Annotated in this window: 108 protein-coding genes, 4 tRNA genes and 8 pseudogenes (1 of these 120 cut by a window edge); 51 read left to right on the plus strand and 69 right to left on the minus strand. The window is 42.4% G+C overall.

The features are described 5' to 3' along the window. Positions 1-182, minus strand: partial view of a glutaminase A gene (glsA, locus tag ACE3JL_RS01145; protein ID WP_271988019.1) — the 5' portion only. It extends 835 nt beyond the left edge of the window; only the first 182 of its 1,017 coding nucleotides appear in the window; its start codon is at positions 180-182; its stop codon lies off the left edge, out of view. A gap of 82 nt (positions 183-264) precedes the next feature. After that, positions 265-1,113 carry a carbonic anhydrase gene (locus ACE3JL_RS01150; RefSeq protein ID WP_193957055.1) on the minus strand — a complete coding sequence of 283 codons (849 nt, stop codon included), beginning with the start codon at positions 1,111-1,113 and terminating at the stop codon, positions 265-267. A 168-nt stretch (positions 1,114-1,281) separates the two neighbouring features. Between ACE3JL_RS01150 and psbN the strand changes: the two genes are divergently transcribed. Next, complete coding sequence (gene psbN, locus ACE3JL_RS01155; protein WP_002761150.1) at positions 1,282-1,413, plus strand: photosystem II reaction center protein PsbN; 132 nt, start codon at positions 1,282-1,284, stop codon at positions 1,411-1,413. Here the strand turns inward: psbN and ACE3JL_RS01160 are convergent. From ACE3JL_RS01160 to ACE3JL_RS01180, 5 genes are all read right to left on the minus strand, one after another. Beyond that, positions 1,410-4,418: an alpha-mannosidase gene (locus ACE3JL_RS01160; protein ID WP_375328664.1), complete on the minus strand. Its 3,009-nt coding sequence runs from the start codon at positions 4,416-4,418 to the stop codon at positions 1,410-1,412. The genes psbN and ACE3JL_RS01160 overlap by 4 nt on opposite strands. A gap of 145 nt (positions 4,419-4,563) precedes the next feature. Further along, positions 4,564-4,635 (minus strand) — tRNA-Thr (locus ACE3JL_RS01165). A gap of 8 nt (positions 4,636-4,643) precedes the next feature. Next, a tRNA-Tyr gene (locus ACE3JL_RS01170) sits at positions 4,644-4,728 on the minus strand. 137 nt (positions 4,729-4,865) lie between these two features. Then, positions 4,866-5,165, minus strand: coding sequence for a ferredoxin (locus ACE3JL_RS01175; RefSeq protein WP_150978249.1), 300 nt, complete (start codon positions 5,163-5,165; stop codon positions 4,866-4,868). 590 nt (positions 5,166-5,755) lie between these two features. Beyond that, on the minus strand, positions 5,756-6,391 hold the full coding sequence (locus ACE3JL_RS01180) for a peroxiredoxin (RefSeq protein WP_271988021.1): 636 nt from the start codon (positions 6,389-6,391) through the stop codon (positions 5,756-5,758). Between the two features lie 486 nt (positions 6,392-6,877). Here ACE3JL_RS01180 and psbU point away from each other — a divergent pair, with 486 nt between their 5' ends. From psbU to ACE3JL_RS01210, 6 genes and pseudogenes are all read left to right on the plus strand, one after another. Beyond that, a complete protein-coding gene (gene psbU, locus ACE3JL_RS01185) occupies positions 6,878-7,285 on the plus strand; it encodes a photosystem II complex extrinsic protein PsbU (RefSeq protein ID WP_271988023.1) in 408 nt (135 codons plus the stop codon). Positions 7,286-7,484: 199 nt separating this feature from the next. Beyond that, a complete protein-coding gene (gene nadB, locus ACE3JL_RS01190; RefSeq protein WP_271988026.1) occupies positions 7,485-9,152 on the plus strand; it encodes an L-aspartate oxidase in 1,668 nt (555 codons plus the stop codon). A 214-nt stretch (positions 9,153-9,366) separates the two neighbouring features. Then, positions 9,367-10,509, plus strand: coding sequence for a HEAT repeat domain-containing protein (locus ACE3JL_RS01195; protein ID WP_375328665.1), 1,143 nt, complete (start codon positions 9,367-9,369; stop codon positions 10,507-10,509). After that, positions 10,506-11,669, plus strand: a pseudogene (locus tag ACE3JL_RS01200) (glycosyltransferase). Before ACE3JL_RS01195 ends, ACE3JL_RS01200 begins: the two are co-directional and overlap by 4 nt. 391 nt (positions 11,670-12,060) lie before the next feature. Next, positions 12,061-12,471 carry a hypothetical protein gene (locus tag ACE3JL_RS01205; protein WP_375328666.1) on the plus strand — a complete coding sequence of 137 codons (411 nt, stop codon included), beginning with the start codon at positions 12,061-12,063 and terminating at the stop codon, positions 12,469-12,471. 147 nt (positions 12,472-12,618) lie between these two features. Beyond that, entirely contained in the window at positions 12,619-14,028 is a 1,410-nt protein-coding gene (locus ACE3JL_RS01210; protein ID WP_375329566.1) for an IS4 family transposase, read from the plus strand. A gap of 119 nt (positions 14,029-14,147) precedes the next feature. On the opposite strand, the gene ACE3JL_RS01215 is transcribed toward ACE3JL_RS01210, so the two are convergent. The 8 genes and pseudogenes from ACE3JL_RS01215 to ACE3JL_RS01250 all read right to left on the minus strand — a co-directional run bounded on the left by ACE3JL_RS01215 (position 14,148) and on the right by ACE3JL_RS01250 (position 21,333). Further along, positions 14,148-17,819 (minus strand): CHAT domain-containing protein, encoded by a 3,672-nt coding sequence (locus ACE3JL_RS01215; protein WP_375328667.1) that lies wholly within the window; start codon positions 17,817-17,819, stop codon positions 14,148-14,150. After that, positions 17,806-19,155 carry an AAA family ATPase gene (locus ACE3JL_RS01220; RefSeq protein WP_103112652.1) on the minus strand — a complete coding sequence of 450 codons (1,350 nt, stop codon included), beginning with the start codon at positions 19,153-19,155 and terminating at the stop codon, positions 17,806-17,808. Before ACE3JL_RS01220 ends, ACE3JL_RS01215 begins: the two co-directional genes overlap by 14 nt. Before the next feature lie 179 nt (positions 19,156-19,334). Next, positions 19,335-19,607: a hypothetical protein gene (locus ACE3JL_RS01225; RefSeq protein WP_375328668.1), complete on the minus strand. Its 273-nt coding sequence runs from the start codon at positions 19,605-19,607 to the stop codon at positions 19,335-19,337. Positions 19,608-19,732: 125 nt separating this feature from the next. Further along, positions 19,733-19,954, minus strand: a complete 222-nt coding sequence (locus ACE3JL_RS01230) for a type II toxin-antitoxin system HicA family toxin (protein WP_002790990.1) — start codon at positions 19,952-19,954, stop codon at positions 19,733-19,735. Beyond that, positions 19,944-20,150 carry a type II toxin-antitoxin system HicB family antitoxin gene (locus ACE3JL_RS01235; protein WP_002798743.1) on the minus strand — a complete coding sequence of 69 codons (207 nt, stop codon included), beginning with the start codon at positions 20,148-20,150 and terminating at the stop codon, positions 19,944-19,946. The genes ACE3JL_RS01230 and ACE3JL_RS01235 overlap by 11 nt, the downstream gene beginning before the upstream one ends. 352 nt (positions 20,151-20,502) lie before the next feature. Beyond that, positions 20,503-20,817: a HigA family addiction module antitoxin gene (locus ACE3JL_RS01240; protein WP_271988040.1), complete on the minus strand. Its 315-nt coding sequence runs from the start codon at positions 20,815-20,817 to the stop codon at positions 20,503-20,505. Positions 20,818-20,826: 9 nt separating this feature from the next. Then, a pseudogene (locus tag ACE3JL_RS01245) lies at positions 20,827-20,946 on the minus strand (type II toxin-antitoxin system RelE/ParE family toxin); the annotation flags it as partial. Between the two features lie 45 nt (positions 20,947-20,991). Beyond that, positions 20,992-21,333 carry a DNA-binding protein gene (locus ACE3JL_RS01250; RefSeq protein ID WP_375328669.1) on the minus strand — a complete coding sequence of 114 codons (342 nt, stop codon included), beginning with the start codon at positions 21,331-21,333 and terminating at the stop codon, positions 20,992-20,994. 319 nt (positions 21,334-21,652) lie between these two features. Here ACE3JL_RS01250 and ACE3JL_RS01255 point away from each other — a divergent pair, with 319 nt between their 5' ends. Together ACE3JL_RS01255 and ACE3JL_RS01260 are read left to right on the plus strand one after the other, a co-directional pair. Beyond that, positions 21,653-21,868, plus strand: a complete 216-nt coding sequence (locus ACE3JL_RS01255) for a hypothetical protein (RefSeq protein ID WP_002786275.1) — start codon at positions 21,653-21,655, stop codon at positions 21,866-21,868. A gap of 1 nt (position 21,869) precedes the next feature. Further along, positions 21,870-22,139, plus strand: coding sequence for a type II toxin-antitoxin system RelE/ParE family toxin (locus tag ACE3JL_RS01260; RefSeq protein ID WP_052277430.1), 270 nt, complete (start codon positions 21,870-21,872; stop codon positions 22,137-22,139). Positions 22,140-22,507: 368 nt separating this feature from the next. On the opposite strand, the gene ACE3JL_RS01265 is transcribed toward ACE3JL_RS01260, so the two are convergent. The 4 genes from ACE3JL_RS01265 to ACE3JL_RS01280 all read right to left on the minus strand — a co-directional run bounded on the left by ACE3JL_RS01265 (position 22,508) and on the right by ACE3JL_RS01280 (position 26,484). Beyond that, the gene (locus ACE3JL_RS01265) at positions 22,508-22,810 is read right to left on the minus strand and encodes a hypothetical protein (RefSeq protein ID WP_185239991.1); all 303 of its coding nucleotides are present in this window, start codon (positions 22,808-22,810) and stop codon (positions 22,508-22,510) included. Positions 22,811-22,990: 180 nt separating this feature from the next. Further along, on the minus strand, positions 22,991-25,513 hold the full coding sequence (locus tag ACE3JL_RS01270) for a glycogen/starch/alpha-glucan phosphorylase (protein ID WP_375328670.1): 2,523 nt from the start codon (positions 25,511-25,513) through the stop codon (positions 22,991-22,993). 198 nt (positions 25,514-25,711) lie between these two features. Then, positions 25,712-26,008, minus strand: coding sequence for an RNA-binding protein (locus ACE3JL_RS01275; RefSeq protein WP_271988050.1), 297 nt, complete (start codon positions 26,006-26,008; stop codon positions 25,712-25,714). Between the two features lie 221 nt (positions 26,009-26,229). Continuing rightward, positions 26,230-26,484 carry a DUF3493 domain-containing protein gene (locus tag ACE3JL_RS01280; protein ID WP_271988053.1) on the minus strand — a complete coding sequence of 85 codons (255 nt, stop codon included), beginning with the start codon at positions 26,482-26,484 and terminating at the stop codon, positions 26,230-26,232. Positions 26,485-26,543: 59 nt separating this feature from the next. Here ACE3JL_RS01280 and ACE3JL_RS01285 point away from each other — a divergent pair. Next, positions 26,544-26,615, plus strand: a tRNA-Thr gene (locus ACE3JL_RS01285). Here the strand turns inward: ACE3JL_RS01285 and ACE3JL_RS01290 are convergent. From ACE3JL_RS01290 to ACE3JL_RS01310, 5 genes are all read right to left on the minus strand, one after another. Then, the gene (locus ACE3JL_RS01290) at positions 26,581-26,727 is read right to left on the minus strand and encodes a hypothetical protein (protein WP_375329659.1); all 147 of its coding nucleotides are present in this window, start codon (positions 26,725-26,727) and stop codon (positions 26,581-26,583) included. The two genes, ACE3JL_RS01285 and ACE3JL_RS01290, sit on opposite strands and share 35 nt — an antisense overlap. Then, a complete protein-coding gene (locus ACE3JL_RS01295; RefSeq protein ID WP_271988055.1) occupies positions 26,675-27,175 on the minus strand; it encodes a hypothetical protein in 501 nt (166 codons plus the stop codon). The genes ACE3JL_RS01290 and ACE3JL_RS01295 overlap by 53 nt, the downstream gene beginning before the upstream one ends. Positions 27,176-27,371: 196 nt before the next feature. Further along, positions 27,372-28,439 carry a recombinase RecA gene (gene recA, locus ACE3JL_RS01300; protein WP_002766357.1) on the minus strand — a complete coding sequence of 356 codons (1,068 nt, stop codon included), beginning with the start codon at positions 28,437-28,439 and terminating at the stop codon, positions 27,372-27,374. 127 nt (positions 28,440-28,566) lie between these two features. Continuing rightward, positions 28,567-29,520 (minus strand): aldo/keto reductase, encoded by a 954-nt coding sequence (locus tag ACE3JL_RS01305; RefSeq protein WP_375328671.1) that lies wholly within the window; start codon positions 29,518-29,520, stop codon positions 28,567-28,569. 393 nt (positions 29,521-29,913) lie between these two features. Next, entirely contained in the window at positions 29,914-30,087 is a 174-nt protein-coding gene (locus ACE3JL_RS01310; protein ID WP_002748305.1) for a hypothetical protein, read from the minus strand. A 163-nt stretch (positions 30,088-30,250) separates the two neighbouring features. Here ACE3JL_RS01310 and ACE3JL_RS01315 point away from each other — a divergent pair, with 163 nt between their 5' ends. Continuing rightward, entirely contained in the window at positions 30,251-31,675 is a 1,425-nt protein-coding gene (locus tag ACE3JL_RS01315) for a pentapeptide repeat-containing protein (RefSeq protein ID WP_375328672.1), read from the plus strand. Between the two features lie 480 nt (positions 31,676-32,155). Here the strand turns inward: ACE3JL_RS01315 and ACE3JL_RS01320 are convergent, their stop codons facing one another. Beyond that, a complete protein-coding gene (locus ACE3JL_RS01320; protein WP_002798710.1) occupies positions 32,156-32,491 on the minus strand; it encodes a XisI protein in 336 nt (111 codons plus the stop codon). After that, a pseudogene (locus tag ACE3JL_RS01325) lies at positions 32,479-32,643 on the minus strand (element excision factor XisH family protein); the annotation flags it as partial. The gene ACE3JL_RS01320 and the pseudogene ACE3JL_RS01325, both read right to left, overlap by 13 nt. A 368-nt stretch (positions 32,644-33,011) precedes the next feature. On the opposite strand from ACE3JL_RS01325, the gene ACE3JL_RS01330 reads away from it, so the two are divergent. Both ACE3JL_RS01330 and ACE3JL_RS01335 read left to right on the plus strand, forming a co-directional pair. Further along, a complete protein-coding gene (locus tag ACE3JL_RS01330; protein WP_002751646.1) occupies positions 33,012-33,737 on the plus strand; it encodes a 2-phosphosulfolactate phosphatase family protein in 726 nt (241 codons plus the stop codon). Positions 33,738-33,820: 83 nt separating this feature from the next. Next, on the plus strand, positions 33,821-35,068 hold the full coding sequence (locus tag ACE3JL_RS01335) for a bifunctional folylpolyglutamate synthase/dihydrofolate synthase (RefSeq protein ID WP_375328673.1): 1,248 nt from the start codon (positions 33,821-33,823) through the stop codon (positions 35,066-35,068). On the opposite strand, the gene ACE3JL_RS01340 is transcribed toward ACE3JL_RS01335, so the two are convergent. Next, positions 35,042-36,631, minus strand: a complete 1,590-nt coding sequence (locus ACE3JL_RS01340) for a DUF3352 domain-containing protein (protein ID WP_375328674.1) — start codon at positions 36,629-36,631, stop codon at positions 35,042-35,044. The genes ACE3JL_RS01335 and ACE3JL_RS01340 overlap by 27 nt on opposite strands. A 520-nt stretch (positions 36,632-37,151) precedes the next feature. Between ACE3JL_RS01340 and ACE3JL_RS01345 the strand changes: the two genes are divergently transcribed. Next, positions 37,152-37,829 carry a Uma2 family endonuclease gene (locus tag ACE3JL_RS01345; RefSeq protein ID WP_375328675.1) on the plus strand — a complete coding sequence of 226 codons (678 nt, stop codon included), beginning with the start codon at positions 37,152-37,154 and terminating at the stop codon, positions 37,827-37,829. Positions 37,830-37,835: 6 nt separating this feature from the next. Here the strand turns inward: ACE3JL_RS01345 and rpsF are convergent, their stop codons facing one another. Further along, entirely contained in the window at positions 37,836-38,225 is a 390-nt protein-coding gene (gene rpsF / locus ACE3JL_RS01350; protein ID WP_004163403.1) for a 30S ribosomal protein S6, read from the minus strand. A gap of 145 nt (positions 38,226-38,370) precedes the next feature. On the opposite strand from rpsF, the gene ACE3JL_RS01355 reads away from it, so the two are divergent. After that, the gene (locus ACE3JL_RS01355) at positions 38,371-39,162 is read left to right on the plus strand and encodes a fumarylacetoacetate hydrolase family protein (RefSeq protein WP_375328676.1); all 792 of its coding nucleotides are present in this window, start codon (positions 38,371-38,373) and stop codon (positions 39,160-39,162) included. Here the strand turns inward: ACE3JL_RS01355 and tpiA are convergent. Beyond that, on the minus strand, positions 39,149-39,874 hold the full coding sequence (gene tpiA, locus ACE3JL_RS01360) for a triose-phosphate isomerase (RefSeq protein ID WP_375328677.1): 726 nt from the start codon (positions 39,872-39,874) through the stop codon (positions 39,149-39,151). The genes ACE3JL_RS01355 and tpiA overlap by 14 nt on opposite strands. Before the next feature lie 157 nt (positions 39,875-40,031). Here tpiA and ACE3JL_RS01365 point away from each other — a divergent pair, with 157 nt between their 5' ends. After that, positions 40,032-40,796 carry a metallophosphoesterase family protein gene (locus ACE3JL_RS01365; protein ID WP_375328678.1) on the plus strand — a complete coding sequence of 255 codons (765 nt, stop codon included), beginning with the start codon at positions 40,032-40,034 and terminating at the stop codon, positions 40,794-40,796. Here the strand turns inward: ACE3JL_RS01365 and ACE3JL_RS01370 are convergent. Then, positions 40,715-41,962 carry a site-2 protease family protein gene (locus ACE3JL_RS01370; protein WP_271988342.1) on the minus strand — a complete coding sequence of 416 codons (1,248 nt, stop codon included), beginning with the start codon at positions 41,960-41,962 and terminating at the stop codon, positions 40,715-40,717. The two genes, ACE3JL_RS01365 and ACE3JL_RS01370, sit on opposite strands and share 82 nt — an antisense overlap. Before the next feature lie 8 nt (positions 41,963-41,970). Between ACE3JL_RS01370 and ACE3JL_RS01375 the strand changes: the two genes are divergently transcribed. Next, a complete protein-coding gene (locus ACE3JL_RS01375) occupies positions 41,971-42,123 on the plus strand; it encodes a hypothetical protein (protein WP_375328679.1) in 153 nt (50 codons plus the stop codon). A gap of 70 nt (positions 42,124-42,193) precedes the next feature. Here ACE3JL_RS01375 and ACE3JL_RS01380 read toward each other — a convergent pair whose 3' ends face one another. Beyond that, a complete protein-coding gene (locus ACE3JL_RS01380) occupies positions 42,194-42,832 on the minus strand; it encodes an FHA domain-containing protein (RefSeq protein WP_375328680.1) in 639 nt (212 codons plus the stop codon). A 276-nt stretch (positions 42,833-43,108) separates the two neighbouring features. After that, complete coding sequence (gene pgl, locus ACE3JL_RS01385) at positions 43,109-43,831, minus strand: 6-phosphogluconolactonase (RefSeq protein ID WP_375329567.1); 723 nt, start codon at positions 43,829-43,831, stop codon at positions 43,109-43,111. A 440-nt stretch (positions 43,832-44,271) separates the two neighbouring features. On the opposite strand from pgl, the gene ACE3JL_RS01390 reads away from it, so the two are divergent. Next, positions 44,272-44,892, plus strand: coding sequence for a metalloprotease (locus ACE3JL_RS01390; protein WP_271988713.1), 621 nt, complete (start codon positions 44,272-44,274; stop codon positions 44,890-44,892). 51 nt (positions 44,893-44,943) lie between these two features. On the opposite strand, the gene ACE3JL_RS01395 is transcribed toward ACE3JL_RS01390, so the two are convergent. From ACE3JL_RS01395 to ACE3JL_RS01440, 10 genes are all read right to left on the minus strand, one after another. Continuing rightward, a complete protein-coding gene (locus ACE3JL_RS01395) occupies positions 44,944-45,114 on the minus strand; it encodes a high light inducible protein (RefSeq protein WP_002742489.1) in 171 nt (56 codons plus the stop codon). An 88-nt stretch (positions 45,115-45,202) separates the two neighbouring features. After that, positions 45,203-45,931, minus strand: coding sequence for a Bax inhibitor-1 family protein (locus ACE3JL_RS01400; protein ID WP_375328681.1), 729 nt, complete (start codon positions 45,929-45,931; stop codon positions 45,203-45,205). Positions 45,932-46,280: 349 nt separating this feature from the next. Further along, positions 46,281-47,261 carry a chlorophyll synthase ChlG gene (gene chlG / locus ACE3JL_RS01405; RefSeq protein WP_375328682.1) on the minus strand — a complete coding sequence of 327 codons (981 nt, stop codon included), beginning with the start codon at positions 47,259-47,261 and terminating at the stop codon, positions 46,281-46,283. 6 nt (positions 47,262-47,267) lie between these two features. Next, on the minus strand, positions 47,268-48,344 hold the full coding sequence (locus ACE3JL_RS01410; RefSeq protein WP_271988715.1) for an ArsA family ATPase: 1,077 nt from the start codon (positions 48,342-48,344) through the stop codon (positions 47,268-47,270). Positions 48,345-48,366: 22 nt separating this feature from the next. Continuing rightward, positions 48,367-48,558: a DUF2862 domain-containing protein gene (locus tag ACE3JL_RS01415; RefSeq protein ID WP_002742483.1), complete on the minus strand. Its 192-nt coding sequence runs from the start codon at positions 48,556-48,558 to the stop codon at positions 48,367-48,369. A 373-nt stretch (positions 48,559-48,931) separates the two neighbouring features. Further along, a complete protein-coding gene (locus tag ACE3JL_RS01420) occupies positions 48,932-49,264 on the minus strand; it encodes a hypothetical protein (RefSeq protein ID WP_375328683.1) in 333 nt (110 codons plus the stop codon). A 157-nt stretch (positions 49,265-49,421) separates the two neighbouring features. Next, positions 49,422-50,318 (minus strand): ABC transporter permease, encoded by an 897-nt coding sequence (locus tag ACE3JL_RS01425; RefSeq protein WP_002789013.1) that lies wholly within the window; start codon positions 50,316-50,318, stop codon positions 49,422-49,424. 366 nt (positions 50,319-50,684) lie between these two features. Further along, complete coding sequence (locus ACE3JL_RS01430) at positions 50,685-51,317, minus strand: DUF305 domain-containing protein (protein ID WP_375328684.1); 633 nt, start codon at positions 51,315-51,317, stop codon at positions 50,685-50,687. Positions 51,318-51,672: 355 nt separating this feature from the next. Further along, positions 51,673-52,050 carry a DUF6516 family protein gene (locus ACE3JL_RS01435; protein WP_185238395.1) on the minus strand — a complete coding sequence of 126 codons (378 nt, stop codon included), beginning with the start codon at positions 52,048-52,050 and terminating at the stop codon, positions 51,673-51,675. Further along, positions 52,047-52,355 (minus strand): hypothetical protein, encoded by a 309-nt coding sequence (locus ACE3JL_RS01440; protein ID WP_185238394.1) that lies wholly within the window; start codon positions 52,353-52,355, stop codon positions 52,047-52,049. The genes ACE3JL_RS01435 and ACE3JL_RS01440 overlap by 4 nt, the downstream gene beginning before the upstream one ends. 123 nt (positions 52,356-52,478) lie before the next feature. On the opposite strand from ACE3JL_RS01440, the gene ACE3JL_RS01445 reads away from it, so the two are divergent. Both ACE3JL_RS01445 and ACE3JL_RS01450 read left to right on the plus strand, forming a co-directional pair. Then, on the plus strand, positions 52,479-53,411 hold the full coding sequence (locus ACE3JL_RS01445) for a PEP-CTERM sorting domain-containing protein (protein ID WP_375328685.1): 933 nt from the start codon (positions 52,479-52,481) through the stop codon (positions 53,409-53,411). Between the two features lie 273 nt (positions 53,412-53,684). Beyond that, on the plus strand, positions 53,685-53,894 hold the full coding sequence (locus tag ACE3JL_RS01450) for a hypothetical protein (RefSeq protein ID WP_271988723.1): 210 nt from the start codon (positions 53,685-53,687) through the stop codon (positions 53,892-53,894). A 36-nt stretch (positions 53,895-53,930) separates the two neighbouring features. On the opposite strand, the gene ACE3JL_RS01455 is transcribed toward ACE3JL_RS01450, so the two are convergent. Further along, a complete protein-coding gene (locus tag ACE3JL_RS01455; protein ID WP_375328686.1) occupies positions 53,931-54,701 on the minus strand; it encodes a Uma2 family endonuclease in 771 nt (256 codons plus the stop codon). A gap of 627 nt (positions 54,702-55,328) precedes the next feature. On the opposite strand from ACE3JL_RS01455, the gene ACE3JL_RS01460 reads away from it, so the two are divergent. Next, positions 55,329-56,210: an Rpn family recombination-promoting nuclease/putative transposase gene (locus tag ACE3JL_RS01460; RefSeq protein WP_375329568.1), complete on the plus strand. Its 882-nt coding sequence runs from the start codon at positions 55,329-55,331 to the stop codon at positions 56,208-56,210. Positions 56,211-56,244: 34 nt separating this feature from the next. Then, positions 56,245-56,496, plus strand: a complete 252-nt coding sequence (locus ACE3JL_RS01465; protein ID WP_375328687.1) for a DUF4351 domain-containing protein — start codon at positions 56,245-56,247, stop codon at positions 56,494-56,496. Positions 56,497-56,612: 116 nt separating this feature from the next. On the opposite strand, the gene ACE3JL_RS01470 is transcribed toward ACE3JL_RS01465, so the two are convergent. Beyond that, positions 56,613-56,694 (minus strand) — tRNA-Leu (locus ACE3JL_RS01470). A gap of 54 nt (positions 56,695-56,748) precedes the next feature. Then, entirely contained in the window at positions 56,749-57,429 is a 681-nt protein-coding gene (locus tag ACE3JL_RS01475) for a hypothetical protein (RefSeq protein WP_271989167.1), read from the minus strand. Positions 57,430-57,551: 122 nt separating this feature from the next. Between ACE3JL_RS01475 and ACE3JL_RS01480 the strand changes: the two genes are divergently transcribed. From ACE3JL_RS01480 to ACE3JL_RS01495, 4 genes are all read left to right on the plus strand, one after another. Continuing rightward, on the plus strand, positions 57,552-58,607 hold the full coding sequence (locus tag ACE3JL_RS01480; protein ID WP_375328688.1) for an ABC transporter ATP-binding protein: 1,056 nt from the start codon (positions 57,552-57,554) through the stop codon (positions 58,605-58,607). 178 nt (positions 58,608-58,785) lie between these two features. Next, on the plus strand, positions 58,786-59,325 hold the full coding sequence (locus ACE3JL_RS01485) for a transposase (RefSeq protein WP_375328689.1): 540 nt from the start codon (positions 58,786-58,788) through the stop codon (positions 59,323-59,325). A 353-nt stretch (positions 59,326-59,678) separates the two neighbouring features. Then, positions 59,679-59,960, plus strand: a complete 282-nt coding sequence (locus ACE3JL_RS01490; RefSeq protein ID WP_271989460.1) for a transposase — start codon at positions 59,679-59,681, stop codon at positions 59,958-59,960. A 153-nt stretch (positions 59,961-60,113) separates the two neighbouring features. Then, entirely contained in the window at positions 60,114-60,980 is an 867-nt protein-coding gene (locus ACE3JL_RS01495) for a 6-carboxytetrahydropterin synthase (RefSeq protein ID WP_271989458.1), read from the plus strand. A gap of 155 nt (positions 60,981-61,135) precedes the next feature. Here the strand turns inward: ACE3JL_RS01495 and ACE3JL_RS01500 are convergent, their stop codons facing one another. The 4 genes from ACE3JL_RS01500 to ACE3JL_RS01515 all read right to left on the minus strand — a co-directional run bounded on the left by ACE3JL_RS01500 (position 61,136) and on the right by ACE3JL_RS01515 (position 66,481). Then, positions 61,136-61,945, minus strand: coding sequence for an SDR family oxidoreductase (locus tag ACE3JL_RS01500; protein ID WP_271989456.1), 810 nt, complete (start codon positions 61,943-61,945; stop codon positions 61,136-61,138). Positions 61,946-62,326: 381 nt separating this feature from the next. After that, the gene (locus tag ACE3JL_RS01505) at positions 62,327-63,502 is read right to left on the minus strand and encodes an ATP-binding protein (protein ID WP_375328690.1); all 1,176 of its coding nucleotides are present in this window, start codon (positions 63,500-63,502) and stop codon (positions 62,327-62,329) included. 287 nt (positions 63,503-63,789) lie between these two features. After that, positions 63,790-64,236, minus strand: coding sequence for a response regulator (locus tag ACE3JL_RS01510; protein ID WP_002758488.1), 447 nt, complete (start codon positions 64,234-64,236; stop codon positions 63,790-63,792). Beyond that, complete coding sequence (locus ACE3JL_RS01515) at positions 64,181-66,481, minus strand: ATP-binding protein (RefSeq protein WP_375328691.1); 2,301 nt, start codon at positions 66,479-66,481, stop codon at positions 64,181-64,183. The genes ACE3JL_RS01510 and ACE3JL_RS01515 overlap by 56 nt, the downstream gene beginning before the upstream one ends. Before the next feature lie 802 nt (positions 66,482-67,283). Here ACE3JL_RS01515 and ACE3JL_RS01520 point away from each other — a divergent pair. Next, positions 67,284-67,472 carry a hypothetical protein gene (locus ACE3JL_RS01520; RefSeq protein WP_375328692.1) on the plus strand — a complete coding sequence of 63 codons (189 nt, stop codon included), beginning with the start codon at positions 67,284-67,286 and terminating at the stop codon, positions 67,470-67,472. Here ACE3JL_RS01520 and ACE3JL_RS01525 read toward each other — a convergent pair. Next, positions 67,449-68,766: pseudogene (locus ACE3JL_RS01525) on the minus strand (ISL3 family transposase). The gene ACE3JL_RS01520 and the pseudogene ACE3JL_RS01525 sit on opposite strands and share 24 nt — an antisense overlap. 174 nt (positions 68,767-68,940) lie before the next feature. Here ACE3JL_RS01525 and ACE3JL_RS01530 point away from each other — a divergent pair. Continuing rightward, positions 68,941-69,744 (plus strand): annotated as a pseudogene (locus ACE3JL_RS01530) (transposase); the annotation flags it as partial. A gap of 73 nt (positions 69,745-69,817) precedes the next feature. Here the strand turns inward: ACE3JL_RS01530 and ACE3JL_RS01535 are convergent. The 4 genes and pseudogenes from ACE3JL_RS01535 to ACE3JL_RS01550 all read right to left on the minus strand — a co-directional run. Further along, positions 69,818-69,907: pseudogene (locus tag ACE3JL_RS01535) on the minus strand (hypothetical protein); the annotation flags it as partial. An 89-nt stretch (positions 69,908-69,996) separates the two neighbouring features. Next, positions 69,997-71,544 carry a glycosyltransferase family 39 protein gene (locus tag ACE3JL_RS01540; protein WP_271990214.1) on the minus strand — a complete coding sequence of 516 codons (1,548 nt, stop codon included), beginning with the start codon at positions 71,542-71,544 and terminating at the stop codon, positions 69,997-69,999. Positions 71,545-71,666: 122 nt separating this feature from the next. Then, positions 71,667-71,966 (minus strand): hypothetical protein, encoded by a 300-nt coding sequence (locus tag ACE3JL_RS01545; RefSeq protein WP_375328693.1) that lies wholly within the window; start codon positions 71,964-71,966, stop codon positions 71,667-71,669. 75 nt (positions 71,967-72,041) lie between these two features. Next, on the minus strand, positions 72,042-74,507 hold the full coding sequence (locus tag ACE3JL_RS01550; protein WP_004160623.1) for an ATP-dependent Clp protease ATP-binding subunit: 2,466 nt from the start codon (positions 74,505-74,507) through the stop codon (positions 72,042-72,044). Between the two features lie 474 nt (positions 74,508-74,981). On the opposite strand from ACE3JL_RS01550, the gene ACE3JL_RS01555 reads away from it, so the two are divergent. The 7 genes from ACE3JL_RS01555 (at position 74,982) to ACE3JL_RS01585 (ending at position 79,914) form a co-directional block, all read left to right on the plus strand. After that, on the plus strand, positions 74,982-75,398 hold the full coding sequence (locus ACE3JL_RS01555) for a hypothetical protein (protein WP_271990218.1): 417 nt from the start codon (positions 74,982-74,984) through the stop codon (positions 75,396-75,398). 67 nt (positions 75,399-75,465) lie between these two features. Beyond that, positions 75,466-76,011, plus strand: coding sequence for a hypothetical protein (locus ACE3JL_RS01560; protein WP_271990221.1), 546 nt, complete (start codon positions 75,466-75,468; stop codon positions 76,009-76,011). A 229-nt stretch (positions 76,012-76,240) separates the two neighbouring features. Then, the gene (locus ACE3JL_RS01565; RefSeq protein WP_149107377.1) at positions 76,241-76,516 is read left to right on the plus strand and encodes a hypothetical protein; all 276 of its coding nucleotides are present in this window, start codon (positions 76,241-76,243) and stop codon (positions 76,514-76,516) included. Continuing rightward, the gene (locus tag ACE3JL_RS01570) at positions 76,513-76,881 is read left to right on the plus strand and encodes a hypothetical protein (protein ID WP_002765010.1); all 369 of its coding nucleotides are present in this window, start codon (positions 76,513-76,515) and stop codon (positions 76,879-76,881) included. The genes ACE3JL_RS01565 and ACE3JL_RS01570 overlap by 4 nt, the downstream gene beginning before the upstream one ends. A gap of 124 nt (positions 76,882-77,005) precedes the next feature. Beyond that, positions 77,006-77,185 carry a DUF29 family protein gene (locus ACE3JL_RS01575; protein WP_271990302.1) on the plus strand — a complete coding sequence of 60 codons (180 nt, stop codon included), beginning with the start codon at positions 77,006-77,008 and terminating at the stop codon, positions 77,183-77,185. Between the two features lie 386 nt (positions 77,186-77,571). After that, the gene (locus tag ACE3JL_RS01580; RefSeq protein ID WP_271990225.1) at positions 77,572-79,236 is read left to right on the plus strand and encodes an AIPR family protein; all 1,665 of its coding nucleotides are present in this window, start codon (positions 77,572-77,574) and stop codon (positions 79,234-79,236) included. 474 nt (positions 79,237-79,710) lie between these two features. Next, the gene (locus ACE3JL_RS01585) at positions 79,711-79,914 is read left to right on the plus strand and encodes a DUF4258 domain-containing protein (protein ID WP_271990228.1); all 204 of its coding nucleotides are present in this window, start codon (positions 79,711-79,713) and stop codon (positions 79,912-79,914) included. A gap of 153 nt (positions 79,915-80,067) precedes the next feature. Here ACE3JL_RS01585 and trpA read toward each other — a convergent pair whose 3' ends face one another. Continuing rightward, positions 80,068-80,862: a tryptophan synthase subunit alpha gene (trpA, locus tag ACE3JL_RS01590; RefSeq protein ID WP_375328694.1), complete on the minus strand. Its 795-nt coding sequence runs from the start codon at positions 80,860-80,862 to the stop codon at positions 80,068-80,070. A 261-nt stretch (positions 80,863-81,123) separates the two neighbouring features. Between trpA and ACE3JL_RS01595 the strand changes: the two genes are divergently transcribed. Further along, on the plus strand, positions 81,124-82,041 hold the full coding sequence (locus tag ACE3JL_RS01595) for a glycosyltransferase family 2 protein (RefSeq protein WP_375328695.1): 918 nt from the start codon (positions 81,124-81,126) through the stop codon (positions 82,039-82,041). Positions 82,042-82,494: 453 nt separating this feature from the next. Here ACE3JL_RS01595 and nrtS read toward each other — a convergent pair whose 3' ends face one another. From nrtS to ACE3JL_RS01615, 4 genes are read right to left on the minus strand one after another with little or no spacing between them, the layout of a single operon-like run. Beyond that, the gene (gene nrtS, locus ACE3JL_RS01600; protein WP_271990235.1) at positions 82,495-82,746 is read right to left on the minus strand and encodes a nitrate/nitrite transporter NrtS; all 252 of its coding nucleotides are present in this window, start codon (positions 82,744-82,746) and stop codon (positions 82,495-82,497) included. Between the two features lie 3 nt (positions 82,747-82,749). Then, on the minus strand, positions 82,750-83,313 hold the full coding sequence (locus ACE3JL_RS01605) for a GUN4 domain-containing protein (RefSeq protein WP_375328696.1): 564 nt from the start codon (positions 83,311-83,313) through the stop codon (positions 82,750-82,752). A gap of 54 nt (positions 83,314-83,367) precedes the next feature. After that, positions 83,368-84,498: a CO2 hydration protein gene (locus ACE3JL_RS01610; RefSeq protein ID WP_271990238.1), complete on the minus strand. Its 1,131-nt coding sequence runs from the start codon at positions 84,496-84,498 to the stop codon at positions 83,368-83,370. 31 nt (positions 84,499-84,529) lie between these two features. Further along, complete coding sequence (locus ACE3JL_RS01615) at positions 84,530-84,886, minus strand: DUF1823 family protein (protein ID WP_271990240.1); 357 nt, start codon at positions 84,884-84,886, stop codon at positions 84,530-84,532. Positions 84,887-85,599: 713 nt separating this feature from the next. Between ACE3JL_RS01615 and ACE3JL_RS01620 the strand changes: the two genes are divergently transcribed. From ACE3JL_RS01620 to ACE3JL_RS01635, 4 genes are all read left to right on the plus strand, one after another. Then, entirely contained in the window at positions 85,600-85,785 is a 186-nt protein-coding gene (locus ACE3JL_RS01620) for a DUF3285 domain-containing protein (RefSeq protein ID WP_150978349.1), read from the plus strand. 11 nt (positions 85,786-85,796) lie between these two features. Then, positions 85,797-86,309: an rRNA maturation RNase YbeY gene (ybeY, locus tag ACE3JL_RS01625; protein WP_375328697.1), complete on the plus strand. Its 513-nt coding sequence runs from the start codon at positions 85,797-85,799 to the stop codon at positions 86,307-86,309. A gap of 28 nt (positions 86,310-86,337) precedes the next feature. Continuing rightward, a complete protein-coding gene (locus tag ACE3JL_RS01630) occupies positions 86,338-86,826 on the plus strand; it encodes a diacylglycerol kinase family protein (protein WP_375328698.1) in 489 nt (162 codons plus the stop codon). Positions 86,827-87,497: 671 nt separating this feature from the next. Then, a complete protein-coding gene (locus tag ACE3JL_RS01635; RefSeq protein WP_002738935.1) occupies positions 87,498-87,737 on the plus strand; it encodes a DUF4327 family protein in 240 nt (79 codons plus the stop codon). Positions 87,738-87,967: 230 nt separating this feature from the next. Here ACE3JL_RS01635 and ACE3JL_RS01640 read toward each other — a convergent pair whose 3' ends face one another. Next, positions 87,968-89,158: a class I SAM-dependent methyltransferase gene (locus tag ACE3JL_RS01640; RefSeq protein ID WP_375328699.1), complete on the minus strand. Its 1,191-nt coding sequence runs from the start codon at positions 89,156-89,158 to the stop codon at positions 87,968-87,970. A gap of 406 nt (positions 89,159-89,564) precedes the next feature. Here ACE3JL_RS01640 and ACE3JL_RS01645 point away from each other — a divergent pair, with 406 nt between their 5' ends. Then, complete coding sequence (locus tag ACE3JL_RS01645) at positions 89,565-89,942, plus strand: AAA family ATPase (RefSeq protein ID WP_375329569.1); 378 nt, start codon at positions 89,565-89,567, stop codon at positions 89,940-89,942. 413 nt (positions 89,943-90,355) lie between these two features. Here the strand turns inward: ACE3JL_RS01645 and ACE3JL_RS01650 are convergent, their stop codons facing one another. The 4 genes from ACE3JL_RS01650 to ACE3JL_RS01665 form a co-directional block, all read right to left on the minus strand. Continuing rightward, positions 90,356-91,564, minus strand: coding sequence for a quinone-dependent dihydroorotate dehydrogenase (locus ACE3JL_RS01650; RefSeq protein WP_271990255.1), 1,209 nt, complete (start codon positions 91,562-91,564; stop codon positions 90,356-90,358). A 97-nt stretch (positions 91,565-91,661) separates the two neighbouring features. Beyond that, entirely contained in the window at positions 91,662-92,537 is an 876-nt protein-coding gene (locus tag ACE3JL_RS01655; protein WP_375328700.1) for a DnaJ C-terminal domain-containing protein, read from the minus strand. A gap of 176 nt (positions 92,538-92,713) precedes the next feature. Continuing rightward, positions 92,714-94,876, minus strand: a complete 2,163-nt coding sequence (gene dnaK / locus ACE3JL_RS01660; protein WP_375328701.1) for a molecular chaperone DnaK — start codon at positions 94,874-94,876, stop codon at positions 92,714-92,716. Between the two features lie 438 nt (positions 94,877-95,314). After that, complete coding sequence (locus ACE3JL_RS01665; RefSeq protein WP_375328702.1) at positions 95,315-96,211, minus strand: RluA family pseudouridine synthase; 897 nt, start codon at positions 96,209-96,211, stop codon at positions 95,315-95,317. An 858-nt stretch (positions 96,212-97,069) separates the two neighbouring features. Between ACE3JL_RS01665 and ACE3JL_RS01670 the strand changes: the two are divergent. Continuing rightward, positions 97,070-97,492 (plus strand): annotated as a pseudogene (locus ACE3JL_RS01670) (EamA family transporter); the annotation flags it as partial. A 21-nt stretch (positions 97,493-97,513) separates the two neighbouring features. Here the strand turns inward: ACE3JL_RS01670 and ACE3JL_RS01675 are convergent. Beyond that, the gene (locus ACE3JL_RS01675; RefSeq protein WP_149989937.1) at positions 97,514-98,707 is read right to left on the minus strand and encodes an IS4 family transposase; all 1,194 of its coding nucleotides are present in this window, start codon (positions 98,705-98,707) and stop codon (positions 97,514-97,516) included. A gap of 106 nt (positions 98,708-98,813) precedes the next feature. Here ACE3JL_RS01675 and ACE3JL_RS01680 point away from each other — a divergent pair. The 4 genes and pseudogenes from ACE3JL_RS01680 to ACE3JL_RS01695 form a co-directional block, all read left to right on the plus strand. Next, a pseudogene (locus ACE3JL_RS01680) lies at positions 98,814-99,041 on the plus strand (EamA family transporter); the annotation flags it as partial. A 309-nt stretch (positions 99,042-99,350) separates the two neighbouring features. Next, positions 99,351-99,953, plus strand: coding sequence for a type 4 pilin (locus tag ACE3JL_RS01685; protein ID WP_375328703.1), 603 nt, complete (start codon positions 99,351-99,353; stop codon positions 99,951-99,953). Then, positions 99,931-100,563, plus strand: coding sequence for a Tfp pilus assembly protein FimT/FimU (locus tag ACE3JL_RS01690; protein WP_375328704.1), 633 nt, complete (start codon positions 99,931-99,933; stop codon positions 100,561-100,563). The genes ACE3JL_RS01685 and ACE3JL_RS01690 overlap by 23 nt, the downstream gene beginning before the upstream one ends. Positions 100,564-100,726: 163 nt before the next feature. Then, on the plus strand, positions 100,727-101,680 hold the full coding sequence (locus ACE3JL_RS01695) for a tetratricopeptide repeat protein (protein WP_271990269.1): 954 nt from the start codon (positions 100,727-100,729) through the stop codon (positions 101,678-101,680). Positions 101,681-101,693: 13 nt separating this feature from the next. On the opposite strand, the gene ACE3JL_RS01700 is transcribed toward ACE3JL_RS01695, so the two are convergent. After that, on the minus strand, positions 101,694-104,621 hold the full coding sequence (locus ACE3JL_RS01700) for a DEAD/DEAH box helicase (RefSeq protein WP_375328705.1): 2,928 nt from the start codon (positions 104,619-104,621) through the stop codon (positions 101,694-101,696). 215 nt (positions 104,622-104,836) lie between these two features. On the opposite strand from ACE3JL_RS01700, the gene ACE3JL_RS01705 reads away from it, so the two are divergent. The 3 genes from ACE3JL_RS01705 (at position 104,837) to ACE3JL_RS01715 (ending at position 107,379) form a co-directional block, all read left to right on the plus strand. Continuing rightward, complete coding sequence (locus tag ACE3JL_RS01705; RefSeq protein WP_375328706.1) at positions 104,837-105,769, plus strand: diguanylate cyclase; 933 nt, start codon at positions 104,837-104,839, stop codon at positions 105,767-105,769. Continuing rightward, complete coding sequence (locus tag ACE3JL_RS01710) at positions 105,766-106,548, plus strand: transporter substrate-binding domain-containing protein (RefSeq protein WP_271990275.1); 783 nt, start codon at positions 105,766-105,768, stop codon at positions 106,546-106,548. The genes ACE3JL_RS01705 and ACE3JL_RS01710 overlap by 4 nt, the downstream gene beginning before the upstream one ends. A 294-nt stretch (positions 106,549-106,842) precedes the next feature. Continuing rightward, entirely contained in the window at positions 106,843-107,379 is a 537-nt protein-coding gene (locus tag ACE3JL_RS01715) for a tetratricopeptide repeat protein (RefSeq protein ID WP_193958301.1), read from the plus strand. Positions 107,380-107,434: 55 nt separating this feature from the next. On the opposite strand, the gene ACE3JL_RS01720 is transcribed toward ACE3JL_RS01715, so the two are convergent. After that, a complete protein-coding gene (locus tag ACE3JL_RS01720) occupies positions 107,435-109,234 on the minus strand; it encodes an SLC13 family permease (RefSeq protein WP_271990278.1) in 1,800 nt (599 codons plus the stop codon). A 4-nt stretch (positions 109,235-109,238) separates the two neighbouring features. Then, the gene (locus tag ACE3JL_RS01725) at positions 109,239-112,019 is read right to left on the minus strand and encodes a cation-translocating P-type ATPase (RefSeq protein ID WP_375328707.1); all 2,781 of its coding nucleotides are present in this window, start codon (positions 112,017-112,019) and stop codon (positions 109,239-109,241) included. A gap of 280 nt (positions 112,020-112,299) precedes the next feature. On the opposite strand from ACE3JL_RS01725, the gene pds reads away from it, so the two are divergent. Next, positions 112,300-113,730, plus strand: coding sequence for a 15-cis-phytoene desaturase (gene pds / locus ACE3JL_RS01730; RefSeq protein WP_271990282.1), 1,431 nt, complete (start codon positions 112,300-112,302; stop codon positions 113,728-113,730). A 105-nt stretch (positions 113,731-113,835) separates the two neighbouring features. Beyond that, positions 113,836-114,768, plus strand: coding sequence for a 15-cis-phytoene synthase CrtB (gene crtB / locus ACE3JL_RS01735; RefSeq protein ID WP_271990285.1), 933 nt, complete (start codon positions 113,836-113,838; stop codon positions 114,766-114,768). A 120-nt stretch (positions 114,769-114,888) separates the two neighbouring features. Here the strand turns inward: crtB and ACE3JL_RS01740 are convergent, their stop codons facing one another. Continuing rightward, positions 114,889-115,308, minus strand: coding sequence for a hypothetical protein (locus ACE3JL_RS01740; protein ID WP_334311260.1), 420 nt, complete (start codon positions 115,306-115,308; stop codon positions 114,889-114,891). Positions 115,309-115,343: the final 35 nt, after the last annotated feature.

The raw sequence follows: 115,343 nt of genomic DNA on the forward strand, positions 1-115,343 counted from the left end.
CTAATTACGGAAATACCAAACCATTCTGGAGCTGCTAGGGCTAATTCCGGAATATAATCGGCGATATGACCCGTCTGTAAATCAGAGTATTTTGCGTGAAGATAGTTCAGATAGTTCCGGAAAGGATAGACTAACTCTTGCTCGGAATTGACGGGACTAATAAAATCTTTTGGGGAAGCCATAGAGGAGTATAGCAGTTATCGTTTAATTGCCACTCTAGAGACGTTAATAGGCACATCTCTAGAGAATTTCTGTAATCCCTAATTAACTTCTCGAACCGCGATAAATGCGATCAGCTTGGGAGGGTTCTAAATAAGTATAGCCCGGTTTTTGGGTTGAGGAGCCGTTCTTTTTGGCCACAGTATTAACCGCAGGAGTCGCTTTTTTTAAGTCCGCATGAGTCCTGATATAATCCTCAGAAATCTTGAAGGGATGACTATTGGGAAGATGACGACTAGAGGGTAATTTTTCTTCTGGTTCGGGATGGGTAATTTTACTATGGGGAGCGACAAAATCGTGTAGGATGGGATCATAGGCTAAAATTTCACCAGTTTCAATGCGAAAAATCCAACCGTGTAGGGACAATTTACCCTGATGTAATCGGGAACGAATAATTGGATAGCTTTGCAAATTACTTAACTGATTGAGCACATTTTCTGCTACTGTCACCTCGATCAGTTCTTCTCCTTCTAGTTCTTTGTAATTATCCTTAACTAAACGTCGAGTAGCTTCTGCTTGTTTTAACCAATCGTAAACTAAAGGCATTTCATCGGCCAGACTCTGCAATTTTAACAAACCTTTCATCGCTCCACAATGGGAGTGTCCGCAGATAATCACTTGCTCGATGCCGAGAGCGTTGATAGCATATTCTATAGATGCACCTTCACCACCATTAGTTGCTCCGTAGGGAGGAATTATATTTCCCGCATTGCGAATTACGAATAATTCCCCCACCTCCGCTTGGGTAATTAGGTTAGGATCGATACGGGAATCGGAACAGGTGATAAACAGGATTCTCGGTTTTTGTCCGTGGGAAAGTTCCTCAAATAATTGCCGATGTTCATCAAAATAACCACTCTGGAACTTTTCTAGTCCCTCTAGGAGTTTCTTCATAATAATTTTTCTGGTTTAGTTTGATCGCTATTGAGTCGATCCTTTCAGCATTATCGGGCATGAGATAACAGCAATGCAACTGACCCGATTAGCGATCGCTATCGGCGGCGATATCGGTTATATTTTGTTAAGATAAGATACAATCTGTATCTAAGCAAATTTTATTTTATGGAAACTGCAACAATTTTGGGTATTTCGATCGCTGCCGCTTTGGTGGGGATTACCGCTTTAGCTCTTTATACCGCTTTTGGACCGCCAGCAGCAGAATTAAGCGATCCTTTTGAAGATCACGAAGATTAATTCTTTAATAACCATGTAGCTATTTGCCAAGGAGAAATTTGATCAATAGGATCGATCGCTCTTTCTAAACCGTCGATCGATTCTTTTATTGTTAATTGTAATTGATTTTGCCAATCAATAATAGCGTTTTCTCCCTGACATTCATAAACGCGCATCACCCAACTCTGAGGGGATGTTTCACTTTGTTTGAAACTCATTAAAATTAAGTTATCGTCCGAGAATTTTAACCATTGTGCTACGGGTGGCAACTGGGTTGATCGAGACGAATTAGTAATAAAAATAACGGTGACAGGTGAGTTTAACTGCCAAGCGTGATGGACAGTTTTCGCCGTTTTCCAGTTACCTTGGTGGGGATATATTGCATAGGTAAATTCCTGTTTCCCCAGATCTGCCTCGGGATCGGGCCAGCGGGGACTTCTCAAGAGAGTTAATCGCAGTTGCTGGTTAGTAGCATCATAGCCATATTTATTATTATTTAAAAGACTGACTCCATAGTTTGCCTCTGTATCGGTTAAATCTGCCCATTTATGGGCGTAAACTTCCCATTTTGGCGATTCTGGTTCGTGGTAACGCTCGATCGCACCACAGGCAATTTCATAGGTGGTAAAATCGCTGTTTAGGGTAAGAGGAAAAGCGGTTTTTACTAAAGTATGTTCCTGTTGCCAATTAACAATAGTTTTAATCTGGAGAATAGGAGAATCTTTTTCTAAGATATAATCTTGACAAAATTCCGAATCAGCTAAACTTCTGATGATGCGAATCTGCCAGCGCAAGGGACCACACTCTAAGCATTCGATCGATTTTAATACTGTTTTTGGTAAGGGATATTGTTGATAATTCGGATCGATATTCCAAGCGTCCCAATATTGTCCTTGATCTTTAAATGCCTGTAATTGATTACCGGCAGCTTGCAGGATTTCTTTTTGATTAATTATATCGAATATACTATCTATATCCCCCGTTTCCGAGTTAATAGTAACTTTAAGTAAGCCATTATCTAAAATAAATTGGCAGTTAATTAAATTTTTCTCCGTTGTTTGCTGATTGGGAACTAACCAAAATAACTTATAACCCACAGAAGGAATATTTTCAGCGAGAAATAATAGCTGATTGTCGTGGGATAATTGCGAAGGACAGAGACAATTATTCCAGTCATAAACCGAACAATTGTCAGATTCTACAGCTAAAGAGATAACCTGGGTTCTTTCCCAGTTAAGAGAATTAAAAACTAGGAAAGGTTTTGCTTGGGGATGGGGGGGATTAGGTAAATTAATTTGATTAGCAATTGCCTGTAAAGCTTGATCTAAAATTGCTTCACCTGTGCTGATAACTTGCCGCCATAACTGATTAGCATCCCTAAATACTTCGGGGATAGAAGTACCCGGTAGTATATCATGAAACTGATTTAATAAAACCTTTTTCCAGGCGGATTCTATCTGGACTTTCGGATAGGGAATATCTAGTAAAATATTAGCCAGAGAAGACCATAATTCCCCTTGATACAACAGTATTTCACAGTAACGATTATAGGCCTTTTGGTCAGCGTGGGTAGTATAACAACCGCGATGGAATTCTAGATATAATTCATCATCCCAGATAGGAAGATTACTTGTCTCCAGACTGTCCAGATAAGTTTTTGCTTGGCTAAATTTTAACTGGGGGAAAAAAGGAGATTTTTGCCAACGTTGGGCCACTTCTAACATATCACGAGTTGGACCGCCGCCATGATCGCCAACACCGGGCAACCAAAAAATCTCTTTTAATCCGGTTTGCTGTTCCCAATTGAGAGCATGATCGGTCATAATAATTGGGTTAGTATCCATAACTCCAGCAACATTGGGAGGAGACATAAGGGAAAGAATTTTACTGCCATCAGGAGATTGCCACCAGAAAAAACCGTGGGGAAATTTAGTCGTATCATTCCAATGCAGTTTCCCAGTTACAAAATATTTGATGCCAAAGGATTTAAGTATTTGCGGCAATTGGTAGGGAAAACCAAAGGTATCCGGCAGCCAAGCGGTTTTAGTGATTTGTCCGAATTTTTCTTGAAAATATTGTTGTCCATAAAGCAGCTGTCGAAATAGGGATTCCCCAGAGATTAAATTGACTTCTGGTTCTACCCACATCCCGCCCAAAAGTTCCCAGGATTGCCCTTTATATGCCTCTATAATTGCTTTAAATAGGTCAGGATGATGTTTTTCTATCCATTCGTAAATTAGGGGGCTAGAATGACCAAATATGAGGGCGGGAAAATCTTTTTGCAGGTTTAAAACCGAGATAAAAGTATTTTTTGCCACTTGCCAAGTTTCTGCCAACGGCCACAACCAAGCCATATCTAAATGTGCGTGACCGAGAAGATGAAAACTGCGTTCTTTGAGAGGTTTAGCGAGGGGTTGTAGGGATTGACGAATTGATTCTAGGGATTGATTAAATTTATCTTTGTTGGTGACATTATCCCAGTCAATATTCTCGAGAGTAGCGGTAAAAGCGGCTAAGTTTTCAGGATAAAAAGTTTGTAGATAATTATGAATAATGGTCAATTCATCAGCAACAAAACCAGGATATATTGCGTCGCTATATTCATAGATTAACTCTGATTTCATCAAACCACCAATATCATGATTGGGACTGACTAAACGGAGAGTAACAATAATTTCTTGACCAGTAGAGACCGAGTTAGAAAGTAAAATACGAGTGGAAGAATCAAAGAGGTCTCCCGCTTGGATAAATTGATTATTAACATAAATTTTGACATCTTCGGCCCACCAAGTTAGGATTAATCTCAGTTCCATTCCCTCTAAAGGATAACCGGCCAGATGTTCGGGGACAATAATTTTTTGAGTTAGATATTGGATTTGTCTGCCAGCCGCCCAAATAATGTATTGTTTTTCATTGAGGGTGACGGGTTGAATTGGTTTTCCGGCTGCTGTAGAGATCAACCAATTTTTCTGAACATCCCTTCGGGTGAGGTGAGACAGTTTAGCGATGTTGTCGAGGGGAGACATGAGCCAACAAATAAGTTAATTTTGACCATTTTAAGCGATCGATGCCTAATCGTGCTAGGGGATAACTTCTGTTAACGCCATAGTGCTGAAGACTTACTCAATCTCATCCTTACAATGGTTGATTGAGAATGAGCAGGGAAGAAAAAGCCCGTGATGAGGATTGAACTCATGACCTCACCCTTACCAAGGGTGTGCTCTACCACTGAGCTACACGGGCATTGATCGTGGTGGGCCGGGCCGGATTTGAACCAGCGTAGGCGTAGCCAACGGATTTACAGTCCGCCCCCATTAACCACTCGGGCACCGACCCATTAATTCCACGATTAACAATCTTAGCACCCTTAGCTAAAACACACAAGGGTTTAGGAAAAAAATTTTTGAGCCATAAAATAACTCCCGTTAAATGCCATGGATTGAACGGGAGTTTTCTGATAATCTTGGGAGAGATTAGCCCACAGCAGCTTCTTCTTGGTGGGTTTCGATCACACAGTCAGAAGTGGGATAAGCGACACAGGTAAGGACGAAACCAGCTTCAATTTGATCGTCATCAAGGAAGGATTGATCGGATTGATCAACGCTACCAGATACGAGTTTACCTGCACAGGTGGAGCAAGCTCCCGCACGGCAGGAATAAGGTAAGTCTAGTCCTCCTTCTTCAGCTACATCGAGAATGTACTCATCATCGGGAACATCAATTTCATGCTTGCCATCGGGTGTTATCAGGGTGACTTTATAGGTTGTTGCCATCGGTTGTTCCTCTTAATTAAATGTCAGTGAAAGCGGCAGTCTCTACAATTGCCCCTCGCTCGTCGTCAGAGTGAACGATTCGAGCGAGTTTCATTTTTGATACTACGGGAAAATCTGCCTGACTCAGCCTTGCATTAGTAATGACAGTCTTAAATAAACTTAAAATAAAATTTACTTATATATCTAACCCAGAATTCTTGAGGATCCTTACTCGATCTCTAGATAATTTCATCCCTCTACAATCTAGCCAAACTAACCACTACTAAGCATTTGGAACTATAATGTTAGTAGTTTTTTCGTCTTAAGCCGATTTTTATTAAATATTAATTTAACTTATAGTTAAGATAGGTGTCGATGAATTGTTTTTAACCCAGCCAAGAAATTGCTTTTCGGCACTACTGCCGCTAACACATCTGGGGAAACTATCAAAAAATATATTGACAATCAAACTAATAAATGATAGGGGGAGATAAATCCCCTGTTGCCAGGGGTAGCATCCGTTTTAACGGATGGCTAACTCTCCCTGACGATTTTATGGTTTTCGGATTGCCAGTTTTCCGGGATATGGTTCACCGATTAGCAAACTCTAATTACTTATTAGGTTGGGGAGTCATGCGTAGATAGGGTTTGATTTCTTCAACCCCTTTGGGGAATTTGCTGCGCGCTTCTTCAGTGGGAATAGAGGGAACCACCACACAATCGCCGCCGTCGGTCCAGTTAGCGGGGGTAGCCACCTGATAGTTATCGGTGAGCTGCAGGGAGTCGATCACGCGCAGGAGCTCGTTAAAATTGCGTCCCGTGCTGGCAGGATAGGTAATAGTTAAACGTAATTTTTTGTTGGGATCGATGATAAACACCGAACGTACCGTCAGATTATTGAGGGAATTGGGGTGAATCATACCGTAGAGATCGGACACTTTGCGATCGCCATCGGCGATAATCGGATAGTTAACTGTAGTGTTTTGAGTTTCGTTGATGTCATTAATCCAACCCCGATGGGATTCGGCACTATCCACGCTCAAAGCGATCACTTTAACATTGCGTCGTTCAAATTCTGACTTAAGACTAGCCACCGTACCTAATTCCGTGGTACAAACGGGAGTATAATCAGCCGGGTGCGAGAACAGCACCACCCAGCTATCTCCTACCCACTGATGAAAAGAAATCGGACCTTCACTAGAATCTTGTGTAAAATCTGGAACGATATCACCCAATTGGAGAGCCATAATTGTGTCTTCCTTATTATATATTTCAAGACAAGCAACAGTTTATGATGCCATAGGAGCGCTGTTCGTCATTGATAATTTTAGGGATTTATAATAATTGGGTTAGAGGATAGGGGAATGAGGAAATGGGGGAAGTGGGGATATAGGGATATAGGGAAATTCAACTATACCAGAAGGCAGACGGCAGCAGGCATCAGGAAAATCTTTGCCAGAACTGGGTTTTAGCGATTTAGATTGTCCCAACCAACTTGTTCTTTGTGATCAAACCCCAAAACCGCAAAACCCTTCCCCTAGGGCGGCAAACTAGGTTATGATCTGGTCTGCATGGCATGATATAACTTTTTTAACTAGCTATCAGCGTTGAGCTAATAGCTAGGCTGCGGTGGCAAATCCCAATTCCCCACCCTAGGCCTAGTCGGAAAGCTGACGGCTTCATTTCTTGTCCTGATCGTTAATTTGCCTTAGTTTTAGGAGACCACAACTGCAATGAAGAATCTTGTTCGTCTGCTGGCGGTAATTACCTTGATTATTGGGAGTTTTTGGGGCAAAGTTCCCGCTCAAGCTCTCAATCTCACCTCGATCGCCCTTCCTTCTCTTCCCGTGGCGGTCTTAAATGCGGCTGATGCCAAACTAACCACAGAATTTGGGGCGAAAATCGACCTCAATAACAGTGATATTCGCGATTTCCGGGACTTGAGAGGGTTCTATCCCAATTTAGCCGGTAAAATCATCAAAAACGCCCCCTACCAAGAAGTGGAAGATGTCCTCAATATACCCGGACTCTCGGACACTCAAAAAGAGCGTTTACAGGCTAATCTGGAGAAATTCACCGTTACTGAGCCTTCTAAAGAATTTATCGAGGGTGATGACCGTTTTAACCCCGGAGTTTACTAAATCCAGTTAATTACGGTTAAAAAAAAATTCCTAGGTGGGCGATCGCTCACCTTTTTCAGTGATCAGCTTCTGAAGGCAAGAGGCAAGAGGCAAAAGAAAGAATCTGGCATACCGTCCCAAGGTAAAAACTGGCGATTTTTGCCAGAGCTATAGAGAAATGAAGTGCTAGAATAAATAGAATTTATCAATTAACTCCTACATGGTCGTTTCCTCGCAACTGCCGAGTTATCAAGATGTTTTAGTGGTGGGATCGGGAGCGGCGGGATTGTATGCCGCACTGTGTTTACCCCCTAACTTAAAGGTGGGTTTAATTACCAAAGAAGATTTAAAAACCGGGGCTAGTGATTGGGCGCAGGGAGGAATTGCGGCAGCCACATCCCCGGCAGATTCCCCCGTTTTTCATTTAGAAGATACCCTGAAAGCTGGAGCGGGCTTATGCGATCGCTATGCTGTGCAGTTTTTAGTCGAGAAAGCCCCCCAAGCAATCACTGATTTGCTGCGGTTAGGAGTTAGTTTCGATCGCTCTGGAGACGACTTAGCCCGCACTCTTGAGGCCGCCCATTCCCAGGCCAGGGTACTGCACGCGGCTGATCGCACGGGGAGAGCGATCATCAGTACCCTGATGGAAAAAGTGGTCGAACGCCCCAATATTACCATTATTCCCCAAGCGATCGCTCTGAAACTGTGGCTTGATTCGGAAGGGCAACGCTGTCAAGGTATTTGTTTACTCCATCAAGATCATCTCTGTTGGCTACGAGCGCAAGCAGTCATTCTGGCTACGGGAGGCGGCGGTCAAGTCTATGCCCAAACTACCAATCCCGCCGTTAGCACGGGGGATGGAGTCGCCCTCGCTTGGCGTGCGGGGGCAGTGATTCGCGACCCAGAATTTTTTCAGTTTCACCCCACCGCTTTGACTGTGCCGGGGGCGCCGAGGTTTTTAATTAGTGAGGCGGTGCGCGGCGAAGGAGCGCATTTAATTGATGCTCTGGGGCGGCGTTTTGCCTTCGATTATCATCCAGCCGGAGAACTGGCCCCCCGGGATGTGGTCAGTCGGGCAATTTTTAGCCATTTGCAAACAACCTCTGACGATCCCGCCCATGCCAAAGTATATCTAGATTTAAGACCAATCGAACCGGATCGTCTGCGTTATCGTTTCCCCAATATTATCCGCATCTGTCAAAAATGGGGAATTAATGTGTTTGAAGATGTGATTCCCGTCGCCCCCGCCGCTCACTATTGGATGGGAGGAGTGGCCACCGATTTAAACGCCCGCACTTCTCTACCCGGTTTGTATGCGATCGGGGAGGCGGCTAGTACGGGTGTTCACGGAGCCAATCGTTTAGCTAGTAATTCTCTCTTGGAATGTATTGTTTTTGCGGCAAGTTTAGCTGAAATAGGTCTAGAACCAGAAAACTTGCTGGGGGAAAGACCAGAAAAACCCCTAGAAATCGCAGAAAATTGGCAGGAAGAACAGGAATACTGGCAAAAAGTACGGAGAGAATTACCGATTTTAATGTGGGAAAATGCGGGAATTTGCCGATTTCAAAATGAGTTAGAAATTGCTATCCTACAGGTGCAACAGTGGAAACAACAGTTACAATCGTTAAAGATAGGCCAATTTCTTCAGAATCTTCTCCCCGACCAAGGACAATTATTTTTGCGTCCCTCGGTGCAGTTAGAAATGAGAATAGCGATCGAGACATTAAATCTTTTAGACATCGCCGACTTGATTCTGGAAAGTGCCTTATTACGAGCAGAAAGCCGAGGTGGTCACTATCGGGGCGATTATCCAGAAACTGTGGCTAATTGGCAATTCCACACGACTATTCAAGGTCGAAGGTGGCAAAAAAGTCCTGTGCAAGCTTAATTAAGCCAGTTTTTCACAGATAATCCCTAAGCACCGAATAGTGGAATCTATCCTCAATATTGGGAGCCGTGCCATCGGTTCCACGCTCACTGGGAGGCTTTTCCCAATCATCCTCGTCTATGACCTATCTCTGGATTTTGAGTGCTTTTCATTTACGGCTTTTAGGCTATCATACTTTTACCCTCCCCCCCCCCTAAACAGTTGCATTAATTCTATGATCAAACCCAATTTCCTATTTTTGTTAGCTATCAGTGTGAGCAGTTGGGGCCATTATTTTCAGGCTGTACCCAATGCTAACGCTCAAACTCCACCCAAGTTAGAGCAATCCCAAACTGTCGCTACTTACGATCATTTGATGAAAGCTGGTTACGAGGCCAAAACCCAAAAAAATTACCAACTCGCCCTAGAAAAATTTCAACAAGCTCTAGCACAACGTCCGAAGGATACATCTGCTCAAAATGCGATCGCTGAGGTACAGAAGTCTCTGGGTCAAACCGCTACCGCTGCCAAAGTCACCCCTGAAAACGAGACTTCTATTACGATTATTCCCCGAGTAATCACCCTGAAAATCTCGCTTGACCCAGAATTAGTAATGTTAATTGCTGGCTCAACCCTTTTATCTATCTCTTTATTGGGGGCTTTACTATCAATTTTCTTTCAATACCGTCCCAGAAACAAAGCCTCAAAACCCCGCAAAAAGACAACTTCCGTCAATCCGAAAAACCCACTGGACAACCTTTTTGGCAATACCTTTTTCTATGGGAACACCAAAACCGGCAGTAATATTAATGGCAATGGGGGAGGCGATTTAGATACTTCTTTGCCGGTACAAGCTACCTCCCGTATCCCTGGTGTGGATTTAATCCTGCGTTTAATTGAAAGTCTTCGCGATGACGATCCCCGTACCCGTAGGCGGGCAGTTTGGAAGCTGGCGCAGATGTCCGATTCTAGGGCAATGGAGCCTTTAGTCGATAGTATGGTGGATGGGGATTCCTACGAACGCAGTTTAACTCTAGAAGCTCTCGCTCAAATCTGTAGCCGCTCCCTGCGACCGATGAACAAAGCTTTAGCTATCTCTCTTCAAGATAAAAATCCGCAGGTGCGGAAAAATGCTATTCGGGATTTAACCAGACTCTACGATGTCATGTCTCAGATTAGTCAATTAATTTGTCTTGCTCTCGATGATTCCGATGAGGAAGTACAAGAAACGGCGCGCTGGGCGATTAGACAGTTAAATCTGCAATTAACCCCCCGTTTAGTAGATATTGCTCCCCTAGAAACCACCGGTGAACCAGAAGATGATGACTTACAGGATACTGTCTTCACTGAGACCACATCCAATGAGGTGCAAAATTGAGTCGAAAACTCTTATTTCTCTCGACTCCTCTGGGATTTTTGGGATCGGGGGGCGGCGGTGGTGTAGAATTAACCATTGAGAATCTCGCTCGCACTCTGACTAAGCAAGGGTATGCCGTGCGGGTAGTGGCTCCAGAAGCCTCGCAATTGCATGATATCCCCTTGATCACTATAGTGGGAAATGCCCGGATTTCTGCCCAAAGTCAAGGCCGGCAAGCCCCAATTTTAATGCCCGAAAATGCTGTTTTGGCCAATATGTGGCACTACGCCCAACAAGTACAAAATAAGTACGATTTAATTGTTAATTTTGCCTAGGATTGGCTCCCTTTTTATCTCACTCCTTTTTTTGCCACTCCCGTCGCCCATTTAGTCAGCATGGCTTCCGTTTCTTTGGCGATGGATCATAAGTAGTAGTGCAAAATTAATTTCCTAGTAAAGATAGGCAAAAGGCAAGAGGCAAAAGGCAAGAGGGGGTTAGATATGTGTAATTAATTTTGCTTAGGTACTTATTATTAAAAAAACCTACCGCAGTTTTCCCCATTTACTCGCTTTTCACACCGTCACCCAAGCAGAAACTTTCTCAATATCTCCCCCCTATCGCTGTTTGGCTAATGGTTTAGACGTATTTTTGTATCAGTTTCGCTCCGATCCCTCTCCCTGTCTAGCTTGGGTGGGGCGGATTGCCCCAGAAAAAGCCTTAGAAGATGCGATCGCCGCTTGTCAACAGTTGGGCGTACCTTTACGGGTTTTCGGCCATATTTCCGATCCTCTCTACTGGCAAAATTGACAGGATAACTGTAGTTTCGATTTAGTCGATTATCGCGGTTTTTTGCCCACCGAGAGCCTTCAAAAAGAGTGCTTTGGCCTGTTGATGACCCCGCGCTGGGTTGAGGCTTTTGGTAACGTGGCTATTGAAGCTTTGGCCTGTGGTGTTCCCGTAGTTACCTATCGTCGCGGTGGTCCGGTAGAAATTATTGAAGATGGAAAAACTGGTTTTTTAGTTGAACCTGATAGTATCGAGGGATTAGTTACAGGAATTAAAAATTTGAACCAGATCGATATTCTTGTCGTGCGGTAGTCGAGCAAAAATATTCCCTAGAAGCTTTAGCAAATCAAGCTATTAATTGGTTTGAAGAAATTTTTACTCGCAGTCAAAAATAAATAAACTCTCTTGGTTTAGTCTGGTTAAATCTAGCCTAGCATAAACTTTTTTATAAGTTTATCCCAGAAAGGTTCGGGATCAACCACGGAGGCACAAAGAACACAAAGATTGATCGATCATAATGTAGGTTAAACTTATCATACAGAACCTAGAAGAGTCAATGTTTTACACACTTCATGTCAGATGAGCAACATTTCTCACCGCTACTACCAAATTATTACCAGCATTTTTAGGGTAATTTTCGTTAAGGTCAAAACCGTTAGCGACGAGACGATTATAAAGTTGCGGACAACCTAAAGCTAGGGATTGTCCTCACGGCATTTGGTGGGATTAGGAGCTAATAAGGTGAGATAATAGAAAAAAATTAGTTTTGGCTTTAAGGATGGTATTATGTCAGACACAACTCGTTTAACACCGGAACAAATTGCTCAGTACCGTATTGAATTTGCCGACAATGAGAATGCTTTAAGTGCGCTTGATGTTATTGAGGAATGGGAGGGAGATTTAGCAGATGCTGCTGAATCTATTGCCACTCGTAACGGTATTGAAGGAGTAGAAGATAATGCTGATTTTCGTTGGTTTGTTATTATTCTTAATAAATGTCGTGATACTATTTGTCAACCGAAATATGAAACTTTGCGAGAAAAATATTTACCCGCACTTATCCCTACTTTAACAGGTATTATTGTAGGATATTTGATGTGTCCTCCGCAAGTCGCGGGAATTTTATCTGCTATAGTTGCTGTTTATATTCAGGATCAAGGACTGGATAAATTTTGTCAAACTTCTTCCGATTCTTAAATCAAGGTTATCCCCCCCCAACCCCCCTTAAAAAGCTATCCATTAGTCAGATCTTTCTTAACAAAAAGAGAAGAAACTTAAAAAAAGGGGAAACGATTGACAGGTATAGTTTTGAAAGAAGGAATTAAGGTGGAGGTAAGCAAAAAAATGGAGAAATGGGCAGCCCAAGAATTACAGTATGCAGACCTAGGGGACACCAGAAGAAAGAAAAGGTTAATCAGTATCGTGGAAAACTTGGCCAGCCAACCTAGTACAAGTGTGCCACAAGCTTCGGGAAATCTAGCCGCAGCGAGTGCCACCTACGACTTTTGGAATTCCCCCTATTTTCACCCCTCAGATATAATTGCCGCCCAGGCCAAAAGTACAGTAGAAAGAATCAAAGAACATCCAATAGTTTTGGCAGTGCAAGACACAACAAGTTTAGACTTTACGACCCAAAAAGCCAAAAAAGGAATGGGTTATCTAGATTATAAAAAATCCTTTGGACTCAAAGTTCATACCACCTTAGGAGTGTCACCGCAAGGAATACCTTTAGGACTGATTAATCAATATGTTTGGGCAAGAGAAGAAAAGAATTTAGGGATTGCCAAGCAGCGAAAAAAAAGAGAAACCCAAGAAAAAGAAAGTCAAAGATGGTTAGATTCTGTATCAGAAACACAACAACAAATACCCGAAGATGTTCAAGTAGTAACAATCGGAGATTGTGAGGCAGACATATTTGATTTATTTGCCCAATCAAGAAGTCCTAACTCTCATTTATTAATTCGAGGAACTCATAACCGAAAAGTTAACTATCTCGAAGACAAGCAAAGGTCAGGGCATCCAGAGACTAAATATTTACATCAATCCATCAGAGAAATCAAAGCCTGTGGTAGCCTAGATGTGCAAGTAAAACGCAATCCTAATCACGAGGCTAGACTAGCTAAACTAACAGTTAGATTTGCCAGTTTTGAAATACAAGTACCTAGCCATCACTCGAAAGCGAACCCTCGTCAACCGGTCAAATTACAGGTAATTTTAGCTGAAGAAGAAAATCCGCCTCCCGGGGTTAATCCTATCAGTTGGCTCCTCTTAACTAGCCTAGACATTAGTAGCTTTGAATCAGCGATAAACTGCGTGCGCTGGTATAGTTATCGCTGGTTGATAGAACGCTATCATTTTGTTTTAAAAAGTGGTTGTGGATTAGAAAAACTGCAATTAGAAACGGGTCGGAGAATTGAGATGGCTTTAGCTACCTATTCAATTGTAGCCTGGAGATTACTCTGGTTAACTTATCAAGCACGCTTACACGGAGAGGAGAGTTGTGAAAGTTTTTTGGAAGAACATGAATGGCAATCTTTGTGTGCCACTATTCATAAAAAGAGTCCGCCGCCTGAAAAGCCGCCCTCCTTTAGGGAAGCGGTCAGAATGATTGCTTCTCTTGGGGGGTTTTTAGGTAGAAAAGGTGACGGTGAACCCGGTGTTAAAACTATTTGGTTGGGACTGCGAAGGTTACATGATATCAGCCAGACTTGGAAACTATCTCATCAAATTGGTCCCCCCATAGAACCCCCTTGAGCCATCTTGCACACTTTTCTCTTTTTGTCAAATTTTATGTTAAGAAAGATGTGACTAATGGATAGCTTAAAAAGGGGGGAGAATACCTCAACTTAATTGTATTCTCAAGGAACAATAGATTAAACCCCTGTAGCGATAAATGCAGTCCAATAATAGGGATTAGCAAAGGGATAGGGTTGACGTTTAACCGCAGCTTCTAATAAGTCTTGGAATTTTCTTCTATCCCGTTTACTCTCAAAAACTCGATCGAGTAATTGCTGGAATTTTTGACTATTTTTAATTCTGGTTAATTTTTTACTGTTCAATGTTCTTAACCATGTTTGTGTATTATTTAAAACAATAGCAATACTTCCTTGATCTTGGATAGAAATCCGTTTAAGATCGTGATAAAATTTAGTCATAAATAAGGTTGTTGCTAGGGTATCTACTGTCCAAAGGGTACTAACAACACTAGAACTACCTGCAAATAGAAAACCACTGGGTAAACCCACATATTCATCACTAATACTATCGGCTTTACTTTCGATTATACCACTTTCACAAGCAGAAAAAGTGACTAAACGACATTCTCTTAAGTCAAATTTTTCAAATACTTCTGCTAGGGTTAGGTTAGCTAATTCTCCTAAGTTACCGTCTGGATCTGCCAACATTAAAGCGGAATCTCTAGGGGATTCATTATTAAATTTACCATGACAGGAAAAATGAATACAATGAGATGCTTGTAACTCTTGACGACGGTTTTCTAGAGTTTGTTCTGATGCTTCTAATTCCCCAATAATAATGGTTTTTTCAGTGGCAAATCCTTGACTAATTCTCTCGATTTCTAGATTTGCTCCTAAGAGTGGTTTTAGGTCTTTTCTGGTGGGATTTTTAATAGCAAAAAGACGAGTAAAGTTTTCTCGCTGTGATAATTTTACCAGTTTTAAAAGTTGGCAACTGGGAACGTATCCTACACCATTAGAAAAGCGTTGATAGAGAAATTGTCCATCTTTTAGGGGTAAACAATGAAGGGTAATAATATGTAAAAACCAATGAGGAATTAGGATTAGACGAGAGCAGGATTTAGGAATCAGTTCTAAAAGTTCATCAATCTGGAGAATTTCTGATAGTTGATTTAAACAATCATTAAGATTATTGATCCACGCGGTTTTATTATTTTCATAAGCATCACGATAATCTTTAATAAAATTAATCAATTTTCCTCGATCTTCTGCTGAAGATTGCCAAACTTTAACCCCTTTTACCTCACTATCAAAATCCCCCCCTTTTGAAGGGGGGTTAGGGGGGATCAAACCCTCATTAGTAACAATAAACGCCATAATGCTATTCCCTGCAATATACCATTCTAAAATAGCAGTATCTTGATCAATCAAGGATTGAATCTCACTTAGAGGAATGCTTTCAACCTTTTGAGTTAAGCTAAAAGTGGGATCTATGGGGGTGATTTCTCGGTCAATGAGTTGATTTAATTCTTGTTTTAATTGATTGAGGTGAGTATAGTCATTTAAGATGGGTTGTCTTTGTTGATCTAGGGGTAAAATTTCTCCCCTATTGCGGGTTTGTTCTTGGATGGCTAACCGTTGTTCTTCGCCAATAATGGCACGACGGAGGCGATCTAATTCGGTAATAATTATTTGGGGGATATTACCTTTAGGATAGATATCTCGTTCCGTAAGCAATTGGACTAGATAGCGAGTTTTGCTACGTTCAACGTATTCTAAAGCGCGATCTGGTTTATTGAGGTTGAGATAGAATTGAACTATACCATAATAAAGGTCTATAGCGGCTGAGAGGATTTCTTGTTGTTGTTGGGGGTTTAATGCTTCTAGTAGGATGATTTCTGACGCTTCGATGGCTAAATTGTAGCCTTTGATAGCGGTTTCCCAGTCTTCGATTAGGTTAGCAGCATTCCCTAAGTTTCGTCCTGTTTGTAAACAATCTATGGGATAAGCAGTCGGGGTTATTACTTCTAAAGACTGGTTTAAAGCAAAAATAGCTAACTCTAAATTTTCTGCCTTTTCCCCTCTGATACGATCACTATAAGCATTGCCCAGATTATTTTGTGTCATTGCCCATTCATAAGGAAAGATATCGCGGGTATATACTTCTAATGACAGGTTATAAGCAACAATAGCTAACTCTAAATTTTCTGCCCTTTCCCCTCTGATACGATCACTATAAGCATTGCCCAGATTATTTTGTGTCATTGCCCATTCATAAGGAAAGCTATCACGGGTATATACTTCTAATGACAGGTTATAAGCTGCAATAGCTAACTCTAAATTATCCGCTCTTTCCCCTCTGATGCGCTTATTATAAGCATTCCCCAGATTATTTTGTGTTCCTGCCCATTCATAATGAAAGCTATCACGGGTATATACTTCTAATGACAGGTTATAAGCAACAATAGCTAACTCTAAATTTTCTGCCTTTTCCCCTCTGATACGATCACTATAAGCATTGCCCAGATTATTTTGTGTCATTGCCCATTCAGAAGGAAAGCTATCACGAGTATATACTTCTAATGACAGGTTATAAGCAACAATAGCTAACTCTAAATTTTCTGCCCTTTCCCCTCTGATACGATCACTATAAGCATTGCCCAGATTATTTTGTGTCATTGCCCATTGTTCAGGAAAGCTATCACGGGTATATACTTCTAATGACAGGTTATAAGCAACAATAGCTAACTCTAAATTATCCGCTCTTTTCCCTCTGATGCGATTACTATAAGCATTGCCCAGATTATTTTGTGTCATTGCCCATTCAGAAGGAAAGCTATCACGGGTATATACTTCTAAAGCAGAATTAAAACAAGAGATCGCCCTTTCTAAATTATCAGCTTTACTGCCTTGATTCTTGTCAAGATAAACATTACCTAAACTATTTTGAATTTTAGCCCATTTTTGAGAAAAATTTTGCTCAGAATAAACATTCAAAACCTGTTGATAAATTGTTTCTGCTTCCTCATATTTCTTTAATTTCTTATATACATAACCCAAGGTCTCAAGAGTGGCTACTTTTGTCGGTTCTAATGATGTTATTTGATTACTTAAATTCCAAGCTTCTAGCAAAGATTCTTCCGCTTTTTGTAACTCTCCTCTACGGTAATAAGCAACCCCTAATTGCTGTAAAGTTGTTATCATCATAGATATATTTTTTTCTGCTGAATACTCTGCAAATAATCTAGTTAATAGATCAATTCTTGCTTGAGTTTCTGATACTCCATCTCGTTCAAGAACCCGAGCAAAATTCACAAATTGACGATCAATATTTTTTTCTTCTGGTAGAGATTCAAACTTAAAAATACCTGATTTCCAAGCCCAAAAATCAGGGGCAAATCTAGCAAATCTAGTAATAGTATCGTTTTGTAAACAAAATAATATGGGATAAGGAACATCATAAGTAAAAGCGTCTCTAACAAAATTGAGATTTTGTAAAATAGGGGGATAATCCTTAAATCCGATAGAATTTTCTAATCCTTTGATAATTAACACTTGCTTTTTATCTTCTAAAGGGGGATTTTTAGATAAATAGTTTAAAATTTCATCTAATAAAAAACGCACCTGAGAATCATCTATATTTAAAACAATAAATTGTATATTTTGACATTGAGAATTATTCATTAAACTCTCAACTATCCAGTTAGCTTCCTCATTGCGGTTAACTTCAATAAAGCCAATAGTTAATCCTTCCGCAAAATCAATAAAAGTCAGTAACTCAGCTAATCTCTGCTGATTTTTTGCTAAAAATAGACGATTAGAAATAGAGAAAGATTTAGTTTCTAACATTTTCTAATACCTTTTTAAAAGCTTGAATAGATTCAACAACTGGATTGATATAGTTCCATCTATCATTACCATTATATTCTAAGGCAGAAGTATTAAATAACATAAGTTGTCCAATTTGATTGTTATTAATTTCCTTGTTTAAATAGACATTTACTAAATGAGTATAATGCTCATCAGGAATGACTCTTTCAAAATCAAATTGTACTTGTTTAATGGCAGTTTGTACGTCTTCACTATCAATTTTAGAGCCGCCTTTTGCATTTGCTGAAGTAATAGCAGTTCTCATCATTTGCATTAGTTGTCTAACATGACCGCCACTAGCTTTGGCTAAACTTAATAAATCATCGTAATTAGCAAAAATATCCTGAACATTAACCCTAACTTCAATTAATTTAGCAACAGCTTTTAAGGCTTCTTCTTGATAGTCTAAATCGGGCTTATTTCTTTGTAAATTGTAGATATTGATCATCGGGACAATATTAGAGTTATCGAAAAAATTATTGACTTTTTTAGCTGAATAGATTGTAGAAATTGGCACAGTATAAATAATATTGCATCCCAAGGCTTGTAACTGTGCTGCATAATCGAAAAATAAATGATCACCTACTTCTGGTGTTACTCGATCTAAATTGTCGAATATTACTAAAAATCCTTGATATTGAGGAAATTTTTGCTGTAATTTTCTAAACCCATCATCTAGTAAAAAATTTACATCAGCTTGTAAGCGAGAAATATCTTGTTCTAAGGTTTGACGAATTGTTTTTTTACGTTTATCAGACCCTTTAATTTGTGCTAATAATTTCACTAATAATTTAGCTACAAAAGGAATAGGAAAGGGAGAGGAACTAACATCTAAAGTTCCCGACATACTCACAGACTTCTCAACGGTTTCCTCTGTTTCTTCTGTGATATCTTTAAACCAAGCTTCAAAATTACTCAGAAGTTCATCATCAAACTTAATTCCTCGTTGTCTGAGTTCATATTCAATTTGCTTAATTAATACTAAATATAAGTCTATATAACGCGCATCTTCAATGTCAATTTCCCGATCAGCTTCTAAATAAACAATAAAATATTTCTCTTGCCATCTTTCCTGAATTCGCCTTAATTCTGTGCTTTTTCCACAGCCACGATGACCTGTAAATAAAATTGTTGTAAATTTTTCAGGTTCTTGAAATTCAAGAATTGTATCAACTTGACCTATAGCTTTGGTATTGCGAACTTTTGATAAATCAACATAATATCGTTTCATAGCTTCACCCCTTAGAGGATCAAGATTACAAACTCGGTAAGCTTCTTTGAGATTTTTGGCAAGATTAGTTTTGGTCATAGTCATTGAACAATATTATCTGAATAATCATAATTAATTATATTATAGCTTTTCAAAAAATACAATCTCCCTAAATCCAGTATCAGGGGGAACGCATCTTATTTTTGAAAGGTAGGCTGGATAAGGGTTTTCGAGATCATGGTTGATTTTTTCTGAAACGCTGAAAGTCTTATTAGATAAGGAATCTAGAATTTAGATGCGTTTGCCCTAAATCCAGTATTGACCAGTCGAAGGGTGAGAAACTGCCTCAACTGTTGCGCCATATTCCGTAACCAAGCAGCAGGATTATTATTTCCTTGTTGTTCTAACCATGTTGCATAGTTTTCCATCACCTGCAAAAATTCGGGATCAATCAATTCCTGATTTGCTTGCAGAATCTTATTGAGTTCCTCATCATCAGTACAAGCGAGCAACTGTTCTATTAAATTAATATATGCTTGGGCGCGTTGTTCATTCATTGTCTGTACTGTGATTAGAATGATTGAATGAGGGACTATGATGTTTTTTAGCGGATGACTCTATGATAGGATGAGTCCCCTTGATATAGGGCGATTATGACACAGAATGCTATAGAGGATATTAACTATAAACGCTCAAACTCATCAACCCTTAATCCCGCTTGCCTTAAAATACTGCTAATTGTACCGATTGTTACCTCCTTATAACAGGGAACAATCGTTGTCATTTTTCCTTCGGGAGTATCCTTGGCAAACTTAACATGACTCCCCTTTTGACTAACAACTTCAAACCCTGCCGCTTCCAACTTGCGTTTAATCTCACGATAAGATAAAGGCTTAAGCGGCATTGATTTCTACCTCTATCTTCTGTAATTGGGGAATAACTGTTGCACAAGGCGGTTCAAAATGTAATTCTAAAGCCTCTTGCAGATTGTTTAACGCCTCGGTTTCTGTTTCCCCTTGACTAGCAACATCAACCTCTAAACATTGGGCAACAAACCAATTATCTTCTTGAAAAATTCTCGCTGTAAGTACCTGTCTCATTTTCACTTTCCTGATTGAGCTTTCCATAATTATAGGTCAGGCTAGAATGACAGTCAATTAAATAATCATATAGATCATGCTTTAGACTTCTACATAACAAGATTCTATACTTTATATCCCGTAACCAAGCAACAGGAGTATTATTTCTTTGTTCTTCTAACCCTGTTGCATAGTCTTCCATCATTGTCTGTACTGTGATTGATGTGATTATGTGATGAACTGTGATTTTTTTTGAGAGAGACGAACCTTATGATTTAACGTGATACAATAAATATTCGTGATTGTCAAGGGGGGTCGCTGCCAAATTTGTTTGATATATTCCAAGTTTCTGCCTTAGAACATATCAAACAAATTACTTTTCTGCACAAATAACTGTCATTACAGCAACTTCTTTGTCCAATTGATCTCCTATTTCATCTTCAACAACGTCCAGATCGTAATCCATTTGTAATCCCAGCCAAAATCCCGGTGACATATCAAAATAACGAGCTAACCGAAGAGCTATATCCGCCGTGATACACCGCTTTCCTTGAACGATTTCGTTAATACATTGTTCGGGAACTCCAAGAGCCAGAGCTATTTGATTCTGACTAAGGTTCATTGGCTTGATAAATTCCTCTAAAAGAACCTCACCGGGATGAATTGGCATTAGTTTATCTTCATTCATTATTTTACCTCAATGATAATCAACGATTTCTACGTCTAGAGCATCACCGTTTTGCCAGACAAAGCAAATTCGCCATTGATCGTTAACCCGAATGCTATATTGACCTTCCCTATCACCAACCAGACGTTCCCTTCAGGTTCTACCTAAATACTACTTTTGCTTCAGGTGTCCTCTTTATTCGCGATCGCAAATAATCCAGCGATCAAATTGCAACATGAATTCAACCTTGATCGCTTCAAACGGGAACTCTACGCTCCCATCTGCTACACGACTCAGAATACCGACATTTAAAAGTGCCGTAATATCTCCATGTACTGCTTTAACATCCCGATGGACTCGCCTCGCCGCCTCACGGATAGAAATGGGGCCAGCACCGCACATAGCTTTGAGGAGTTCCCACCGCTTGGCAGTCAGAACTTTCCAGAGAAGTTCGGGGGTAGCAAAACTGATACGAACTTCTTTTTCTGCTCGACCCGTTTTCATCGCTTGAACAGCATCGGCAAGGGTGTCAGTCAAAGAGCGAACTTCAAGAACGACCGTGTTCATAATTCCACCTCAAAATGTCAGAGTTGAAGTCGGCCATCAATTGGTCTGGCGAAGAGAAAGCATAAAGAGACTCCACACCATCGAAATGACGGCGATCGCCTGTTCAATTAAATTAACATAAGTTTGTAATTTGGCTTCATCCATAACCGTACCCTTCAACCCCAAACTACCCTTAAAAATCATTATACATCAGAATTTATGGCGCTACTTGTTATTATTTGGTATATTATTGTATAGTTTCCCACAAAATGCCGGGAGATATAAAACTAATGATAATCCGAAGCGTTAAATGTTAGAAATTGAGTACCTGAGAGATACAAATGGTGAACTAACAGGGGTTGTTATCCCTATTAAAGTGTGGAAACAAATCTTTCCTGAAGCGGAAATTGCCTTAGATGAGTTATCGGATAGATTAGAAGATTATTGTCTAAGTCAAGCGATGGATGAAGCGATGTCAACCCCTTTATTAGACCGTCAAACAGCATTACAATATCTGGAGGAATAATTTGGAAGTTGAGTATCGCCAATTATTTTTAAAAGATTTAAAGAAGTTGAAAAAACAACCTATATATGATCAAATCGTCGATATTGCTTTTGAAAGACTCCCCTTAGCTATCAATTTGGAGGTTTTAAGTAATATTAAGGCGATGAAGGGTTATCCTAATCGTTATCGTATTCGTGTTGGTGACTATCGTATCGGAATAGAAGTACAAGGAAATAAGGTAGAAATGATGCGTGTTCTACATCGACGGGATTTTTATCGCTATTTTCCCTAATTTTAATTGGGTTCCTCATCATCAGTACAAGCAAGCAACTGTTCAATTAAATTAACATAAGCTTGGGCGCGTTGTTCATTCATTGTCTGTACTGTGATTGATGTGATTGTGTGATAAACTGTGATTTTTTTTGAGAGAGCGACCGTATAATATAATAAACACTCATGATTGTCAAAGATAACCCAATCATAGTCGATCATTCAATCACTCTCAATCATAGTTTAGACATTAGATTGTCTAAAAACAACCCAATCATAGTCGATCATTCAATCACTCTCAATCATAGTTTAGACATTAGATTGTCTAAAAACAACCCAATCATAGTCGATCATTCAATCATTATAATCATAGTTTAGACGGTATTGCAATTAAGGATTACCCGAAATAACAAACCTACCCACTGCCACTAAAAACCCTCCTACCGCCGTAATTAAAATACCAATTAATGTCCAAATTTGAGCCTGTTGTGAACCTTTAATTGCCTTAACATCTTCCCTAACCGCATTGATTTCTCCTCGTAGGGAATTAATCTCCACCTTTAATACCTGTCTTTCCCCCTTAGCTTCTGTTAACTCAATTTTGATGTCTGTAACATCTTTTTGTAAATTCTCTAATTTTTGATTAATTTGGGCTAAAATTTCCCCTAGGTTTTGTTCAATTATCACTGACATTTGTATTTTTCCTCATAATCAAAAAGCTCCCCCCATCATTCACCCTAAAACTCAAAATTGTTGAGCCAGTTTTTGGATGGCAAAAAATAATAAATTTCATCGTTTTCACCAAGCATTTTTGGGGCTACGGTCCCAAAATTCGGGCTAGTCAAAGACTAAACCCGAACTTGACCGAGTTTTTTAATCCTCTAAACTAATCTTGACCGGATTAACTTTCCAAATCTCTTGACAATATTCCCAGATTGTGCGATCGCTAGAGAATTTGGCCATACGAACCGAGTTAAGAATCGACATCCGCGTCCACTTGTCTCGATCGCGATAAGCTTCACTTACCTGTTCCTGACAATCAGAGTAGGATTGATAATCAGCTAAAAGCATATACTGGTCATCGTAGAGGAGAGAATCAACGATCGGCCTGAATAATTCCGTGTCACCATGGCTAAAATAACCACTCTTAATTCGATCGATCACTCCCTTCAATTCGCGATTATTTTTGTAATAGCTCATCGGTTCATAACCGTGGGCCTTCTTAGCATAAACTTCTTCTGCTGTCAAGCCAAAAAGGAAGAAATTTTCTGCCCCCGCTTCCTCGCGAATTTCGATATTAGCGCCGTCCAGAGTCCCGATGGTGAGGGAGCCATTCATGGCAAACTTCATATTACCGGTTCCGGAAGCTTCCTTACCCGCCGTAGAAATCTGTTCGGAAAGATCCGCCGAAGGATAGATGCGCTGACCCAAAGAAACGTTAAAGTTAGGCAGGAAAACCACTTTTAAACGACCTCGGACATCAGGATCCTTATTGACAATTTCAGCCACAGCATTAGTTAACTTAATAATTAACTTCGCCATAAAGTAACCGGGGGCTGCCTTACCACCAAAGATAAAAGTGCGCGGCACAATATCGATCTGAGGGTTCTGTTTAATGCGATTATAAAGGGCGATAATGTGCAGAACTGCCAGATGTTGGCGTTTGTATTCGTGAATCCGTTTTACCTGCACATCGAAAATCGAATTAACATCCACCTCGATATTGCGGGTTTTCAGCATATAAGCCGCTAAATCGGCCTTATTCGCCTGTTTAATTTCATACCAACGCTGACGAAATTCGGGATCATCAAGGTATTGTTCCAGTTTTCGCAATTCCTTCAGGTCTTTTAACCAATTATCGCCGATTTTTTCGGTAAATAGTGCCGATAATTGGGGGTTGCTCAATAAAATCCACCGGCGCGGGGTGACACCATTGGTTTTATTGTAGAATTTTTCCGGCCAGAGCATGGCAAACTCTTTCAGGGTGTCTTTTTGCAGTAACTCGGTGTGTAAGGCAGCGACTCCGTTAATCGAGTGACTACCCACACAGGCTAAATTAGCCATGCGAATTTGTTTATTACCCCAACCAGCTTCTTCAACTATCGACAATTTGCCCAATAATTCCTCGTTATCGGGAAACCAAGTCCGCACATCGTCGAGGAAAAAGTGATTGATCAGGTAGATAATTTCTAGATGTCGGGGCAGCAGTTTGCCGATCAGATCCGCCGACCAACGTTCTAGGGCTTCTGGCAATAGGGTATGATTGGTATAAGCGAAGGTTTTTTGGGTAATTGTCCAAGCTTTTGACCATTCTAAGCCGTTTTCATCCACTAACAAACGCATTAACTCAGCGATCGCAATGGCGGGGTGAGTATCATTCAGTTGAATAGCGGCGGTTTCGTGGAAATTTTGCAGATTTTTGTGGCTTTTTAGGTGAATGCGAATTAAATCTTGCAGGGAAGCGGCCACAAAAAAGTATTGTTGGGCCAGACGTAATTCGCGACCGGCGGGGGTGTTATCGTTGGGATAAAGGACTTTAGAAATGGTTTCCGCGTCCATTTTTTCAGCCACGGATTGATCGTATAACCCAGCGTTAAAAGCCTCAAAATTAAACGATTCACTCGCTTCTGCTTTCCAGAGACGCAAAGCGTTCACCGTGTTGGTTTTGTAACCCGGGACGGGGGTATCGTGGGGAATGGCTAAAACCCGACGTTCCGGCAGCCACTGGACCCGTTCTTGTCCCTTATCATCGTGATAGATTTCCGTCCGGCCCCCCAGTTTTACTTCCACACTTTCATCGGGACGGGGTAATTCCCAAGGATTGCCGAAGCGTAGCCAGTTATCGGGGATTTCCACCTGCCAACCGTTTTGGATGATTTGATGGAAAATGCCAAATTCGTAGCGGATACCGTAACCGATGGCGGGAATTTCCAAGGAAGCAAGAGAATCAAGGAAACAAGCCGCTAAACGCCCTAAACCGCCGTTTCCGAGGCCGGGATCTGGTTCCTGTTCGATAATTTCCTCAAAATCAAGACCTAACTCCTCGATCGTCTCTTTGATTAGGTCATAAATACCCAAATTAGCGAGATTATTACCTAAATACCGCCCCATGAGAAATTCGGCCGAGAAATAACAGACGAGTTTAACTTTTTCTTGTTTGTAGGTGTCGGTGGATTTCAGAAAACGACGCAGCAGGCGATCGCGAACGGTGTAGGCAAGGGCGACATAGTAATTGTAGGGACTAGCATTAGTGCGGTTAACCCCTTGCAAATAAAATAGATTGTCCAGAAAAGCCCGTTTTAGGGTTTCGGGACTCATACCGGTGCGATCGTCTTCAACTAAAGTGGGGCATTGAAGTGCTTCACGCCCATCAGCTAGGGTAGAGGTTGTCTCCATGGGTTTTTGTTGTCCATATATTCGGGAGTCGATCGCCGATCAGACCTGATGACGATATCCTTTATAGTTTACTTGTTACCTTTTGGAGAGACTCAGACATTTAGATTTCTATTGGTTTTGAGGGGAATAGCGATCGTAATTGCCAACAAAAAAAGGGTGAACCCTGTCCACCCTTCCACAATTATTTACAAAAAAAGCTTAATAGCGTTTTTTTCTGTCACCACCACCACCACCATTGAAGGGCGCACGCTCTTCACGATCGCGGGCTTCGTTAACTTTAATTGACCGCCCCATCCAGTCAGCACCATCTAGTGCCTCAATCGCTTTGGCTTCCTGGTCTTTATTTTCCATTTCCACGAAGGCGAAACCGCGTTTGCGCTGTGTGTCTTTGTCAACGGGAATATGAACCCTCTTAACCTTGCCGTACTCTTGAAAGACATCGACCAGATCTTCTTGGGAAATCTCGTAAGAGAGATTACCAACAAAAATAGACATAATACTTGAATCCTCGAACAATACTCGAAACGGTGTGGAGACACAAAATTCAGGGAGAAGCCGAACAATACTAAAGTAAAAGACTTACCGAGTTAATACTGAAAACGAACTTGAACACTAATCTTGACTCTCGCCTCGATCATAACACAGAAAGATTGCAGTTAATGTTAACTTTTATTCTCTGGGGCAAGAGACCGTTTTGCCCATCGGTGGCTACTCCCTCAACCGCCAGTTTTTTTTTCCCGACGAAATAACCAAATCATCAGGGCCACCACACCGATTTGTAGGGCAAAATTGGGTAAGGCGGTGGCTACGTCCCGGGCTGCCGCTAATTGCGCCAGAAAAACCACCGCACCAATAAAACCAGAGGCCCCTAGACCGAGATAGATAAACTGCCGCAGCCCTCGGTAGGGATTGGCCGCTTCCTCTTTCAAGCGCGCGTATTTTTGGGGATCAAGTCGAGGGGATTTGCTCATAAAAAAAATTTTCTAGCTCTGTATCTATTGTCTGTGATATAATCGGGAACTGGCAATGTGCCGATGTAGCTCAGTGGTAGAGTAGTTGATTCGTAATCAATTGGTCGTGGGTTCAAATCCCATCATCGGCTTGGGTTTTCCTCCTAAAAGTTGACTAGGAATACCGAAAACTTTTTCAGCAGCCCCAATACTAAAGAAAAGGTTGAATAATTTCTGCGATCGCTTGACGTTGGTAATCGTCATATCCCCAGCGCTCTAGAAAGGCTTGATATTCTCCTTGTCCTCTGTTTAAACTGGTGGCTAATTGTTGTAGTTTTTCTCCCAAGGCTGGCGATAATAACTGCTTAATTAGTTGACTGGTTTTTTCTTGGACTTTCTCAGAACCTCCAGCATTTTCTTCATCTCCTTGACTGCGATGATAGATAACCATGGCCGTGGACATAGCTAGATTTTTAACTAATAACTCATTCACCACTATCGGGGAAGTTTTTAAAGCAGTAATTACCTCTAAACTAGGATGTTCCGTATAGGGTAAATCGCTAGTCAAGTAAGTAACGAAAAATCCTCTAGCTCCGTTTTCTGTTGAGATTAAATCGGTGATTTTTTCAATGATTATATTGACATCTAAAAACTCGATTTGACTTAGCAAACCTTGAGTTTGTTCGATAGCATTTTCAAAAGTTATACTCATATCCATCCATAGCCTTCTGTGAAGTTTAAGAAAAAAATACTAATCACCCAACCCATTTAAACAATTAGGGTTTGCTGAAAAAGTTTTTAGGCAGACCCTAAATACAGTCTTGTGAAAACCCTATAATTGCTAAGACTAATTGGAGAAAAAAATCCCCCGAAATAGGGGGATAACCAAAACCTAAAACCTTCTTCTTTTAGATTTCTGGTTCCTGATCGTCGTCATCGTCCTCATCGGCCGGTTCCGTGGGGAAAGGAACTGAACCCATGTCTAATTTATCCCGCAATAACTTCTCAATTTCTGCCGCTACTTCTGGCTTTTCTTCGAGATATTTAACCGCATTATCGCGACCCTGGGCAATATTTTCGCCATTATAGCTATACCATGCCCCTTTGCGAGTAACCACGTTAGTTTGTTCGGCAATATCCAGCATACAACCCACTTGGGAAATGCCTTTACCGAAGATAATATCAAATTCAGCAATCCGGAAAGGAGGCGCGACTTTATTTTTAGCCACCTTAACTTTAGCCCGAATTCCGTATTCTCCTTCCGTGCCTTTTTTCAAAGTTTGAATGCGACGGATATCTAAACGCACCGAGGCATAAAATTTTAAGGCCGTTCCCCCAGTGGTCACTTCAGGATTGCCGTAAGTGACACCGATTTTTTGCCGCAGTTGGTTGAGGAAAATCACCACACAACCGGATTTACCAATATTACCGGCAATTTTTCGCAGGGCTTTACTCATCAAACGGGCCTGTAAACCCACCTGATTATCCCCCATTTCCCCCTCAATTTCCGCCCGCGGCACTAAAGCGGCCACCGAGTCGATGACAACGATATCCACGGCCGAAGAACGCACTAACTGGTCAACTATTTCTAAGGCTGCCTCCCCCGTATCCGGTTGTGCCACCAGTAAATTATTGATATCTACCCCTAAATCTTCCGAATAGGTGGGATCTAAAGCGTGTTCCGCATCGACAAAGGCCGCCACTCCCCCAGCTTTCTGCACTTCTGCGATCGCATGGAGGGCTAAGGTGGTTTTGCCGGAACTTTCTGGCCCGTAAATTTCGACGATGCGGCCTTTCGGTAAACCGCCACCCAAGGCCATATCTAGGGTTAAAGCACCACTAGGCACGGTTTCCACCCGCATCCGGGTGGCATCTCCTAAACGCATAATCGAACCTTTGCCAAAGTTGCGCTCGATTTGATTTAAGACTAAACCTAAGGCCTTATCTCGATCGGGATTACTTGTCATTGTCGCCATTAATTTTCTCCCCAGTTTTCTTAAATAGTACAGCAGTATCTAAAGATTGTAGCTTGTTTTAATCTTGATCACCAAAAAGTTAGAGACTTTTTCCAGAATGGTGATCAAAAATCAAAAGTTTTGATTTTTACAGCCAAGGCCGGCTCATCTGTTCTAATTGCGTCACCTCTTGCGCTTCTAAACTCCATCCTAATGCCCCGGCATTTTCGATCGCCTGGGCCGCAGTTTTGGCCCCCGGAATGGGAATTACATCCCCTTGAGCGATTAACCAATTGAGGGCGACTTGTGCGGGGGTTTTTTGGTATTTTACGCCCAATTCTTGCATTACCCTTAAAATTGGGGCTATTTTCTCCAAACCTTCTTTTTTGAACCGCGAGTCAACTTTTCTGGCTCCATCGGGCAAATTCTGGCTTTCTGGGCTATATTTACCCGTCAGTAGTCCTTGAGCGAGGGGGCTGTAGGCGAGGATGGTGACACCTAATTCCTTGGCCGTGGCTAAAATTCCCTTAGTTTCTATTTTGCGATACAAAAGCGAATACTGCACCTGATTGACCGCTAAGGGAACCTCTTTTTTCGCCAAAATCTGGCTTGCTTGACGCATTTGCTCGGCGGAATAATTACTCACACCCACGGAACCAATTCGGCCGCGTTTTACTTCTTCCGCTAGGGCATTGATTAGGTTTTCTTGGCTAATTAGGAAGGTGAAGGGCCAATGTACTTGGTAAAGGGCAATTTTATCGGTTTTTAGACGGTTTAAGCTGTCGGTAATGGCATTATGCACCGCATTCGCCCCCAATCGCCACGGTACGGGGGCAAATTTGCTGGCAATATCGATGGGAATATCGGTCTGTTGGGTAAATTTTCCTAAGAGTCGTTCCGATTCCCCCAGTCCATAGACTTCGGCAGTGTCAAAAAAGGTGATTCCTGCCTCTACTGCCGCTTTAAAGGCTTCCTCTACCTGACTAGCTCCGTATTCCTTGCCATAGTTCCAGAAGAATTTATCTCCCCATGCCCAAGTCCCAATTCCCAAGGCACTGACGGCAATTCCTGTTTGTCCGAGATTAGCGGTTTGTCTAGTCATATTCTCTACACGGAATGACAGCGTTTCCCATTAAAGATGAAGTGTAACCTATATTTGGTCTGACTCACCACTAACCCCCTTTTTTGATTCCGGGAAATTCCCACCCATAATTAATGGGAAAGGACTTGACTTTGCCGGCGACTTGCGCTATGCTTTTCTTATAATGGGAATCTGTGCAAAATTTTTTTAAATCCACAGATTTCCATTATGAATAAAATCCTTTAAAAATATTATCCCAAAATCTGCCGACAAAAGCAAGCAAAATTTTGGCGATAATTGTTAAGTTTTGTTAACAAAGAAATACAGAGATCAGCAAGGTAAAAAATCGAAGTCTCTTGCTGATCCTGTTTGTCGCCTAAGCTATGATTAGGTTAGGCGAATTTGGCGCTTTGACTAATTGTTAGTGCTAACTTCCGTGGTTTCAACAATTGCCGTCGGTTGGCAGGGAGTAGGTTGAAATTTCTCTGGAAAAGAGAAGCCTAAAAATGATGCGATCGCAAATATGGTGCTGATAATTTTGGCAAGACTAACAACGTCTTCTCTGTACTTTAACCAATATTTATACATAATCATCAATCCTTTTACTTAGGGGGTGAACTATCTCTAGATTAAAAAAATTCTGATTATTTGTCGTTACTCAAAAGTCATGAAAATGGTACTTTTTTTAGGTACTCTCAAGTAACCTGACAGGGTACTGAAAAGTAATCTTAAGTCCTGTTACCCTTAAAAAATGATGATAAATGAACTAAAAATGACTGAAATTAAACCCCTTTCATGGACTGAATTAGAAATGCTGGTTAATGATCTGAAAAAAGAGCATACAAACAAGGGATTAACGGACGTGGAGACAAAAATATTAAAAGGTATTTGTGATGGTAAAACATATCGTGATCTAGCGGAAGAAATTAGGCAAGAAGAACAGTCAATCAAGAATGCGGCTTATGATTTATTTAAAATCTTGTCAGAGCAAACAGATGAAAAGATTGGAAAGAGTAATCTGATTACTGCTTTAAGTCGATGGAAATTACAACCAGAATGTAATCAAAAAAACACAAATTATGACGGAAAATTTTCTGGTGCTGTGGTTTTTACTGCTTCTGAAAATAAAAAGAAACAGATATTAACGCTATTAGAACTTTTAAGAAAAATAACCGATGATCAGGAAATAACAATAACTGACATAGAACAAGGTAGTATCAAATTAACTCTCAAGGGTTCTCAAAAAAGTTTAGAAAAAATTGAATCCCTATTCAAATCGGGTGACTTGAACAAAATTTCGGGAGATATTACAGTTGAAAATGTTCAATTTACCGAAGATAATTGTTTAGCTTTTACCATAGCAGGTGATGTTAATGCAGATGAGATAACCTATTTAAAATCTACTATCATAGGACAAAATTTAGCAGAATCACCAAAGCAACTGGCAGAAGAATCGTCAGCAAACCCCTTGATTGTCAAGAATAAAGCGCCTAAAGAAATTAACAATAAACTAATTGAATCTATTAAAAAACCTAACTTCCTCCAGCGCATTATAAGAAGATTTAGAAGGATTAAGCTGAAAGAGGCTGACCTGAGTGGGGCTGACCTGAGTGGGGCTGACCTGAGTAAGGCTATCCTGAGTAAGGCCGACCTGAGTGGGGCTGACCTGAGAAGGGCTAACCTAGAACGGGCTAACCTAGAACGGGCTAACCTAAGTGAGGCTGACCTGTGGGGGGCTAACCTGAGAGGGGCTAACCTGAGTGAGGCCGACCTGATTGGGGCTAACCTGATTGAGGCTAACCTGAGTAGGGCTAAACTGATTGAGGCTGACCTGTGGGGGGCTAACCTGATAAGGGCTAACCTGATTGAGGCTAAACTGAGAGGGGCTGACTTGAGTGAGGCTAAACTAAGTGGGGCTGACCTATGGGGGGCTGACCTAGTATGGGCTAAACTGAGTGGGGCTAAACTGATTTACGCTAACCTGATTGAGGCTAACCTGAGTAGGGCTAAACTGATTGAGGCTGACCTGAGTGAGGCTAACCTGAGTGGGGCTGACGTTAAAAACGCTATCTTTATCGATGCAACGGGGATCACCCCCGAACAAAAACAGGATTTGATTCGACGAGGGGCAATTTTTGGGGATACTTCTAACGATCGCAGTAAAGTATTAGTTTAAAACAGCCTTTGATCTCCACCTTCAGCAGAGATTTAGGTAGGGTTGGCTGAATAAATGTGAAATATAGACGAGATAAGGGGTTTGGCGGCCTGTTTAGCCAAGCAGCTGCAAGATTTTCAAGCTGGTGGCTCAAAAACCTTGTATCTAAACCGGCGATCGCCCTTACTTTTTCAGCCAACCCATAATTAATGGGAAAGGACTTGACTTTGCCGGCGACTTGCGCTATGCTTTTTATATAATGGGAATCTGTGCAAAATTTTTTTAAACGCACAGATTCCCATTATGAATAAAATCTTTTAAAAATATTATCCCAAAATCTGCCGACAAAAGCAAGCAAAATTTTGCCGATAATTGTTAAGTTTTGTTAACAAAGAAATACAGAGATCAGCAAGATAAAAAAATCGAAATCTCTTGCTGATCCTGTTTGTCGCCTAAGCTATGATTAGGTTAGGCGAGTTTGGCGCTTTTCTCTAATTAAGATTAACCCACCGCAAACCCTGTATATTCTCTGACTAGGGGTTCATGAAAGGCTAAAACAATATCTTCTTTAGGAACACCTAAATTAACTAATTCATTGGCAATTCCCACCTCAGTGCCATCATGTTGTATCCAGATTTTACCTTTTTTAATATCGAGATGCAAAACACAACCATGATATCTTCGTCTATTTTTCCAGCCAACATACATCAATTGATAGTGATCGCCAACTGTATCAAAAATCAATTGTTGTTCAATCGGATCTTTAGATGAACCTATCTGAGAATATTCAGTAATGACTTGTTTGACATAGTGACGATATTGTGCTAATTTTTCCATTCGACAATTACCTCCCCAATCGGATCATAAATAATCAGGTAAATTTGAAATCGTTTAACGACAGTTTGAATAAATCGCAATTCAAAAAAACTATAATAAATATCTAAGGGAACAGCTAAATATAACTGTCTTTTAGGTTCTTTTTCTTCTCCTTTTCTCACTGCACCATGAAAACGATCTTTAGCAGACATGAATCTTGAAGTTACCAGGCATAATAATTATTAATTATAACATTTAGTCATGACGAGCGACAGGGTGAGAGCATCTCAAACCCTATTGACAATTGACCAATTTTGTGATCCGTGTGGGCATTTCAAGTGATAAGCTAAGACGTATTTAAACCGCTTATTCTGAGATTAGCCCCCCCTTGCCTGATCTCAACAAGCAATTTGAATTAAGAACAGCTTAACTAGCTGACATCCATCGTGATAAAATCGGCCTTGTCTTTCTTCTGCCAGCGCGACGCCGAGCGGCGGTATGTTGAGCTTATTTCCCTTTTACTTTTTACTTGGTATAAATCGTGCAGGTTTTCATTTATCATACTCCCGAACTTACCCCCGTCCATACTCTACCCGATTGCGCCGTCGTTATCGATGTTTTAAGAGCGACAACCACGATCGCCACTGCCCTCAATGCCGGTGCAGAAGCAGTGCAAACCTTCAGCGATCTGAAAACCCTGATGCAGGTGAGCGATACCTGGCAACCAGAAAAACGTCTCCGGGCAGGAGAAAGAGGCGGCGCGAAAGTGGAAGGCTGCGATCTGGGCAATTCTCCCCTCGATTGTACCCCTGATTTAATGAAAGGTCGTCGTCTGTTTATCAGCACCACTAACGGCACCCGCGCTCTGCAAAGGGTGGAAGAATCCCCGATCGTGATCACTGCGGCTATGATCAATCGGCAAGCTGCGGTTAATTACTTATTGGATAAGCAGCCCGATACCGTCTGGATTGTTGGCTCTGGTTGGGAAGGGGGTTATTCTCTGGAAGATACGGCCTGTGCTGGAGCGATCGCCGATGCGCTACAAGAACAATCGGGGCAAATGGCGATCGGTAATGATGAGGTGATCGCCTCGATCGCTCTTTATCGTCAATGGCAAAATGATCTTTTAGGAATGTTCCACAGTTGTAGTCATGGTCAGCGCCTCTTGCGTCTCCACTGTCAAGAAGATTTAAAATACTGCGCTAATATTGACTCTCTTGATGTTTTACCGATCCAAAAAGAACCGAGCATTTTAGTCAAACTTTAGACATTATCACCCAGAGAAAGGGTCATCAGTGCCGGTAGGAGTATCGATCCTAGCCGGATTCCTTTATTTATAGTTTGCTAACCATGACTATCGATTCTTTACTGCAATCTTTTCAGCGTTTTGGTGTCAATCTCGGTTTAGAAAGAATAAAAAATCTGCTGGAGATTTTAGGCAATCCCCAAGATAAAATTCCGATTATTCATGTCACGGGAACTAATGGCAAAGGTTCAGTTTGTGCCTATCTATCTTCTATTCTCAGTACCGCCGGTTACAAAGTCGGACGTTATATTTCTCCCCATTTAATTGATTGGACAGAAAGAATCTCTATTAATGGCGAAAATATTGAAACCGCGACTTTAGAAAACCTGCTTAAATATATACAATCGCTTATCGATCCCCAGCAGGAAAGTCCTACTCAATTTGAGGTAATTACTGCCGCTGCTTGGCTGTATTTTGCTCAGGAAAAGGTGGATATTGCCGTGATGGAAGTGGGTTTAGGAGGAAGATTGGATGCGACTAATGTCTGCGCTCAACCTTTAGTTACTGTCATCACTTCTATTAGTCGGGAACATTGGCAAAATTTAGGGCCGACGGTTGCCGATATTGCCGGGGAGAAAGCGGGGATATTAAAAGCGAATTGTCCCGCAGTTATCGGACAATTACCGGAATCAGCGCAGGGAGTAGTTAGGGAGAGAATCAAGCTGTTAAATTGTCCAACGGTATGGGTAGAAGCTGCCGAAAAAATTGCCGATAATCGTGCTAAATATCAAGGTTTAGAATATCCTTTATCCTTAGCGGGAGATTTTCAATTAACTAATTCGGCTATAGCGATCGCTGTTGTTAATATTTTGCGTCAGCAAGGTTGGCAAATTAGCGATGAAGTCGTGCGGGAAGGAATGGCAAAAACTCGCTGGTTAGGACGTTTACAAACCGTTAATTGGTGTCAGCGAGAAATTTTAATAGATGGCGCTCATAATCCCGCTGCTGCCATTGGTTTAAGGCATTATGTAGATAGTTTAAAGGCTCCAAAAATTATCTGGGTGATGGGAATTTTATCGACCAAAGATCATCGGGAAATATTCCAAGCTTTATTAAGAAAAGGCGATAGTTTATATTTAGTTCCTGTTCCTGATCATAGCAGTGCTAATCCTGAAACCTTAGCGGAATTAGCGGCTTCAATTTGTCCAGAATTATCTCACCTAGAGACTTGTTCTGATGTATTTTTAGGACTAAAAAAAGCCATCCAAGAATCTGCCGATAGTCAGATAATTCTCTGTGGATCGCTTTATTTAGTTGGTTACTTTTTAGGGAGTTTGTTTCAGGGAAAATAAAACATCAATTTTACTGGTGGTTTTATCAGGCATAGTGGCAGTAATTCCGATCCCGCGTACCGATTCTAAAAAGGCCTTTGCTTCCGGGGTTAATTCCGTGGCAGGAAGATTATTAATTCCCCCTGCTTTAGCAATAATTTGCTCCACATCGATGAAAAAATAACCGAGATTATTTTTAGGCAAATTTGCGATCGATGCTTGGAAATTCTCACTTTTGCTAATCGGTTGATTCGGTTGCGGTTGATAGGGAATTCCGACGGTCATTTTTAAGGTATCATTATTAGACCAAGCATAGGTTAAAATCGCTTGTTCTTCCGCTTTCCATTCAGTCACATCTTGGCCAGAAATTTGACTGTTTTTTATGGTGATAAGGGGAACAGTTTTCACCAATTGATTTAACCTATCGAGGGTAGTTTTTGCCGCTTTCTGATCGCCGGTTTGCCAGATCATCATTCCCCCAAAACCTAACCCTCCCACTGCTTGCTGGTTGGGGATAATTCCGAAGGCAAATTCTCGATCCATCCAGTTAAAAACTTCTTTATCCGCGTCAAGGGTTGCCATCTGAAAATTCTCACGGATCTGACGTAGAAAAGCTTGTAATTCTGGGTTAGTTTGGGACTGTTTTTCTGCTTCTTCCCATCCCTGTTTAAGATTATTCCCACTCCAGAGTGCGATGGTATCTCCGGGTAAATAATTTAAAACTTGATTTCTGCTGGGGGAAGGTAGGTTAGAAATAGTTTCAGGGGCAAGTTTAGCCACCATTTGTAACTGTAATCCCGTATCGGTGACACCCACTCCTGCGACAATATCTTGAATTTTTGCTAATTCTTGCCGACTTTGGGGAGATAAATTAGCATCTGCTCCCAAGATTTTGGCATAATCATCAATATAAATTGTTGCTAGGGTATTGGGTAGGTTGAGGGATTGGGAAAGCAGTTTTATCACTTCCAGTTTACTGCTAAAAGATGGCTGTCCTTGGTAGGTATTGATCGCCGCTTCTAACACCTTTTTATCGTAGGATATCAACAAAAAATCGCCAGTAACGGCAGTATAAATAGTGGTGTTATCCTGCCAATCTATAGCAGTAATTGTAATACCTTTGTAGTCACTGGTGCTAGTTTTGCGATTAACTTTTTGTCCTAGTTGTTTCTGGAATTCCGACGCTTTAATTTTATCTTTGATCCCGATAACCGTTAATAATTCCGATTGTCCGGGGGTAGCTGCGGGAAGGAAAGCAAAGCTAATACTACCGATCCAAGGTTCGATATCCCGTTGATAATCAATCTTATCGGTGAAGATATTTTTTTGTAATTCTTCTAGTCCTTGACTAACCGCAGTTCGCGATTCTGGTGTACCATATTTAGCTAACACTGACCAAGCTTTTGCATCCGTGGAGACAAAACTACTAGCAAAGGCAGTTTCTGGGATAACTTTTGCCGATTCTAAGGGGGTGAATCTTTGCCAAGGTAGTTGTCCTCGTAGATAAAGATAGACACCTCCTGCGGTTACTGCTGTTAGTCCCAGGACGACTAAACAACCGGGCAAAAATGATTTTTTTGACATAGAATTGTGGTTTGGTTAAAAAGTTCAATACTTGGCGATCGATTTGTCTCTGGTTGTAGTCTCTAGAAAATTGATTAATCCTCAGTAAGCTTTAAGTCCTATTATAGGATACCTTGAATAAAAGATTTTGTTAACAAAGTGTTGGTTGAGGAAATCTCCTTTATATACAGTGGTAAAGGGGGAAATAATTTTAAATAAGTAACAAGGCATTCCGTCACTCAAAATCTTCAATCTTTTTTCACTGTTTTAAGGTCAGTTCGGGATAGGGGTGGAAAGAAAAGGCGGGAGCTAGTAAGCTGAAAAATATATAAACTCAGCACCCCCAACCCATCTATATCTAGTCTAAAAGCTCTTTGTCGTTTAAAAACAAAGGTATGTTAGCGACAGCGTAACACGCCCTACTTATACAACTTTGGCAGGAGGTCTAAGGCAAAGCCGTCCTAAAAGGACAGGGTTTCAAACCGAGGATTTGCGGTGATACAATAAAGTTAGGCCAAAATGCGATCGCAAGAGATAAAGCATGGTTCAAGCACCCATCGAACCCCAACTTTTCTATCCTGATTCCGACGGTAAACCCATGGCCGACAACACAGTTCAATATCGCTGGATTGTCCGCTTGGTTGCCAATCTCAGGTATTTATTTAAAGAGCAAACCGTCTTTGTTGCCGGAGATTTGCTCTGGTATCCCCAGCAGGTAACTGTACCACCTGCTCCCCGTCAAGCTCCCGATGCCATGGTGGTTTTCGGCCGTCCACCTGGTGAGCGCGGCAGCTATAAACAATGGGAAGAAGACAATATTGCCCCCCAAGTAGTGTTTGAAATCCTCTCTCCGAGCAATAGTGCCAGGGAAATGCTCAAAAAGCAGTCTTTCTATCGGGAGTATGGGGTATTAGAAATGTTTTTCTATGACCCAGACTCCCATGATTTCTGGGGATTGGTGCGGGCCAATCAGCAAGAGGATTTTTTCCCAGTAACGGCCTTGAATTTTCCTTGGACTTCCCCAATCCTAGGGATTCGGTTTGAGATGTTTGAAGAGGGTTTAGAGGTCTTTTATCCCAATGGGGAACGATTTAAAGACCCCGAAACCCTCTTTGAGGAACGCAACCAAGCACAACAGGAACGCGACCAAGCACAACAAGAGCGCGATCGCGCTTTTGCCCGATTACGGGAATTGGGCATTGATCCGACACAGTTGTGACTATAATTAATCTTCAGCGGAGATACCGTCATCTTCCACCACCGCTTCGGTGATAGGAGAGGGGGGAATTTCCGTTAAGGGAGATAAATCCGCAGGGGGGGCGACCACGCGATCGAGTTTTAGGGTTAAATAACGAATAACCTCATCACTTAAACGCATGGCCCGTTCCATGGGGGCAACTTGTTTGCCGCTGGCCTGATAATTCATCTGCACATAGACACCATCATTGAGTTTTTTGATGGGATAGGCCAGACGTTTTTTACCCCACACCTTAACTTGAATGTCTGTGGCGCTGTGTTCGGTAATCAGAGTCCGATAACGTTCCACTTGTTGCTGAACGACTTCTTCCCCTAAATCGGGACGGAGAATGTAAAGAGTTTCGTAGTTATTGCTCATCTCAGAATCCTTATGGACTAGAAGGCTTCTTTGTCAAGGCCAGGAGTCAATTGATTTTAATAACTCTCTAGCCTTTAATAAAGAAGCAAGGATATATGATCATACTACTATCCGAGAGTCGATCGCTAGTCATTCCCAGAAAAATATGGCGCAACGCTATGTACGAGTGAAACATCGTCAAGGACAAATCTTCTACGGACTTTTACAGCTAAACCGTAGCGTTGCTGTCTTTGATGCCCCTCCCTGGCAAGGAGGGCAACTAACCGAACTAGAATTAGAACCTGATAGCTACCAACTATTAGCCCCCTGTTTCCCGTCGAAAATTATTGCTGTGGGCAAAAATTACCAGGCCCACGCCGCCGAGATGGGAACACCTGTACCGGAAGAGCCGCTTTTATTTCTCAAGCCACCGACGACAATTATTGCCGATGGTGAAACGATTTTCTATCCGCCCCAATCGGAAAGAGTAGATTATGAGGGAGAATTAGCATTAATTATCGGAGAAACCGCCAAAAACTGCAGCACGGCCCAGGCCAGAAGCAAAATCTGGGGTTATACCATTGCTAACGATGTCACCGCTAGGGATTTACAGAAAAAAGATAGCCAATGGACGCGGGCAAAAGGATTTGACAGTTTTTGTCCCCTCGGCCCATGGATTGTCCGGGAACTGAGTATCGGGGCCCAATTAACCACTTTTCTCAATGATGGCAGCGACCCCAAACAAAGCAGTTATCTGAGTGATATGGTCTTTCCCCCCGATGTCTTGGTAGCTTATATCTCCCAAGTGATGACCCTGCTGCCGGGGGATGTGATTTTAACGGGAACTCCCGAAGGAATCGGACCGATGCAGGTGGGGGATCAGGTTCGGGTGGAAATAGAAGGCATCGGGGTTTTGGAAAATCGCGTCATGGCAGCAGCATCGATTAGCGATAATTAACAATCCTAGCGAATACGGCGGGGTCTAGACTAGCCCCACCGACTAAAACCCCGTTTATCTGGGATTGAGCCATAATTTCATCGATATTATCGGGTTTTACCGAACCACCGTACTGAATGGTGACTTCGGGATTGTCTAATTGTTGCCGAATTAAACCGATAACGCGGTTCGCTTCCTCGCTTTCGCAGGTTTCCCCCGTGCCAATCGCCCAGATGGGTTCGTAGGCGATAACGAGGTTTTTTTGGTCAACATTGACTAAACCACCTTGAATTTGCTTGATAATTACCTTTTCCGTTTCTCCGGCATCTCTTTGGGCTTTACTTTCTCCCACGCAGAGAATTGGGGTTAAACCATGTTTTTGGGCAGATATGACCCTTAAATTGACGGTTTCATCGGTTTCGCCAAAATATTGCCGGCGTTCACTGTGACCGATAACCACATAGTGAACCCCGATTTCGGTTAACATATCCGCCGAAATTTCGCCCGTATAAGCCCCCGATTTTTCCCAGTGGACATTTTGCGCCCCTAAGCGAATACGACCGCCGTGGAGGGTTTTAGAGAGGACAGCTAAAGCTGTAAAAGGCGCACAAAGAACTACTTCTCGGTCGTCCGGGGTTTCCTCTAGATGGGATTTAAAATCTTGCAAAAACTCCAAAGCTTCTCTCTGGGTTTTGTGCATTTTCCAGTTACCTGCAATAACAACTTTCGGCACAGCTTAATTAATTTAGTAGATTTGATAATTTATGGTACATTTTACTGTAAGCCTTTTTGTTACCCTAAGCAAGATCACCGATAATCGCTGTTTGTCGTGAACAGATTTATTTGATACTTTTACCTGTACCTATGCCCTAATCCCCTACCAAATCCTCATGCGAACCTTAGCGATCGGCGATATTCATGGTTGCTCGAAAGCTCTAGATCACTTGCTAGAGATCGTCAATCCCAAACCGCAAGATACTTTAATCACCCTCGGTGATTACGTTAATAAGGGCAGAGACTCGAAAGGGGTAATCGATCGCCTGATTTCCCTACATAAACAGGGCAATTTGATTCCCCTCAAAGGTAATCACGAGATTATCATGCTGCAAGCCCGTCATAACCCCCTCAAACAGCGTCTCTGGTTAGAAAAAGGCGGTAAAGCTACTCTAAAATCCTATAGCGAAGGCCCCCTGATTAAAATTCCCGAATCCCACTGGGATTTTTTAGGAAAAGTCTGTATAAATAGCTACGAAACTGCAAATCATTTATTCGTTCACGCTGGTCTCGATCCCCATCTACCCCTGGCCAGACAACCAGAATACAAACTCTTTTGGGAGAAATTTCAAGATCCCGCCGCCCATAGTTCGGGAAAAACCATGATTTGTGGTCATACCAGCCAAAAAAGCGGTAAACCAGTTAATCTCGGCCATGCCATTTGTATCGATACTTGGGCCTACGGCCAAGGTTGGTTAAGTTGTTTAGAGGTGGAAACGGGGAAATTATGGCAGACTAACCAGCGAGGAAATTTTCGCATTAGCTATATTCAAGATTATTATCGTTCATCCTCTCTAGGTCAGGAGATTAAGGACGGTTCGCCGATTTTTGGCCGTTCACTCTTGTCAAGAGCGGCAGCAATGACATTTAAGGGCAAATAACTGGGGTAAACTCCCTCGCGAGCGCGTTTAATATCCGTTTCCTCTAGGGGAAGTTGGTATTTAATCGCAATTGCCTTGAGGATATCGCCGCGATCGATCACTCCCGCTACGGCGGAAGCTGGTGTTAACACCGTGATCATGCGGTCTGGGATAGTTTCCAGTTTCTGCACCACCGTCACTAAGGGGGTTTTTTCCTCAACAGTGGCAATTTCCCCGAGGGGATGGGCAATATCAAGCAGTTGTTTTTCTGACCAGAAACTGCGCTCGATCGCCTGTAAATCTGCCACCCGAATTAATCCCCGATAACGCCCCTCAGACGCGGCAAAATAAGCAGTATTGGCGGCTGCTTGGTCTAAAACGTATTCTTGGACGAATTCCTCTAGGGTTTGATGGGCGTTTAAAACCCGCAAATTTCTGCTCATCACCTCTCCCGCTTGCAAATTGAGGAGACTTTCCTGTAAATTAGTCAAATTATCGTAAGCGCGGGCATTTCTGAGGATAAACCAGCCCATTAATCCTAACCAAGCACCCCCCACGTCTGCCGTCAAGAGAACCAAGAAAATCCCTAAAATAATCCCCAACCAACCGATGAATTGACCACTGATCGCAGCCCAATGTAAACCTTTCCAGCGATCGCCAGTTGCTTGCCAGACCATTGCTTTGAAAATTTGACCGCCATCGAGGGGTAAACCGGGGATAAGATTAAATAGAGCCAAAAACAGGTTAATTATCGCTAAATGCCCGCATATATAGGTTAAATTGGCGTTTAAATAGGGTAAGTGACTGGCTAGGGATAAGAGACAAAACAGGAGAAAACTGACGAGGGGTCCAGCGATCGCTACTTGCAGGGCCTCTGGAGGAGTCCGAGATTCTCGCTCGATCGAGGCCATACCCCCAAAGAGAAACAGGGTAATGGAATTGACCTGGATGCCTTGGGAGCGAGCCATGAAACTATGACCTAATTCGTGGAGTAAAACCGAGATAAACAGCAATAAAGCGATGATTAAACCAAGTAACCACGCTAAACCGAAACTCTGGCCAGCCAGAGACTGAATTTCTGCATCGGTGGCATTGAGCAGGGTGACAAAAGCCAAAATCAAAAACCACGAGGAATCAATATAGAGAGGAATGCCCAATAAAGAGCCGATTCGCCAATTTGTACGCATAATTTTCAGTGGGGAAGTGGGGAGGTGGGGAAGCGAGGAAGTGGGAAGTGGGGGAATGGGGGGATGGGGAAGTGGGGAGGTGGGGAAGTGGGGGAATGGGGAAGTGGGGGAATGGGGAAGTGGGGGAATGGGGAAGTGGGGAAGTGGGGGAATTCAACTAAAACCCTAAAACCCTAAAACCCCAACACCCTAAAACCCTAAAACCCTAAATCCCTAAATCCCTAACCCCCTTTAAGACATTTGGAAAGTAAAAGTCATTTTGTCCCCTTTACCGAGGGAAATGCGATCGCCTGCCCGAAGACGATGACGATTGCCGGGGGGTAGGGGATTGTGATTAACGTAGGTTCCGTTAGCGCTGCCCGTGTCTTCAAGATAATAGATTCCCCCTTCGACGCGGATATCGGCATGAACCCGGGAGACGATATCAGAATCGGGAAAACCGGAAACATCGATATCGGGGGGAATGCGATCGTTAGGTTTGCCGACATGAATTACCGATAGATGTAGGGGTAATTCAATTTTGCTATCGGTTTGTAGGTGCTGGAGACTAGCCATTTCCGTCTGTAAGCGGGTGGCAGCCGGAACCGGTGAGGGGGCAACAGGAGGAGGTGCGATCGAGGCGAGCGTGGGTGTCGAGACTGGTGGGACGGGTTCCGGTTCCGATTCCGATTCCGATTCGGCCTCGGCTGCCACCATGGAAACGGAATTAGGCTGTAAATTGTAGCCACACTGACCGCAAAAGGTGGCATCAGTTTGGATGGTTGCCCCACAACTAGGACAGGAAGACATCCGCGGTAAGGGGGTATAACAGGCCTCGCATTGACTGGCCTCATCGGGGTTAATATGTTCGCAATTAGGACAAACGATCATTTTTAAGGAAAAAGTAAAAAGGAAAAAGTAAAAAAGCAGATTAGGAGTTGGGTGTTGGGGTGTTGGGGTTTTATGGTGTTAGGGTGTTGGGGTTTTATGGTGTTGGGGTGTTGGGGTGTTAGGGTGTTAGGGTGTTGGGGTGTTAGGGTTTTAGTTGAAATTCCCCCATTCCCCCATTCCCCCATTTCCCCACTCCCCCACTCCCCCATTCCCCCATTTCCCTATCCCCCCATTCCCCTATTCCCCCATTCCCCTATTCCCCTATTCCCCTATTCTCTAGACAAAAGAGGAACCGGCGGCCGCATCGAGTAACCAATATAATTCCCCGGCCGGAGGGTGGATGAGACGAGAAGGATAGGAGAAAGGGTCGCCATAAGCAGAGAAAATCTCATGTAGAGCGGGGCGTTTACTTTCGCCGGCAGCGATAAAGATCACACAACGGGCCTGATTGATCAGGGGAACGGTAAAAGTTAAGCGGGGATTGCCGTCTTTCTCGCCAACGGTGATACAGCGATCGCTCACCGTTAAAGCTGCCGTGTGGGGAAAGAGGGAGGCAGTATGACCATCATCGCCCATTCCCAATAAAATCAGGTCAAAAATGGGAAAATCGGGAGAATTGACCCCAAACCATTGGCGGAGATGATCATCGTATTTTTGGGCAGCCCGGTGGGGATCGGGTTCATCCGTGGGCATGGGATGAATATTAGCGGCCGGGATCGGTATGCGATCGAGCCATGCTAACCGGGCCATGCGTTGATTACTGTCGGGATGATCGGGACTAACGTAGCGTTCATCTCCCCAGAAAACGTGAATTTTTGACCAGTCGAGGGGTTGAGATGATAAAGCTTCATAGAGAGGTTTCGGGGTACTACCGCCGGACAGAGCGATCGTAAAATGATCCTGTTGGTCGAGGCTGGTTGTGATTTTTTCCAGAACTAGCGCCAGAGATTTTGCGATCAGAGCTTGTTTATCAGCTAAAACTTCCACCAATTTCTGCATGGGTTTTGTTATCAACTCAGGGGGACTGTCTTTACTATAGGCTAACCCTTGAGGACTCATCTGAGAGCTTGGGAAAATTTTATCTAGAATGTCGGGATGAAACTGTAAATTCTGAAAACTTCGATCAAAAGTCGCGTAAATTCTGTATTTTCTCTGGAAGTCTTAGATATAGCCTTTAAAATTTTGATCGTAGCGGTAGGCTAATCCAGATTGGGAGCATCTCACTTACGCGATGAGTAATTATACTTAGCTTAAAAGCCACTCTTAATCGTGTCTTGGAACGAAATAGAGGCTTTTAAAGACCGCGTACATGGAGAATTAAAACAAGAATTACCCTCGAAAAGCCTATTTTTCTACTAAGTATTTATGCTTATTGCAAAGGTGAGATGCTCCCTCCAGATTAATTAAACTTCTTCCTCACTCCCGATTTTGTTAGTATCATGAAACCTAACTCTGGCCGTAAACGTTTATTATCCCTGATATCTGCTGTTTCCTGTGGTTCGCTCTTGATTTTATCCCCTCTAGCCCAGAGAGCGCAAGCAGACGATATTAAGGATGCCTTAGAAGCGGTAATTGAATATACGGCTCAATTACACCAGATCAATTTTAAGTATTTGTTAAGTAATAGCCCGATGACCACCCCCTGCGGTGTAATTTCCCTAGCGGCTTTCTGCACTGTAGATAATACAGTTTACGTCAATCTCAAGCAAGTTACTCGCATTAGTGATAATCCCCTATTTCCCCTTTACGCTGTCGCTCACGAGGCTGCTCACGCTGTTCAGTGGAATCGGGGTATCGGTGGCATTGATGAAGGTGGAATGAGCATCGGCATTGAATTACAGGCCGATTGTCTAGCGGGAGATACCCTTTCCTGGTTATTTACCGAAGCGAGAGGTTTATCCAAACAGGATTATATAATAGCAGGAAAACTTCTAGCGGAAGCTGCCTCGGAAGTGGGTGATTTTGAAGCTCCTAATCGCTCCCACGGCACACCGCAACAGCGAGGTGATTCGGTCTTGCAAGGATTCTACGGGGAAAATCACGAAGCTTGTATGCGTTAATTAACACTTAAGGCTGTATTTCCCCTAGAATGCCTAAACAAGCCTAAAAAATTACTGTAACCCTAACCAAGATAGCAGACCTTGGCCAGTTAGATACTCGATCAACAGGGTGATCACAAAACCAATCATAGCGGCTCTACCGTTGAGGCGCTCGGCATAGTCATTAAAACCAAATTTGGGATCTTCTAATTTGGGGGTTTGAGTCGGTTGTGGTTCAGTCATGATCTTTACAGGCCGTTTACATTTCTTTACTATTCTAGCGGAGTTAGAAGTTAGGTTGTAACTAATTTCTAACTCCTCTCTATTTACCCTAATCTCGACCGTTAAGAGCGATTAAAAGGCGCAGAATAAAGATAAATAGGTTGATATAGGTCAAATACATCGATAAAGCAGCACTGAGATACTGTTCATCTCTGTAGGTACGGGGCAAGATGTAAAAGTCCACCACTGCCGAACCAGCAAACAGGAAAACCCCGATGCCGGAAATAGCGATTTCTAACCAGGTGGGAGTAGGGCCACCAAAGATAGAGAAAATTAGCTGACCAATGAGAACAATAAAAAGAGCGAAAATACCGATGCTCACGGTTTGAGTCAGTGCCAAACCATCTTTTTCCGACAGATTCGAGCCGATATTGCGTCCCAAGACAAAAGCGATGCCGCAACCGAGGGCAGCAATTGCCACTCCTCGCAAACCAACACCGGAAGTACCTAGGGCCACATAGACGATTCCACTGAGAGTATAGCCAGAAAGAAGGCTATAGAGAGTCAGTAGGGGCAGAGCAGTGCCTGTATTGCCTTTTTCCGCAGTATTACGGGCAACAAAAAATAAAATAATCTCGGCAATCAGAGCGACAAAGAAAGTCGGGAAGAAAATCTGGGGATAGGATTGGATCACACCTAAACCGCCATAGGTTCCCACCGCAGTTAAAATTAGACCACCACCGAGATAGGGTAGAGCCTTGGGGATAACATTGGGGCCGATAAGTGCTTGGCTTTTAGCCTCGCGTAAAGCTTGACGAAAATTACTGGTATTACTCATGGTGACTAGGTTCGAGATACTTGTCTCAATCAATCTTGTTAAACAGAAACTATTCTTGATTAGTTCGTCAAGAATGGCGAATCGGAGCGAAGAAAAAAAGGTAAATTTTTTCCCCAGCATCGATCCCCTCTTGATTGTAACGAAAAGACTAGGGATCGAGCTAAGTAGTCAGGTGTTAAAAATCGTCAGATACCCCCCTTATCAAGGGGGGATCGGTACCGAGGGGGGATCGAACTCAAAATCTATTTTCACCCCTCTTGACGGATCAAGTTACCTTAAACAGAAGCCAAATTCAAGGCGATTATGTCCCATAAACTGGATATTTCCTGTTTTTATTAAACTACAATCTTCAGAGTATCCCCTGACCTAAAGCCAAACCTGTCACCAACATTCCTAACACTAGGAAAGGCTGGGCGCTGGCTTGATATTTGACATCATTTTTGAGCGGATCCCGCAGAAAATACATATCTTGGAAAGTGATCTGAGGGATAATTAATAACAGTAAAATAGCGGCATAAAGATTCTGATGAATACTAATCAGATAGCCAGCAATTCCCGCTTGAAAAACATCGATCATAATCACACAAATCCAAGCTGCGGTGGTAATTCCAAACATAACTGGCAAGGATTTTAAGCCCAATTTTTCGTCACCTTCCACACTTTTAAAGTCATTAACTACAGCAATGCCTAAACCCGCCAGACTATAGATGAGGGTTAGGATCATAATTGTCCCATTTAACTGACCAAAAAGGGCGTGACCTGCCCACCAAGGTAAGGCTATATAACTAGCACCGAGGGCATAATTTCCCAGCCAACCATTTTGTTTTAATTTTAAGGGTGGTGCTGAATAAATATAGGCGATAAAAGAACCAAATAGGGTTAAACAGAGCATAATCGGGAAATCATGACCGGCCCAGCGATCAAGAAGATAAGCTATTCCTAACCCACCCACTAATAAAACCAAAATCTGGCTGACCACTTGCGGAATAGAAATTACCCCCGAAGGAATCGGACGATAGGGTTCATTAATTGCATCGATTTCTCGATCGTAAAAATCATTTAAAGTTTGGGTATAACCAGTCATCAATGGACCGGAAAGTAACATACAGGTGGCCGATTTTAAGACATCTTCTAAAGACCAAGTATAATTCCCCGATGAAGCCGCCCCACAGACAACACCCCAAATTAGGGGGATCCAAGTGATCGGCTTCATCAATTGTAAGCGGATTTTCCAGAGGGAGGTTTCTGCCGATGAGGCCCCTTTCATGCCCAATAATTGGCGCGTTTTTGCGCCTCGATTATCCTTGTTTTCTATCTCGGTGTTTGACATAATCCCTTAAAAAGAAATAATTAAGTAACCGTCTTGGAATTTTGCCCCTTTTACCGCTCGTCCGGTCAGAGGTGGTGGTACATCGATATTACGCCGTTGATCCCCAGCTTCGATGGTTAATTCTGGACCCGATTGCGTCAGTTTTACCTGTTTTTTCTCAAATCCGGGTAAATAAACCTTGACCTGACCGGCTGCCGTATCGATTATTAACGGTTTGGGCGGCTGCACCGTGAGAAAATTGGGTAACTCGGCGATTAACTCCTGCCAATCTTCTCCTTGACGGTAGGGTAAAATCGCAGCCGGCAGCGGTGCAAAATCCTCCGTAGCACTCTGACAGCGATTAAAAATTACTCCCCCCACATTTAAACCGATTTGCTGCGCCCCACCCCAAAGATATTTGGCATCTGCGATCGCAATTGGATCATCATTGGTGACTAGATAGGCTAAAACTCGCCGAGGATCGGCTAAAGCGGAACGTCCCTCGTCTAGAATGTTATTATCGACCTTCTTCCCTAAACCGTCGGGATTAAAGGAGAAATTCAGCACGGCGGCGGCGATTGGTTGGAAAAAGGGAGAAAGGGTGCGACCAATCTCAGAATCGCTGAAAACCTGCCGAAAACGCCGTGAATACCAGCTGCCCACCTCTGGAATCCCTAACATTCGCAGACTGTTGATATCTCCGCTGCCGTCGTAGATGATGACATCGTAATTTCCGCTTTTATCCTGTTCCCGCAGGAAATTTAAAGCTAGAGCTTGGTCCATTCCGGGTAAAATGCCCAACTCTTGACCATAAACATTTTTCAAGGTGGGAGAACGCAAATACTGCTTTTCTAATTCCTTGACTTCTTCCCAACTTTTTTCTAGTAAGTGGGTACTACTAAGCTGGATAACCGAGAGATTTGGGGCAATTTCGGTAATAGAGGAGCTAGGGGAGGCCTTGAGGAGTAATCCCCAAGCAGGGCTAGGATCCTGACCGACCAAGAGAACTTTTGACCCCAGACTAGCCATTTTCTTTGCCGAAGCGATCGCTATTGTACTGCGACCGCTGCCCCCCTTGCCCAAAAAGGTCAAAATTAAGGACATAATTAATTCCTAAGCGTTGTGTTTAGATGAGTTTGAGTTCATCTTCAAAAAACCAAGTAGCGGTTTTATCATCGAACTGGACAACAGCACCAACACCGCTGCCATCGGTCATCTTAAAATTTTTGATGACACCCACTTTACCCAATTTACCCGCTACATCCGAGTTAACGCGGTCTCTTAAGCGACAGACCTTGACTTTTTGCCCGATTTCCATTACTTCCACAGTTTTAATACGATGATAATTCAATAAACCAATCCTAAGTTTAATATAAATTCGTGTCAGATAAACCCTCCAATGATCTTCGGTCATTAGTCTTTCTAAGATCATCCGCACTTAGCGATCATATATACTAATACTAAATCCGTTGAGTACAGGCTAGTTATGAGAAGAGGCAAAAGGCAAAAGGCAAGAGGCAAGAGGCAAGAGGCAAAAGGGAATAAATAATCAGTTTTTAATAACTGGATTTAGTATAAGGAATTGAACAAAATCAACCTCTTGCTTAGGATAGGCAAAAGACAAGAGGCAATAGGCAAGAGGTAGTTAGATATGTGCAATTAATTGTGTCTAACTACTCAAAAAAGGGGTTTTATTTGGTTTCTGGGGCAGGATTTCGGAGATTTTCTAGTTGTTCTCTTTGCTTGCGTTTAAACTCCTCAGCCGCTTCGTTGATATTATTGAGGGTATCTTCCTGAAATTCCGATCCGTCCCGGCTACGGCGAAAATTACTATTATGAATCAAGTCTAGAGGATTAAAACCACCGAGACTATCCCTGCCATCAGAACTACGTTCATTTTTTTGATAATCTGGCTGACTGGGGTTCAAGCTTTGAGCTAACACTTGCGGATTAAAATCAGCCCCGACTAATAAAATAGTAGATAGAAATAAAGACGATTTGATCAACATTTTTTGAGTATTCATAATCTAACTAACTCCTCAGAAAATTATCTTGTTTTTGGTCGTGAGAAATTGACAAGCTTTTCAATGAACAGTAAACTAATAACTGGTAACTGATAACTGGTAACTGGTAACTGGTAACTGGTAACTGATAACTGATAACTGATAACTGGTAACTGATTTAAGCAAAACGACGACGAAGTAAGGGCTGAATTGCTAAAAGGATTAGCAGATCAAAAGCTAAGAGCAAGGCTAAAACTGTCAAGAAATTGAGGTCAAGCCAAGGGGTTTGTAAGACTATGCTATCAAAAGACCAGTGCTGATTGAAATAAATATAACGGATCGGTTCGATCGCATAGGTGAGAGGGTTGAGACTGGCGATTACTTTTAACCAATCTGCCATAAAGTTTAAGGGTGCGAGGGCGGTACTGGCAAATAAAAGCGGTAAATTGGTGACGAAAATGACGGCGATTAATTCGATATGTCCGGGGAGAGCAAAAGTTAAACTGAGACTTAAGGCAGTCATCCCCAAAACGATCAGAAAAACAATCAAAGCGATCGCACCTAATCCGGCTAAACTGGGCAATCCGGCCCCTAAAAAGGCACTAGCGGCCACGATCGAGGCGGTTTGGATGAAACTGAGGGCGATAATATAGATGGTAGAAGCGGCCACGATCGAGTAACGAGTGGTTAAAGGTGCTACCAAGAGACGGTTAAGAAAGCCAAATTCTCGATCGAACATTACCGGCAAACCGGCATTTAAGGCCCCAGAAAAAGCGGTAAAGACAATCACTCCGGGGGCGAGAAATTTAGCATAACTGAGATCGTTGCCGAATAGTCCCTGGGGGGCATTATAAAATAAAGCTCCAAATAAAATCAGCCACATAAATGGCTGAATTACCCCCGCGATTAGGGTTGAAGGACGACGTTGTAATTGGATGAACAGACGTTTAGTCATGGCCAGAGTTTCTTGCAGAAATTCCCCTAGCACATTTCCCCCATCGTCCACCGTTGCTGCTCTAGTGGGATTGGGGGCTAAACTAGCTTTTAAGGAAGAAGGTGTGATGGTTTGGCTCATGAAATATTTACCTCGAAAGGGAAGGGTTTAGGTAGAGATTTTGGGATTGTCACTCTCAATCCCCAGCAAGCTAACAGTTTTATTTTAAAGTGAACAGAAGGATATAGCAGTTATCTTTATTTTGAGGCGATAAGTCTCTGGTGGCTCTTCTCGACTTTGTGTGATAATTTTTGCTTATAGAATCGTGAAATATTTACCTGGAAAGACTTTTAGGACTATTTTGCTGAAGAAACTATCAGTATAGACCCCGTTTCCACACAGAAACCAGAAGAGCCCTCTGGTTTTAGGGAAAACTAGAACTTATGTATTAGTTAAGCGTCGTTGCATTAGGGAGCGCACCCGACAAAATTGCGATCGCAATACCAGCTAATGATGCATCCCACCCATTGAATTGCGATCACCAAACCAGGCCATCAACCAAGTTTGCATCTGCTGAATTTCCCGGCGCTGGCTAGTGGCAATGTTCTCAGCAAAGGGCCGGACAGCCTGATGCTTCACCAGATTATGATTTAGGAGCATTTGCGACATCATCACGGCTCCCATATGATGTTTAATCATATCTTGTAAAAAAGTTTGATCTAGGGCATCGCCCTGAAGTTGACTCAGATCGCGCATCATGGGAACGTAGGAGACGCTAATATTCCTTCCGGGATACCACTGGTTGAGCCAGTTTTTCATCTGAGCAATTTCAGCAGTTTGCACTTTAATGATCTTTTGAGCAAACTGCCTCATCTCAGGACGAGTAGTGCGTGCCAGAATAACCTGGGCGGTATCGATTGCCTCCTGATGGTGGGGAATCATTTGGGCAAGATAGTTAAACTCGCTACTGACCTGCATATGATGCATCCCACCCATGCCGCTGGGAGAAAATTGAGCAGAGGCAGAATCTGGAGAATTTACAGATGGACGTGTCAGAAGTAAAGTTGAGGTTGCAGCCAACCCAAGAGCGGCAACCGCCCCCAGCAAAATAATGGCTTTATTTTTCATGGGAGAAACCATTTACAAACCTCACTATACTATAGCACCCGCCCAAAAGTAACCGGAACTATCTTGACCAAGAAATTGGCAGTCTAACGGCTGAACTCACCCGCCGTAGTTAACTTCCGATAAGGCTCAGACGGTAACTGATGAGCCTTTCTTTGTCAACTCTTGAGGTCTTGAGGTCTTGAGGTGGGAGCATCTCAATTTATGGAAGTGAGTAATTATATTTATCTCTAAAATTGGTTTCCAGCAAGGCTTTCAAAATAGCTTGACATAAAAACCTGATTTAGGGGTTACAAAGGTGAGATGCTCCCTCTTGAGGTTGATGCGTTTCATTTTTGAATTGGCGGATTACTGCAATTCTAACAGAAAATTACGGTTTTAGATTTCGTTGTTTTTCTGCGATTTCTAAAAGCACTTGCTCAAGACTTGGCTCAAGGCTTTCTTTAATGTCATCAACCTCGTGTTTATGATGGGGGAAAGTGGCAATTTCAACATGATGGGGTGCATTATCATAACGGAAGATCATAGTTTGAGCTTCGTTCATGTAATGATAGCGATATTTTATCTTTGGTTTTGTGTCAGTATTTTTTACTTCAACAAAGTCTAAGCGATGATTATTTTCAAAAATAATTGAACCATTAATATAGCCTTGACTTGCGTTATAAATTTTCTTGGTCAGTGATAAATATCTCACATTGGGAAATTCTCGAATGGTTTGTTCGATTTGCAAAAAATAGACCTCAATCATTTTAATTCTTGGAGATTAGCCTCGTTTTGAAGAAGCATTTCATATAGTCCAGACCAAACTATAAAATCCGATTCATCTCCTAAAATGCCGCAAGAAAATTGTTGATAAAATTCTTTGGATGTCATTTTATATTGTTTTTCCAGAGCTGCTAAATCTAATTTTAGATTCAAATTGCTTTTTTGCAATTCGGCAATCTGATAATCAATAATGCTTTGGGCAAATTTTTCTTGATCTTTGATAGAGTTTAAAATCTTTTTAAGGCGTTTTTCTGTTTCAGGCTGAACAGACAGATGAAAATCTAACATAAACTGTCTCATTACCACAAATCAAGCGGGATTTCATTCTAGCAAGCGTCAGCCCTAGAGGAGAGAAATATAAAGATTTGTTAAATTGTATTATAAGATACAATGCGGGGGGGGGAAGTGTGTATGCTGCCGTCGGCTCTCTATTCCTGTTTAGCTCTAAAAATGAAAAATCCAATTTTAGCGGCGCTGAGTCAAAAATCTCTCTCAGTTGGTATTGTGGCATCAGCCGTTTTCTTCGGCACTACTAGCCACGCCTTGGCTAGCGTTCTGATTGCCGGAGCTCCCGGCGATGCGATTTGGCTCAACGACGTTCAAGCAAAAATTGCTGGAACTGGCCTGATTTCTGGGAGCGTAGATGTACTGAATGTCGGTTCTTCTACCCCAACTCTCGCGCAATTACAGGCTTATGACGCCGTACTGTTCTTTTCTGATGCATCTTTTGCTGATCCAACCACTTTCGGTAATGTATTAGCAGATTACGTCGATGCGGGTGGTGGAGTAGTCCAAGCGACTTTTTCATTCTGGATCGCTGGCATAGTCATTGGTGGTCGGTGGAGGGCGCAAAACTACGATGTTTGGCAACCAGGAGGACAGATCTCCCCCGGAAATCTAACATTAGGAACAATTTACGATCCATCGAACCCGATCCTCGCAGGCGTTACCAGCTTCAATGGTGGGTCATCGAGTTACTACAATACAGTGGGATCTCTCAACCCTACAGTGGGATCTCTCAACCCCGGTGCGGTGGCAGTGGCTGACTGGAGCAATGGGGTACCGCTAATCGCTGTCAATACCTCCACATTTGCGGGCAAAATAGCTGGGTTGAATTTTTATCCCCCATCAAGCGATGCTCGATCAGATTTATGGGTCAGTAGTACCGATGGCGCACTGTTAATGGCCAATTCCCTGAACTTCGTCACCAAACAAGTTTCTGTTCCCGAACCCAATTCTCTTCTTGGACTGTTTGCTATCGGCACTCTTGGCGCAGCTTCAACCCTCAAGCGCAAACTAAAATCCTCCCAATCCACCGAAAAGAAACCCACAAAAGTCGGCTAAATTGCCCACAAAATATCACAAACACCCCTTCATTCAGTCAGTTGAGGGGGTTTTCGCTGGTTACAAGGTTCTACCTTGTAACCAAATATTTAGGCTCTGCCTAATTTAAATATATTATTCTTCAGGTAGAACCTGAAAATAGCGTTCCCAGGTAGAACCTGGGAACGAGGTAGGAGGCGCGGGTTTCCTCTCTCTTTTTTTGGGGGGGTTTTTTGATGGGTAGCATCTAAGTCCTGAATTATGTTAGGATTAGCCCTAGAATGATCAAAAATCATGACTACACAAGCAACAGTAATCCAAGGCACAGCCAAAGAAATTAGAGAAGCACTGGCGCTTATACCGGATGATGAAATTGTCCGCCTTATGGTAGGTTGTCCCAGCTTATCTATTATTGCCAGAAAATTACAGCACGAGGCCGCAACTCTTGGCATAACAGCTGCGGAACACGACGCACTTATGGCATCGTTAAAAGATGATTGGTGATGCGGGTTGTTGTTGATACCTTGGAGAAGTCAGACCTTACACTTCATCGGGGTTAATGCCAAGCGCTCTGAGCCTTTCAGCCAGCCGGATGGCTTTTTGTTCAGCCTCTTGTTTCGCCAAGCGTTCTTGATTGGCAATTTGCCGTTCTTGAGCAGCGATCGCCTCTGCGTTCATCGCTCTTTCCTCAGCCGTTAGATAGCGATTTCCCGACTGGTCATACCAGTATAACCATTCCCGATACCAAGCAATATGTTCTCCTTTTTCGTAACCTAGCGCCAAGCCAATTTCAGGCAACCAAACTCGATTATTCTCACTCTCTAAAAGTTCATATTTTCCTGAGATTAATTTATATACTTCTAATCTTTGTCGGTTTTTAAATCTTCCCCTTCTGCCACTGAAAGGATTGTATATTACATAATACAGAATCCCTAGGCTTTGATAATTTAGAAATTTTTCCTCGTATTCACTATTATACTTCTCGGAAATTACCTCTAAAAACAAAATCGGCAAGATATACTTTTCTCCCCACAAAATATAGCTTAACCGACCTCTTTCTCCCGTATCATGGTTGACTCCAACTGCTAAGAAACCATCGGGGACAAAAGCTGATTCGTCTGGATTATAATAAACAGCCATATCTACCCCAAAATACCAATCATCTCGACCAGACCAAATTAAGGCTAATAAATTTAGCAGCAGATTGGGAAGATCATTCTGTAACTGATTGTCCACTGGAGTTTCATCGGAAGAGGGTAATTCTTCGGCACTGGGAAGAGGGCAATTTTTGTTATAGGTGAGGTTAACCATAGCTCCGACAAGCGTGGTGGCTCTTCTGGTTTCTGTGTGGAAACGGGGTCTATACTGATAGTTTCTTCAGCAAAATAGTCCTAAAAGTCTTTCCAGGTAAATATTTCACGATTCTATAAGCAAAAATTATCACACAAAGTCGAGAAGAGCCGCGTGGTGTTTAATTACTGCCAATTCTAACAGAAAATTACGGTTTTAGATTTCGTTGTTTTTGTGCAGTTTCTCAAAGCACTTCATCAAAACTCGGCTCAAGGCTTTCTTTAATGTCATCAAGCTGATTAATTTGGTTCTTCCGAACTTACAATGTAGAAAATTCCCCAAGCTCCCTCTCTGTCCAGCAATGCTCTAAAGTTGATAAATATCAATCTAACAAAAACTCAAAGCTTTACTATACAAGCTTTACAAGCATAAGTTGTTAATAGTTTTACATGACAGGTTCGGTAGAGCCATTAATTTCTTGGTTAGGAGAGGCACTCAGGCACTCATGCAAGAGTCAAAGGGGAGAATAAATCAGGGGTGCTGTCCGCAAAGCGAGAAAATAATGCCCAAGGGAGAGGAGGCACTGGTTTCCTCTCTCTTTTTTTGGGGGTTTCATGGGAAGATCGCTATGGTGCAATCCCGATCATCATGAAACGAGACTCGATATTTTACCGGCTTTTTCAACAATCCCCCTCCCTTCTCTTCGATTTACTGGAAAACCCACCTGCTAATGCCACCGAATACCGCTTTGACTCCGTAGCCGTCAAAGAACCCAAATTTGAGATCGATGGCGTATTCCTGCCACCCGATAATGATAGTAGCGGGGTGATCTATTTTTGCGAAGTGCAATTTCAAAAAGACGAACGACTCTATGAACGGGTGTTTGGCGAATCATTTTTGTATTTTTATCGTCAGCGAGAACGATTTACCGATTGGCAAATTGTTGTCATCTATCCCACCCGCAGCCTAGAACAAAGTAACACCCATCCCTACCGGGCGCTGCTCAATTGTGAGCAAGTGCATCGAATTTATCTGAAAGAATTAGGGGAAATTCAGCAGTTACCCCTAGGAGTTGCCTTAATGGTACTCACTACTGTGGAAGAAACCCAAGCACCAGAAAAAGCTCGCTATTTACTGGCACGAACTCAACAGCAAATTGCAGATCCAGAAGCAGGTCGCGCCATAATAGAAATGATTGCCACAATTATGGTCTATAAATTTACTAACTTGAGTCGGCAGGAGGTGGAAGCGATGCTAGGGCTACAATTGGCAGATACAAGGGTATATCGTGAAGCCAAGGAAGAAGGACGACTGGAAGGACAACTGGAAGGACGACTGGAAGGACGACTGGAAGGAGAATCTGCCCTGATTTTGCGTCTGTTGCAACGTCGTTTTGGTGCGGTGGATGAGGTGTTAGCTGCCCGGATTCAGGTTCTAGAAATCGAGCAATTAGAGTCCTTGGCTGAGGCTTTGTTGGATTTTACGGCATTAAACGACCTAGTGCTTTGGCTAAATCGCTATGGTGTATAAATTTACTAACTTGAGTCGGCAGGAGGTTGATGCAATGCTAGGACTACAATTGGCAGATACAAGGGTATATCGTGAAGCCAAGGAAGAAGGACGACTGGAAGGAGAATCTGCCCTGATTTTGCGTCTGTTGCAACGTCGCTTTGGTGCGGTGGATGAGGTGTTAGCTGCCCGGATTCAGGCTCTAGAAATCGAGCAATTAGAGTCCTTGGCTGAGGCTTTGTTGGATTTTACGGCATTAAACGACCTAGTGCTTTGGCTAAATCGCCCCTTGCAACCGCTTAACTAAACCTAGTCAAACCTAAGCCACCTAAAAGGGTGAGTTGGGAAATTTTGATTGCCAAATATCGATCCTTGCCGATGGGTGACAAGGGCAGTCCTCATCGGAGGGCAGATAAAAGTTTATGCGGATGGCGAGACTCGAACTCGCAAGGCGTAAGCCACACGCCCCTCAAACGTGCGTGTCTACCAGTTCCACCACATCCGCTTGATTTTAGCTTAACCACTATAGCACAGAAAAAAAATAATCTGCAAGCAACTTTTAAAAATTACTGCCGCACAACTTTCGCGCCACCTGAGTTAGTACGGATAAACCTTTTAGGGAACCTTGAATCAAATGGAAGGCTGGGACAGGACGGATTAACATTTGTCGAGCTAGGAGCAATGGTAGCAGCTGACCTTGATTATCAATTGCCGGGGCTAAATCGGGTAAATCCTGTGTCACCTCGTCGCTAATCACGCGCACAATTGCCACTTTTTGCCCCCGTAAAGCCGCTAAAATCCTTGCTCCTTCCATATCTACCACTTCATAGCCCCCCTGTCCTAAACGTCGTTTTTCCTCGGATTGGCTAATCAGGCGATCGCTGGTTAAACCTTTAACAAGACTATATCCGGTTAATTGGGCGATTTTTGCGGTTATTTCTGGTTCGCACTGCCAATAATTCCCCGTTTCCGCGCCACAACCTTGATAGATTACCCCATCTCCGACCCGATAGCGATCGCTAAGACTGCCCGCTAATCCCATAAGCACAATTTTTCCCGTGAGCTTATTAAGAAACTCTAGAGATTGCCTAGAGACTGGGGAACTGTCGAGGAATTCTGGAGCACCAAGGTTAATCGGGATAATTTGCGGGGCTAAATCGCCGATTTTTCTTAATCCTCGACGGATTGAGCTATGCTCGGCCCCCCGGGGAACGAGAATAATATCTTCAGGTGTGAGCATGAAATTTTTGAGAAAGTTTCCTAATTAGTCCATTGAGATGTTATAAATAATAGTAGTGAACTAATTAGGAAAATTCTTAAGTAAATAGCCCCGCCACTGACTGGGCGATTGTCTTTCTCACCATGAAAAAGTCTGTCATTCTGCGTTTATCCGAGGTTAACAAACGTTTTCCCGCTTCTCCTACTCTAGCTGTCGATAATATCAGTTTTAGTTTAACAGAGGGCGAAATTCTCGGATTATTGGGACCGTCGGGCTGCGGTAAAACCACTCTACTGCGGATGGTTGCGGGATTTGAAAAACCATCTCAAGGAGTGATTGAATTGGGAGGGCGAATAGTTGCCGACGAAAAAACCTCTATTCCCCCGGAAAAACGCAATACGGGCATGGTTTTTCAGGATTACGCTCTTTTTCCCCATTTAACTATCGCTGACAATATCTCCTTCGGGTTAAAAAATTCTGGGGAGAAATTATCGAGCAGAGCTATTAACGCTAGGGTGGCAGAAACTTTGGATTTAGTGGGATTGCAAGGACTAGAAAAACGTTATCCTCATCAGCTATCGGGAGGACAACAGCAAAGAGTCGCCCTCGCTCGTGCTTTAGCCCCAAAACCCTCTTTAATCCTCTTAGATGAACCTTTAAGTAATCTCGATGTGCAGGTAAGGCAACGCTTACGGCACGAGATCCGTCATATCCTGAAAGCGACTGGTATCTCGGCTATTTTTGTCACCCACGACCGGGAAGAAGCAATGGTGATCAGTGACACAATTGCGGTCATTTGTCAAGGAAAATTAGAACAAATTAACAATCCCGAAGAAATTTATAGTCATCCGGCCTCGCGATTTGTGGCTGAGTTTGTCACCCAAGCTAACTTTCTCCCTGCTAGACGGAAGGGGGAACAATGGCAAACCGAGATAGGACTCTGGACAATTCCTGATGGTCAAGATTTGGACAAAGGGGAATTGATGCTGAGAGAGGAAGATGTCAAAATTAAACCGGATGAGAGGGGAGATGTGGTTATTTGCGATCGCCAATTTTTAGGACGGGAATACCGTTATTGTCTGCTAACAGCCACCGGCAGCCAAATCCACGCTAGAACAACGATTAACACCCAATTGGACATCGGTACAAGGGTAAAACTATCGATTATTCCCGATAGCGTCCGTGTATTTGCCGATTGATTTTTTTCTCCCCTTTGCCCAAATTTACCTCTGTCAAGTTCGATGAATTTGTTGTTGAGGAAAACGAGGAATACCCAACTTTTGAGGAACTCCAATTCTCCCCAATCGTAATACCAATTCTCCAAAATCTGACTACAGATAGGGTAGAATATCATATTGGCAGAGTTAAAGGAAAAATATGGCAGGAGTTTATAAGATAGAAATATCTGAAAGTGAAGCAGAAATAAAGGAACTGCTTAGACAAGAAAAAACTGGTTTAGGAAAAGAAAGAATACAAGCATTATACTTATTAAAGACAAAAAAGGCAAAAACGGTGACAGAAGCCGCCGAAATGCTAGGGAGAAACAGAGTCACCGTACAAGATTGGTTAGGCAAATATCGTCAAGGAGGACTAGAAAAATTATTGTCTAAAAAAGTCAGTACAGGAAGAGCAAGAAAAGTTCCTCAGTGGGCAGAAAAAGCCTTAGAAAAAAGATTAAAAGAAAAGGAAGGATTTGATAGTTATGGACAGATTTGTGAATGGTTAGAGGAAAAATTAGGGATAGAATCCAAGTACAAAACTGTACACAAGTTAGTATATTATCGGCTAAAAGCATCTCCAAAAGTAGCTAGAGCAAAAAGCCTAGAACAATCAGAAGAAAGGTTAGAAGATTTTAAGAAAAAAACTCTTATAAAGTTTGGTGGTGCTGAGTTAGGTAGCGATAACAATAATAGGTAATATAGAGAAAATTCGCTTTTTATGTGAAGATGAAACTCGTCTGGAAATAAAAATAATTAGCGGGAGAAAAATAACAGTAAAAGGGGTAAAGCCTTACGGGAAAGTGCAGGATCAATTTCAAGCAACGTATATATATGGGGTGGTAGAGCCAAAGATAGGAGAGCATTTATTTTATAAATTCGCTCATTTAAACAGTCAATGTTTTCAAATATTTTTAGAATTAGTTTCTGAATACTTTTTCGATAAGTACCTAAGCAAAATTAATTACACATATCTAACCCCCTCTTGCCTTTTGCCTCTTGCCTTTTGCCTATCTTTACTAGGAAATTAATTTTGCACGACTACTTAGTATTTTGATAATACAGTTAGATAATGGCAGGTTTCATAGGGCAAAAAAACTGAAAATACCTGATAACATTATTCTCACGTTTCAGCCACCAAATTGCCCAGAATCTAATCCCATTGAACAGATTTGGCAATATCTAAAAAAAGGATTGAGATGGAAACTACCTAGAGACTTAGAGGCATTACGTTTGTTAATTGGTCAACGACTCGAAGAAATGAACAAAGAGGTAATTGCTTCAATTGTTGGACGAGGTTATGTCCTGGAGGCTCTATCTGTAGTTAGCATTTAGAGAATTGGTATTATTAGAAGCTCACAGCGATCGCACCATGCTGGAATTGAGGGATAACTTTCCCCGGTCTGCAAGCAGGAGGAGACAAAACTGGTTTATGCTAGAAAGAGTTACCTTAACGTAACTTTACAAAGTCATCGATCGCCCACATTTATGGATTGCATCATCAATCGTCGAGCGCGGTTTTCAGCCAGCCATCGCTATTATCTGCCAGAATGGGACGAAGCCGAAAATCAAAAACGTTTTGGTCTTGGTAGCCGTTTTCCCGGTCATGGTCACAATTACGAATTATACGTCTCCCTATGCAAAGAACTCAATCCCTATGGCATGGTGGAAAATCTCTCCACCGTGAAACAGGTAATTAAACGAGAGATAACAAGTCAATTAGACTATTCCTATCTCAATCAAGTCTGGCCGGAATTTCAGCAAACTCTACCAACCACAGAAAATATCGCCAGAGTTATCTGGCAAAGATTAGCACCCTATTTACCATTGGTCAAAATTCAACTATTTGAACACCCCGAATTGTGGGCAGAATATCAAGGAAAAGATATGGAAGCAACTTTAACTATCAAAACCCATTTTAGTGCCGCTCATCGTTTGGCTTTACCGCAATTAACCCTCGAACAAAACTCGGAAATCTACGGCAAATGCGCCAGGGTAAACGGTCATGGTCATAATTATCACCTAGAAGTATCCGTGGCGGGAGAAATCGATCCCCGCACTGGTATGATTGTGGATCTAGGGGATTTACAAAAAGCGATCGATGAATTGGTAGTAGAACCCTTCGATCATGCTTTTTTAAATAAGGATATTCCCTATTTTGCCGAAGTGGTTCCCACCGCCGAAAATATTGCCCTACATATCGCTCAACTATTAGAGGAACGGATCCGCCAATTGGGGGCCCAATTAGATAAAGTTAAACTGATTGAAAGTCCCAATAATTCTGCGGAAATCCACTGTCGTGGTTCGGTTCAAGCTCCCCGACAACTTCTAGAAAAAACCCTGACAGCTGTTTAATTGCCTGTTGCTTAAGGTGATTAGGGTGAGCCATGCTCACCCTAATGGATTTAATTATAGCGTTTCTGATTCACAAGAGGTACATTCACGATTGTGAACAGCTTAATCAGCAAAGGTTTAAGTGTGCCGCACAGATGCGAGAACCGCTATAAACCCTAGTTAAACACTTCTCGCCATCCTCGCTTTCCTTTACCTTGGCGTAAGGGAGAAGCTAAATCGACAATTTTCTCGAGCAGTTTCGGGGCCAATTTTTGACACCAAAGAGCTAGATGACTTTGCCAACCGACGACAATTTCCGTTTTTTGCCTATTTAACCCAGTAATTAGGGTTTGGGCGACTTCTTCGGCACTCATTGGCTTTAACCATCGAAATAACTGCAATTCTCGCACCATATCCGTATCGGTTAAAGAGGGTAAGAGGGTGACAACTTTGATGTTATGTTCCCGTAATTCCGACCTGAGAGCCTGACTAAAACCCAAAATGGCAAATTTCGTGGCCGAGTAGGTAGCGAAGCTAGGAGCGGCAATTTTACCCATCATGCTGGAAACATTGACGATGGTTCCCTGTCCCCTAATTGCCATCCGGCGGGCAATTAAGCGAGTAACTGTGTACATGGCCATCAGATTTAAAGATATTTCTGCTTGCACTTGCGAAAATTGTGATCGCAGAAAGGGGGTTTGATGGGCAATACCGGCACAGTTAACAAGGATATCAATGCCACTGCATTCTTGCCAAACTCGGATAATTGAAGGACTAACAAGGTCATTTTCGGTTAAATCTAGGGCTAAAGGTGTGGCAATAACCCCTAGAGACTCAATTTCTTTGGCTAGTTTGTCTAATCGCTCTTGATCTCTGGCAAGAATCACAATTCTGCTTAAACCTTGTCGGGCTAATTCTAAGGCGATCGCTCGTCCGATACCCCGGGATGCCCCCGTGACTAGGGCTGTTTTTCCCTGTAATTTCATGATCAAACTCCTGTTTTAAGCAACAGTACGGGAATTTATTGGTTTTGCTTCTGAAATCTTTGATTTGTGCATCCATGCCCTACATAAGTAGCGAAGCAATCGAGGGATAGATGGATAGGTTAGGGTGCATGGGGTTTTTCCTCCTTCAAAGCGCACTCTTGAACCCACGGTAACAGTTGTCTTTACAAACAGCAATCTTTTTTAACACTTTTCCACAAAATCACTCGATCGGATGAACGCTCAGGGTGATCCTCAATCCTATGGAAGGGGAGAGGGGAGAGGGGAGAGGTAGGGTTGATTCATGAATCAACCCTACTATGAATCAACCCTAGGGCAGAGGGGCAGCGGGAAAAAAATTGTGGTGCCACCCTATTGTTCATCTCAATTTAGGTGTTCAATGTCGGTAATAATCGGTAGAATCACCGTCATCTTTGTGCCTTTTCCTTCCTCACTTTCCAAGTGAATTTCTCCTTTGTGCGCTTCCACACAGCGTCCGACAATGGCTAATCCTAATCCCGTTCCTTGAATATTATCGACATTGCTACCGCGATAAAAAGGTTTAAATAAATTTTCTTTATCTTTGCTGGGAATACCAATCCCTCGATCGACAATTTTAAAGACTACCTGCTCGGATTCGACAATAATCTTAAATTCTATGGGGTTTCCCTGTGGTGAATATTTGAGAGCATTTCCTAGTAAATTTGTCAAGATATGTTTAATTAAATTTATATCCCAAAGTCCTCTTTCTAAGCTGCCCTCAATTTGGAAAATAATTGCTGATTGGTTTTCTGGCTTAACAATAAAAGATTCTACCAATTTCTGACAATAATCCAGCAAATCCACCGGATCAAATTGACAGTATAATCTCCCGGAATCGGCCCTACCAATTAATAACACTTCTGTGAGCAATTGATCCATGTCTTTAATGGCCGATCGAATCATGCGAAAATAGCTAACTTGCTGATCTTTTGTCAACCGATCGCGACTTTCTTCTAATAATCCAGCCGAGAGTAAAATTTTATTTAAAGGATTGCGAAAATCGTGGGATAACATGGAAACAAATTCAGTTTTTAACTGATTTAATTCCTGAGCTTTTTCCAGTTGATTAGTGCGTTCAATCACGCTCATTTTTAAAGCTTCGTTCGATTCTCGTAAAGCTTCCTCCATCTGTTTTCGCTCGATCGCATAACATAGAGATCGAGTTAAAATTTCTAAACTTACTTCTCTTTTAATTAAATAATCCTGCGCTCCCTGACGTAGTGCTGCCAAAGCTAAATTATCATCATTAGTATTAGTTAAAACCACGATCGGTAATTTCGGAGCCGTAATTAAAAGGGGAGCTAAGGATTCCAAACCCTGACTATCTGGTAAAGTTAGATCTAATAAAATTACATCAAAATTTGTTTGTTGTAACAGAGAAATAGCCTCGGATAATCTTGACACATTAACCAGATGAAAGTCTTTTTTTTCATTACCCTTAAGAATTTCCTTTAATAATCGAGCTTCGGCTAAATTATCCTCGATTAAAAGAACTTTTATATCCTGCGAGAGTCCCATTTTTTAATCAAGAGTTAAAGAGATTTGGGAGGTTAGGAAGTGGGGTGTGGGGTGTGGGGAGGGGGGTGTAGGGTGTAGGGTGTGGGGAGGGGGAATTATGAATTATGAATTATGAATTATGAATTATGAAGTGGGGTGTGGGGTGTGGGGAGAATAAATAGAAATAATCTCCTGACTCCTGACTCCTGAATCCTATCTCCTGATCACTGATCCCTGACTCCTATCTCCTATCTCCTGACTCCTGACTCCTGATAACTGATAACTGATAACTGATAACTGATCATGATTCACTCCCCGGGTAAAGTAGCGGTTTCTAACCAAAAAGCCTCGATATTTTTGACAATTTTGAACAAATCGTTGAGATTGCGTGACTTGGTTATATAACAATTAACGTGCAGTTCATAGCTATAAAAAATATCCTCCTCGTTGCGAGAAGTGGTTAAAACCACCACAGGAATTCTTTTTAAACTGGGATCGTTTTTTATTTCCGCTAATACCTCCCGTCCGTCTTTTCTTGGTAAATTCAGATCGAGAAGAATCAGATTAGGACGGGGAGAATCGAGATACTCCCCTTCTCGACGCAGATAATCCATGGCGTTGACACCATCCCTAACGATAACTAATTCGTGCGGGACGGTGCTAGTTTTTAATGCCTCTTGGATGAGGCGAATATCAGCTTTACTGTCCTCCACTAATAAGATAATTTTGTGTGGCACGTCCTCGCCAGCGCTCACGCTCGTTACCTCCTAGGGGAATTGTAAAATAGAAAACCGCTCCTTTGCCTAATTGGGATTCTACCCAAATTCGTCCGCGATGACACTCGATAATTTTCTTACAAATCGCCAAACCCATACCTGTGCCGGGGTACTCGTCGCGGGTGTGCAGTCGTTGGAAAATCACGAAAATGCGTTCGGAAAATCGGGGATCGATACCAATTCCATTATCGGTGACAGAGAACAGCCATTCCTCCTCTTGACGTTGGGCAGCAATATGAATAGTGGGAGTCGCTTTTCCTCGGAATTTAATGGCATTACCGATGAGATTTTGGAACAATTGCATTAACTGGGTTTTATCTGCCATGACAATTGGCAAAGGATCAAAAGTGATCATAGCTTGACTTTCCTGAATTCTCCCTTTCAGGTTAGCGAGAGCTTTTTCCAGTGCCAGATTAGCATCGATGGTATTAAACTCTGCCGCCTGCATATCCACTTTTGAGTAAGCCAGCACATCATCTATTAATGTTTGCATCAAGCTGACACCTTCGACGGCAAAAGTAATAAATTCTTTAGCATCTTCGTCCAGTTCTTCGGTGTAGCGCATTTCTAGCAACTGCACATAGTTGGCGACTTGATTGAGGGGTTCCTGTAAATCGTGGGAAGCGACGTAGGCGAATTTTTTTAATTCGGCGTTCGATAGTTCCAAATCCCGCGCTAAACGGGCCAATTCATCGGCTTGTTTTAAGATGATATTGACGATCGCTTTTCGTAATTCTAGTGCGGCGTTAATTTCTACTGCTTTCCACGGTAAAGATTTGAGGCGAACGGTTTCTTTCCAGAGGGAGAAAGATTTGCGCGGACAGAGACGAATATTACCATCTATGGCAGTGGTTTCGATCGCTTTACCCGGATCACCACCCCAGTTCACGGTTTGAATTACTTCTGGACGAAACCAGAGGAGATAATTACGTTTAGAAATAGGAATTGCTAGTAAACCACTGGCAATGTCTTTAAACTTACCCCCATCGGTATAAATTCGCGGTAAGGAATTGGTATAGTAAACATCTTCATGGACGTTTTTTTCTAGCCAAGTAATCAGATAATTTAGTTCTTCTTCGCTCGGTGTTACTCCAATTAAGGTATAATTGCCGCCTAAACAAATAGCGGCTCCTGTGGCTTTAGTTAGATCGAGTAGATTCGGTTTATGGGCAATTAATCCATCAATAAAGTTATTAGCTTCCGCCATATAATCGATTAATTGCGATTGCACAAAGTTTAATTTTACTCGATAGTCATAATCCTCGGTTTCTTCCCGTGCCGATATTTCCGAAAAAATCACTCTTCCTAAGAACTCACAAGCTTTACGGAGTTCGTATGGTACATATTTAGGGGTACGGTGATGACAGGCAATAATGCCCCAGAGACGTTTATTTTCAATCAGAGAAATGGTTAGAGATGCTCCCACTCCCATGTTATGCAGGTATTCTAAATGACAGGGAGAAGCACTTCTAAGACTGGACAGGGTTAAATTTAAGGGTTGTTGGGTTTCGGGATGAAGAACAGGCAGTAGATCGACGGGTTCAGAGGTAGCATCGGGAATCTGTCGAATCCAATTAGCACTTAATAAATTTCGTGCTGGGAGAGGGATATCGGAAGCGGGATAACGTAAACCTAGATAGGGTTCTAGTTGCTCTATTTTGTCTTCTGCTATCACATCACCGTTATCTTCTTCGTCGAATTTGTATAACATAACTCGATCGAATCCTGTCATTTTTCGCACTTCTTTAACGATGATATTACAGAAATCTTTCAGGTTACGGGTGGCTTCAAGTTTATCGATCGAAGTTTTGGCTAGGTGATAGAAACTCAGGAAAGGAATGTTTTCATAGGAGATAGCCGGTTCTAACTCTAAAATCAGCATTTGTTCAGCGTTACGGTGGAAAATAGCATCAAAGACGGCGAAATCATCTCCTTTAACCCGCGCCCAGATTTTGGAGGGATTGATAGCATCAAAATCGTTATTTTCTATGGCTGATTTCAGAGGATCGATCTGAAAGGGATCGAAGATTTCTTCTAGGGTTTTACCGATAATTTCTCTTGGAGAAATCCCCAATAAACTGCGGCTATTACTGCTAGTTTGGCTGACTTTTAGCTCCGGTTCGCTGAGAACTAAAAGCACCCCATGCGGTTGAATTCGGTTATAGAGATGGATTGGTTCCCGTTCGATCGAAGTTGGGTTAATTGTCTCGGTTAGAACTTCCATGTGTATTGCCCCCAGAGGATTTTTGCCAAGTTGAAAACTCTTTGTTTATTAAAACTATTTCTTCTCACTTTCAGGTAGCGATTGAGAATAAATTTACTTATCTTAATCCCAGTCCATCAAAAGTAATAAAACTTTAATTAATCAGTTATCTATCGATCGAGCAGTTCTGTTCAGTTCCCTTTATTATAATCGGTTTTTCTCTGAAAATTTATGGTAATTTGTTAAGAATTAAGAGTTAATGTTACAAGGGACAGATAATTCTTCATAAAAATATACAGGGTGTGTTAGCGAAGCGTAACACACCAAAATCTAAGATTTAAATATGATAGCAACCCTTTCTTGTTAATTACCTGGAGGTAAAATATTGAACATTTCTCCAAGCTTATAAACATTGACAGGGAGACTAATTAACGGATTAATCTTTTGTGCTTTTTCAGGAACTATTTTTGTTAAAAATTCCTATAACTTTTGGGATATATTGTTCTTAGTTTCCTTATCTTCACCTTCGACTTGATTAATTCCCACCTCAGCCAGAGTAGCCAAAATTTCCTTGTGAAGACCCTTATAGCCAACGATGTAAAATTTGTTAAGAGCTTCTAGGACTTCATTTAATTTAATCAGGGTAAGCTCATCTAAGTTTGGTATAAATTGTACTTGACAAAGATTTCTGAATAGGGTGACGAAATCGCCATAGCACCTTCCCTTACTGCCAGTACCCAGAATTAGCCGCTGCTTCCTCTGTATGATTTATAATTAGCCTTAGTCTCACTGTTGTTCATGAAAATTAACGAGGAAATAGCTCATGGGTAAAGGTTTTGCTCCCGTTCTTCCCACCGGAAATAAAGCTCAACTAAAACCTGAGCTTCCTTTAACATCAATCAATGAAATTCAAGCTAGTTTATTGACTTATCTTCAAGATATTCCTGACCCGAGAGTGTCCCGGCTCTTCGTTACCCTTTATGCTAAATCAACATACAAGATGCCAAGATAACATACTTCTAACCCAAAAATTCCGAAAGTTTCTAAATCCATAGCCTCTCCGTTTTATTAGTTTAAGTTTATTGTTGATTCCCTCGACCACCCCATTTGTTGTCCTTTGCTCGAAATAACTAATTATTTCTCCAAACCAGTTTCGGATTGTTTGACAACTCTTAGTAAAAACACTGGAGGATTTTGCCAACCATTCCGAGATGGATAGCATTCCCTCTGTCGGATTCTCTGAGGTTTCATAAATCTTTCTAAATTCTTCCTTTAATTCCTGCATCTTTTTCAAATTTGGGAAATTTTCTTTGATAGCTTCTAGTTTAATTTTTTGGGTTTCCGTTAAATCTTTTTCATTTTTTAACAAGCTATATTTACTTCGCTTTAAGTAGTCGTGCAAAATTAATTTCCTAGTAAAGATAGGCAAAAGGCAAGAGGCAAAAGGCAAGAGGGGGTTAGATATGTGTAATTAATTTTGCTTAGGTACTTAAAACTTCTAGCTTCGCTTCTTTTTCCGCTTTCTGTTTTTTATTTTTCTGCGCTTCTACGGCTCTTTTTTCTGCTTTTCTTTGTTCGTCTAACTCTTGATTAATTTGTTTCATTACATGGAATCTATCGGCGACTACCTCGGCCGATGGCATCAATTCTTTCACCAAATTTTTATAGGGCAACCAAAGGTCTATGCTGACTTCTTCAATTTTCTCTAACACCTCTTTTCCCCACCCTGTAAGCGTTTCCCTCAATTCTTCTTGTGTTCGCTTCTCTAGAATAGCTATTAGTTTTCCCGTATCTAAATTTACTAAAACCGCACAGTAATTTTTTTGTCCTTTGACTAGAGCGATTTCATCAATTCCTAGTCTTTTTAATTTCGATAGGTCTGTCTCTGTAATTTCTTCAGCTATGTCCTCTATCATTCTTTGAATCTCTTCTTCCGTTACGTCATTTCTTCGGCTAACATTTAAAATATCTCCTGATTTTAATTGTTCGAGTATATTCTCGGCTAGTCTTTTCGTATAGGTTCGTTTCTTGCCGACAAAATCTAACTCTTCGCTAAAGGGTTTCTGACAATTACCGCACTTAAATTGACGACGATTAACTTGTAGGTACACTGGTTGACCTGAGAGCGGTAAATCTTTGACTAAATGTCGATGATTTTGGTGGAGTTTATCGCTCTCTAACCCACAACGAGGACAGGCTGATTTTTTATTTTTCGATTCGACTGGTCAAACTATACTGATATTTTCTAGGTGTAGATAGCCTTGAATAGAGGTTCCTTCTAGGTTCAAAAATTTGTCAAGTATCATTAAGTAAAATACTCTGGTTTTTGGCTATTATATCAAATCTTAACTCAATTGTCTATCTTTTGGTATTAACCTATTTGTGCCTTAAGTCCTTTTCTGTATGAATTTCAGCTACTTTTGGGCGTAGGCTCTCTCATCGAATTTTATTTTAAGTTAATTATTTGCATAACAATTCCCGAAGAGCCTCCCGACGAAAGATTAATTGCTTGTCGGAATCCCTTCATTGCTGAGAAAAATCAACTACAAAGAGAGGCATTATTAGAGGCAACAGAGAAGGAACTAGATTTGATTGTTCAGGCGACTCAAAGGGAGAAAAGAGCTTTAAAGGGTCAAGATAAGATAGCTTTGAGAGTCGGTAAGGTTCTTAATCAGTTTAAGGTCAATAAATACTATAACTTAGAGATAACAGAAGAAGGCTTTTCTTATCAGCGTCAGCTGGAATTAATCGTTCAAGAAAAGGCTTTGGATGGTGTGTATGTGTTAAGAACTTCTCTGGAGTCAACCTTGATGGATGCAGCGACGACGGTTAAAGCTTATAAAAGTTTGTCTCAAGTGGAGGAGGCATTTCGCTGTTATAAGTCAATTGATTTAAAGGTACGTCCTATCTATCATTATAAGGGTGATAGAGTCAAGGCTCATATCTTTTTATGTATGTTGGCTTATTATGTGGAATGGCATTTAAAACAGTCCTTGGCTCCTTTGTTATTTGAGGATGAAGAAATTGATGATAGTTCTCTGAATGTGATTAAAGCCAATCGCAGTGAATCCGCTCAGTCTAAAGAGAGAAAAAAACGGAATCAAGAGAACTTTCCTGTGCATATTTTTCGGACTTTGTTGGAAGACCTAGGGACAATTTGCTTGAATACAGTGGAATGTAGGATTAGGGAGGGAAGTTATCGTTTTTCTAAGATAACTCGACCGACCCAACTGCAACAAAAAGCGTTAGATTTATTGGAAGTTTCCCTGATTTGTAGCCAGTAACGGGGCGCTGGAAATTTTCTTAATCCCTTCTACAGCAGAGGTTATGGCTTTTTGTCAACGGGGAAGTCCAGTTAAACTTATCAGTAACAGACAAAGTAATATTTTGTTCTGTCAGACGTTTAAACACATCCTTGAGCAGGATTTCGGCGATTTCCTTGACTTCCTAATTGGTCGGACAGAGTCTATCATTCTCCCCAAAAATGGATAATCATCAATCCCCAATTGGCAAGGTATTAAGCCTCCATAACTCTACTACCGAATCACCACGAAAAGTAGAGTGCTGATCAAAGCTGTGATCAAGAGGAGTCCCCAAATTTTCCAGAGCAATCCTTGCGCTTTGTTGGATTTAAGAGGCCAGAAATACACCCTACTGGCGAGATCCGACTTACTGTACTTTCTACTGGCGAGATCAGACTTATTGTACTTTTCGTCAGTTAAGCAATTTTCGGATCGAGAAAGACCAATTAAGCAACTAACACTGTCGATACGTTCACCTAAACGAAACCTCAAAAAACTTTTTGGTTCTGCAAAGATGACCACACCACTATTTACACTAGGGTCAAAGACAAGAGAAGCAAATTGAACCAAAATGGCAAGAACAACCAAGCTGCTAATTAACCATCGTTTGAGCCGATTAACTGATAACATCTCTAAGATTAGCAAAGCTATTAAGGGGAGAAGCAGTAGCTGAACTGAGGTAACGTGATAACGAGCAGCCCAAGAACCATCTCCATGCCAGAAATCCAGTTTGCTGGTTAAGATAATATGAAAGACAAGTGCGAAAATTGAGGAAATAAAATATATTCGTATATAAGGTGTTAATTTGTTAAATAAAATAATCCCCAATACTAAACATGGTAAAAGAAAGGGGTCGTAAATAAATATACTTTTAGCTGGTGAGAAGAGAACGCCGAAAATACCAACGTAGGGAGGGTGTATGAAAGGATAATTAGGTGGCAATTCTGGCAACCCTGAAAAGATTGCTCCATTGCGTATTTGCTCAATGCTTAAGGATGCTGCCGTTGTCCAAAAATCCCCAAAGCGTAAGTAATTAAATAATCTACTGACAAAAAAGAAGGGAAATAAGCCGAAGTTCCAGAGTATGGCTGTCTTAAAGATTTGATTCAGCTTGAAATTTTTATAAATTAGACAGCTAATTAGAAACCCAAAAACTGTTAGAGCATAAATGATAGTTGTCGAGCGAATGATAATAGCTGCTCCGATTGCCAATCCACTCAAAAAAACATAAGGTACTTTGTTAGTTTTAATATAAGCTAAAGCACAAGCATAACCTAAAATCACACAAAGTAGGACTGGATTATTTTGTTGAAAAGTTTGTGCATACTGGAGAACGGTAGTACCTAGCAACCAAATCAAGCTGGCAGATGCCGCAATTTTCTCCTGAAAATCAAATAGTCTAAGTAACCAATAACAGGAGATAACAACTAATACATTTAGAGGGATAACTACAAGAAAACTAACCGCAAATTCTCTTAATAAATAAGGCTTAATACCGGGAAAAACTTTAGAGAGTTGAGTGCCAATCCAATCTGCGGGCAACATTAATAAGGATTGTCCTATATCATAAGCTTCATATCGTTTTCCATCTACTCCTAAAACACCAACAGGGTCTAATCGAGAGGAAGGACGATAATTTGGGGGTAAAGAAACCTCCTCAGTTCCTGTCCACAGGGCATGGGCCATTTTTAGTCTAACATCGGTATCTGGAGGTAAGTTGGCAGGATTGATTATTGTTATCCAGAGTAGGGCAATAAGAGCTACTTTTGTGACTGTTTTCATGACGATCTATTTTTAGAACCTGTTTGAAGAGTTATAGGGCGTTGCTGATTTTAAGTATCAATTGTCCTCTCGGCAATTTTTAAAACCTAGCACTAAGGTAACTTGTGGATAGGAGACACAATTTAGTATTCATGTCTTGATTCAGCGACACCGCTTTGTACTATCTTCTGCTCTGCCGATTCTAGTCTGGCAATTGCGGTTTCTGCCGTTAAAATGTCAGGAATATCACTTAAACTGGCAGTTTGATCAACCGGTTCATTTCTAGCAAATAAATTGCTCATATCTTGAGAATAATTAGAAGCGATCGATAATAAAGCTCCAGCAAAAATATAGAGAGGTAAAGGCAAAATAAACCCCTTAGCCCATTGATACAATTCCACCAACAAAAATAACAAAACACAGCCCACAACCCAGACTTTCATCGCACTTTTTCCCTATCTTTACGAGAAAAGGTGAGCAAAAAGCCCACCCTTTATTTAACTAATTCCAGTGAGAAGTTATTCAATCACGGGAGCGATTAACTCGCGTCTTTCACCGGAAATAACTTTCACCTTACCTTCCTCATCGATATCGACCATGGCCGTATCTCCATCAGAAACCCGTCCGGAGAGAATTTCCTCAGCCAGAACATCTTCCAACAGACGCATAATCGCACGACGTAAGGGACGAGCGCCGTAGGCCGGATTATAACCTTCCTCGATCAAGCGTTCTTTAAACTTATCCGTAACAGACAAAGTAATATTTTGTTCTGTCAGACGTTTAAACACATCCTTGAGCAGGATTTCGGCGATTTCCTTGACCTCTTCCTTATTCAGTTGACGGAAGACAATAATCTCATCGAGACGGTTGAGGAATTCCGGACGGAAATATTGTTTTAATTCCTCATTAACCAGCGATCGAATGCGATTATACTGGGCTTCAGCTTGATTATCGGCAAACTCGAAACCTAAGCCACCGCCACCCTTCTCAATCACTTTAGAACCGATGTTCGAGGTCATGATCAACAGGGTATTTTTAAAGTCCACCGTGCGACCTTTGGCATCAGTCAAACGTCCATCTTCAAGGATTTGCAGAAGCATATTGAAGACATCGGGGTGAGCTTTTTCGATTTCGTCGAATAGCACCACAGTGTAGGGACGACGACGCACCGCTTCCGTTAATTGTCCCCCTTCGTTGTAACCAACGTAACCCGGAGGCGAACCGATTAACTTAGAAACCGTGTGCCGTTCCATGTATTCCGACATATCGAGACGGATCATCGCATCTTCGGAACCAAAGAAATAAGCGGCCAGAGCTTTAGTTAACTCGGTTTTACCTACCCCCGTTGGACCGGAGAAGATAAAGGAAGCAATGGGACGGTTGGGATTTTTCAGACCGACGCGAGCGCGACGAATGGCACGAGACACCGCTTTTACTGCGTCCTCTTGACCGATGAGACGCTGATGTAGGGTATCTTCCATGTGCAGCAGTTTCTCGGATTCGGTTTCGGTCAGTTTATTAACGGGAACCCCAGTCCAAGAAGCGACGATGTGAGCGATTTCCTCCGCATCCACAAAGGGTTCGTCGTTGCCATCTTCGCCTTTTTTGGTAGATGCGAGATTCCGGATCTGGGTTTTGATTTCCATTTCCCGATCGCGCAATTCTCCGGCTTTCTCGAAGTCTTGACCGCGCACCGCGTCATCTTTTTGTTTGAGAATTTGCCGCAGTTCTTTGTCTAATTCCTTGGCTGCCGGTGGCAATTGGGAATTAATCAAGCGCACTCTCGAACCAGCTTCATCGATTAAATCGATCGCCTTGTCCGGTAAGAAGCGATCGCTAATGTAGCGATCAGACAATTTCGCCGCCGCTTCTAGCGCTTCGTCTAAGATTTTTAATTTATGGTGCTGTTCGTAGCGTTCCCGGAGACCGTAGAGAATTTCGATCGTTTCTTCTACGGAGGGTTCACCGACCATAACCGGTTGAAAACGTCTTTCTAGAGCCGCATCCCGTTCGATGTGTTTGCGATACTCATCCAAGGTCGTCGCCCCGATACATTGCAGTTCTCCCCGGGCCAAAGCTGGTTTGAGAATATTGGCCGCATCGATCGCTCCTTCGGCTGCCCCAGCACCGATGAGAGTATGAACTTCATCGATCACAAGGATGACGTTACCCGCTTGGCGAATTTCGTCCATGATTTTTTTGAGGCGTTCCTCAAATTCGCCGCGATATTTGGTTCCCGCCACTAACAAGCCGATATCGAGGGTGACAACCCGTTTTTCTTCGAGAATGTCGGGAATATCCTTGTTAGCGATGCGTTGGGCCAATCCTTCTGCGATCGCTGTTTTACCTACCCCCGGTTCCCCGATTAGGACTGGGTTATTTTTGGTACGACGACCGAGAATTTGGATAACGCGCTCGATTTCCTTTTGTCGGCCGACCACGGGATCAAGTTTACCCTCGCTGGCCATTTGGGTGAGATTGGAACCAAATTCGTCAAGAGTGGGGGTTTTAGTGCGACCTTGGGAAGATGAACCGGCGGCCACTTCGGCGGTTTCCCCTAACATTCTGATCACCTGGGTGCGAACTTTCGAGAGATCCACGCCGAGATTTTCCAGAACCCTAGCGGCCACACCTTCCCCTTCGCGAATTAGTCCTAAAAGGAGGTGTTCTGTGCCAATATAGTTATGGCCCAGTTGACGGGCTTCTTCGAGGGAGAGTTCTAAAACTCGTTTGGCTCTGGGGGTGAAGGGAATTTCCACGGCTACGAATCCGGAACCGCGACCGATGATTTTCTCCACCTCCACGCGCGCATCTTTGAGATTGACACCCATGGACTTGAGGACTTTGGCGGCAACTCCCGTTCCCTCTCCAATTAGTCCTAGTAAAATCTGCTCTGTTCCCACGAAGTTATGGCCAAGGCGGCGGGCTTCTTCTTGGGCGAGCATGATTACTTTAATGGCTTTTTCCGTAAATCTTTCAAACATAGCCTATCCATCACCTACACAAGCGACCCTAGATATGCTGATTTTAGCACGCCTTTTTAGTTTAGCCGTCTTTCAGTGATCAGTTATTGGGGAGCCGCCTGGAAACCTGCCGATAAGTGGTTCACCCTTGCATAATCCCCTAGGCTCGTGGTCATCCCCATCTCTCGATCGCTTGACTATTGAGCGGCCATTTTCAGACCAAAACTCGAAGTATAAGCAGATTAAATATTACTACCTATTGACAAATGAGTATTTTATGTCACGGGACGGGTTAATATACAGAAAGTTTCCGTATAATGTGTAGTTAGACTGATACGGTTTTGCGTGATGGTGTTCTGAATTTCGAGAAGGCTTTAATATCTCTTGCTCACCTCTCACAAGCGTGGATGTCATTGTATTCTTGACAGGGATGACCTTCTGGTGTAGGATGTCCTAATCGTCGGTTTATATTCTATATCTTTAAGCAAAAACATTATGAGTCTATCCGGTGCCGCTGAAGCGACTCCCAAGAGTCTCGCCAAGAAAACAGATAGAGTCAAGTACTATATCCATGAACCAGGTAAGTACCAAAGACTCAACCCGAAAAACCAGACTCCGGCTAGATTTGTCATCGGACAAAGATACAAAGTGGGTACCGGGGTAATCCTTCTCAATCAAAATGGCGACGTTCAAAAAGAGATTGTCAACGCTAAGTGGAGCTATAAACGCTTCCTCAGCTACTTGTTGGAGGAGTTTAGCGGAGAAGAACTGTTAGCTTTTCAGTGGGTTCCGCAAAGGGTATCAAATTCTTTCAAACTTTCAAAAATCAATTGTGGTCAACCCTGTGTTTCTAGCGGAGGTTGCGTCAAGCCTGGCTGTATTTGTGATGAAACCAAAGGAGTTTGTATCTAAAAAGTTTTAAGAGACCAAGCGATCTGAATTCTTCCCATGGGTCGTTTTAAAAGTTAGGAGAGACCTTATGACACGTAAGACCAACCCGACTCTAATCTTTATTTCTGTTCCTATCTTTGTCTTCGCTGCTCTTTTGTACTTTGGTCCACCATCAGGAACGGACACTAAAGTATGGGTTCTGTCGTCGCTGGCGGCTGTTTCATCTGTAACTGCGGCTGTCTCATCTCTATGGAATACGCTTTCAAGTAGTCGAAACGCAGCACAACTTGAAGAACTTAAACAACAATTGGCTGTTAAGCTTCCCGCTCTCAAGGAGTCAAAGTCTGCCGCTCTCAAGTACTATAGGGTTCTTGCAAATCTTGAGACTAAAAATTGGGTTGATGAAGACTACAAAAAAGCAGAGGGTCTAATGTCTGATGCCGAATCCAGTGTATACCTGTTGTCGGAGGAATACCAAAATGCTTGGTATGACTACTGGCAGGAAGCTAGAAATATCTGCTTTGAGGTAAAAGATCAAAGTAAGGATATTGCAAAGCAGTACTGGGTTCAAACCGGAGCCAAAAGTCTTGCCAAAAAGCTAGAAAAAATTAACAGTCTAGCTATGCAGTACTAGCTATTGAACATAACCTTGTAACATTGTGATCGCAATCTTGTAGGGTGCGTTCCCTAATGCAAGTCCTACCGATCCAGCGATCGATTTTGGGGAACGCACCATGCACATTGATTGAAGCTGTGAGTCTAAGTGCGATGCAGCCTTTGTGGTCCCAGTTGGGGAATGTTAGCGAAGATTGCCAATGTTTAGGTTAAAATAGAGGGGCAAAAGTTGCAACGGGGTCAGGACAATGACAGTTAATCAACTCCGCTACAGCAAAGAAGAATTCGCCCGACGTGGTAATGAGATTTATCAATCTCAGGTGCGCCACCAAGTCGAGGAAGGCAATCATGGGAAGATTGTAGCCATAGATATCGAAACAGGTGCTTTTGAAGTAGCAAAAGACAGCCTCACAGCTTCCGATCAACTTTTAGCCCGATTGACCGATGCTCAAATTTGGTTCGTAAGAATCGGACATCGAGCAGTTCATCGAGTCGGTTTAATTGGGGCAAATTTGTTTCAATGATTATAGGTAACGTCAATGCTAATCGTGAGGCAATTATTCAGATTGCAGTTCTAGGGGATTATAAAAATATCAAAAGTGTAAAAGCAGTTATTGATACAGGTTACACAGGTGATTTAATGCTATCAAGAGCAATCATCAATGAGTTAGGGCTAACTCTTCGAGGTTTACAAGATGCCATTCTCGGTGATGGCAGTCTCACAATGTTTGAAATGTATGGTGGCTCAGTAATTTGGGATGGACAAATCCGAAGAGCGGAAATTAATGCGTCAGAGACAGAGTTGTTGATTGGTATGGGGTTATTGGAAGAATACAAATTAGAAATTGAAGGAAGAGTGGGCGGTATAGTTAAAATTAGTGCTTTATAATAAATTACCGTCTAACAAATCACTGCACCCGACCTAATGGTAGAGTATCTGTAATTATCCAAGGTTATTGGCGGCGGATGAGTTCAAGCGTTAGCTGGATTTCATCAATGATCGGCGATCGCAAATTGGTCGCAAATTAGAGGATAGTCCCAGTTTAGGCAGTTATCCCGCGCAAATTTTGGATAAGGAATATACCAGAGCGCGTCGAGAAGCCGCCAAACAAACAGGTTTAATCCTCAGCATTTTTCCAGAGTTTTGTCCCTATACTATCGCGCAGGTGATCGAAGATTGGTGGCCCCAGTGATAGCCTTGATTAAAGGTTAAATAATCCTAAATCCGGTTATTAAAGACTGATTATTTATTCTCCCTTTTTGCATGAGTGCATGAGCAGAAAACGGGTTTCTCGGAGAAACCCGTTTTCTGTGCGTTACTCAACCGATTTAGTATTATGTGACAGTTGAGGGTGCGGAATGTGGGATTGATCGCCCATTTTCAGACCAAAACTCGAAGTATAAGTAGATTAAATATTACTACCTATTGACAAATTAGTATATATGTTGTGAGACGGGGTGATATACAGAAAGTTGACCCCTATCGTTACTCTGGAGACTGTTATGCAGAAAGTTGACCTATAATATGTAGTTAGGCACAATAAAATAAGCTATTTAAATATGTTCGTTAAATAAGTACATGAATATTAATATATCCATCATCGACCAACGCTTAGTATCAGTTAGCAAAGACATTCGTCAAAAAGCTTCTGAAGAACTACGAATCACAGATGAAGGCCGGCTTAAGTCTTTGGCTTTTGTATATCTGTGCGTTAAAACCATTTTAGATTTAGATGGAGATGATGTTTTTGATTGCTTAACAGAAGGAGGTGGTGACTTTGGAGTAGATGCTATACATATCTCAGAAGAATATGACGGTGAATTTACAGTTACTTTATTTCAGGCAAAATATAAGAACAACCTAGAAGGAAACTCTAACTTTCCTGAAGAAGGTATAAAAAGTTTAATAAATGCAATTAATTACTTATTTAATCCAGCAGCCAAACTAGAACATATTAATCAACGACTGCTTGTGAAAGTGGAAGAAGCTCGTAGCCTAATCCGGGATGGCTATATTCCCCAAGTTCGGACAATAGCTTGCAACAATGGCCTGAAATGGAATTCATCTGCTCAAGAGGCTATTGAACGTACTGAGTTTGGAGATCAGGTGACATGGGAATATGTTAATCACGAGCGTTTAGTCAAAATTCTGCAAGCTTCTAAACCCGTAAAAGATACTTTGCAGCTAAGTGGCAAAGCTATTGTGGAAGATATGGAGTTTAGCCGAGTACTGTTGGGTAGAATTTCGGTGACAGAAATTGCCACACTTATAGAGCGACATGGAGAACGTTTATTAGAGCGCAATATTCGTCGCTACTTGGGTTTACAAGGAAATCGAGTAAATGAGGGTATCCGTCATACTTTAACTAGCGATGAAAAAAACAATTTTTACTTTTATAATAACGGGGTCACGTTGATTTGTGATAGTTTCTCATACAACGCATTGCAAGATGGCGATTACAAAGTGCGTGTTGAGAATTTACAAATCATTAACGGTGGTCAAACCTGTATGACCATATTTAAAACCTTGCGAGAACCCGATTTAATTCATCAAAATGCCCAAGCTTTTGTTCTTTTAAGACTCTATCAATTGCCTCGTGAAAATGAAGGTTTAGTTCAAAGAATTACCTACGCAACCAATAGCCAAAATCCAGTAGATCTCAAAGATTTACGTGCTAATGATGAGCGCCAGAAAATATTGGAAAAGGATATTGAGCAATTAGGATTTAACTACAGGACTAAACGTTCCAATACTCCTACTCGCTCTGCTGATATTACTTCAGGAGTAGCTGCTGAGGCAGTATTATCCGTTTGGCGAAGAAAACCTCATCAAGCAAAGTTTTTCTCTCGTGAACATTTTGGGAAACTGTATGATACAATCTTTACTGACCAATTAAATGGAGCGCAAATCGTAATAGCTGTTCAGCTTTACAGAATTGCAGAAAACCGCCGCAAAAGACCTGAGTTTACTGACCCAGATTTTGTCCGCTATGCTTCCTGCTTTATTGCAATGCAGATGGGACAAAAACTTTTGGCTGATATGAAAGTTCAGATGAAAGATATTAGTCATCAAAATTTTCAATCGGCCCAAATGCTTATTGATCAAAATGGGGAGAGTTACTTTAATGCTTCATTACAGGATATTAAACAGGCACTTCAGGATCTTTATGGAGAACAAGAGATTTCCTTGCAGCAGCTATCTGCAACATTTCGACGTGGTGATTTAATAAGTAGACTTCAATGAATCAAATCGGTTCAATAATTCGACTTCTTTTCTTGCAAACTCGCTTAACCTAACTTCACCGTTAGCTGAAATATTGGTGAATTTTCAAAGTTGCCTGTTGCTGTGTGAATTCACAGATTAATATAGTGCGATGTCAAAGGCACTGCGTAGCAGAGCGCAATCTTGTAGGGTGCGTTCCCTAAGGCAAGTCCTACCGCTCCACCAATAGATTTTTGGGGAACGCACCAACGCACATTAGTCACCCCGCAAACGGTCGATTAAATACTTTTAAACTTAACCCTCATTTATAATCGAATGTGTGATAATATGGCAAATTGTAGCGTTTTCCAATCTCATGAGGTACACCAAAATCTTAACTCCTGACTCCTCAAAACCTAAGATTCTGTACCTCACAACTATGGAAAATGCTATATATCATCCTTGATAAACAAAATTAAAACAAACATTATTTAATAACAACAAAGAGGATAGAATTTGAATTTTGAGAACTTAATTTTTTCTAGTCACGCGATACGCCAGATGTTTTTCATGCGTATTAACGATCGAGAAGTTAGACAGGCGATCGCCTATGGGGAAATTATCGAGGAAAATCTAGAGAACACACCGTTCCCTAGTTATCTAATTTTAGATTTTGTGGGTGGTAGAGCGCTTCATGTGTACGAAAAGTTTTATTCGTGAGTGCCACCCCTAGAACAAGGTACAATGTTCTTTTAGAGAAACAATCCCCACTGCCACCACCGAGCGTTAAAACCAGCAGAAAAGGGAATTCCAGAGGGACTATACCTCAGATCGCCCCGCAGCCGGAATTCCTTTAGAAGAACCTCTAGCCCCTCACTGAATCGCCTGTTTTAAACTACGGCAAAGTTCCTCGAGGGATTTTAACCCATCGCTGGGGGAATTATCGGCCAGACGTTTAACCATGGCACTGCCGACAATTACCGCATCAGCACCCCAGTTTTTCACCTGTAGCGCCTGTGTAGGGTCAGAAATGCCAAATCCTACCCCCACGGGTTTATCGGTGACAGAACGGATAGAATCGAGCAATTCCTCCACTCTGGTGGCTACTTGGTTCCGCATTCCCGTCACTCCCGTGACACTAACCAAATAAATAAAACCTTGGGATTGCCTGGCGATCGCCTGTATTCGTTCCGGGGGACTGGTAGGCGCTACCAATAAAATCACTTCAATTCCCTTAGCGGCAGCCGGTTGCAGCAGACTTTCCGCTTCCTCTAGGGGTAAATCGGGAACCACCAAACCACTCACCCCGGCTGCTTTAATTTGGTCTAAAAAGACATCTATCCCGCGATGATAGATGGGATTATAGTAAGTAAAGAGAATAATCGGAGCTTTCACCTCTCCTTGGGCATTTTTGACGATTTCTAGCACATTTTCCAACTTGACACCCCGATTTAAAGCGCGAGTGGCCGCCGCTTGAATAACCGGACCATCCGCAAGAGGATCGGAATAGGGAACCCCCAACTCGATCAGATCAGCGCCTGCTCGGTCTAAAATGCGTAAAGCTTGGGCAGTGGTAGATAAATCGGGATCACCGGCAGTAATAAAGGGAATTAAGGCACAATTCCCCTGGGAACGGAGAGAACGAAAACACTCGGAAACAGCAGTCATCGAAAATTACTGAAGACATAAAGCATCGTCTATTATCTCATGGCGGGGAATAGCTCACCGCCGGTCGTTGTAAGCTCAGGTAAAGAATTTTTCAAGTAATACTCAAGAAATATTGACAAAATGGCGATCGAGGGTAAAATAGGCTCAGTCTAGTAGTTTTGAGAAAATTTCTTAGATAATACGGGTTTTTATTCTGCTTTTTCTAGTACACAATAGGACTACTACCCGATCGAGTTTCGTATAACCAAATACCATATATCTATGTTTTCCATTTACATTCTCACCCATAATGAAGAAATTGATATTGCCGCTTGTGTGGAATCAGCACTTCTATCCGATGATGTGATTGTGGTTGACTCCTACAGTAGCGATCGCACAGTAGAGATTGCTTCTCGTTATCCAGTGCGCGTGATTCAGCATCAATTCGAGAGTCATGGTAAACAAAGAACTTGGATGTTAGAAAATATCGAGACTAAATACGATTGGGTTTATATTCTCGAAGCAGACGAAAGGATAACACCCCAACTCTACACAGAATGTCTGCGTGCCACACAACAAGAGGAATTTACTGGTTTTTATGTGGCCGAAAGAGTTATGTTTATGGGAACTTGGATCCGTCGCAGCACCCAGTATCCTCGTTATCAAATGCGTCTATTTAGAAAAGATCAAGTCTGGTTTAGCGATTATGGTCACACGGAAAGGGAAGAATGTCGAGGAAAAACCTCTTTTTTAGAAGAAACTTATCCCCACTACACCTGTAGTAAAGGTTTAAGTCGTTGGATTGAAAAACATAATCGTTATTCTACCGATGAAGCAGCAGAAACCCTACATCAGTTGGCTAACGGTGGTGTTAGTTGGAAGAATTTATTTTTTGGTGAAACCGAAGTAGATAGACGGAGAGCTTTAAAAGATTTATCCCTACGATTGCCTTTTCGTCCCTTACTTCGTTGGTTTTATATGTATTTTATCCTAGCAGGAATTCTCGATGGTAAAGCTGGTTTTGCTTGGTGTACTCTGCAAGCTTTTTATGAGTATTTGATCCTATTAAAAGTAGCAGAAATGAAACAGGGTTTACCCACTCCCCCAGAACTGAGAAATCTTTCTCATCCTCCACAAAATGGTAACAATAGTAATTCCCATAGGCCTGATTTTGTCTCCCTAAAAGGAAAAGCAGACTAACATTTAACCATTAAGTAAGTAGTCGTGCAAAATAAATTTCCTAGTGAAGAAAGGCAAAAGGCAAGAGGGGGGTTAGATATGTGTAATTAATTTTGCTTAGGTACTTAATAGAAAAATTAAAATAAGCTAGACAGGAACATTTGTCTTGATTGCAATGAAAGCAAGTCGTATCTTGGTCATATCCCTAATAGAGTTCTGTTTCACCCGAATATTAGCCTCGATCGCTATCATAGCAGCCCTCTAGCAACAGGGAATTCGGCTCTTCTAGGCTCTGTGTGATAAGTTTAACTTACAATATGATCGCTCAGTCTTTGTGTCCTTTGTGTCTTTGTGGTTCGTTCCACCCCCCCCGCTAGGAAGAATGTATCTTATAATACATTTTACCCACCAAACCCAAGAGAGCCGGAATTCCCTAGAGTCAAAAATCACCACTTAGGGGTATATTCACTGCCTCTATTGCTCGGATTTTTTTGGCCATTGCTGACGGCGATAACTGCTATACTGCCCATGAACATTGACTAGATAGGGAACCAGATAAGTCAGTAATGCCGCCAGCCAGCGATCGCTTGTCATGCTCCCAGACACTATAGCATAACCGTGGTTAATTATCAATAAAATTGTCCCCACCACTAGAGCCACTTTTATCCCGGTGGGGGCAAATTGGGGGGACAATAAAGCATGAAAATAGCCGATAACTCCTTTCATTGTCTATAAATCGCATTCTATCAGACGAGTAAAGCAGAAAGTCACCATTTTTAACCCGTAGGGAGACTTCCACCAGAGAGCGGGAAAACAACCTTGAGGAGCTGCTAGACTAAAATCCCAGTGATCATAATCATCGATACGCCACTCGTCTTTGTTGCGCCATCCTACCAATTCCCCAAATTTTCTAATCGTTTCCGCATCTTGGGTACGCAGGGTGTTAATGTCACCTCCGGCGGCAAAATATAACTTCACCTGATTGCTAAAACCAAAATGATCGCCGCTATAATTTTTCCAAAGGCGATCGAGTACCCGAATCACATTAACGGGAAACCGCATCATATCCTCTGGGGTTAAAGTATCGCGGGTTCTGCCAGCAGCTTCGAGGATAACTCGGAGAGTTTCTGCGTCTGCCTCCTTAAAGTTCCCCTCAGCTAGGAATTGCTGTAATTTACCATAGCGCTCGATGTCCGGTACTAACATCTGCCGCGCTTCGATGAGGGCAACCCGTTTGGTTAAAGATTGCAATTGAGCTAAAATATCCTGAAGTTGGGCGTTAATATCTGACATAAATGTAAAGGGGGTTTGTTGACTGCAAAAATTACCGATTTATCGGCAGAATAATTATTGATTTACCGCTTCTAATCGTGACTTGACAAAACGGTTCATCCATGATTCTAGATAGATACGATTGGCTTTTTGTTCTTTTAAATCTGTAGTAGTTAAAGGATAGGGTGCTAATCCTTGAATGGCTGCCGTTGTCACACAAAACATCGACTTTTGAAAAGTTTCGCAAATCTGGACTAATAAATCTTCCTCTTGACGAAAACTCTTTTTATAAATGTCGTGCAGATAATCTGGTAAAAAGTGACGCATATCCTGCATTAATAGTGTGGGGGGAATCCCTGCACCTCCGATGGGTAAAGGATCCGCATACAAAGCACCATAGGCAAACATTCCTTGATCGTAGGGAATTTGATAGGCTTGGGCATTATAGGAAATTGTACCGGGAAAAGGTGTTCCGCGAAAGAAAACCGCCTCAACGTAGGGGATTGCTGTATCTGCAAGAAAGGTTAATCCTGCCGATTTGGGGATCAGATCATAGGTTTGTCCTTTGATTTTTACTTGATAGACAATTGCTTGACTAGCATTATCGACTAAATTTTTCTTAATGTGTGCCACCACTTCGGGAATACTGGTAATTTTTCTGGCATCGTAGAGATCGGATAAACTTAAAAAAGTATCGGCCATAATTCGCCAAAATTGACCTAAACCGCTATAGTAGGCCATCATCCGCATTTGTTCTGGCAAAAATTCAGGAAAGACTTTATTTAAACTTAAAACTAGGGGATTATTTCTAAATTTGGCTTGAATAACTTTGGCTGTCACTTCCTGAAAAGCAGCACTATCTACATAACTATCTAAACCACCCCCACCATGCCAAAACATGGCTTTCATACAATATTCAGCATACTCAAAATTAATGCGATCGTGCCACCAATGTTGTAGTAATTTTTGCCAAGATACTTGACCATTAAAATATTTAAAGAAGGGGAAAAAAACCAAAAACTGATTTTCCGCAATATAAATTAAATTTTTGGAATAAGCATCTAACACCACTCCGTAACTTTTCAGGATACCCACTACCTCGAGCAAATTCTGGGGAGTATCTTTTAACAATGCTTCCCCAGCCGTGAGACGATCAATATAGGATGCTAGGGGGTGAGAGAAGGACTTGACGGGGATAGTGACCATGCTAGAAGCTTGATAAAATAACTTTCCTTATCTATTTTAACGCATAAAAGCACAACCAATTAGCGGCGGTGGCACGGCGAGTCATCCGGGGATTGAAATCGCCAATTTTATAACCAGTAAAACCCAATTTATCTTTTAATAATTGTTTATTTTCTGGCAAGATTGATCGAGTTAATTTTACTGTTGGGGGACGATTGGCAATAAAATCTGGAGGTTGAGGATATTCACGTCGCCAATCTTCCCCCACTTGACTATTATCCCATTTTCCCTGACTTTCATCGTAATTATAACCTAAACTTTGCCAAACCAATTTATTAACGGTTTCGTCGTCAATTTCATCGTTAATAATCGCCCAAATTGTCTCTATATTTAATTCTGGTAGTTCCATAGATCAAGTAAATCGGAGATGGGAATTATAAATTATCAATTATGAATTATTACTGAATAATGACTCCTGCCTCCTGACTTGAAAATGATAACGCGACTAAAAAGCGTTATGAACGAGTTGGCCTGTGTCTTCAAGGATAACAGCCAGATTCCCCCGTATTTTAGACCAATTTAAGAAACAAACGCAACAGGCTCAAGATTAACTTGATAACCAAGCTTCTCTAAAGGTTTAACCAGACGTTTTTTCACACTTTCTGGTCGTTATTGGTCAAAATAATCAGCCACTAAATCGCAGTAAGGTTGTTGACGAGAGATAAGACTCATTGTTTGCTAAATTTTTTATGGGAAGGGTTTTAAAGTTGCTGCAACCTTTATCCTAATATGCTTTTTAGCCAGTAAGGTAAGCAGAATAGTGCCGAGAGTGCGATCGCCAATTGGCTCGCTCAAACCCTAATCATACTACATCCGTTGAGTACAGGCGAGTTATGAGGAGAGGCAAAAGGCAAAGGGGAGAATAAATAATCAGTTTTTAATAACTGGATTTAGTATGACCAGTTTAAAGCCACAACTGGTTAGAAACTTCTGGGTTAAACAGTTTCAGTGGTTTTGACTATCCCAGACGGGGAGCAGTTTTTCCCATAATTGAATTTTTTTGGCACTTTTTTAATAATCTGTTACACTTATAGCGATCAATCTTTGTCTGGGGAATTACTGATGACTGAACCTGTTAGCACCACTGACCCCGCAGTAGAAACGGCCACCGAAGCGCAACCCAGTTACGTCAAACTGGCGATGCGGAATATGGTCAAGAAAAAAGGCATCTCGTTAAAACACTTTTTTTTGACCACGGCAGCCCTATTAGCCTTTTTTGTCGGTATTTCCTATCTGACGCGTCCCTAGGGTGAAATCTGGTGAGTGAGACTTTACCCCTAGGGGTGGATTTATGCCTACAGGATAACTATTTTGATCCCGGAAATAGTCCTGTGGATGGGGAAACTTGGCACTATTGGTTAGAAACATGGTTAGGCTATCTATCGGATTATCTCCCCATTGCCGCCGGTTATGAACTAAGTTTGCGTTTAACAGACGATCGAGAAATTCAGACCTATAATTCCCAATATCGCCACAAAGATCAACCGACGGATGTTCTCGCTTTTGCCGCTCTGGAAGTCGATTTACCAGTGGATGAGGGCATTTTAGAGACAGAACCTTTATATTTGGGGGATATTATCATCTCTGTCCAGACAGCACAACAACAGGCTTTAACACAAAATCATTCTTTGGCGCGAGAATTAGCTTGGTTAACTGCCCACGCTTGTTTACATCTTTTGGGTTGGGACCATCCCGATGAAACAAGTCTGTTAGAAATGCTATCTTTACAGGAAACTTTGTTAAAAACCGTCGAAATGCCGATACATAGTTAGTTATTTTTGTCAAGCATTATTGAGGAATATGAAGACAAATTATCATCAAGCCAACCAATCTGCCAGCATACCTAATCCCTATCTCAACAATAATTTTATCCCTCGATCGGGACAGGTGAGTGAGGGCAACAATCCCAGTCAAAGAGAATACGCTTGGCAAGTCGCCTCGAATCTGTTAGTCAGTTTTCGCTACGCTTGGGCCGGAGTCCGTTATGCTTTTGTCAGTCAAAGAAATTTTCGCATTCACACCCTGATTACCCTAGTAGCGGTTAGTTGGGGCTTATTTTTGCGGGTTAATGCCATGGAAATGGCGATTGTCACCCTTACCTGCGCTCTGGTGATGGTCTTAGAATTAATCAACACTGCCCTAGAATCAGTGGTAGATCTGACGGTGGGGCAATCCTACCATGATTTAGCCAAAATAGCGAAAGATTGTGCCGCTGGTGCCGTTTTAATCGCCTCGATCGCCGCTTTACTCGTAGCGGCTTTTATTTTTATTCCCCATTTATTAGCTTAAGCGGGAGACTTTTTTCAGTGTTGCCAAAGGCACGGCGTAGCCGTCCAGTAAACGGTAAACTGAAAACTCAAATCTGATCACTGATCATCTGTACTGATTTTAAAACGCTTAGGGAAAAATTAAGTACGAATGCTCTGAATTCCTCTCCTTGCTGCCAACTCCAGCACTCCGGTGCAGTCTTAACCAGTAATATTAGATAGGGTTTGCGGCAAAAAGTAGGGGCGAAGCATTCGGATAGAAAATCTCCGGTTTCAGCGATAGGTTATTGCCCGAATGCTTCGCCCCTACAGGACACGGGCCGATGAAGATGCAAGGTTTTGAACCACGATTCTCTCAAAATCTTGCACCTGTTTCGCAAGAAAAGCCCCAAAACCCTTACCTTACCTACATTTCACATTTATTCAGCAAACTCTAGATAGTCAACAGCTTAACTGATAACTGATAACTGATAACTGATCACTGATCACTGATTTGACATAAGGGGACTCGACAGCTTTTAGCCGATGAATTTAACTTTTCTTAACCTAAGCCTAAACTGGCGAGGGGAGAGGGTTTAGCTATATATAAAAAATTGTAATCGTCGATACAGCAAAAAATCTCTTTTGTCCCCCTATCGGTTAGACTATAGTTAGTGATAAGACTTCTTTTGTAGATCTTGCAGGAAATCTCCCATGAGTGCCATAACTTTCTCCACCGCTCCCACCGCTTACTCTATCAGGATGATTAAGGACGAAGTCCGTCAGATGGTAGAACAGGGGGTAGTGAGCAGACACCAACCGATCTACACCCTCTGTCAGTTCATTCCCCCTCGGGAGTGGGTTTGTGTTGAATGTGAACTAGAACGATGCGACTACCTTCTCAGAGATCAAATTGGTGACTTAATCGCCTCGGAATCTTGGGATAATGATTAAACTCTCCCGTTTGCCGATCCGGGGAAAAATCGAACTGATCAGAAATTTATCAGCCTTGTCCACTCTATATAACTATTATAATTCAGCCCCGGTTAATTCTGGGGCTGAAACTATGGGGACAGGAAAGGGATAATTGTTAAGAAAAAAGAATTTTTGGCAAGATTTAGCCAAGTTAGTTGAAAAGTTACCCATTGTCAAGGGACGCTATCTCTAACATCCCCAAATTTTCCCTAACTTAAAATCAGTAGTTGGCGCTGTTGTAAAGAACGCACACCAGTTAATCCTAAACCAACTTGAGCGTCGATTGCTCCCACGCTTAAACGACCATCGCAAGCTTGTAGAAAAGCAAATTCTCTCTCCGAGAGATTAACCGGCCGATAGTCGTAATCTAGAACACTTGCACTAGGCCAACCATAAAGACAGGGATGAACTTCGGCCACTGCATTCTCTAGGACTTGATCCCGGGACCAATCGGCAGTCAAAATCGGTGGTTTAGCGAGGAAAAATTCATAGTGGGTGATTTCCGGGTCTAATAATTCCGTCAAGCGATAACGTTCCCTTTCCCCTAAATTTTGCGCTCTAGCCATCAATTCGGGGGATTTACCCAATAAACGCTCTAATTGCCAGTAGGAAGGGTTAGAAAAGCCAATAAAGGCTAATCCTGATGCGTCAATCAGTTGAAAGAGGGTATCGATATTATAGTCCACTTCCTGGGGGTGAACGTACATATCAGCGAAGGACTCATCGCGATGATTTTCCATTGACCAACGCTCTTTTTCCCGTTTCAAAATGCGATTATTTTCTGGTAGAGAGGCAAAAATCTCTCGGCCGACAGCGACCCCATCTTTATAATCCCCGCGTCGGTCTCCCTGCAAAAGTGCGATCGCAGATTGCATTAACTGGATTTCCCAGCGTCCCAATTGTGCATAGACGAAAATATGCAGCAGACCACCGGGGGCCAGTTTTTGTGCGAGGGATTGAATCCCTTTAATCGGGTCCGGGAGATGGTGCAGCACCCCGACGCAGTTAATTAAATCAAATTCTCCGGGGAGATTAGTGGCCGATTCAAGGGGTAAATGGTGAAAATCGAGAGAACCTCGGTGCTTTGCTGCGACTCCCGAACGATTACAGCGTTCTTTGGCAATTTCTAGGGCTTTTTCACTGATATCTATAGCGACTACATGAGCGAAAGGGTTGAGCGCGAGCAGATATTCGGTTCCCGCACCGGTACCACAACCCGCATCAAGAATCCGGATATCCTCTCGTTCGGGTTTACGATGAGAACAAAAGTTATAGGCAGCAATCCAATTCCAGCGCCAATTGTAACCCGGAGGAGGTTCGTCTAGGAGCGGTTCGGGGGGGAAAGGATAGGTATTGTAGAGACGTTGTACAGCAGTACGAATAGTAGCGTCGTCGGACATGAAAATTGGCGGAGTTTAGGATAACACTCGATCGATTGTCTCACAGAGGGCAGCGATCGGGAAAGTCGGCTGGGGTTTTTTTGAGTTAGTTGGGAGTAAATTATAAATAATCATTATGAATATCCGGTTCTGTGCCAAAACTAGATATTATTTTTTCTATTCCTTGTCCTACTGTCTCTTAACCCTATCTAAGTTTTACTGGGCAATTATTGGAGAGTGATTCTCTAACAATTATCTCAACTATAAGCAAATCTTGCCGATACAAAAATCCATGAGAATTAAGTCTATAAAGCTTATTAATTATCGAGGTGTAGTTAATTTAACCATCGACTTTCATCGGCAACTCAACGTATTTATATGAGTTAATGGTGCGGGAAAATCTACCATTTTAGATAGTTTGTCTATTATGCTTTCTTGGTTAGTTAATCGCCTAAAAAATACTAATGCCAGTGGACGAAAGATTAGCGAAACCGAGATTAATAATGGTCAGGGGACGGCTATAATTGAAATCACTGGCGTGACGGAAGATAGTCAAGAGATTACTTGGAAAATAGTAAAAACTAGGACTGGATATATCCACGCTGGGGAACGGAGTAATTTTAGCCAATTAAATGAATACAGTCAAGAAATACAACGACAAATTACTGATCATCAAGGACAAATTAACTTACCTTTATTTGTTTATTATTCTGTTAATCGAGCAGTGCTGGATATATCCTTAAAAATTAAAACAAAACATCAATTTGATTCTCTAAGTGCCTACGAAAATGCTTTAACCAGTTGATCAGATTTTCGCACTTTTTTCAATGGTTTTGCGAACGTGAAGATTTAGAAAATGAAAATAGAAAATATCAGTTAGTATGAGCTTGCGCTAAAACCGTCGGTACGTTGATTAGGGAAATTCCCACTGTTAGCAAAGTTGCCGCTAGAACATTTTTGGAGTTAGGATGTGAAGCAATCATTAATTTTCTATTCCTCTAATTTCAAGGAAACAAAACGTTCTCTCTTGAGATTAGAAGGCTTTTACTAAGGGATTTATAACCCCAGAATAAAAACTCTTTAAGAACTGATGCTTTGTCATAATTGTTAATGTTTGTGTAAACAATTGTAAAAAAGCTGGATGCTCACGACCTAGCTCCTTTCTATTAACAATTGTCATCTAATCATCGAGCCTAATAAACAATTTCTTTCTTTTGCTTATTCCGACTCCTGAATCCCGGAACCTGACTCTTTCCTTAAGGGAATATTTCTGATTTTTGGCAGCAGTCCATTATTAATTCCCACCGCTTGATTAATATTAGTCAACCCATTAGCATCTAATTTTTCTGTTAATCCCTGTAAAATATTTGATACTAGCCAGGGTCCTCGGTATAACCAACCGGTATAAATCTGTAATAAACTCGCACCGGCGGTAATTTTTTCCCAAGCATCATCGAGAGAAAAAATACCTCCCACTCCAATTATCGGTAAATTGCCCTGGGTTTGCTGATAGATAAAACCGATCACTTCCGTGGAACGTTTCCGCAAAGGTTGCCCACTAATTCCCCCTGCTTCTTCAGTGATTGGTTTACCGGTTTCGGGCAGAATTGTAGTTTTTAATCCCGTGCGTTTAGTGGTGGTATTAGTGGCGACAATTCCAGCTAATTGGTAGGAGAAAGCTAACTCAATAATTGTTCTGATATCCTCCCATTCTAAATCGGGAGAAATTTTCACTAATAGGGGTTTTCTGCCTTGATTTTCTGTTTGTAAAATGTCGAGGATTTTATCGAGTTGTTCCCCACTTTGCAGGGAACGCAAACCGGGAGTATTGGGAGAACTAACATTAACGACAAAATAATCAGCATGGGGGAATAAATAGCGAAAACTGCCTAAATAGTCCTCTGGAGCCTTTTCTAGGGGCGTATTTTTCGATTTACAGAGGTTAATACCGATGGGAATCTGTCGGGGTTGTCGTTGCCAAGATTGCTGAAGAGTTGCCGCTAGAACTGGCGCTCCGAGGTTATTTGCCCCCATACGGTTTAATCCCGCCAAATCTTCTGGTAAACGAAATAATCTCGGTTTTGGGTTGCCCGGTTGCCCTTCTAGGGTGACAGCACCCACCTCGGCAAAACCAAAGCCGAAATTATGCCAAAGTCCAGCCCCTAAACCGTCTTTATCGAATCCTGCCGCTAATCCGACGGGATTGGAGAAATTTAACCCCCAGAGGCTTTGAGATAGGCGAGAATCGCTAAAAATGAGGGATTCTGATAATTGGGAGATTAACCATTGTCCCCAAAATTCCCCCCGCGAGCGATCGATTTTTTGCAGAGTATTTAATAATTGTTTTTGGGTTCCTTCTAAATTACCCCGAATAGCCCTGAAAGCTAGGGGATAAAAGGGTTTAATTGTATCAATTATATTTATCATAATAAATTGGGACTAAGATGTAGGGTGAGTCAGGCAAGAACAAGTGATATTTTTGACAAAAAAACTTAGATTTGACGCAAACTACTTAGCATAATTTTTATAAATCTTGGCGAGGATTAAAAGTTTCGATCGCCCGTATTTTTTGATAAAGTTCTAATTCTTCAGGGCTAGGATCGGGAGGATTAACTAAGAGAATTTCTACTAATTGATCGCCCCTTTCTCCTTGGGAAGTGGGATAACCTTTATTAGCTAAACGCAATCTTTGACCGCTTTTAACTCCCTTAGGAATCATCATTTTAACTAAACCGTCAATGGTAGGAATTTCCACAAAACCGCCCACAATTGCCTCGCTAGGAGTAATCGGTACTTTACAGACAATATCAGAACCTTGAATCCTAAAAAAAGGATGCCTAGCGATAGTTATTTTTAAATATAAATCACCCCCTTCAATACCCTGACCTTTGAGACGAATTTTCTGCCCATCGATCATGGCTGCTGGCATATCAACCTCTATTGATCTACCATCTTCTAGACGAATTCTCTGTCTGCCACCTTGATAAGCTTTCTCTAAAGGTAAAGTTAATTTTGCCTCCACATCTCGACGAGTTAAACGGTTATAGGAAGCAATTTTAGCACGCTTAGTATTAAGGTTATTAAAATCTTTAAACTTCCATAAATCCTGTTCTTTACGAGAGATTTTTCCATTACCGTTACCATTCACTTTGTCCCCCGAACGCATACCACGGCGCTTATTTCTCATCAAGGAATGATTATACTCAACCCGTTTTTCTTCATCGGAGAGAACATCGTAAGCTTCATTAATATCTTTAAACTTTTCTTCGGCAGATTTATCCCCCTGATTAACATCAGGATGATATTGGCGCGCTAATCGTCGAAAAGCCTTTTTTATCTCGTCACTGGTAGCCGTGAGAGATACTCCTAAAACATCATAATAATTAACTAATTGTGGCATATGTTCAGTTATCAGTTATCAGTTATCAGTTATCAGTTATCAGTTATCAGTTATCAGTTATTAGTTATCAGTTATTAGTTATCAGATTTGAGTTTTAAGTGAGCAGTATTAAATAGTAGTTTCCCACTGTCTTTTCACTGTTTACTGATTATTGATTACTGATTACTGATCACTGATTAAAACCAATCATCATCGTCATCATCCCAGTTATTTTGGGGGGGGATATTGCGGGAACGATTGCCGCTGCTGCGGTTACTTTTACTATTGTTATAACTTTTTTCCTCCGAACGGGGGGAACTTTGCCAATCGCTATCGCGGCCATTGTCGTAATTGTCCTGATTACGGGGGCGATAACTATCTTGATTAGCCGAATAATTGGGTCGATAATCACTTTGATAACCCGGTGTACTGGGACGATAATCCTGGCGATAACGATCGCGGCGCGGTTCGTAGGGAAGCTCATCTTCCTTATCCCCGGTAAAAGTCTTGCGAATAGCGCTAAAAAAGCCCTCGTCTTCCTCGTCGTATTGTAGCCGTACCTCGCGATTTAATTCATAGATAACATCCTGTAGGTCAGCTTGGGCGCGATCAATGCGACGGTCATCATTTTTCTCCAAAGCGTCGATAATTTCTGTACTCAAAGACTCAATTTGACGACGATAGGAACGGGTGAACTCATTACCGAAATCGAGAGTAACATCTTTTAAGCGCCGTTGAGCTTGATCCACCAGAGAGCGGGCGCGATTGCGTTTATCGACCTTTTCGCGACGAGTACGATCTGCTTCGGCAAATCGGGCAGCATCGCCAATCATGCGGTTAATTTCCCCTTCGCTGAGGGTAGAAGCGCCTTGAATGGTGACACTTTGCTCCCGTCCGGTCATTTTATCCCTAGCGGTGACTTGTAGAATCCCGTTAGCATCGATATCGAGGGACACCTGCACTTGGGGAATACCCCGGGGTGCGGGGGGGATACCGGTTAATTTAAAACGTCCCAGGGATTTATTATCGCCGGCCATTTCCCTTTCCCCCTGCAAAACGTGGATTTCCACCACAGTTTGATTATTTTCGGAAGTGGAAAAAAGGTCAGCTCTGCGGACGGGAATAGTGGTATTGCGGGGGATTAACTTTTTCATGACACCACCGATGGTTTCTAAACCCAAGGATAAAGGGGTCACATCGAGGAGAAGTACGTCTTTGACCTCGCCGCCCAAAATTCCCGCTTGAATAGCCGCCCCGACCGCTACAACCTCATCAGGGTTAACATTTTGATTGGGTTCCCTATCGATAAAACTCCGCACTAAATCCTTCACCACTGGCATCCGCGTGCCGCCGCCCACCAGTACCACTTCGTCTAATTGGACGGGGGACAAACCGGCATCAGAAAGGGCGCGTTTGAGAGGACGACGGAGACGACTGATTAAATCGCCGCATAACTCCTCAAATTGGGCCCGACTCAGGCGAGTTTCGATGTGTTTGGGCCCGTCTTCCGTGGCGATGATAAAGGGTAGATTAATATCGGTGACGCTGACCCCAGATAGTTCAATTTTGGCTTTTTCTGCCGCTTCTGTGAGTCTTTGTAAGGCTTGCCGGTCTTGGCGCAGCTCCACGCCTTCCTGTTCCAAAAATTGATTGGCTAACCAATCGACGATTCTTTTATCGAAATCATTACCGCCTAATTGGGTGTCGCCACTGGTGGCTTTCACCTCAAAAACGCCGTCACCCACTTCTAGGATAGAAACATCAAAAGTACCGCCTCCCAGGTCAAAAACGAGGATTTTCTTGCTTTCCTGTTCATCAAGACCGTAGGCTAGGGCAGCGGCGGTGGGTTCGTTGAGAATCCGCAGCACTTCTAACCCGGCAATTCGGCCCGCATCCCGGGTGGCTTGACGTTGGGAGTCATTAAAATAGGCGGGGACGGTGATGACGGCTCCGGTGACTTCTTCCCCTAGATAACGGCTGGCTTCTTCGGCTAATCGACGTAAAACTAGGGCGGAAATTTCTTCGGGGGCAAATTCTTTTTGCAGACGGGGACATTTAATTTTGATACTGCCCATCTCATCCCGGCGGATGGTGTAGGGGACGCGCTTCGATTCGGGGTTTAATTCCGAGTAGCGACGACCTATGTAGCGTTTGATTGCATAGTAGGTGTTTTGGGGATTAAGTACCCCCTGTCGCCGGGCCATTTGACCGACCACTAACTCCCCATCTTTATTAAAACCGACCACAGAAGGGGTGGTTCTCATGCCCTCCGAGTTGGCGATGACCACTGGCTTTCCGCCTTCCATCACGGCGACGACGGAGTTAGTTGTCCCTAGATCAATGCCTACTACTCTACCCATGCTTGTTTTTGTCTCCCCCTAGATTTCGATAACTTCGGGACTTTTAACTTTGATCGATAGTTTAAATCGCTTAATGCTTGTTGACAATATTGTATCGAATTGTGTTAGGTTCTTGCTATCGCTTAGGGGGGGTTGAGGGTGTGATTACCGAAGTGGTCTTTTAGTGATCGCTGACACTCAGGTTTGGGAGGTTTAATACTAAATCCGTTTTCAATACCGTGATTAACTCCCAATCGAACTTTAAAAATCCAGTTATGGATTGTTTCCCCCAGTTTTTAGGCTTTTTTAGCTATCAGCCCTCGGCAGTCAACCTTGAATCAGTTATCAGTTCTCATTTTTCAGATGTGAGTTTTTAGCCTACTGATTACTGATTACTGTTCAGTGAAAAAAGCTTCCATCTCCCTGCTCCCCTGCAATCTGAACCAGTAATTTAGATAGTCAACAGCTTATATCTAATTCGGGTGGAGGCTGACAGGAAATAGGGATTGTTCTGCCTGTACTGGGATGATTAAAAACGATTTGATTGGCATGGAGATAATAACCACAATCTCCCGGTACTGCATCCGGTCGCGGTAATCCCCCCAGACCATACAAGGGATCACCGATTAAAGGATAGCCAAAAAAGGCCAGATGAATGCGAATTTGATGGGGTCTGCCCGTAAAAATTCGTACTTCTAATAGGGTACTATCGGGATGTTTTTTTAAGACTTGACCATCACTGCAGGCCGATAACCCATCTGCCTTCGCACCGTAAACGTAGCCTAAAATAGGATGGGCGATTTTCCCGATCGCTTGATTAATAGTGAAATTATCTGGTATGTCGCCCTGACCCACTAAAGCTCGATATATTTTGGTAATTTTACCCTCTCGCATCTGTTGACTTAATTCAGCTCTAGTGGGCTTTGATTTCGCCATTAAGACTATGCCAGAAGTGCCGCGACCAAGACGATGAATTGGATAGGGAGTGACCTCGGGATAATGCTGATGTACCAAATGGATAAGAGTATGCTCGAGAAATCCACCCCCCGCTAACACGGGTAATCCCGAAGGTTTCGCCACCACTAACACCTCGGCATCCTCGTAAAGTACCTGAAAAAAGAGCGGTACATCCGGTTCTGTCCAAGGCGGACGCTGATAGGTCAATTGCTGCCCGATTTCTAAGACTGTATCGGGGTAAGCGGGACGACCGTTGACGAGAATTGCTGCTGATAAAATGCGATCGAGCCATTCTTCTGGACTAGAATGGGGATATTTGCCCGTATAGTAGGCTAATAAGCTTAATCCTGCCTGATTTTTGCTAATTTTATCTCGATAAATCCAACCTTGATTGGCCATTGGGGAAGTGGGGAAGTGGGGAAGTGGGGGAATTTCAACTAAAACCCTAACACCCCAACACCCCAACACCCTATCACCCTATCTCCCTATCTCCCTATCTCCCGACTCCTGACTTTTCACCCAATCTTCGGCAAAGATAAGTAAAAATTATTAATTGACTCCAAAAACTTGAGGATATTTAAATTAACATTTCGCAATATTTACAAATTCTTAAGAATTAATTGAGAAAGATTTTTATTTAATAACGATGTTACAATGGTTACAGCGATTTTACTGAATTTCATAGTGGGTTGTTCTTGGCTTTTTTAGGCAGCAATGGTTGAAACCCTTGCCACACCTACAAGGTGATCCTAATTAAGACAGGTAAATCAGTCAATTTCAGCCACAACGATGATCTTTTTTTTGTGTAGTTTTGTTGCAAAAAAAAAGTTTTTTTGACAAAAAGCACAAAGTATGTAGGAGGAGTTGTCCCAGAGTGGTGGTTGGGGAAAGGGAAGTGGGGAAGTGAGAAGTCCAGGAATAAAACTGGGACGGAATAACGGCTCTTCTCGGTTCTGTGTGATAAGTTTAACTTACAGAGGATCGATCAATCTTTGTGTCCTTTGTGTCTTTGTGGTTCCTTCCACTCGCTCGCCGGAAAGAATGTATCTTAGAATACATTTTGCCCACCAAACCTAAGAGAGCCGAATAACTTATGCTGTAACAGTTCCCCTATCCATTGTGCGTCTTTGATGCCGGTTTTTCTTCCCGGTACGGCTTTGATTTGACGGACATTGACCAACATGATTTCTAGGTTGCCTTCAAGGTTCGGTTAAAATAACTGTTGGATAACAGATCATCGCGTAAGAGTAGCCTATTTTGCCTCCTTCTAACGCCAAAATTATTTTTATTCTAACTATCGGTGTGGTGTCGGTTTCTGCATCGGCAATTTTTATCCGGTTAGCGATCGAAGCGGTAGGTAATGCTACGATCGCATTTAGTTTATTTTTAGCGACTTCCCGTCTGATCTTGGCTTCTGTTGTCCTAATTCCGAACTGGTTGACCTTATCACGCCAAAAAGTCCCTATTCAAGCCTATTATTACGCAGTGGGGGCAGGATTTTGTTTAGCTCTCCATTTTGCTACTTGGATTACTTCTCTATCCTACACCTCGATCGCCGCTTCTACCACTTTAGTCACCACTAACCCCCTTTGGGTTTCTCTGTTGGGTTGGTGGTGGTTTCGAGAAAAACCGACAAAATTAACTTTTATCGGCATTTTTGTGGCTCTAACGGGGGGATTATTTCAAGGGGTGACAAGGCGACTAAAAGGCTTGCTGGATAAGGCGCATAGCCGTTAGACCCCTAGAAAAATCGGGGTGTTTTCCTGGCTTGAGGCGGATCAAAGAAAAGGCGAGTTCCGAGTACGCGTCCATCGACTCGATCCAGAAGCTCCCATAAGTACCTATCCAAAAATCGCTATGTCTTTCCGGACCGCGTTTCGCTTCTTTGGAGCGACAAATATAATCGCGAGTTCCCGATTTCTTGAGATTTTGACCACGGGTTGTATTCAAAGAGTAAGCGATAGCGATTAATAAAATTAAGGCGAGAAAGCGAGGCTCGCTCACTTTCGTTTTTTCAAGATTATATCCTCCCGTTTTACAATCTTTGAACATCGCTTCAATCCCGAATCGAGATTTATATAACTTGAGAGTTATCTCTAAAGATTCTAGGTTGGTCAATAAATACCAAGGCTCTTTAGACCCTTTAGTTCGATAACCTCTTTTCCAATAAGTTGCTAGGTTGAACCCCTCGATCTCATGGCTTTTCGTGTGGGTCACTCCCCGAAAGAAGTTTCGCTCGCCCCGGTTCGGTTCTAACTCGGAAAGGGCTTGATAGTTTTCTCCATCTTTCAATCGCGTGTAGGTACTTTTCTTTTGACGGAAGATAAAAGCTACACCTCTGTCGTCAAGCCACTTCCCTAATTGCGCTGACTGAAATTCACGGTCTCCCATTACGACGAGCGGATAGGGTTTCAACAACCCTAAGACTGGCTTGAGGAATTTTTTCTGTTCCCCGAGAGCGCTACTTCCTTTTTTATTCAGTAACACCCAATATACGGGCAAAGCTCTCCGACCACAAATCACACTGGCGACGAATAAATTTCTCCCCTTCCAATCGGTTCTATCTATGACGACTAATAATCTTCCCGCGTGTTTCAGTTTTTTGAGCCTTCTTCTTTGCTCTCGATTTTTATTTTTTCCGCTAAATTCTAGCTTGACGATCTGTTTGATCAAAGGAAACCACAAGAGTTTCACGTTTAGTTGCGGGAGCTTAAGAAATCTCTGCAAATTCCGTCTTCTACTTTCAAAGGTTATCGGTTGCGGGAAAAGAGCGGCCAGTTTCTCTAGTTGGACTATCCGATGACTTTGTAAGAGCAGGATTAGGAGCTGTAAGGTCAAATAGCTCGCCTCGCTAAGGTTCGCCTGTAAACAAGCCTGATAGAATGAAGGTAACATTTTAAAATTTTGAGTGGTTGTCCTAACCACTCTATTTCTTTAGGGGGTCGTTTGGCTAGACCCCCCGCTCTATCTAGCTTGTAGCCCCTCTGTCACCCCTTGAAATGTTTATGTGTTAATGATGGCGATTTTTCCGCAATTAATCGGTCATACTAGCTTTAACTGGGCTTTGCGATGGGTAGCACCGACAATAGTAACCATGGTAATTTTATTAGAGCCAATCGCCGCTGGTCTGTTAGGAGTGTTCATTTTTGGTGAAATACCCCCCCAAGAAGTCATTTATGGCGGATTAATTCTGTTAATCGGCGTAGGAATTGCTATTTTAGGCGGTTAAGCTGTTACTGGCTCTAATATTACTGGTTGAATGTGATCTCGATCGCCGATTGTAACTACAGACAAAGACTAGATTAGTGTACAATGCTAAATGCGTGAGATTTTAGACAATCTGACCCACTTGAAAAATAGGGTTTTTTGGGAATTAATTCCCTGACTAAAATTAGAAATATCCGATCATTTGCTTACTCTGTAGTTGAGAACTAAAAAAGCCAGTAGTTTTCAAGAAAAACTGGGGGAGGGTTGAAAAGTGAAATCAAGAGGAAAGGGAATATCATTAAAACTGCCGTCGTCCGAGTCAGGTTTTTCGATGTTAGAAGTGATAGTTGCCATTTTAACTATTACCGCTTTCTTAACAGGAACCCTACAGTTAATGGCATTCACTGCCTTATATAAAGTTCGGGCAACAAGACAAACTCAAGCTAACTTTTGGATTCAAGAAGACTTTGAGAATGTCAAAGCTTTAGCTTCAAGTTTAGATGTTAATGACAATGATAGTAGTGTCAATGCAAGTAATCATGATCCCGATCGTTTTAGTGAAATATATCCTAATGTTTGCTCAGATATAAATCAAGGTTATGCCATTGAATTAAGGAGGCGATTACCGAATGCTGAACCTCCTGACAGTCCGGAATTTGATCCAGATGATCCCAGTAAGGATTATGCTATTCCCGCTAGTGATTTACCTGTGGAAGAAGAAACATTAGTTGCAACACGAGAAATTGTCGGTAAAAACTATTCTCTCTATCGAACTTTTAATATTACTAACCAAGCGAATCATCCCCATCGTCTCCGTATTGATTATCGAGTCGAAGCAACAGATGAAACTCCTAAAGATTACCCCAACCAAGAAGATGTTATTGCTGAAAGTTCTGTCGAGGTGGTTCCTGATGCGTCGTTTGAATGTCCATAAAAATCAGGGTTTTACCCTGTTAGAAATTTTAGTAGCTTTGGCAATTACGGGAATTCTTGCCGCCTTAACCCTGCCTAATTTATTAGCTTGGTTAAATAGCAATAGAGTCCAAGAAGCCACCGATGCTATACAATCAGCCCTACAGGATGCCCAAAAACAAGCTATCCGTCGAGGGAGAAGTTGCACGATTAATTTTACTGAAGGGACTGGCACTGGTCCGACGGTTTACCGGCAAATAACCGCCAATGAAGCGGGTTGTTTAGTGGCGACTAATACCAATGCGGGTTCCTTAAATCTGCCGCAGGAAGTATTTATGGTGGTGAATAATTTTCCAGATTTTCCCCCTGATAGCGGTAGTCCGGGGGTGCAGTTTTCCTTTCGGGGTCATGTGCCGGGGTTAACCTTTGATCCGCGGGAAGACCAAGCGATAATCGTATTATATCCCGCTGCTAATGCCGCCGCCGCGCCCTATCCCAACCAAGAAAGAAAGTGTATAGTTATCGCTTCTTTGTTAGGAATAATTAAACAAGGCACTTATACTGGCGATCCTCTATCAGATCCGCTCGATGCCAATAATTGTGAAATCCGTCTCGATGGAACTGAACCCTAATTAGGGTTTGGGGCAAAAAGTTTTTCGTGGGGTGTGGGTTTTAGAGTGTAGGGTGTGGGAAGAGTAAATAAAAATAATCTCCTGTCTCGGAGTCTCTAAGTCTCCTGCATTTGACAGGCTGTCTGTTGATTGTTCAAGAAAGTTTCCTCAGAATTGGGAGTATATGCACAAAGATACTCCTATGTCAACAGTTTTGAAAAATTTTCTTCCTCGCTTCGGTGGATTGGTTATAGTTGCACTGCTCTGCTCGCTTGTGCTGGGGGGATTGCCTCGGCCGGGAAAAGCAGATCAATCAGTACATTTATCCTACTGGTTGCGATCAGGAATTGAACAACTAGAGGTGGGTAATTATCAGCAAGCTTTGCGGGATTTCAATCAGTCGCTGGAACAGGAAAATAACTTAGCCCTAGCCTACAATAATCGCTGTTTAACTGAGATTTATTTACAGGATTATCTGCACGCTTGGCAAGATTGCACGCGCTCTTTACAACAGCAATCTGATAATTATCTAGCCTATTTTCATCGGGGTTTAGCTTTTTATCGTTTGGGAGATTATTCACAGGCGCTGACCGATTATAACCAGACTATCCAGCTAAAACCCACCTATTATCAAGCTTACTATAATCGAGGTTTAGTTCAGGCGGCCATGAAAAATTATCCCCTTGCTCTAGCGGATTTTAATCAATCCTTGCGTCAAATTACTAACGGGCAACCGGACACTTTAGCCACTATTTATAATGATCGAGGTTTATCCTATTTAGCCCTCCATAATTTTACTTCAGCCAAAGCGGATTTTAATCAGGTTCTTCGGTTAAATAAAAATAACGCCTCAGCCTACTATAATCTAGCTTGTACCGCTCACCAATTAGGTGAATACGATCGATCAATAGCCCATTTAAATCGAGCGATTGCCATTGATCCTTTTTATGCCGATGCTTATATTAGAAGGGGATTACTGCGGCATCAATTGGGTTATTATCAATCAGCTTTAGCGGATTTAAATCAAGGAGCAAATCACCTCTATCAACAGGGATTGCAGCACAATTATCAGCAAATCCTCGCCCTAATCGAGCAGATTCACCAACAGTTACTTTCCCTACCATCCCCCATTGTTTAAAAGAGTGATCAATTTACAGAGGAAAGCGCTTCATGGCTGTGACGGCAAGACGGGCATTATCTTTAAGGACTTGAGAAACCCGGGGAATTTGGGGAATTTGCCAGAGAACATCGACGGTGCGTCGTAATAATCGCACTAGATCTCCCTCATCGAGACTGGTATTTTCGCACAATTCCGGCCAGGATGTCCCTTGGGCCCAACGGGAGGCAATTCCCATCAGTTGGGTTTCTAACCAAACGGGAATAGTGATATCGTAGCGAGATTGAGCTTGATAGAGTAAACGGCGAACTTCTCGCAAACCGGGGGAATTTCCCTCTCCTTGTCGCAAAATATCGATAACTTCTGGCACAGGTGGGTAATTGCACCAAGTATCGGGGCGAGGGGGTTCCGTAATTATAGCGCTGATGGCGGCGGCTAGTTGGCTAGGAGTCAATCTCTCCAAATCTCCAGACATCATCGCTAATCCTAACCAGAGTTCATTTTCCCCGCGAATAGTGGCCGCCGCTTCTCCGAGGGGAGTGGGCAAATAACCCTCTAATGCTTGGAATTCCCGCAAAATCTCGATTAGATTCAGAAATTCTTCCCAGTAGTAGGATTTACGCGATTGTTGTTTTTGGTATTTAATCTGGGTCTTGTGTAACTTATCGCGAGCAATTTCTCGATCGTAGTATAGTTTCATCAATCGCCCCGGATTTTTGCGTTTTTGCAGGGGATGAGCGGCAATTTGACTATTGACAATTTCAATTTTTTGTGCTTGTGTTGCCAGTTCCGCCACTGGTGGGATGCCCTGCACTTGTTGGGGGATTAAATCAGCGATCGCCTGAGTATTTTCCTCACCCTTGCGCCAACCCCCTAGGGAAACAGCTTCTAGGGAAGGGGGTATCAGTTCGCCTAATTCCGCAGGAGTGAGAAAACCTCGATCGATCTCGCTAATATCGGCATAGGCGGCTAAATACCAGCGATTATCACTGCCTAAACAAACAAGAGTTCGCACTTGACCAGCGCCGTGCAGGGTATTGACGAAGATAGCGGGGACGGGGACGGGAACCTTAATATGTTTGCCCTTGAGATGGAGGATAGTTCCGACGGGAATATTCGGCAATTTTAGATGTATTTCCTGTCTTTTCTGTGCTTCTGACTGACTAGCGAGGATTTTATACAGTCTTTCTTCTTCCCGCAGTCTTTCCCGGAGCTTTTCGTAACTGAAGACCTGTTCCCGTTCGATACCGGCTAATTCCATATCCAACTTAGCTAATTCGGTGGTTAAGACGGTAATTTGTTGTCGTTCAGGGCTTAACTTCAAACGAGCGAGATATTCGGCGAAACTACGCTCTAAGAGGTTTTTTACCTCCTCTAGACTGTGTTTTTGCAAGAGATTTAAGACCATACCGTAACTGGGCGCAAAACAGCTTTGCAGGGGTTCCGGTTGAGCGATGGCCAGAAAAGCCGCTTCTTTTGCCCCTTCAAAGGGCGTTTGTACTGTCACCACATGGCCCACCGCGTCCATTCCCCGGCGACCGGCCCGGCCAGCAATCTGGACAAATTCCGAGGGAGTCAGCATACTATGGCCATCATCGGTGCGTTTGGAGAGGGCCGAGATAACGGTGGTGCGAGCGGGCATATTAATCCCGGCCGAGAGGGTAGCGGTGGCAAAAACCACCTTAATTAAACCGGCTTCAAAGAGTTGTTCGACTAATTCTTTCCAGAGGGGTAAAATACCGGCATGGTGAACACCACAGCCCCGGGTGAGGGGTTCCACTTGGTCGGCGCGCACCAATTGGGAAGCACTGGCCAGGAATTCAAACAGTTGGTTTTTCGTCTCGGAATCGGCAGTTAAGAGGCTGAGGAGTTGATCTTCAGACTGGGGGTTATTAGCGAAAAAAGCCAGTAATTTCTGGTGTAGAGGCGGATTTTCGACGGCAAAGAAGGAAAGGGCGAGTTCTTGCAGATTGGGATTATCTTCCAGAAAGAAAATGAGTAAACGGTAGTAAATAGCTCTAGCTTCTTCTGGATTAACGAGATTGAGGTTTTTTAGCTCTCGAATCGCCTGATCGCAACCTTTGCGGCTGAAAATGACGTAAATAGCTGGGAGCATATCCTTGTCCCGCAGAGTGGTGACAATCGAGGCGATGGTGGGACAATCTTCTCGCTTTAAGCGTCGGGAGCTGCTCCGAGGGACTTTAGGACGCAGTTTCGGGTTAACTTTGCTCTGTTTTGGGTCGAGCAGCGGGAATAATCCCTCTTTATTGACGAAATAAAAACGTAGGGGGACGGGGCGAAAATCGGAGTTAATTAGCTCGCAGCTGGAGGTCTGCTTATTATCGCCGGGTTGGGGCTGTTGCCGCACCCAGTTAATCCAGTCGGTAAGTTCCCCGGGGTTGCCAATGGTGGCGGAGAGGGCGACTAATTGGATACTAGGGGGACAGTAGATAATTGATTCTTCCCAAACGGTGCCACGACCTCGATCGCTGATATAGTGACATTCATCGAGAACTAGGGTTTCCACGTTTTCTAGGGAAGTGCCTACCTCACCGATCGGGGTTTGATAGAGCATATTGCGAAAAATTTCTGTAGTCATGACTACAATTAATGCGGAGGGATTGATCACCACATCGCCGGTAATCAATCCCACTTCGGCAAACAGCAGCGGGGAATCCTCATCGCCATCGGTGGGGGTGCGACCGAATTTTTCTTGAAAATCCCGGAATTTTTGGTTAGAAAGAGCTTTCAGGGGAGTGGTGTAGAAAACTCGTTTGCCCCTTTCTAGGGCGCGATAGATGGCGTATTCTCCGATTAAGGTTTTGCCGGAACCGGTGGGAGCGCAGACCACCACTGATTTACCGGCAGCAAGGGCAGCGATCGCCGATTGCTGGAAGTCGTCGAGTTTAAAGGGAAAAATGGTTTTGAGATCCAAAGAAGTAGGGTTGAGGGACTCTTTCACGTCAAGTCTAAGAGGAGAAATTTTTTAAATTGCGGCTATTCTGGCTGGCTTTTTTTATTCTAGTCGAAAAAAGCGTACTTCTAGAAACTAGGGATAAGCTTAACCTTTGGGGGCGATGCCCAATCCCATCATACTTCATCTGTATAAGAAATGCTGTATCACTAATAATTGTATCTCTATTTTGTCCTTAACTTGATTAATTATACCTACTGATCATGATTAAATTTCGTCCTGAAGACTCTCTAGTTTTAGTAGTTGATGATGTCGGTAAAAATCTCCAATTGGCTGTGAATATTCTTGATTCTGCTGGTTATGCCACTACTTATGCTAATGGTGTTAAACAGGCAATAGAACGAGTAAAAACTGCTAATCCTGACCTAATTCTTCTTGACTTAATGATGCCAGACATGGAAGGAATAGAACTTTGTCGAAGACTCAAAAGTGATAATTTATACGCTCATATACCGATTATTTTTGTCACAGATAGTAAGAAAAAAGAAGATATTGTCAATGCTTTTAATTCTGGGGCTGTGGACTATATAAATAAACCCTTTTATAGTTGGGAACTGTTAGCCAGAGTTAAAATTCATTTAGAACTGAAAAAAACGCAAGAAGAACTAAAAAATATCAATTCTCAGCTAGAAAAGCTAGTCATCACCGATAGCCTAACTGGGGTGAATAATCGTCGAGAGATTCTCGCCTTGGGCGAGAAAGAATTGCAACGATGTCGCCGTTATCATCGTTATTTTTCGGTTTTAGTCATCGATATCGACCATTTTAAACATATTAACGATACCTTTGGGCATATACTAGGAGACAAAACTTTAATTACTGTCGCTGGGGCAATTAAAAACTGTCTGCGTCAAGTGGATAGTTTTGGGCGCTTTGGTGGCGAGGAATTTGTCGCTATTCTCCCAGAAACTAATCTCGAAGATGCTGCTACCACAGCCCAGCGCATTTGTCAAGTAATTAACCAGTTAAATATTGAAATTGATCGACAAAAAGTGCGAGTTACTGCTAGTATTGGTGTGGCAACATTTAGCCCTGAAGATAATAATCTAGAAGCGGTGATCGAGCGGGCTGATCATGCCATGTTTGCCGCTAAAAATCAAGGTAGGAATCGAGTTAGTTTAGGTAAAACAGTATGAAAAATTTGTTATTGATTCTTGGTTTTTTGCTCTTGGGTGTAGCCCCAAGTTTTAGCGCCGATCTCGATACAATTATACGCCGGGGAAAATTAATTGTCGCTGTCAAAAATAATCTCCCTCCCCTCGCTTTCCTTGATTCTCAGGGTAATCTGCAAGGATTGGAAATCGACATCGCTAAACGTCTAGCGTCAGAAATTCTCGGTTCTGACAGTGCTATTATTCTCAAACCCGTTAGTAATCAAGAACGTTTACAGGTGGTTATTGATGATCGGGTGGATTTTGCGATCGCTCGTGTGGCGATTACTCCCGCACGTCAGCGCTTAGTGGATTTTAGCCCCTTTTATTACCTCGATAGCAGCGGTTTTGTGACGAAAAACCCGCAATTACAGCGTTTAGAAGACTTAGCTAACTCTAGAATCGCCGTACTCAACGGCTCGACGACAATCGCTCTTGTGCGTTCCAATTTACCTAACGCTATCCTGCGCGGGGTTGCTTCCTATCAAGAAGCTTTAAATTTACTGGAAACTGGGGAAATAGACGCTTTTGCGGCTGATAATAGCCTTTTAACTGGTTGGGTGCAGCAATTCCCCAATTATCGTCAATTACCGATCCAGTTGGGGGCGATCGCTCTAGGAGTCGTTCTCCCTAAAGGTTTACAGTACCAAAGTCTCCGAGAACGCGTCAATCAAGCGATCGATCGGCTAGAATCCACTGGATGGTTAGCAGAACGGGTGAACTATTGGGGTTTACCCCTGAGAATTCGGGAAATGGGAAGATAGGGAGATAGGGTGTGGAAATTATGAATTATGAATTATGAATTATGAATTATGAAGTGGGGTGTAGGGTGTGGAAATTATGAATTATGAATTATGAAGTGGGGTGTGGGATGTGGGAAGTGGGGAGTGGGGAGAAGGGAGTTTTTTGCTGTGAGCAATGAACAGTGAACAGTGAACGGAAAACTCACATCTGATAACTGATAACTGATCACTGATAACTGATCACTGATAACTGACTAAATCCTGCTATAATCTGAGGGAATAAGTATAAAAATATTGATTGCTCGATCGCTAATTATGGAAGATACCCTGCCGCTTATTTACGTTTCTGGATTGCTAATTTTCGTGATTGGTTTAGGAATTTTTGTCATCGTGCAAATCTTTAAAACCCGTCGAGTGGAAGGAACCTTTAACAAGCTACAAAAGAAATTGCAAAAAGAAAAAGGTACAGCTAAAGAATACTATGAATTAGGGAGCCTTTATCTGGATAAAAAACTCTATGTTCAAGCCTTGAGTTTACTACAAAAGGCTTTAAAAATCTCTGAAGAAGAAGGCATCGAACCAGAAAATCAAGCCCTAATCTACAATGCGATCGGTTTTTCCTATTTTGCCCAAGAACAATTAGAATTAGCGATTCGTAACTACAAAGAGGCAATTAAACTTTATCCTCAATACTCGATCGCTCTTAATAATCTTGGCAATGTTTACGAAAAGAAACAAATGGCTAAAAAAGCTCTCGAAACCTACGAAGAAACTCTCAAATTTGATCCTAATAATACCGTGGCGAAAAAGCGCACCGAATCCCTGCGTAAACGCTTTGCTGAATCGAAATAGTTTTGACTACTGATCAAATTCTTTTTAGAGATCGAAGATTCTTCGATCTCTTTCTTTATTTCAAGCCATAAAACAAGACAATTAAACTAGGGGTTAAAATCGTCAAAATTAAATTTAGGGGCGCACCCAAACGGGTAAAATCGAGGAATTTATAGCCACCGGGGGCATAAACCATAGTGTTAGTTTGATAGCCAATTGGTGTTAGATAACTATTAGAAGCAGCAAAGGTGACAGCATACATAAAAGCCAAAGGATTTAAACCCAAAGTTTTCGCCACTTCCACAGCGACGGGAATCATTAAAACGACGGCAGCATTATTAGATAGGATTTCAGTTAAAACTGAGGTAATTAGATAGAAGAAAACTAATATCCAAAACCCCGAAAGATGGCCGCCGATAGCTACTAAATTATCTGCTAACCATTTAGTAGTTCCCGAGTTATCCATGGCAGTACCTAGGGGAATTAAACCCGCTAATAAAAAGATAATATCCCAACGAATGGAACCATAGACTTCCCCCGGTTTTAGACAGCCAGTAATTACCATTAAAACCACACCGACTAAACTGGTAACGAGAATCGGTTGAATATCAAAAGCGGCAATAATAATCACTAACAAAGTAATCATTAAAGCAATAATGCCTTTATCCTGTCGCAATGATTCGATCTCTTTCTCTTCTAAGACTAATAATTCTCTTGTAGTTTGTAAACCAATAAAACTCTGTTTTGGTCCCTGAACTAAAAGCAAATCGCCAAACTTTAAAGGAATTTTCCCTAATCTTCCTTGCAGTAATTCCGAACCACGGCGAATCGCTAAAACCGTTGCGTTATAACGCTGACGAAATTTTAAATCTTTTAAAGTTGTCCCAATTAAACGGGAATTAGAGAGAATCAAAACCTCGGCTAATTTTTCCTCACCTGTGGTAATTGCCGATTCAATATCTCCTTTCTGAAATTTGAGATCGGCAAAAATTTCTAATCCCCGTTCATCCTTAATTTTTAATAGTTCTTCCCGACTACTGTGAACGATTAAAATATCGCCAGCATTGAGAACTTTATCGGCTAAAGGCTGGGGTAAATGTACCTTATTTCTGATTAGTTCCAACACATCAAAATCAAACTTTCTTTGTAGTCCACTTTCCGATAAAGTTTGACCGATAAGATTAGAACGAGGGCTAATAATTACCTCACTTAGATATACTTTAGAACCATAATCATCGTCTAAAAATTCCCCCGTGGAAGATTTGCGATCGGGTAATAATTTTGGGGCAAAAATTGCTAAATAAATCAAACCTGCTAAAAAAGTTACTACTCCCAAAGCAGTGAATTGAAATAAACTAAATTGCCCATAACCCAGCTTGGCAGAAATACCACTAGCGAGAATGTTTGTAGAAGTTCCCACCACGGTAATCATCCCCGCTAAAACCGTGGCGTAGGAAAGGGGAATCAATAACTTAGAAGGAGAAATTTTTTGTTTTTTACACCAATCCTCGACGATGGGTAAAAAGATCGCCACCACTGCCGTGTTATTAATAAAAGCACTAATTGGCCCCACTAATGCCCCTAGGACAAATACCTGCTGGTGGGGATTTTTGCCACCCCAAACCAGCAAGCGATCGCGAACTACTTGAATCACTCCCGTGCGGGTAATTCCGGCACTAAGCACAAACATCGCCATCACTGTCACCGTGGCAGAATTACTAAATCCAGCGATGCCTTCTTCGGGAGTAACTAAACCCAAAAGAATGAGGACAATTGCCACGCATAAAGCGGTTAAATCTACCGGTAGCCATTCCGCCACAAAAGCGACTAAAGCAACGACTAAAACCGTTAAAGTCAGAATAATTGGTGTTGGCATTGATTTATTTTTTCGTCATGAACCAGCGAATAAACAACTTCTCTAACTCAATCCAAACAAACATTAAGGCACTAAATCCAAAACAGATTAATAATTCCGTGCCACTAATCCATTGAGTACCGAAGAAGTTTTGTAGAGGAGGAGCATAAATTAACAACAATTGTAGGATCGTTGTCAAGCCCACGGCGGCAATAATGTAAGGATTAGAGAAGGGATTCATTTGCAAAGCTAACTGGGTATGGGAACGCACCGCTAAAGCATGACCCATTTGCGCTAAACAGAGGGTAGTAAATACCATGGTTTTCCAACGTCCAGGATCTCCGATTTCGGGAGTTGCTTGAGTATATCGGTAAGCCCAGTACATCATAATAATGGTGAGAATGGCAAAGACGATACCGATGCGAATCATATACCAACCCAACCCGCGAGCGAAAATGCTTTCCCGGGGGCTAAAAGGTGGACGTTTCATCACATTAGGTTCGGCGGGTTCCATTGCCAAAGCCAGAGCCGGTAAACCGTCAGTAACAAGGTTCATCCAGAGGATTTGCAAGGGAGAAAGGGGTACACCGCCTAAACCGAGCAGCGGAGCCGCTGCAATGGTTAAAACCTCGCCAATATTACTGCCGAGAATGTATTTAATAAAGCGTCGAATGTTGCTGTAAACCACGCGCCCTTCTTCGGTGGCAGCGACGATGGTGGCAAAATTATCATCCAGCAAAATCATATCACTGGCTTCTTTGCTGACATCGGTTCCCGTAATCCCCATGGCGATACCGATATCCGCTTGTTTTAGTGCCGGAGCATCATTGACTCCATCCCCCGTCATGGCAACAAATTTGCCCCGTTTTTGCAAAGCTTGGACGATTCTCAGCTTATGTTCGGGAGAAACGCGAGCATAGACGCTCACACTATCTACCTCTCCCTCTAGGTCATTCTGAGACATTTTTTCTAATTCTTTACCCGTGATTACTCGCTCCCCGGCAGCAGCAATACCTAATTCACTGGCGATCGCCTTGGCGGTTAATTGGTGATCTCCGGTAATCATAATCGGACGAATTCCCGCTTGACGACAGAGGGCAACCGCTTCTTTAACTTCTTTGCGGGGTGCATCGAGCATTCCCACCAATCCCAACCAAACCAGGGATTGTTCCTCACTATCTTCTCTTTCCGCTTCTGGCACTTCTGTGATCGGTTTATAGGAAAAACCTAAGACTCGTAGGCCATTGCCCGCCATTTCGTCATTTTGTGCCAAAATACGGCTTCTTTGTTCATCTGTTAGGGGTTGACTTTCCGCCCCAACTTGGATCAGAGAACAACGTTCGAGAATTAATTCCGGTGAGCCTTTGGTAAACATTAAATAGGTAGAATCACCCAAACCTAACTGAGCATTCTCACAGATTACTGACATTCTCTTTCTTTCGGAAGAAAAGGGAAATTCGCCTAAACGAGGGCTTTTTGGTGCCAATGCTTCCCGATATAGTCCTCCTTTACCCGCTAACGTCAGTAAAGCTCCCTCGGTGGGATCGCCTAAAATTAACCATTCTTGCTCTTTATTTTGCAAAAGTGCGTCATTACACAGCACACAAGCCGTTAAAATTGCCTGTAGTTCGGGATCACTCTCACTAGCACCACTAAACTCACCGATGGGTGCGTAACCTTCCCCAGTGACAGTAATGACATGGTGGGAAGTATTGACTTTCTGCACCACCATTTTATTTTGAGTTAAAGTTCCGGTTTTATCGGAGCAAATCGTCGTTACCGAGCCTAAAGTTTCCACTGCCGGCAATTTACGGATTAAAGCTTGTCTTCTCACCATTCTTTGGGTTCCAATTGCCAAAGTTACTGTCACCACTGCTGGTAAACCTTCGGGGACAACGGCCACAGCCATACTAAGGGAGGTTTCTAGTAATGACTCAAAAAACTGCCAACCGAAGCGAATTACGCCTCCAAGCACGACTACAGCCACTAAAGCTAGGGAACCACTCACTAAAACGTTACCTAACTGCGACATTCGCTGCTGTAGAGGTGTGGGTTCACTTTCTACTCCTTGTAACATGGCGGCGATTTTACCGATTTCCGTATCCATTCCCGTCTTGGTAATCGCCACTTTCCCTCGTCCCTGTACTACTTCTGTACCCTGATAGACGAGGTTAATGCGATCGCCTAAAGAGGCATCTTCCGGTAAAACCCTCTGTGCTTGTTTATTCACCGATTCCGCTTCCCCCGTGAGGGCAGCTTCGCGTATTTGCAGGTTTTGTGCTTCTAATAATCTGCCATCGGCGGCAATTTGTACCCCCGCTTCCAGTAACATGATATCCCCAGGGACAAGTTCCTTGGCCGTCACTTCAAAGGTGCTACTATTACGAATAACCCGGACTTTCGGCGAGGATAACTGCTTAAGGGCTGCTAAAGCCTTTTCTGCCCGACTTTCCTGTAAATATCCTAAAATACCGTTTAAAATAACAATTGTAAAAATAGCGATCGCATCTTTGGGAAATTCCGCTTTTTTCAGGTCCAAAACTGCTGAAACCACCGCCACGGCAATTAGCATCACTAACATAATGTTAGTAAACTGTTCCCAGAGAATCATTAACGGGCTACGTCCCCCCGTTTCTTTTAGTTCATTTAACCCGAAAATATCTTTTCTTTTAACAATTTCCGCCTCGTTTAAGCCAGTTTCCCCATTGGTTCTCAGGATTTCTAGGGTTTGTTCGCCAGTTAAATTATGCCAAGCACGATTATTCTCTATCTCCGAGACTTGGGGGGACGTAGTGGGAAAAGTCATAGCGATCGATTGAAGAGGGTGTATGCGTGAACTAAAAAGGTAAGCGAGTTAAGCTAATTACATATCACAATATCAGTTATCAGTGACCAGTTATCAGTTATCAGTGACCAGTAATCAGTTATCAGTGACCAGTAAGCAGTTATCAAGGAAGTGCGGTGTGGGGAGAACAAGGCTGCCACCTGCCGACCGCCTTCTCGATAAGCTGAAAAAAATGTAACGAAATGTGAAGTATAATAGCGAATGTGATAAAGACAAGACATTAGAGAGTAGATAAGAAACGATGCGAGTTGCGATCGCTGGTGCGGGACTAGCCGGATTATCTTGTGCGAAATACCTTGTCGATGCGGGACATACGCCCATCGTACTGGAACGTCGCGATGTATTAGGGGGAAAAATTGCCGCTTGGAAAGATGCCGATGGGGACTGGTACGAAACCGGTTTACATATTTTCTTTGGCGCTTATCCCAATATGCTGCAATTATTCAAAGAATTGGGCATAGAAGATCGTTTACAGTGGAAAGAACACTCAATGATCTTCAATCAGCCGGAAAAACCGGGGACTTATTCGCGGTTTGACTTCCCGGATATTCCCGCCCCAATTAACGGTATTGTTGCCATTCTCCGCAACAATGATATGTTAACTTGGGAGGAAAAAATTAAATTTGGACTCGGTTTACTCCCTGCCATTGTTAAAGGCCAAAGTTACGTCGAGGAGATGGATAAATATTCTTGGTCGGAATGGTTAGAGAAACAAAACATCCCTCCTAGGGTAGAAAAAGAAGTGTTTATCGCTATGTCGAAAGCCCTAAACTTTATCGATCCTAACGAGATTTCCGCCACGATTCTACTAACAGCACTCAACCGCTTTTTACAGGAGAAAAACGGCTCAAAAATGGCCTTTCTCGACGGTTCACCCACGGAAAGACTTTGCCAACCTTTAGTCGATTACATCACCGCTAGAGGTGGCGAAGTGTGCTTAAATGCCCCTTTAAAAGAGATTCTCTTAAATGAAGATGGCACAGTTAAAGCCTTCTTAATGCGCGGTTTAGACGGGGCGAAAGATTATCTTTTTGAAGCTGATCTTTATGTGTCTGCAATGCCTGTAGATCCGTTAAAAGTTTTACTGCCTAAACTTTGGCAAGAAGATAAATTCTTTCAAAAATTAGAAGGATTAGAAGGGGTTCCCGTTATTAATTTACACCTCTGGTTTGATCGCAAACTAACCGACATCGATCATTTATTATTCTCCCGTTCGCCTTTACTCAGTGTTTATGCTGACATGAGCAACACCTGTAAAGAATACGCTAACCCCGATCGCTCGATGTTAGAATTAGTTCTCGCTCCTGCTCAGGATTGGATTAGCAAATCCGATGAAGAAATTATCGCCGCCACGATGAAAGAACTAGAAAAACTCTTTCCCCAACATTTTACTGGCGATAATCCCAGTCAATTGTTAAAATATCATCTGGTGAAAACTCCCCGATCGGTTTATAAAGCCACCCCTGGCCGACAAGCTTATCGACCTTCTCAGAAAACTCCGATCGAGAATTTTTATCTCGCCGGTGACTATACCATGCAAAAATATTTAGGAAGCATGGAAGGAGCGGTTTTATCGGGGAAATTAGCGGCAGCAGTGATCAGCAAAGATCACCCCGCAGCACCGCTAAACCCGAATAAAACCCAATCCACACCAGTGTCCAGCGCTCGTTAATTCTCTGGCTAGGGACTAATGACGAAAATGGCCTTGAGTGAGACAATGCTATATCATTAGCCACAGTTCGCCGTTAATCTAAGTCAATCATTCCGCCCCAGCAGAATGCTCCAATTGCCAAAACCGACCCACCCCACCAAACCCCTCGTCTCCCTTGCGGAGTCCTACGAACTCTGTCGCCGGATTACAGAGAAGTATTCCAAAACGTTTTATCTCGGTACTCTCCTGATGCCGAAAGCAAAACGTCGAGCGATCTGGGCAATTTATGTCTGGTGTCGTCGTACCGATGAACTGGTCGATGGACCCCAAGCCCGGTTAACCACCTCTGAAACCCTCGATTTATGGGAAAAACAGCTAGAAACTGTCTTTTCTGGGGTTGCCCTTGAGGATGCCGATGTCGCTCTCGTGGATACTCTAGAAAAGTTCCCCATGGATATCCAACCCTTTCGGGACATGATCGCCGGGCAACAGATGGATCTTTATCGCAGTCGTTATCAAACCTTTGATGAACTAAAACTGTACTGCTATCGGGTGGCGGGAACGGTGGGGTTAATGTCCAGCGCGGTGTTAGGATTGGAGCATGGCGATCGCTCAGCCCCTTGGCGACGCAATCAAAGCGTTTATATTCCCCAAGAAGAAGCGATCGATCTCGGTATTGCCAATCAATTAACCAATATTTTGCGGGATGTGGGGGAAGATGTCCATCGTGGCCGGATTTATCTGCCTTTAGAGGATTTAGAGCGTTTTGACTACAGCGAAGACGATTTACTCAAAGGGGTTAATGATGATCGTTGGAAGGCGTTAATGCGCTTCCAAATTGAGCGGGCCCGTTACTACTACGATTCCGCCGAAAGGGGGATTCGCGCCCTTAATCCCGATTCCCGTTGGCCGGTTTGGGCGGCTTTACTGCTTTATCAAGGCATTTTAGACGTAATTGAAGCAAATAATTACGACGTCTTCGCCCGTCGTGCCTTCGTGCCTTTACCCAGGAAAATGCTCTATTTGCCCGTGGCTTGGTTGCGATCGCAAGCCTTATGAAAATGCGACGGGTTTTGCCGCTTGGCGACTCCACCTGTCAAATCTTACTTAGGTTTGGCTTTTTCAGAGCGATTTAGGAGTCACCAACCAGAAAAGTCCGGTTTCCGTGCAGGGAACATCTTAATCGGTTTCGTAAACCACAAGACCATCTTGCCGATCCAAAACCAGGGCTTCTCCTAGACAGACGTAGGATATAAACGGGCCAAGATAGCGGACAACAGGCTCATCGCTACAGGCCAGCAACACCCGATCGTTAAAATACTCGCATCCCACATCCTCGACGCTTTCATAGTAGCGGATACTGAGATCATCGATCGCTTTCCCCGGAAAACGTTCTCGGACAGCTGACCGGAGAAATTCTGGCATCGGTCGATCAGGCGATGATAATGTGGCAGATTTCATGGCTTTTCCCCCTAAAACTAAAGGAAGCGGGAAACTCTGACAAATGCCTATCCTCTCGGAACTATTGGCTTCCGCTCCCCACCTGGCCAATTTTTTACTAGGGATGGGATCTGGCTCAGGGAGTCCCCTTGCATTCATTGTAACAAATTTCCCCAGAAGAGTTCGGGGCGATA

The sequence above is a fragment of the Microcystis sp. BLCC-F210 genome (assembly GCF_042134685.1).
Classification (GTDB): domain Bacteria; phylum Cyanobacteriota; class Cyanobacteriia; order Cyanobacteriales; family Microcystaceae; genus Microcystis; species Microcystis aeruginosa_D.

Excerpts from the sequence above, each read along its gene's own strand:
- ACE3JL_RS01150 (WP_193957055.1), bottom strand. The coding sequence starts at position 1,113 with ATGAAGAAACTCCTAGAGGGACTAGAAAAGTTCCAGAGTGGTTATTTT.
- psbN (WP_002761150.1), top strand. The coding sequence starts at position 1,282 with ATGGAAACTGCAACAATTTTGGGTATTTCGATCGCTGCCGCTTTGGTG.
- ACE3JL_RS01160 (WP_375328664.1), bottom strand. The coding sequence starts at position 4,418 with ATGTCTCCCCTCGACAACATCGCTAAACTGTCTCACCTCACCCGAAGG.
- ACE3JL_RS01175 (WP_150978249.1), bottom strand. The coding sequence starts at position 5,165 with ATGGCAACAACCTATAAAGTCACCCTGATAACACCCGATGGCAAGCAT.
- ACE3JL_RS01180 (WP_271988021.1), bottom strand. The coding sequence starts at position 6,391 with ATGGCTCTCCAATTGGGTGATATCGTTCCAGATTTTACACAAGATTCT.
- psbU (WP_271988023.1), top strand. The coding sequence starts at position 6,878 with ATGAAGAATCTTGTTCGTCTGCTGGCGGTAATTACCTTGATTATTGGG.
- nadB (WP_271988026.1), top strand. The coding sequence starts at position 7,485 with ATGGTCGTTTCCTCGCAACTGCCGAGTTATCAAGATGTTTTAGTGGTG.
- ACE3JL_RS01195 (WP_375328665.1), top strand. The coding sequence starts at position 9,367 with ATGATCAAACCCAATTTCCTATTTTTGTTAGCTATCAGTGTGAGCAGT.
- ACE3JL_RS01205 (WP_375328666.1), top strand. The coding sequence starts at position 12,061 with ATGTCAGACACAACTCGTTTAACACCGGAACAAATTGCTCAGTACCGT.
- ACE3JL_RS01210 (WP_375329566.1), top strand. The coding sequence starts at position 12,619 with ATGGAGAAATGGGCAGCCCAAGAATTACAGTATGCAGACCTAGGGGAC.
- ACE3JL_RS01215 (WP_375328667.1), bottom strand. The coding sequence starts at position 17,819 with ATGTTAGAAACTAAATCTTTCTCTATTTCTAATCGTCTATTTTTAGCA.
- ACE3JL_RS01220 (WP_103112652.1), bottom strand. The coding sequence starts at position 19,155 with ATGACTATGACCAAAACTAATCTTGCCAAAAATCTCAAAGAAGCTTAC.
- ACE3JL_RS01225 (WP_375328668.1), bottom strand. The coding sequence starts at position 19,607 with ATGAATGAACAACGCGCCCAAGCATATATTAATTTAATAGAACAGTTG.
- ACE3JL_RS01230 (WP_002790990.1), bottom strand. The coding sequence starts at position 19,954 with ATGCCGCTTAAGCCTTTATCTTATCGTGAGATTAAACGCAAGTTGGAA.
- ACE3JL_RS01235 (WP_002798743.1), bottom strand. The coding sequence starts at position 20,150 with ATGAGACAGGTACTTACAGCGAGAATTTTTCAAGAAGATAATTGGTTT.
- ACE3JL_RS01240 (WP_271988040.1), bottom strand. The coding sequence starts at position 20,817 with ATGAATGAAGATAAACTAATGCCAATTCATCCCGGTGAGGTTCTTTTA.
- ACE3JL_RS01255 (WP_002786275.1), top strand. The coding sequence starts at position 21,653 with ATGTTAGAAATTGAGTACCTGAGAGATACAAATGGTGAACTAACAGGG.
- ACE3JL_RS01265 (WP_185239991.1), bottom strand. The coding sequence starts at position 22,810 with ATGTCAGTGATAATTGAACAAAACCTAGGGGAAATTTTAGCCCAAATT.
- ACE3JL_RS01270 (WP_375328670.1), bottom strand. The coding sequence starts at position 25,513 with ATGGAGACAACCTCTACCCTAGCTGATGGGCGTGAAGCACTTCAATGC.
- ACE3JL_RS01275 (WP_271988050.1), bottom strand. The coding sequence starts at position 26,008 with ATGTCTATTTTTGTTGGTAATCTCTCTTACGAGATTTCCCAAGAAGAT.
- ACE3JL_RS01280 (WP_271988053.1), bottom strand. The coding sequence starts at position 26,484 with ATGAGCAAATCCCCTCGACTTGATCCCCAAAAATACGCGCGCTTGAAA.
- ACE3JL_RS01290 (WP_375329659.1), bottom strand. The coding sequence starts at position 26,727 with ATGACGATTACCAACGTCAAGCGATCGCAGAAATTATTCAACCTTTTC.
- ACE3JL_RS01295 (WP_271988055.1), bottom strand. The coding sequence starts at position 27,175 with ATGAGTATAACTTTTGAAAATGCTATCGAACAAACTCAAGGTTTGCTA.
- recA (WP_002766357.1), bottom strand. The coding sequence starts at position 28,439 with ATGGCGACAATGACAAGTAATCCCGATCGAGATAAGGCCTTAGGTTTA.
- ACE3JL_RS01305 (WP_375328671.1), bottom strand. The coding sequence starts at position 29,520 with ATGACTAGACAAACCGCTAATCTCGGACAAACAGGAATTGCCGTCAGT.
- ACE3JL_RS01310 (WP_002748305.1), bottom strand. The coding sequence starts at position 30,087 with ATGTATAAATATTGGTTAAAGTACAGAGAAGACGTTGTTAGTCTTGCC.
- ACE3JL_RS01315 (WP_375328672.1), top strand. The coding sequence starts at position 30,251 with ATGATGATAAATGAACTAAAAATGACTGAAATTAAACCCCTTTCATGG.
- ACE3JL_RS01320 (WP_002798710.1), bottom strand. The coding sequence starts at position 32,491 with ATGGAAAAATTAGCACAATATCGTCACTATGTCAAACAAGTCATTACT.
- ACE3JL_RS01335 (WP_375328673.1), top strand. The coding sequence starts at position 33,821 with ATGACTATCGATTCTTTACTGCAATCTTTTCAGCGTTTTGGTGTCAAT.
- ACE3JL_RS01340 (WP_375328674.1), bottom strand. The coding sequence starts at position 36,631 with ATGTCAAAAAAATCATTTTTGCCCGGTTGTTTAGTCGTCCTGGGACTA.
- ACE3JL_RS01345 (WP_375328675.1), top strand. The coding sequence starts at position 37,152 with ATGGTTCAAGCACCCATCGAACCCCAACTTTTCTATCCTGATTCCGAC.
- rpsF (WP_004163403.1), bottom strand. The coding sequence starts at position 38,225 with ATGAGCAATAACTACGAAACTCTTTACATTCTCCGTCCCGATTTAGGG.
- ACE3JL_RS01355 (WP_375328676.1), top strand. The coding sequence starts at position 38,371 with ATGGCGCAACGCTATGTACGAGTGAAACATCGTCAAGGACAAATCTTC.
- ACE3JL_RS01365 (WP_375328678.1), top strand. The coding sequence starts at position 40,032 with ATGCGAACCTTAGCGATCGGCGATATTCATGGTTGCTCGAAAGCTCTA.
- ACE3JL_RS01370 (WP_271988342.1), bottom strand. The coding sequence starts at position 41,962 with ATGCGTACAAATTGGCGAATCGGCTCTTTATTGGGCATTCCTCTCTAT.
- ACE3JL_RS01380 (WP_375328680.1), bottom strand. The coding sequence starts at position 42,832 with ATGATCGTTTGTCCTAATTGCGAACATATTAACCCCGATGAGGCCAGT.
- pgl (WP_375329567.1), bottom strand. The coding sequence starts at position 43,831 with ATGCAGAAATTGGTGGAAGTTTTAGCTGATAAACAAGCTCTGATCGCA.
- ACE3JL_RS01390 (WP_271988713.1), top strand. The coding sequence starts at position 44,272 with ATGAAACCTAACTCTGGCCGTAAACGTTTATTATCCCTGATATCTGCT.
- ACE3JL_RS01395 (WP_002742489.1), bottom strand. The coding sequence starts at position 45,114 with ATGACTGAACCACAACCGACTCAAACCCCCAAATTAGAAGATCCCAAA.
- ACE3JL_RS01400 (WP_375328681.1), bottom strand. The coding sequence starts at position 45,931 with ATGAGTAATACCAGTAATTTTCGTCAAGCTTTACGCGAGGCTAAAAGC.
- chlG (WP_375328682.1), bottom strand. The coding sequence starts at position 47,261 with ATGTCAAACACCGAGATAGAAAACAAGGATAATCGAGGCGCAAAAACG.
- ACE3JL_RS01410 (WP_271988715.1), bottom strand. The coding sequence starts at position 48,344 with ATGTCCTTAATTTTGACCTTTTTGGGCAAGGGGGGCAGCGGTCGCAGT.
- ACE3JL_RS01415 (WP_002742483.1), bottom strand. The coding sequence starts at position 48,558 with ATGGAAATCGGGCAAAAAGTCAAGGTCTGTCGCTTAAGAGACCGCGTT.
- ACE3JL_RS01420 (WP_375328683.1), bottom strand. The coding sequence starts at position 49,264 with ATGAATACTCAAAAAATGTTGATCAAATCGTCTTTATTTCTATCTACT.
- ACE3JL_RS01425 (WP_002789013.1), bottom strand. The coding sequence starts at position 50,318 with ATGAGCCAAACCATCACACCTTCTTCCTTAAAAGCTAGTTTAGCCCCC.
- ACE3JL_RS01430 (WP_375328684.1), bottom strand. The coding sequence starts at position 51,317 with ATGGTTTCTCCCATGAAAAATAAAGCCATTATTTTGCTGGGGGCGGTT.
- ACE3JL_RS01435 (WP_185238395.1), bottom strand. The coding sequence starts at position 52,050 with ATGATTGAGGTCTATTTTTTGCAAATCGAACAAACCATTCGAGAATTT.
- ACE3JL_RS01440 (WP_185238394.1), bottom strand. The coding sequence starts at position 52,355 with ATGTTAGATTTTCATCTGTCTGTTCAGCCTGAAACAGAAAAACGCCTT.
- ACE3JL_RS01445 (WP_375328685.1), top strand. The coding sequence starts at position 52,479 with ATGCTGCCGTCGGCTCTCTATTCCTGTTTAGCTCTAAAAATGAAAAAT.
- ACE3JL_RS01450 (WP_271988723.1), top strand. The coding sequence starts at position 53,685 with ATGACTACACAAGCAACAGTAATCCAAGGCACAGCCAAAGAAATTAGA.
- ACE3JL_RS01455 (WP_375328686.1), bottom strand. The coding sequence starts at position 54,701 with ATGGTTAACCTCACCTATAACAAAAATTGCCCTCTTCCCAGTGCCGAA.
- ACE3JL_RS01460 (WP_375329568.1), top strand. The coding sequence starts at position 55,329 with ATGAAACGAGACTCGATATTTTACCGGCTTTTTCAACAATCCCCCTCC.
- ACE3JL_RS01465 (WP_375328687.1), top strand. The coding sequence starts at position 56,245 with ATGCTAGGACTACAATTGGCAGATACAAGGGTATATCGTGAAGCCAAG.
- ACE3JL_RS01475 (WP_271989167.1), bottom strand. The coding sequence starts at position 57,429 with ATGCTCACACCTGAAGATATTATTCTCGTTCCCCGGGGGGCCGAGCAT.
- ACE3JL_RS01480 (WP_375328688.1), top strand. The coding sequence starts at position 57,552 with ATGAAAAAGTCTGTCATTCTGCGTTTATCCGAGGTTAACAAACGTTTT.
- ACE3JL_RS01485 (WP_375328689.1), top strand. The coding sequence starts at position 58,786 with ATGGCAGGAGTTTATAAGATAGAAATATCTGAAAGTGAAGCAGAAATA.
- ACE3JL_RS01495 (WP_271989458.1), top strand. The coding sequence starts at position 60,114 with ATGGATTGCATCATCAATCGTCGAGCGCGGTTTTCAGCCAGCCATCGC.
- ACE3JL_RS01500 (WP_271989456.1), bottom strand. The coding sequence starts at position 61,945 with ATGAAATTACAGGGAAAAACAGCCCTAGTCACGGGGGCATCCCGGGGT.
- ACE3JL_RS01505 (WP_375328690.1), bottom strand. The coding sequence starts at position 63,502 with ATGGGACTCTCGCAGGATATAAAAGTTCTTTTAATCGAGGATAATTTA.
- ACE3JL_RS01515 (WP_375328691.1), bottom strand. The coding sequence starts at position 66,481 with ATGGAAGTTCTAACCGAGACAATTAACCCAACTTCGATCGAACGGGAA.
- ACE3JL_RS01520 (WP_375328692.1), top strand. The coding sequence starts at position 67,284 with ATGGGTAAAGGTTTTGCTCCCGTTCTTCCCACCGGAAATAAAGCTCAA.
- ACE3JL_RS01540 (WP_271990214.1), bottom strand. The coding sequence starts at position 71,544 with ATGAAAACAGTCACAAAAGTAGCTCTTATTGCCCTACTCTGGATAACA.
- ACE3JL_RS01545 (WP_375328693.1), bottom strand. The coding sequence starts at position 71,966 with ATGAAAGTCTGGGTTGTGGGCTGTGTTTTGTTATTTTTGTTGGTGGAA.
- ACE3JL_RS01550 (WP_004160623.1), bottom strand. The coding sequence starts at position 74,507 with ATGTTTGAAAGATTTACGGAAAAAGCCATTAAAGTAATCATGCTCGCC.
- ACE3JL_RS01555 (WP_271990218.1), top strand. The coding sequence starts at position 74,982 with ATGAGTCTATCCGGTGCCGCTGAAGCGACTCCCAAGAGTCTCGCCAAG.
- ACE3JL_RS01560 (WP_271990221.1), top strand. The coding sequence starts at position 75,466 with ATGACACGTAAGACCAACCCGACTCTAATCTTTATTTCTGTTCCTATC.
- ACE3JL_RS01565 (WP_149107377.1), top strand. The coding sequence starts at position 76,241 with ATGACAGTTAATCAACTCCGCTACAGCAAAGAAGAATTCGCCCGACGT.
- ACE3JL_RS01570 (WP_002765010.1), top strand. The coding sequence starts at position 76,513 with ATGATTATAGGTAACGTCAATGCTAATCGTGAGGCAATTATTCAGATT.
- ACE3JL_RS01580 (WP_271990225.1), top strand. The coding sequence starts at position 77,572 with ATGAATATTAATATATCCATCATCGACCAACGCTTAGTATCAGTTAGC.
- trpA (WP_375328694.1), bottom strand. The coding sequence starts at position 80,862 with ATGACTGCTGTTTCCGAGTGTTTTCGTTCTCTCCGTTCCCAGGGGAAT.
- ACE3JL_RS01595 (WP_375328695.1), top strand. The coding sequence starts at position 81,124 with ATGTTTTCCATTTACATTCTCACCCATAATGAAGAAATTGATATTGCC.
- nrtS (WP_271990235.1), bottom strand. The coding sequence starts at position 82,746 with ATGAAAGGAGTTATCGGCTATTTTCATGCTTTATTGTCCCCCCAATTT.
- ACE3JL_RS01605 (WP_375328696.1), bottom strand. The coding sequence starts at position 83,313 with ATGTCAGATATTAACGCCCAACTTCAGGATATTTTAGCTCAATTGCAA.
- ACE3JL_RS01610 (WP_271990238.1), bottom strand. The coding sequence starts at position 84,498 with ATGGTCACTATCCCCGTCAAGTCCTTCTCTCACCCCCTAGCATCCTAT.
- ACE3JL_RS01615 (WP_271990240.1), bottom strand. The coding sequence starts at position 84,886 with ATGGAACTACCAGAATTAAATATAGAGACAATTTGGGCGATTATTAAC.
- ACE3JL_RS01620 (WP_150978349.1), top strand. The coding sequence starts at position 85,600 with ATGACTGAACCTGTTAGCACCACTGACCCCGCAGTAGAAACGGCCACC.
- ACE3JL_RS01630 (WP_375328698.1), top strand. The coding sequence starts at position 86,338 with ATGAAGACAAATTATCATCAAGCCAACCAATCTGCCAGCATACCTAAT.
- ACE3JL_RS01635 (WP_002738935.1), top strand. The coding sequence starts at position 87,498 with ATGAGTGCCATAACTTTCTCCACCGCTCCCACCGCTTACTCTATCAGG.
- ACE3JL_RS01640 (WP_375328699.1), bottom strand. The coding sequence starts at position 89,158 with ATGTCCGACGACGCTACTATTCGTACTGCTGTACAACGTCTCTACAAT.
- ACE3JL_RS01645 (WP_375329569.1), top strand. The coding sequence starts at position 89,565 with ATGCTTTCTTGGTTAGTTAATCGCCTAAAAAATACTAATGCCAGTGGA.
- ACE3JL_RS01650 (WP_271990255.1), bottom strand. The coding sequence starts at position 91,564 with ATGATAAATATAATTGATACAATTAAACCCTTTTATCCCCTAGCTTTC.
- ACE3JL_RS01655 (WP_375328700.1), bottom strand. The coding sequence starts at position 92,537 with ATGCCACAATTAGTTAATTATTATGATGTTTTAGGAGTATCTCTCACG.
- dnaK (WP_375328701.1), bottom strand. The coding sequence starts at position 94,876 with ATGGGTAGAGTAGTAGGCATTGATCTAGGGACAACTAACTCCGTCGTC.
- ACE3JL_RS01665 (WP_375328702.1), bottom strand. The coding sequence starts at position 96,211 with ATGGCCAATCAAGGTTGGATTTATCGAGATAAAATTAGCAAAAATCAG.
- ACE3JL_RS01675 (WP_149989937.1), bottom strand. The coding sequence starts at position 98,707 with ATGTTACCTTCATTCTATCAGGCTTGTTTACAGGCGAACCTTAGCGAG.
- ACE3JL_RS01685 (WP_375328703.1), top strand. The coding sequence starts at position 99,351 with ATGTTAGAAGTGATAGTTGCCATTTTAACTATTACCGCTTTCTTAACA.
- ACE3JL_RS01690 (WP_375328704.1), top strand. The coding sequence starts at position 99,931 with ATGCGTCGTTTGAATGTCCATAAAAATCAGGGTTTTACCCTGTTAGAA.
- ACE3JL_RS01695 (WP_271990269.1), top strand. The coding sequence starts at position 100,727 with ATGCACAAAGATACTCCTATGTCAACAGTTTTGAAAAATTTTCTTCCT.
- ACE3JL_RS01705 (WP_375328706.1), top strand. The coding sequence starts at position 104,837 with ATGATTAAATTTCGTCCTGAAGACTCTCTAGTTTTAGTAGTTGATGAT.
- ACE3JL_RS01710 (WP_271990275.1), top strand. The coding sequence starts at position 105,766 with ATGAAAAATTTGTTATTGATTCTTGGTTTTTTGCTCTTGGGTGTAGCC.
- ACE3JL_RS01715 (WP_193958301.1), top strand. The coding sequence starts at position 106,843 with ATGGAAGATACCCTGCCGCTTATTTACGTTTCTGGATTGCTAATTTTC.
- ACE3JL_RS01720 (WP_271990278.1), bottom strand. The coding sequence starts at position 109,234 with ATGCCAACACCAATTATTCTGACTTTAACGGTTTTAGTCGTTGCTTTA.
- ACE3JL_RS01725 (WP_375328707.1), bottom strand. The coding sequence starts at position 112,019 with ATGACTTTTCCCACTACGTCCCCCCAAGTCTCGGAGATAGAGAATAAT.
- pds (WP_271990282.1), top strand. The coding sequence starts at position 112,300 with ATGCGAGTTGCGATCGCTGGTGCGGGACTAGCCGGATTATCTTGTGCG.
- crtB (WP_271990285.1), top strand. The coding sequence starts at position 113,836 with ATGCTCCAATTGCCAAAACCGACCCACCCCACCAAACCCCTCGTCTCC.
- ACE3JL_RS01740 (WP_334311260.1), bottom strand. The coding sequence starts at position 115,308 with ATGAATGCAAGGGGACTCCCTGAGCCAGATCCCATCCCTAGTAAAAAA.